We start from the raw sequence: 115343 nt of genomic DNA on the forward strand, positions 1-115343 counted from the left end.
CTTACTATGTATGGGAGGCGAAGTCAAGTGAAAGCTGCGCTTGTGGTAAACGAAGTAACTGCGAACTTGGATGCAAACTACGAAAAAGTGCTAAGTTGCATTGATGAATGTGCACAAAATGGCGCTCAACTAATTGTTTTCGGTGAGGCAGCCATCACTGGACTTATCAATAATGATGAGCCAACACATGACTTTCCTTTGGCTTCCCCAGTGCCCGGACCAATAACTGATACTCTCTGCAAAAAGGCCACAGAACTTAACGTCCACATAGCTACTGGCATATTGGAGAAAGATGGCTCCAAACTTTATGACTCTGCAATCCTCATCTCCCCTGCTGAAAATGTCGTGCTTAAGTACAGGCGCATGAGCCCAGGATGGCACGGAGGGAGGGCAGATCCAAAGGTTTACTGTGAAGGCACGGAAGTTAGTAAATGCTATACGCCTTTAGGCTCCTTTGCTTTTCTCATATGCGGAGACTTATTCGATGAACACATAAGAGCTGAGGTGTGCAAGCTTCACCCGGACTGGCTGTTACACCTCATGGCACGCTCCTTGGAAGACGGTTCATTTGATCAAGCGCAGTGGGATAAAGAAAAACTCGAATACGTTGAGCAGGTCAAAACGTGCGGCATTACCACATTAATGGTGAATTACCTTGCCTCGGCGGAGCTGGAGGACAAGAACTTTGGTGGAGCGATGGTAGTACTGCCAAGCGGGCAAATCCTTTCGGAGCTGCCCATAGGCAAAGAAGGAATACTCTACGTGGACCTGTGAGCAGTTTCTTATTCAGCCAATTAGCGCCAGAAGACCATATAAAGTTGCTACTAATTTCACCACAATCAACTGCAGTGTCTCGTCAATAACAGCTATGAGGGTCATAATGTGTATGTGGCTTAGTCGTCTTATGCAAAAGCTCATAGAGAGAAGGTGGACATATTGGCAGGTAAAAGCTACAGCTACATAGTGTTGGTTACATTAATTGTTTTCTTATCTTTGGGGGCAGCTAGCTCCATTCTGCAAAACCACTTTGCAGACAGAATGGCTCAAGGCTATTTAATGGAATACTGTTTATCCACGGCAATTGTTCAGGTGCTTCTTTCTTTGCTTGTCATGTGGATCATGAAAAGGAACAATCTGTTCTATAAAAACGAGTTTACCAGTAAGGGCTTGTGGAAAGGGCTTAAGCTCGGCTGGCTTGCTTACATATTCGCCGTTTTACTATTCTCCCTGAACTACATGGGGCAAGATAAAACCCTATTCATTACTCCTAACCCCTTGTATGTACTCATAGTGCTTTTTTCTGCGCTGGCTACAGGTTTTCTTGAGGAGATACTGGTTCGTGGATTTGTGCTAAACGCCATAAATGTAAAGCTGCTTAATGTTAAAGATGGAACAAAGAAAGCCATGCTATGGTCTTCAATGATCTTTGCATTAGCTCATTTCTTCAACCTTGTTATGAACCCCAACTTTCTCCCTGTTTTGGCTAACGTCATACAAGCTTTTATGCTTGGTTTATACCTAGCTGCCATATATGTTCTTAGTGAAAACTTATTAGCCCCTTCCATCATCCATGGGCTCATAGATTTTGCATCCTTCATTTTCTACGCTATTCTTTCGCCTGAAGCACTTTCAAAAATGATGAGCGGGACGCAAGCAGCAGTAAGTAGCGGCCAAATTCTTGTCACGTTTTTTGTCCAAATTGCGATAACTGTGCCATTTCTCATAGCTGCGCTCCTGATGATGAAGAACGTTAAACAAAAGGTACCAAAAGAAGTAATTTAGACTAACATATAAAGCGGTTTACTTGGCCTAAAGCGACCAAGCACTTAACAGCAATTACCAAGTTTTTAAAAGGGGGGCATTACCATGCACATGAGAAGAATTGAACCGTTCGAAAAGCATGCAAAGGAATACGACGTCTGGTTTGATGAAAATGAGCTCGTGTACCTTAGTGAACTGGAAGCTGTAAGAAGCATGATCCCTGTGGACGGCACAGGCATTGAAATTGGTGTGGGCACTGGCAGGTTTGCAGCGCCCTTAGGCATAAAGCTGGGGCTGGAACCGTCCAAAAGCATGGCATCCTTAGCACGTCAGCGGGGCATTGAGGTAGTGGAAGGTGAAGCGGAAGCACTTCCTTTCGAAGATGGTTCTTTTGATTTTGTCCTGATGGTAACGGTCATATGCTTCCTTAATGATGTGGGAAAAGCGCTGAGCGAGGCGTACAGGGTATTAAAACCTGGAGGGTGCATTGTCATAGCTTTCATCGATAAAAACAGCCCCATAGGCAAAATGTATGAGCAGCGCAAAAATGAGGATGTGTTTTACAAGGAAGCCACATTTTACTCTGTAGAAGAAGTCAGCGCCGTGCTGCAGCAAGCAGGTTTTAAGAACCTCTCCTTCTGCCAGACAGTGTTCCAAGAGGAGACAAAGCCTGGTGAGGTACAAAAACCACAGCCGGGTTACGGTAAAGGCTCATTTGTGGTAGTAAGGGCAGAGAAATAATACTTGAAAGGCTCTTCCCTTTGCGAAAATAATAGGACATTAGTCGTTTGTATTAAGAGGTGATGTTTGTGGGTTATAGGGGTATAGCAATGACCATTGCTGGAAGTGATTCTGGCGGTGGAGCAGGTATTGAAGCAGACTTAGCCACATTCCTGCATTTACACGTTTTTGGGACTGTAGCAATCACTGCAGTAACCGCACAGAACAGCAGAGGTGTACATGGAGTGTTCGACATTCCACCTGACGGCGTAAGGGCACAAATAGATGCCGTTTTAAAAGATTTTTCTGTGGGAGCAGTTAAAACAGGTATGCTCTCCAGAGAGGAGACTATTTCAGAAGTAGCTAAAGCTCTTAGCGAATATAATTGTAAAAAACTGGTCGTAGATCCAGTAATGGTCGCCCAAAGTGGAGATTCATTAATCTTTGGTGACGCAGTGAAAGCACTTGAGGAAAAACTACTTCCCTTAGCTTTTATAGTGACCCCAAATATACCTGAAGCACAAATACTAACTGGTATCACGATTAAGTCCTCAGAGGATATGAAAAAAGCGGCTAAGGCCATATCTAAACTAGGGCCTCAAAGTGTACTGGTCAAAGGAGGACATTTGGAAGAAAAGCAATTGGTTGACCTTTTCTATTACGAAGGCGAATTCTACACATTCACACACGAAAAAATAGATACTCTAGACCATCATGGCACAGGCTGTACGCTGTCTGCTGCCATAACAGCCGAGCTTGCAGCTAACACAGAAACAGTAGAAGCTGTTAAAAGAGCTATTGATTACACCAGGCTTGGAATTGAACACAGGTTTAAGGGAGGAAAAGGTTATGGCTGTGTAGGTCACATTTTTGACATTGACTGGTTACGAGAAGATTAGTTTTTCTGCCTAAAAAGGAGGAATCGTAATGGTTAGTCAACCCTCTGTAAATATTAAGGAGATTTTGGAACAAGTAGTTTCTACAAAACCACTGGTTTATCACATGACAAACATGGTTGCCATGGCAGAGCAAGCACACCTAACATTGGCCATAGGTGCTTCGCCTGTTATGTCGCTGTCCTCTGAAGAAGCAGCAGAAATGGTAAATATTGCTAATGCAGTCTTGATAAACATTGGTACACCCTCAAAGGAAGCTAATGAAGCCATGTTGAGTGCAGCCCATACAGCAAAACGATTAGGCAAACCGGCAATTTTGGATCCCGTAGGCTATGGTGCAACAAAGCTGCGTATAAACCTTGTGGAAAGACTTCTTGAAACAGGAGCCTTTAGCCTTGTAAAAGGTAACGGTGGTGAAATCTCCCTGCTAGCAGGTGAACGTGCAGAAGTCCGAGGGGTAGATTCGGTGGGTTCACCACCAGCAGCCATTGCAGCGAAAACAGTAGCTCAGAAGTACAATTGCATTGCAGCAGCAACGGGCCCTGATGATTATGTTTCAGACGGTGAAAGGGTCTATGTCCTTAGAAGCGGCCATGAATGGCTTACCAGAATTTCAGGGTCGGGTTGCTGGGCTGGTACGCTTATGGCGGCTTGCTTATCAGTGACAGAACCGCTGCCTGCTGCTATGTCAGCTCTTTCATTGATGGGTGCTGCATCTCAAATAGCTGCAGAGCAATCAGATGGACCAGGAACATTTCGCATTCGAATGTTCGATGTTATGTACCAAATTACGCAGAATCCACACGCTTTCTCTTTCCCACAGTGGGAACTTATGGAGGTATGAAACCATGGTTACAAAGGAACAGCTCAAAGAAAAGTTAAAACTGTATGTCATATTGGATAGAAAACTGGGAAACGGCGTTCCCTTAAGACAGCAAGCTCAGTTAGCCATAGCAGGTGGAGCAACGGCCATACAGTTGCGTGACAAAGAAATGAAAGGGCGGGATTACTATCAAGCAGCTCTGGTGATAAAAGACGTTTGCAAAGAAAACAATGTGCTTTTCATCGTAAATGATAGGCTTGATGTGGCATTGGCTGCCGAAGCTGACGGAGTGCATTTAGGGCAAGAAGATTTACCCCTGCATGCGGCAAAAAAACTAGCACCTCCTGGATTTATTATAGGCATCTCAGCAGTAAACGTGGAACAGGCAAAGTTAGCAGAGAAAGGCGGCGCAGACTACTTGGGTGTGGGAGACGTTTTTGGTACTGCGAGCAAACCCGATGCTAAGCTAACAGGTGTTGACATGCTCAAAATGATTTGTCAAAGCACTTCTTTGCCCTGTGTTGCCATCGGAGGAATAAATGTGAACAACGCAAAAATTGTATTGGATGCTGGAGCCATAGGCATTGCTGTAATATCTGCGGTGGTTTCTCAGAAGGATATCACTGGTGCCGCTAAAGCCCTCAGAGAATTGATACCTTAACAAAGACAAAACGGCTGTTAACGTATCACGCCAAAAAAGGGCTCAACCGAAACACTAACCTTACAAATCAAATAGAATGTTATGGGGATCTACAAAGAAGGAGGTATTCTTTTATGTTTGAGAGTATCCGAAAAAGAGACGGCCGCATTGTGCCTTTTGAAGCAGAGAAAATAACAAATGCCATAGCAAAAGCTGGACAAGCTACAGGAGAATTTGACAGGGACGTTGCGCAAAAGCTAATGATAAAGGTAGTAAACGTGGCTCAAACTGTAATCAAGGAAGAAATCCCATCGGTAGAACAAATTCAAGACATAGTAGAAGAAGTCCTCTTGGATTCTCCTTACCGCAAAACAGCCAAAGCTTACATAATTTATCGAGAAGATCATGCCAAAATGAGAGAAATCGTTTCAAAAGCTAACTCCGACTTAGTGGATCAATACCTTGAACGTATTGACTGGCAGGTTAATGAAAACAGCAACATGTCATTTTCTTTGCAGGGCTTGAACAACTACATATCTTCTGAAATAAGTAAGGTTTATTGGCTTAACCGTATTTACCCGAAGGAAATAAGGCAAGCGCATCTAAACGGCGATTTTCACATACATGATTTGGGAACTCTTTCGGTTTACTGCGTTGGCTGGGATTTAATCGACCTACTCCGTTATGGATTCAAGGGCGCAGGCTCGGGAAAAGTGGAAAGCAAACCAGCTAAGCACTTCCGCAGTGCCCTGGGGCAGGTAGTAAACTTCTTCTACACACTTCAAGGAGAGGCTGCTGGAGCTCAAGCTTTTTCCAATTTTGATACGTTACTCGCCCCTTTTATTAGATACGATGGTTTGTCCTATCGCGAGGTCAAGCAAGCCGTGCAGGAATTCCTTTTCAACGTAAACGTGCCCACGAGAGTGGGTTTCCAAACACCTTTTACGAACATTACTCTGGACCTCACACCACCAAAGCACTTGGCAAATCAACCCGTCATTATAGGCGGTGAGTTTCAAGAAGCCGTCTACGGCGACTTCCAAAAGGAAATGGACATGCTTAACAGAGCTTTCTTGGAAGTCATGTTGGAGGGTGATGCTAAAGGAAGGCCTTTCACCTTTCCCATTCCTACTTACAACATTACCGAGGACTTTGACTGGGACAACGAGAATATGGAGCTTCTGTGGGAAATTACGGCAAAGTACGGCATACCCTATTTCTCCAACTTCATCAACTCCGATATGAAGCCGGAAGATGTGAGATCCATGTGCTGCCGACTGCGAATCAATACTCAGAAACTGGAAAGAAAAGGCGGAGGGTTGTTCGGAGCTAATCCGAAAACAGGAAGCATTGGTGTGGTCACTATAAATCTGCCCAGATTGGCATATTTGTGCCACAGCGAAGAGGAGTTTTTTGAGGCACTGGCAAAGATGATGGATTTAGCCAAGAACAGCCTCGAGATAAAGAGAAAGGTCTTAGAACGGTTCACAGAACAGGGACTTTATCCTTACACAAAGTTCTATCTAAAGGATATTAAGAATACGTTTGGCGGTTACTGGAAGAATCACTTCTCCACCATCGGCCTCATTGGCATGAATGAAGCTTGCCTAAATCTACTTGGAACTGATATTGGTAGTGAAGAAGGGCACCGGTTCGCTTTAAAAACTCTTGATTTCATGCGTGAGAGGCTCATTCAATATCAAGAAGAAACATCTAACAACTACAACTTGGAAGCTACGCCAGCAGAGGGCACTTCTTACCGATTGGCCAAAATTGATAAGGAGAAATATCCAGATATCGTCTGTGCAAACGAAGCACATTGGAAAGAAGGTGCGGAGCCTTTTTATACCAACTCCACTCAGCTACCTGTTAACTACACCGATGACATATTTGAAGCATTGGATTTACAGGATGAGCTGCAAACAAAATACACTGGTGGCACAGTGATGCACTTGTTTGTGGGAGAAAGGATCTCTGACCCACGTACGGTAAAGTTACTGGTGAAAAGAATCTGTGAGAAGTATAGACTCCCCTACTTTACTGTTACACCAACATTCAGCATATGCCCGAACCACGGTTATCTTTCAGGTGAGCATGATAAGTGTCCAGAGTGCGGCAGTGAGACCGAGGTTTACTCGAGGGTTGTAGGTTATTTGCGACCTGTAAAGCAGTGGAATCATGGTAAGAAGGAAGAGTTTAGAATGAGAAAGACCTTCAAAGTTTAGAGGTAAACAAGAAGGACATGATTATTGGTGGATTGCAGAAATTCTCTTTGATTGATTATCCTGGAAAGATAAGCGCCATCCTCTTTACAAGAGGCTGCAATTTTCGCTGCCCGTACTGCCACAACCCAGAACTTGTAGACCCACAGCAGTATGCTGAACCATGGCAGGAAGAAGAGTTCTGGGCGTTTCTTCAAAGCAGAACACAAAAACTGGATGCGGTAGTCGTTACAGGCGGCGAGCCAACGCTACAAGAAGATCTTCAGCCATTTTTAGAGAAAATTAGGAAGATGGGATTTCTCATAAAACTTGATACGAACGGCAGTAATCCAGACGTTCTAAAAGACTTACTTTCTGCAAACTTGGTAGATTACATTGCCATGGATATAAAGGCACCTTTGGAGAAATACTCAGAGGTGACAAAGGTGCCAGTAGATAAACCAGACATTGAAAAAAGCATTGAGCTAATAAAACAATCCACTGTAGACCATGAATTTCGCACCACAATAGCGAGAAATATTCTTTCAAGAGAAGACATAGTAAACATTGCAAAAATGCTTCAAGGTGAGAAGCTGTACATCCTGCAACGTTGCGTACCAACAAAAATACTAGACCCCTTGTTCCTTGCACAGTTTGAACCTTACACTCATGAAGAGCTTGAACAAATAGCAAATCTAACTGAAAATTACGTATTACAGTGCTTAGTACGATAAAGGGAGAGGATTAAAACACCTTTAAGTGTTAAGCATAGGAGAAGCTTTCATTTTTACCTAAAACGCTATTGTAGGTAATGTTTTGCTTGTGTTAGTCTCCTTTTGTGTTTTGCGTAGAAACTTACTTAATTTATAACGATACGCACTGATAGGGTGTTAAGATTGTGCATGAATTAACGACAGCATAGGAGGATCGCAAATTGATTGAACTTACAGGGGTCACAAAGATTTACAGGAGCGGTGTAAAGGCAGTCGATAACCTGAGCCTCACAGTTCAGTCCGGTGAGCTTTTCGGCTTCATCGGTCCTAACGGGGCTGGCAAGTCTACTACTATTAAAATGATGGTTGGCCTGTTAGAACCTACTTCTGGCTCTATCAAGATTGATGGCTATGATATACGCACTCAACCACTGGAAGTGAAAAAGTCCATCGCATACGTACCTGACAACCCTGATATTTACGAAAAGCTAACTGGTATTGAATATTTGAATTTCATAGCTGATGTGTACGATGTGCCATCGCACCTGCGTCAAGAACGCCTGAATTATTTGCTGGATGCTTTTGACATGACTAATGCCATAGGTGGGCTCATAGAAGGCTATTCACACGGTATGCGGCAAAAAACCGTACTCATTGGTGCACTTCTGCATAATCCTTCAGTATGGATCTTGGACGAACCCATGGTGGGTTTGGATCCGCGTTCGGCTTTTCAACTTAAGAAGATGATGAGAGAACACTGCGATCAGGGGCACACGGTATTTTTCTCCACGCACGTACTGGAAGTAGCAGAAAGGCTTTGCGACCGCATAGGCATCATTGACAGGGGCCGCTTAGTCGCCTGTGGTACGCTTGAGGAGCTGCGTCACGGACAACGCAACGAATCGCTTGAAGAGCTATTCCTGCAGTTAACTGATGAAGAAACAGTACAAGGTGCGCAAAGTGAACAGCAATAATAGAGCCTTCCTTTCGTTAGTCAAAACCCAGTTAAAAGTGCAGTTCAATTTGTCTGCCCTCAGATACAAGATCTTCAAGAACAAGCGCACCTTGATGCAGACGCTTTTTGCAGTCTTGATCATGCTTTTTTTGCTGTTCCTTTTCTTTGGCTTCTTTAGTACTGCTTTCAACTTAGTTGTAAAAGCAGGTTTTATGGTTGGACAGCCAGAGCTTGTATTGGTGGTAGCACTGCTTTCTGCTCAGCTGCTTGGGTTGGTCACAGGCATCTTTACCTTGATGAGCACTTTCTACTATTCTAAAGACTTGCCCATGCTTATTACGATGCCATTCAAACCTTGGCAGATAATTGCAACAAAGCTATTGGTCACACAGATTACCTTATACACTCTACTTGTTCCCCTTTTGGTAGCAGGCATAGGGCTTTATGCTTACTACATACAGGTAGGTGCGATGTACTGGATAGTTGCTGCCATTGTGACTTTGACGTCTCCCCTTCTTCCACTTTCAATAGCAGCAGTCATTGTCGTTATCTTGATGCGTTTTGTGAATCTGACAAAGAACAGAACCATATTTACTGTACTTGGTTCCTTGGTTGGCGCAGCTATTGGCATCGGTATCCAACTGTTTTCACAGCGCTTGACCACCATGGGCAATGCACCAGAGATCCTTTCGGAGCAGGCAAACATACTGAAGGCTGTTAGTGCCGCATTCCCACCTTCGCTATGGGGTGCAAAAGCTATTGCATTACCTAATGCACAGGGACTACTGTACCTTCTCCTTTTTCTTGGTGTGTCATTTGCTGCTTTTATTTGTATGCTTGCCATATCAGAGCAGGTGTTTTACAAGGCTGCCATTGCAGGCATGGAATCAACTGCACCTCAGAAGAGGCTAACACGCAAGGAAATCTCTAAGGCCTCTAATACAACAAGAAGCCATACCATGGCGCTTTTTTCTAAAGAATGGAAACTTTTCTGGCGAACGCCACTTTTCTTAAGTAATGCTTTGTCCCCTTTCATAATCTTTTTTATTGCAGTGTTTTTGCCCATGATCACATCTTCCAGCGGAGGGCAAAGGGGGAACGACTTAAGCCAGCTACTAAATGTCCCCAATGGCGATCTCATAGTGAACTTCATATTGGCCGGTATTTTGTTAATGAGCATTGCCATGAACTCCGTAAGTTACACAGCGTTTAGCAGAGAAGGAAGCACTTACTGGATGTCTTTAACCATACCCGTGGAAAGAAGGGAACAAGTAAATGCAAAACTTATGAACTGTGTTGCCATTGAGACTGTTTTTGCAACATTGATAACCGTAGCTTTCTCCCTGCTACTTCGTAGGTCGCTGTCGGACACAGTTATGGTGCTTGCATTGCTTGTTCCTGCCATGATTCCGCCCATCTGTGTAAACATGGCACTCGACGCTTTGATGCCTAAACTCGACTGGGTAACACCACAACAACTCTTCAAACGTGGAATCTTTACACTATTGTTTTTCCTTTTATCTCTTATACCAGTGGGTATCATGGGGGCAACTGCCATCTTCCTTCTAAACAAACAAGTGAGTGCTAACCTCATTTACGTAAGCATAATTTGTTTATCCGTAGTGATTGCAGCAATTACCTATGAACTGCTACTCATGGCTTCCAAAAACTTTTACAAACTTCCACAGTAAAAATGTTGCATTTACTTTGTCCGGGTGTTATACTACGACAAATTGAATGTGGGTGAACGAAGTGGATAAATTAGACAAGAGCACAATGGATTTTTTCTGTTCTTTTAGTATGTCTATGATAATGTGCACCAACGCCCCGGGAGGTGCTCCGGGCGTGTAGTGCATAACACTTGCGCTCGGAGGTACCCGAAGGGGCGTTCTCTATATGCTTTTTGAGAACGCCCCTTTTTTATTTGGTCATCGCAGGAACTTACCTCTGAGCATGAACAAACCAGAAGCACCATGGCGAAAGGAGGGAAAGAAACAGTGGCAAAGGTTTATGTACCAGAAAAGGCAACCTGCATGCCTGACAAGAAGGTTTTCCTGGCGCGCGCTGGAGCGCGCTATGCGTTTCTTGTCAAAGAAAAAGACTTCATGGAACGAGCAAACAGACTGTTCTTAGAGGGCTTTTCCCACATTGATCCTGTGATCTACTACATCACCAGTGACTCACAAACGCTCCTGCCACAACTCCTGCCTAGCATATTCCAGGGAGTGAAACAAGTAACTGTTTTTCTTTCTACGCTTGGAGAAGAAATTGACAATCTAATCAGCTCATATCTGAATCGAGGTAAAACCTTTGATGCGTTCTTGCTAGATGCCTGGGCATCAGAAGCATTAGAAACCCTCAATGAAAGCTTTGATAAGGAACTGCGCCAGAAGTTTGGAGAAGGTACTATGAGGTTCTCTCCTGGTTACGGAGATGTGGATGTCCGCATGAATCAATACATTGTGAAGGAGCTGATCAGAGTGGAAAACGTAAGAGTACTAAGCAGTGGCGAAATGGTACCTCGGAAAACAACCACTTGCATGATTGGGTGGTATCAATGAACAGAAAAACATTCTTAGAACTGTTAAGTGAACGTGTTTTATTTCTTGATGGTGCCTATGGTACGGAGTTTTTCAAGCAGGGTTACAAAGGCGCGGTGGAACTGCTTAATATTGACACCCCCAAAGTAGTAGAAGATCTTCAGAAAGCGTACGCTGAGGCAGGAGCTGATGTTGTACTTACCAATACCTTCAGTGCTAACCGCCTAAAACTGCGATCCATGGGGTTGGAAGAGTACATAAGAAAAATAAATGAGAACGCTGTGAAGATTGCCCGCCACGCAGCTCCCGGCAAATTGGTACTTGGTGATATGTCTTCCACGGGCATGTTTGTAAGGCCTCTGGGCGACTTGGATTTTGAAGAAGCATACAACGTATTTCGAGAACAAGCCGCGCTGCTCATTGACGCTGGAGTAGACGGCATCATTGTGGAGACCATGTCCGACTTGAAAGAGCTAAAAGCAGCCATATTGGCCATCCGCAACGTATCAACGGATATACCGCTCATTGCCCACATGACTTTTGAAGCAGATGGTATCAGTGTTACGGGAACATCAGTGGAGATTTTTGCAACTTTGATGAACGATTTAGATGTGGACGTAGTTGGCATAAACTGCACCTTGGAACCAAAGGACATGCTTCCCGTGTTCATGCGATTAGCAGAATATTGCCACAAGCCCCTCTCTGTGGAACCCAACGCAGGTAAACCCTTGTATAACAAAGGTGTGCTTACGTATAAAAGCACACCGGAAGAATTTGCAGTTTACATGGCAGATTTTGTGGAATTGGGAGCAAACTTGGTGGGCGGCTGCTGTGGTACTGGTCCAGACCATATAGCGCTCATGAGCAAGTATGTGGGGAAGCAAAAACCACGTCAGAGAACTGTAAGAAATGACCAGTTTTTGTCATCACGCACTGTGATAAAAACTGTAGAACCGTTTTTGGTAATCGGGGAACGCATAAACGCCAGTGGACGTAAAAAGCTACAGAAGAGCTTCCAGGATATGGACTACACAGAGATACTCAATTTGGCACGCAAGCAAGAAGAAGAGGGCTCCGCAGTTATTGACGTAAACTTGGGCATAGAAAAGCTGCTCACTCATGAACACTTTAAACAAGCCGTACTGGAATTAGATAGGGTTTCTTCTTTACCTCTTTCCTTGGACATACAAGACGCAGCCTTTTTGGAAACGGCCATGCGTGAATACGTGGGCAGGCCGCTTATCAACTCAGCTCTGGCAAGAGAAGAACACCTTAACAGTAGGCTAGCTCTGCTAAAGAAGTACGGGGGCATGCTCATTGTACTTACCATGGAGAAAGACATTCCACAGACTGCACAGGAACGCTTAAGTGTGGCAAAAAAAGCTGTAGAAATCATTAAAGCTAACGGTGTTGACCTAAAAAGGGTGTTTTTTGATCCATTAGTTTTGCCACTAGGGGCTGGCAGTGACTACCATGTAACACTAAATACCATTAAATTGCTCACGGAATCTGGCTTACAAACTTCCATAGGGCTGTCCAATTTAAGCTTTGGTCTGCCAAATAGGGAAAGTATTAATGCCGCTTTCCTAGGGCTAAGTGTGGAAAACGGACTCAGCGCCGCCATATTGAACAGCAAGGAAGCCACCACTATGAACGTTCTTCAAGGATGTCTGGCGCTGAAGGGCAAACAGCTTGGTACGACGCAGAACGCCATTGATGACGAGCTGGTAAACCTCATAGTAAAGGGGCAAAAAGATGCGTTGCTGGAGTTCACCAAGCAACAGCTAAAGGAGCATGATCCACTTTATGTGAGTCAACACATTCTGGCTGAAGCCATGCAAAAAGTGGGTGAGCTTTATGCAAAAGGCGTTATTTACCTGCCACACCTCATATTAGCAGCAGAAACAGTCCAGCCTTGTTTTGATTACCTAAACAGCCTATTGGGTGAGGCACAGGTAAAACTGGGAAAAGTACTTCTTGCCACAGTTCACGGAGATATTCATGACATTGGGAAGAACATAGTAGCCACCGTACTAAGAAGCGGTGGTTTCGATGTTTATGATGTGGGCAAAGACGTCCCAGCTCACACCATTCTTGAAGCTTGCCAAGAGTACAAGCCCGATATTGTGGGCCTGTCAGCCATGATGACCACCACCGTATCGCGAGTGAAAGAAGTGGTGGATATGCTCAAGGCGAACAACATACAAGCCTTTGTCATAGCCGGCGGAGCCTCCATGAACAGACAACTGGCAGATGAATTCGGTGTGGAGTACGCAAAAGATGCCATGGAAGCACTGCAAATCTGCAAAGCCTTCATGGAAAGAAAAGGTGGCAATGAGCCGTGAAAAGCATTGTCTTGAAATTTGGTGGTTCCACGCTGAAAAGCAAAGGTGATTTGGAAAAGATTCAAAACATTTTGCGGCTGCGTCAAACACCGTTTGTACTCGTGGTATCAGCCGTTAACGGCGTAACTAACATGCTAAAAGAGGCACTCGATAATCTAGCAACCTTGGACATCGAAGAGTTTCTTGAGAACATGGAGCATATTTATCAGGCTTTTTTGCGAAACCCGTCCTTAGAGCTGCACCAACGCGTATTTGCCATAAGGGATTTCCTTCTCGGTGCTCAGCTCATAGGTGAAGCCCCTCCATTCGTTTACGATTACGTTCTCAGTCACGGAGAACGCTGCTCTTCTCTGCTACTCACAATCCATCTTAATGGCCGCGGCATAACCTGCTCAGAAATGCTTCCAGAACAGTTCGGTCTCATAACTGATGGCACTTACGGGAATGCCACAGTGGACCTAAGTCAAACAGAAGCCCACGTGAAACAGCATTTTGAAGAAGATCAAAATTACGTGGTCCCCGGATTTTACGGTGTTTGCGATGGCAAGGTCACCGTACTAGGCAGAGGAGGTAGCGATTACACAGCCACTTCACTTGCTTATTGCCTGAGTGCTGAAAGGGTTGAGCTGTACAAGGATGTACCTGGTTTCATGAGCTGTGACCCAAAATTCCTAAAAGAAGCAAAACCCATAAGGCAGCTCAGCTACGATGAAGCAGCAGAGCTTTCTTACTTTGGAGCCAAAATTCTTCACCATTCTGCTATTGAACCAGCTAGCAAGGGGCACATTCCCGTACACATTTACAACATGAACACATTCAATTCGCAAGAAGGACCCGACACAGTTATCTCTGCTGATTCTTGCATAACCCACGGTGTGGTAAAGAGCATTTCTTTCACTGACGATGTAGCCGTAATCCAGTTTGCCGGAGAAAATGTAGGAAGAGTACCAGGTATTTTAGGTACCATTGCATCCACTCTGGGCAACGCGAACATAAACATAAAGTCCGTTATAACTTCGCAGACCAGCATTAATGTGCTGATTTCCAAACAAGACATCGATAAATGCAAGAAAGCCACGCAGCGCATGAACATCCCTCATGTGGAAAACATTCTTTACAAGGCAGACATATCTCTTATCGCAGCTGTGGGTGACGGCTTACTTAAAAGACACAGTGTGGCAGCACGCATATTCTCTGCAGTATCCAAACAAGGAATAAATGTTGAAATGATATCAGCTGGGGCATCAAACGTAACCATTTATTTCCTTGTGCGCACAGCAGACAGGCAAAAGGCATTAAAAGCCATCCATGAAGAGTTTTTCAGTGGAGGTGAACAGAACCCATGAAGACCATTGAGGAAATCAATGCCAAAATACGCAGTGGGCAGGCTGTTGTCTTGACAGCGGAAGAAGTTGTGCAAATGGCAAAAGAATCTTCCCCCAAAGAAATTGCAGAAAAGGTGGACGTGGTGACAACTGGTACTTTTGCTCCCATGTGTTCCAGCGGTGCATTTATCAACTTTGGCCATACCACACCCCCAATGCGCATGGAAAAAATAAAACTGAGTGATGTAGAGGTTTACGGTGGTGTTGCTGCCGTAGATGGTTTCCTAGGAGCTACGCAAGAATCAGATGAGGACAAATCTTTTGGCGGAGCTCACATTATTGAAGCACTCATAAAAGGCAAAGATGTCTTCTTAGAAGCTCAGGGTAAGGGAACGGACTGCTATCCGAGGAAAGCTTTTGCAGGTTTTATTAACAAGGACATGATCAACGATTTCTTCTTGTTCAACCCGAGAAATGCTTATCAAAACTATGCAGCAGCAACCAACAGCAGTAAAAGAATACTTTACACCTACATGGGAAAACTGCTGCCCAATTTTGGGAACATGAACTACTCCACGTCAGGTGAACTGAGCCCGCTACTAAAAGACCCTAACATGCTCACCATTGGTTTGGGAACACGTATCTTTTTGTGTGGCACAGAAGGGTACGTGGTTTGGCCGGGAACTCAGTTCACTGATCAGGTGCAGGTTAATCAATGGGGCATACCCATGGGAAGTGCAAGAACACTTGCAGTTATTGGCGATGCAAAAAAGATGAATGCACGTTACCTCAGAGCTGCTTATTTCAAAAATTACGGTGTGACCCTGTTTGTGGGCATCGGCATACCCATACCCATAATAAACGATGATGTGGCTTACTTTGCCTCGCGGAGCAATGCTGAAATAACCACAGAAATCAAGGACTATGCGTTGCAAGATCACCCGACCATTGGCTACATAACCTACGAAGAGCTTCGCTCAGGTTTTGCAGAGTTAAACGGCAAGAAAGTGAAAACAGCTCCCATATCAAGTTTGAACATGGCAAGAGAAATTGCAGATGTTCTGAAACACTGGATCAGCCAAGGTGCATTTTTGCTTACAGAGCCAGTAGCGTATTTTCATGAGCCACGCATAGTAAAAAAGCTTCCACAAGAACTGGAAGGAAAACCCCTTACAAAAGACGATCCCACTTGCGTGGATTGTGGCTTATGCACCTCCGTTTGTCCAACTGGCGCTTTGAAGCTTATCAACGCTAAACTTGCGTTCACAAAAGAAGCCTGTACTAAGTGCGGACTATGCAGTGACATATGCCCTGTGGGAGTGAGGCTTCCATTCGATGAACAACGCTAGGCGTTTTTACAGAAGCTGGCATAAAGGACGATTTCATAGCTTTTCTGTGGGCTACAAAGAAACTGACTTATGGATTGGCGTTGACAAAACCTATGAAGAAATGCCTGAAGCCACCCTTCAGTTCATAACCAGATTACGCCAGCAACTGGAAGATTACATAAAACAAAATCCCGTCTTTCTGACGTCCTTCAAACCAGTAAACGACCCCATTGCAGTGGGCATTGTACGAAAAATGTTAGATGCAGCAGAACTTGCCCATGTTGGGCCCATGGCTGCGGTGGCAGGAGCAGTAGCTGACCAAGTGGGGAGTTTTCTTTCTTACGAGTTCGGTTGTAGGGAAGTTATCGTGGAAAATGGTGGCGACCTATTTGTGAAAGTGCAGCAGCCCATCGTGGTTTCCATATTTGCAGGGAACTCTCCTCTTTCAGGCAGAATCGGCTTAGAAGTGCCAGCAGGGAACTATGGCATTTGCACTTCCTCTGGCACAGTGGGCCCTTCCATAAGCTTCGGTAAAGCAGACGCGGTAACAATGGTTGCTCGCTCAGGAGCATTGGCGGATGCCTTTGCCACATATTACGGTAACCAAATAAGACAACCCAGCGACGTTCGAAGTATTCTGAATTCTCCCCTACATCCTGAGGTTGACACGCTCCTAGTCATCATAGGAAATACCATGGGTACAGTGGGAAAACACCAGCTAAGAATTCTTGAAGGGGGTGGTAATGATGAAAGTTACTGACAAAATCAAGCAGGGACGGATCATTTCCATAGAAGTCCTGCCACCGAATCGAGGACACAGTGCGGAAGACATCTTTAAAGCCGTTGACGAGCTTATAACTGATTACCCCATAAGCTTCATAAACGTGACCAGACATGCAGCTGAGACTACTTATGTGGAGCTTGAAGACGGTATCATCGTGAAGGTGCCGAAGGTGAAGAGGCCTGGTACAGTAGGTTTAACAGCTGCATTGATGAAACGTTACTCAGTGGACGTAGTGCCACACGTTCTTTGCCGCGGCATGAATAAGTTTGAGCTTGAAGACTTACTCATTGACTTGTATTTGATTGGTGTGCAGAATGTGTTTGCCATTAGAGGTGAATACGAAAACGCTGAAGGAGAAAGCAAGCAAGAGAACAACAAAGACTACCACACATATGCAGTGGATTTAGTGCAGCAAATTGCGCATATGAACAAAGGACACTACCTGTATCAGAAAGAAAGCACCATGTCCACTGATTTCTGTATTGGAGTAGCTGGTTACCCAGAAAAGCATTTTGAAGCTCCCAATTTGGAGGAAGACATGAAGCACCTAAAAGAAAAAGTGGAAGCAGGGGCAAACTACATCATTACCCAAATGGTCTTCGACTTCGACGTGTACAAAGACTTTGTAGAAAGAGCCAGAAGCATCGGTATAAATGTACCCATTATTCCAGGCATAAAACCCGTGGTCAGCCTCAAATCCATTTACAGCATACCGAGAAAATTCTTCGTCAACATTCCCCACGCTTTTCTGGAAAAAATGCAAGAAGCCAAGAGCAGCAAAGAGGAGTTTGAAGTGGGCACAGCGTTCATGGCATCACTTGTTGAAAAGCTACTTTCGTGGGGGGCTCCCGGCTTACACCTATTTACCATGGGTAAAAGTAAGTCAGCCAAAGCGCTTCTCCAAGCCGTATGGCGCTAAAGAATAGAAAGGAGGATACAAAAAACCACATGAAGAAACGAAAAGTGGCCATTTTAGGGGCAACGGGCTTAGTGGGACAACGCTTTATTCAGCTTTTGGAAAATCATCCCTATTTCCAGATAAGTACACTTGCAGCTTCTCAAAATTCCGCTGGGAAAACGTATAAAGAGGCTGTTACGTGGAGACTAAATACTGCCATGCCGGATTCCATTTCAGACATGCTAATTGAAGAGTGCAGGCCCACTTTCCATTGCGATTATGTTTTCTCCGCTCTACCGTCAAGTGTGGCGGGCCCCATAGAAGATATGTTTGTGAACGCAGGCTATACCGTGTTTTCCAATGCAGCCTGTCACCGCATGGATGCAAACGTGCCATTGGTAGTACCCGAGGTAAACTGGCAGCACCTTTCACTGACTCGTTATCAAACCACACCCGGCGTCATCATTACGAATCCAAATTGCTCCACCGTGGGCCTTGTCATGGCACTAAAACCTGTTGCTGATCTATTCGGCTTGGAAGAAGTTAACGTGGTAACCATGCAAGCATTGTCCGGTGCAGGTTATCCCGGCGTATCATCTTTGGATATTGTGGACAACGTAATCCCCCACATAAACGGTGAAGAACAGAAGCTAACCAGTGAACCGCTAAAAATACTGGGCAATTACAATGAACATGAAGGGGCCATCGACTTTGCGCCTTTCAAGGTTTACGCTCAGTGCAACCGCGTGCCCGTGGTAGATGGCCACCTGCTGTCAGTGTCTGTAAAAACAAAAGAAAAGGTCAGTATTACAGCCCTCATTGACGCCATCAATAACTTCCAGCCCCTAAAGGGCTTTAACCTGCCATCAGCACCGGAAAAGCCGTTAATTTACTTACCTCAAAGCGATGCTCCCCAACCTCGACTGCATCGTAATCTGGGTGGCGGCATGACGGTGAGCATGGGGCAGCTTGTGCAGTACTCTGATCGCTCCCTAAGATTCCTTGCCTTGGTTCACAACACCATACGGGGTGCTGCTGGCTGTGCCATACTAAATGCCGAAATGTATGAAGCCATGAACGGTTAAGCATTATCTCTTGAAATAACTGCATCACAAAGGCATTTCCCGCACATGCCACACATTGTGGCACGTTCTACTAGAATCTGTATACGCGTATGTGTTGAGAAACTGAAAACGCATGTGCTACCTGAAAAGTCCAATTACAGCTGAAAGGTATAATTTAAGCTCATGTTCTAAATGCCAAACGTTCGGCAGTCAAAAAGCAGAGTTCCTGACGTTTTTGGGGCTCAAGACTTTATCTTCTTTTCTCACGAGCTAAAGAAGTTCAACAATTTTGCCGCCACCACACACAAGCAAAGCATCTTTTCCAGCTTTATATCTTTTTGCCCTTCTGAGTTGTTTTATAGGTTAGATGCGGCTAAAGTGGTGTTATGGTGGACGAAATAAAGCTCATAGATAGGATTAAGCACGGTGACAGACGCGCGCTGGACACTCTCATAAAAGCTTATTACCAAAATATTTTCGCTTACTTCTACTACCACACGCAAAACCGCGAAATATCAATGGACTTAACGCAGGAGGTTTTTGTGAAGATGGTGGCTTCCATAGAAACTTATGAGAATCGTGGTAAGTTCCGTTCGTGGCTCTTTACCATTGCCGCGAACCATCTAAGGAATCACTGGAAATATGAAAGCAGGCATGAGGAATACGAGTTCGAAGAAGAGAGCGAAAATGACATTACTTCAAGCTTGGAAAACGTAACAGACAGCGCAGAGCTGTTAAATGCGCTGTCTAGGATTCCTACCGATCAAAGAGATTGCATCGTACTTAAGTACTACTACGGTTTTACTAGTAGGGAAATTGCAGAGATGCTCAAAGTTAAAGAGCCCACAGTTAAAGCGCGAATACGGTACGGACTTAACAAGCTTTCCATACTGCTAAAGGGGGAAGAGACAGATGGAGAAGAGCAGTAACGAAGATAAGCATATCGAGCAGCTCTTTAAAAGTGTGAATATACCGCAAATCCCAGAGCAGCAGATCGAATCTGTGGTACAAATAGCTGCTGATTATCTACCTGTAGAAAGAAAACGGATTAATCTATGGGATATCGCTATTTTGCAGCTTACCACAACATCCATTGTCTTCTGGGCTGCGTGCGCTGCGTTTATGGCAATAACCGTACTCTCTATAAGTAGCGCTAAATCCTCGCTTTCTGCAGTAGGTATTTTTGTTGCTGGGGCACCCGTTCCGTTGCTTTTAAGCTTACTAGAAGTTATGACCACTAGAACACCGGCCGTAGTAGAGCTGGAAAAAGCTTGCAAATACAATGCAAATCAACTTTACGTAGTAAAGATCATGATCGGTACAGTGTTGAATGTAGCATTATTAGCCTTAGTCACCACTTTTACATCGCAAAACTTGATCACTCCTTTAAGAATGTTCCTCACGGGCTCCACTATGATGTTCTTCATCGGTTTTTTGGCTCTATTGGTCGCAACAAAATTCGGTCAGTCCTTACCAGTAATGGGCATACTTGCAGGGTGGATTATCGCATCTGCCATGCTCTTCGAAAATAGGCACGAACTGGCTATGATGCTACTCAATATAAGACTTTTCCCGTTGCTCATCATACTTGGGGTAAGTACTATGCTGTTTATTTTTTCGCTACATGCCTTTAGCCACCAATTGACAACATTGGATTTAGGAGGTACATGTTAATGCGACTTAGAACACAAAACCTAACAAAAAACTTTGGAAATAGATGTGCCGTAGACCATGTGAGCTTAAACTTTGAACGCGGTGTATACGGTTTGCTGGGCCCTAATGGAGCCGGGAAGACCACGCTTATGCGCATGATGGTGGGCGTTTTGCCACCTTCTTCAGGTAAAGTCACCCTAGATGGCGTAACCATAGGTGAACTAGGAGCCAAATACCGAGACATTCTCGGTTACATGCCCCAGGAGGTCGGTTACTACAGAGATTTCACGGCAAAGCGCTTTTTGCAGTACCTTGGGGCACTCAAAGGGCTGGACCCAAAGTACGCAAACCGCAGAATAGATGAACTTCTCGATTTAGTGGGTTTAGCAGATGTGAAAAATAAGAAACTTGGTCAGTTTTCCGGAGGCATGATAAGGCGTATCGGCATTGCCCAGGCGCTTCTAAATGACCCCAAAATTCTTATTCTGGACGAACCCACAGCTGGCTTAGATCCAAACGAACGAATACGTTTTAAGAACATTCTTTCTGAGCTTTCCGAAGAACGCATCGTCATACTTTCTACGCACATCGTCTCTGATGTGCAGTCCATAGCAGGCCAAGTCATTCTACTAAAGGAAGGCAAAGTCGTAAACTGTGATACCACGGAAAACCTCCGTCACATGGTTGAAGGAAAGGTATGGCTTGCTACTGTTACACATCGAGAGCTTAATGAACTTAAAAGGCAGTTTCCCATTGGCAACGTGCTGCAAAGAGATGACCATTTTGAAATTCGTATCGTAAGTGATTCGAAACCTCTTCAAAATGCAACTGCAGTAGAACCTTCCTTGGAAGATGTGTTTATATACGTGTTTGGAGGCCAGCAAGAATGAGCCTTGTTGGTGTGGAATTCAAGAAAATTATTTCAAAAAGGTATGTGTGGGTACTGACTCTACTCCTCGCTCTTTTCTATGCGTACCTTATTTTAAACATTGCCGACAATTTCTCTGTAGTGTACAGCAAAAGAGCGTTGCAGCCGGTGTTTCAGGAAATAATGGATGCAGCTTATGATCCGCAAGTACAAGCGTATGTTATAAAAAATGAATTTAACGTTACTTTTGACGAGCTACAGCCGCTTATTTCGCCCAGAATAGCACAAACTATTGAACAATACCAAGGGAAAATCTACAAAGGTTATGATGTGGAAAAACAGTTGAAGGATGAAGCAGCACTGCGCATTGAAAGCTTAGTTGAGCGAAACGTTACCTTGAATAAAAGGATACAAGAACTAAAGAACGAACCAGATACACCGCTCAACAGGTATTTGCTTCAGCAGTACACAAACATGCCTAAGATGGAGCCGAATCTTACACGCTGGGATGACTGGATAGATATTAACAACTCTATGCTTCCATTACTGATAGCCTTTGTGGTGATACTTGGCGTAGCTGGTGTTTACACGGGCGAATACACCAGTAAAATGCATGGCATATTACTTACGACCAAAAATGGCAGAAGCGAATTATTTTGGAGCAAGCTACTGGCAAGTTGCTTATTTGCCGCAATAGTTGTAATCATATTCCAAGCTCTAGCAGCGCTTCTTTATATGCACGTTTACGGCCTTCCCTTCAAAAACACCCCCATAAACAGCCTTACATCCTTTTACAGGATGCCTAATACCATGTGGGCTTTGCAGTTCTATTTTTGCCAGCTTGCAGGATCTCTACTGGGAGCCATCGTCTTGACGGCGGTAACATTGTGCATATCCTCCTTCTGCAGAAGTAATTTGGTTAGCTTTTTCCTTTCAAGCATCTATTTTGCCATTGGTGCCCTTTATTCTCTAAATGTTGAAGGTCAATATATTAGTTCCATGAGGACCATATTCGCTGACGTTAGCACATTCTCTCTTATGTCACTTACAGACGTTTTGGGAAACGGAAAAGTATTTATTGTTGGGAACAGTGCCATTCCCACTATAAGACTTACGTTGATTACTCAAGCAGTTATATTCGCTGTAGCTATTTTGCTCACTTATGTTTTCTACAACAGGAAGGAGATAATTGCATGAGCGCTAAAGGCGGAACCTACCAACACCTTATGATGGCTGAACTAAAAATACTACTAAACAGCCATTGGACATTGATTGTGCTTACTGTTTACGTGCTTTTTACCTGCGGCGTCTATTTTTCGTTAAACTTTAGACAAACGTGGCTACAAGTACTTGATGGAAACCTGTTTACTACAATGATAAATCTTTACTTGCCTACATTTCTCTTTATAGCTGTTCTTCTCAATGCAGCGCCGATTTTTGCTGGTGACAAGAAGAACGGTATGGAAGAACTCGCAGATACCTGCTTTTATGGCAAAACGTTTAGGAAAAAAGCAAAAATCGAAGCCACCACATTTTACACAATTCTCATTACAGCAGCAGGTTTTTTGGTAACTGCCGCTATATCTTTGGCAAGTAAAACACCTCTCGACCTAGGCAGCAAAGCTTTTGAAACAGCAAACTTAGATATAAGCATGAGCAATGGGATGTTTTACCTATTTTGCTTTGCCATGGTTGTACTTGGCTTAATTGCCGTTGCATCCGCAGTAGTGCTTATTTCTTCAAGAAGCGATGATGTGATTGTGCCTTTAGCAACAGGCATACTAATTTATGGGGTAGAACTGGCGCTATATCTAAAACCACTTGTAAGAATACTGTGGGATGTAAACCTCTTGAAGCTCTTGAGGCCTTATACAATGTTAAGTGTTTCCTTGTATTTTGATTCCACCATTAAAGCCTTAGCTGCCAATGTTATCGCTTTCATTTTGTTAAGCGTAGCACTATTCTTGCTTACGTTTGCCGATGGTTCCGAGATAAGAGCAAAACGCGCTTTGTCTTCTCAAAGTAGTTAGTAGATGTACATAACAAAAACTCTTAAGGGGCTTGCCCATCTTTGCAGGCCTACTTTGTTTGTACGAGTGTATTAATAGTTTCACTGCTAAAATTCAAATAGGCAAACTTTCATTGGGAGGTATACAATGCTGGAAAACATTCTAACTGAAAAAGCGATTCGTCTTAAAGCTCAGGCTAAGGATTGGCAAGAAGCAGTGCGCATGGGCGGAGAGCTGTTGGTAAATGCAGGCTTTGCCAAACCAAGTTATATAGAGGCTATGGTAGAAACAGTAAAACAACTTGGACCTTACAGCGTCATAGCACCTGGCATTGCCATGCCACATGCAAGGCCCGAGGCCGGAGTTATCAAGCCTGGTTTAAGTTTGGTAACCTTGGCAACCCCAGTGGAGTTCGGTAACAAAGAGAACGATCCGGTGGACATTGTAGTTTCATTCTGTGCCACCGATAACACCTCTCACATACAGATGCTTGCAGAGCTTGCTCAGCTACTTGGCAGCGATGAAGCTGTAACTACGATAAGAAACGCAAAGGAGGTGAGCGAAGTAACCCAGCTGATAAAGGTTTTCCAATTCTCATAAAAAGGGGTGAAAAGTTATGGCGGCGTTTATCAATTTTCTGGTGAACAACATTTTTAACCAGGTGCCCATTTTAATCGGCATTGTAGCCATGATCGGTCTTATTCTCCAAATAAAACCTGTAGAAGAGGTCATATCAGGTACTATAAAGGCCGTCGTTGGCATTTTGATCATGCTCGCAGGTACCGACCTCTTCACCGCTGGCTTGTCTTCTTTCCAGACCATTGTTTCTTCCGCTTTCGGCATAACAGCGCCTGTTGCGGCCAATACTTTAGACAACTTTACCGCGAATTTTGGCAGCATAGCAGTATCCATAATGGCTTTGGGCTTTCTCATACATCTAATCCTAGTAAGGTTGTTTAACACGGGTTTTGTGTATTTGACCGGTCACTTGATGTGGTGGATTTCCTTAGTAATCACAGCAAGTTTCTTAGAAGTGTTCCCAACGATGAATCAGGGTTGGCTCATTGTTGTTGGTGCCATATTGATTGCTCTTTACTGGACTTTGCAGCCTCGCATAATTCATAAATACATGAAAAAGGTGACCAAATCTGATGACGTCGGATATGGCCACACCTCCTCCAGTGTTGCTTATTTGGCAGCATCATTAGGTGGATACATAGGCAAACCCGAAGAGAGTACTGAAAACATCAAAATACCACAGCGTTTGTCTTTCATGAACGATATCACAGTTGGAACTGCATTCATAATCGGCATTATTCTACTAATAGCGGTGTTCTTTGCAGATAGAGCCGTTGTAGTTGAACTTGCAGGTAACCTAAACTTTGTGGTATGGGCAATCCTGCAGGGCTTACGGTTCGCAGCGGGAATAACCATTCTACTCTATGGCGTAAGGCTCTTCTTGGGTGAAATCGTTCCTGCATTCAGAGGTATTTCTCAAAAACTCATTCCAGGTGCAAGACCTGCTTTGGATGTTCCCGTAGTATTCCCCTATGCGCCTACAGCAGTACTCGTCGGATTCATAAGTTCCACAATTGTGTTCCTCATTCTCATGGTTATCTTTGGTGTAACGGGCTACGCCACAATTGTGCCATCCATGATCATGCTGTTTTTCCCAGGTGCAGGTGCTGCCATATTTGGCAACGCTACTGGTGGCTGGAAAGGAGCTGTACTTGGTGGTGCTGTTAACGGTTTGTTCTTGGCTTTCGGGCAAGCTATCACTTGGCCCATGCTTAGCAATACGGCTCCTGAACTTGCAGTACTGGCAGATCCCGACTGGTATATAATCACATGGATCATTGTTGGCATAAGCAGTCTGATAAAGTCACTGATGTAAACAAATAGCGGAGGTGCAATGAATGGCAAATAAGCTAAAAGTGGTGGCAGCATGCGGCGTTGGTATGGGAAGCAGCTTGATCCTGAAAATGAACGTTGAAGATGTGCTCAAGGAGCTTAACGTACCAGCCACAGTTGAGCACTCTGACATTGGAAGCTTAGTTGGGTCAAACTACGATATTGTGGTGGTGCAAACCTTCTACGCAGATCAAGTGAAAAACTACGGAAAAACTGTAGTAGGAGTAGATGATTTCTTTAACAAAGAAAAATTAAAGGAGAAACTTCAAGAAGCACTAAAAATCTTGGGAGTAATAGAAGAGTAGTAAGGCAACAAAAAAACAAGAAGGCGGGGTCTGGATGTTTCTCCGAATAATCCTTGCTCCGCCTTCTTTACTTTGATGCGGATGCGTGAAAGAAGCAATGCATATGGAGAGGTATGGTTTGTTTTTCAGCTGCAGCTTTCCACTGTTTAGGTTAAGTTCTCTTAGGCTATTAAGCTTTCATGTGCTAGCTCCTAACACTCACGATGACGCGTACAGTAGTCAAATGCGGACAGGATACGTTAAAACATACCAAAAACGGTTTATCGACCAAGGAAGATCTAAACTCTTACAATTGTTGAGAAAAGGAAGAAGGACTTTTTCTATAATAACTAAAAACACTACATGGATCTCAAATATGGTGTAATATTTATTTATGAATAGTGCAAAGAGATGCCAACTTTCCAAAAGGAATAATATCAGGACTCTAGCCCATAAGGTAAGAAGAAATGAGATAAATAGAAAGGCTAGAAATACCAAATGAATACCCTACAACTGATAACTGCGCTGGCGAGTTTTTCAGCTTTTTTGGTTTATGTTTTCCTGATGTGGTTTGTATTGAATTTGAACCAGAAGGAACTACTAAACAAGCTATGTGCCTTGACTATAGCATCATTTGCTGTTTGGAGCTTTTCGTCTACCTTTCTACATAGTGCTACTTCGCTACATACAGCCAAATTATGGACAAACGTATCTTCAATAGGTTGGTGCAGTTTTCCTGTATTCGCTTTCTGGTTTTACGCAGCTTTTTCAAACCATGATAAACTGCTCAAGAGCCGGAGCTTTATTGCTATGTGCTTGTTCTTGGCTGCATTTTTCACATACCAGCAATGGAAAGGCAATCTAATCGTTGATCTTGTAAGACAGCCATATGGGTGGTCCAATGTTTGGGCAATTTCACCTGTATCTATTGGCTTTTCCATGTATTACATCCTATTTGTCGTTGGCTGTATGTATTTTGCTTTGGATTTTGAACGCAAAACTAAGAGTGCGCGTGAAAAGAAACAGGCAAGAATATTCTATGTTTCAGCACTTGCTTCACTTGTTTTGGGCACGATGACAGACGTCGCACTTCCTATGTTAGGAATTGGTGCTATACCTCCCTTAGCAGATGTTTTCATTCTTCTTTGGGCAGTTGGGTTGGTTTATGCCATAAAAAGGTATGGTTTTATGGGTTTGACTTTAGCCACAGCTGCTGAAGACATATTGTCTACGGTAGCCGACTCACTAATGCTAGTCGGGCTGGACAGCAGAATTGTCCTTGCCAATAGGAAAGTTCATGACCTATTAGGATACAAAGGAGAAGAGCTAAAAGGAAAAGATATCGTAAGCATAGTAAGTGATATAGAAATCACTGCCATAGTGGAATCAGGTGGAGTTTACAGCAACGAAACCACGTTTCTAACGAAGAGCGGAAAACAAGTTCCGGTACTTGTCTCGGCCTCAGTAGTAAGGGATCGAGAAGAAGAAGTGGCGGGAATTGTGTTAACAGCTTTGGACATAAGTAAGCGAAAACAAATGGAGCAAGAATTGAGAGCCTCCGAAGAAAAATACAGAACTCTTGTTGATCATGCACTGGTAGGTATTGGCATACACCAGGATAACAGAATCGTCTTTGCTAACCAAAGAATGGCTACAATGTTTGGTTACACTCTGGAAGAATTGATAGGTTTACCTATTGCTGACTTGCTGCACCCTGAAGAACGCAGTTTAGTTCTTGCACGCGTAAACGGCACAGACCCGCAGCCTCCTGAGTCGAATACCTACGAAACAAGATTGCTAAAGAAAGACGGCAGCTTCTTTTATGCACTCGTAAGCAACAGTTTGATTACATACAACGACAGAGTGGCTACGCTCTTTACAATTTCAGACATAACAGATACAAAAGCACGCAAAGAATTAGAAGAAGCCAACAGGGAGCTAGAAGCTTTTAGTTACTCAGTATCCCATGATCTTCGTGCACCTCTGAGAAGCATAGATGGCTTCAGTCAAATGCTACTGGAAGACTATGCAGATAAGTTAGACGATCAGGGCAGAGATTATTTGAAACGTATTCGCGCCGCAACTCAGCGCATGTCTCAGCTGATTAATGACCTTTTGACCTTGTCCCGCATAAGTAGAGCTGATATGCACTTCGAAGAGCTTAACTTAACAGCTATGGCTGAAGACATTGCAGCTGAACTTAAGCAAAGCCAACCCGAAAGGGATGTAGAGTTCATTATTGAACCAAACGTCAAGGCATATGGAGATTCTCATCTACTAAGGATAGTTTTGGAGAATCTCTTGAGGAACGCATGGAAATTTACTTCGAAACACAAGAGTGCCATTATAGAGTTTGGTGTAAAAGAACATGACGGCAAGACAGTTTATTTTGTTAGAGACAATGGTGCAGGCTTCGATATGGCTTACGTTGACAAGCTATTTGTCCCCTTCCAGCGCTTACATGAGCAAGATGAATTCGAAGGAACTGGTATCGGCCTTGCAACAGTGCAAAGAATCGTGCATCGTCATGGTGGCACAGTCTGGGCGGAGGGTGAAGTTGAAAAAGGTGCAACCTTTTACTTCACCCTTCGAGAATGAGGGAGGCGTTTATGCATAGAAAATTTGTTCTGCTCGTAGAGGACAGCCCTGATGACGTTGAGCTAATTCTAAGAGCACTTTCCAGGAGCGACACCACAGTTGAAGTAGTAGTGGCTCATGATGGCGTTGAAGCGTTGAATTTCTTATTTGGAACTGGTGCTTACGCTGGACGCAATATAAATGTCATGCCCACAGTTGTTTTCCTTGACCTAAAGTTGCCAAGGATAAATGGTTTTGAAGTGCTTGAGCGTATACGCTCAGATGAACGCACAAAGCTACTTCCTGTGGTTATTCTGACTTCCTCTAACGAGGAAAAAGACTTGATCCGCAGTTATGAACTTGGGGCAAATAGTTACGTTTGTAAAACAGTGGATTTCACAGAATTTTCTAACGCCATACGCCAGTTAGGTTCATACTGGCTATTCTTAAATGAGTCACCCATGAAGGAGAATGAATAAATGTCTATACGACTTCGCGTATTGTTTGTGGAAGACTGGGAAGATGATGTACTGCTAATAGTACGTGAGCTCAGGCGTGCTGGATATGATGTTTCTTTCAGAAAGGTTGATACCCCCGAAGAGATGAGAAATGCTTTATCCAACGAGGAATGGGATATTATTCTTTCGGACTACGTCATGCCACATTTTACTACAGCTGAAGCGTTGAACATTCTTAAAGAAACTGGACTCGACATACCTTTTATCATTGTGTCAGGTGCAATCGGCGAACAGACCGCCGTGGAACTTATGAAAGCAGGTGCGCACGATTTCGTCATGAAGGATAGCTTAGCAAAGCTTGGACCTGTTGTTCAAAGAGAACTTAGAGATGCCGATACGCGCCGCGAACGAAGACAAGCACAAGAAAGACTAAAAGAATCGGAAGAAGGGTACCGCCTCCTTTTTCAGAGTTCGCCAAACGTAATCGCTCAAGTTGATTCAGAAGGAAGATTTTTGATAGCCAACATGGCCATGATCAGAAGCTTAGGTTTTTCCTCTGAGAAGGAAGTTATCGGTAAAACCTTGCACGATCTGATGCCCCAAGATGTTGCAAATTATCGCCTAAAAATGGTCAGGAAAGCTTGCAATGAAGCTCGAATACAAGTCTTTGAAGACCAGCGCCAAGGAAGATGGTTCCAGAATATCTTCGTTCCCATTGAAGCCCCAGAAGTAGGAGAAATGACTGTGCAAATCATTGCGATGGACATAACCGAAAAGAAAAAAACAGAAGAACAACTAGAACGCTCTTTCGTAGATTTAGCAGAAACAGTCTCACGTGCAATGGTTTCCAGAGACCCCTATACTGCAACTCACCAGCGAAATGTGGCTGAACTCTCACGACTCGTGGGTAAAAAAATGGGGTTGGATGAAAACAGGTTAAAAGGACTGTATATTGGTGGACTGCTCCATGATATCGGAAAGATATCAATCCCCGAAAGCCTTCTTAACAAGCCTGGACAACTTACGGAGGAAGAGTGGAATCTGGTTCGTACTCATGCAAAGAGAGGATATGAAATACTAAAAGATGCAAATTTCCCTTGGCCAGTAGCGGAAATGGCACTTCATCACCATGAACGCCTCGACGGATCAGGTTATCCAGACGGTCTAAGCGGTGACGAGCTAAGCCTTGAAGTGAGAATCCTTAGTGCCTGCGATGCTGCTGAAGCAATGATTGCTTATCGTCCCTACAGGCCTGCAAAAAGTATTCAAGAAACTATAGATGAGCTGGAAAGTGGTAAAGGAGAAAAGTACGATGCAACCGTGGCTGACATCTTGCTGCAAATTATCAGAGAAGGAAAATTCGATTTTAACAGTTGTCTGTAGTCTTAATATCCTTTAGAACTGCATAAACCTTCCGAACATGGCGGGTTTAGATACGTGCCTTTTCATTCCGGCATACACGTCAATGTGCACGTGCTTAAATGTCATTTAATATGCTTCAAGGTTTTTTGTTTTATAGTTAGCTCTAATAAACCTTTAGGAGGTGACCTTAATGCGGTCTACAGTACTAGCAGTCAGAGAACGTTGCTCGGCTGCAAGAAGCACTTTCACCCCACGGAAACCCATTGTTTCCTCAGAGGCCACGCTAAAGTGGCAATCCCCTTCTCACCTCCTTTGGCGCTGGCGCAGCGCATAATACTTTTTTCCCATTAAAAAAGCAAAGCATTTTCTCTTTTCATAGAAAGCTTGAAACGTACTTAGAAACCTTTGCATTCTCAAGAACAGGTAAATGCCTCAGCGCTGTTCTTTTCAACGAGTTACGCATACAAGCTAGTTCTTTGGTCCATAACAGCGGCTTTTCAAGAACCTTCAGTTCCACTAACACGAAGCTATGTCTGCGCATGGCAAATGCTCACGGTGGAACACCACATAGCCAATTAGGCTTAATTCTTTCAATAAAAGGGAGGTCTTTTACCCATGATTACAAATAAAAAGGCAAAATTCGGTGAGTTTGGAGGGCAATACGTGCCCGAGGCCGTAATGCAGGCACTCATTGAGCTGGAAAATGAATTCAACAGAGCAAAAAATGATGAGCAGTTCTTGGAAGAATACCACTATTACTTACGTGAATATGATGGACGTCCCACTCCACTTTACTATGCAGAAAATCTAACCAGAACGTTAGGTGGAGCCAAGATTTACCTAAAGAGGGAAGACCTGAACCACACGGGCGCTCACAAAATCAACAACGCATTGGGACAAGTTCTTTTAGCAAAACGCATGGGAAAGAAACGCATCATTGCGGAAACTGGTGCTGGGCAACACGGCGTCGCCACAGCTACTGTGGCAGCATTGTTCGGCATGGAATGTGAAATCTTCATGGGAGCAGAAGACGTGCAGAGACAGCGGTTGAACGTTTTTCGCATGGAACTTCTTGGCGCAAAGGTGAGAAGCGTAACCTCTGGGAGTTCCACCCTTAAAGACGCTGTGAACGAGGCCATAAAGGATTGGGTAGAACACATCGATAGCACATTCTACCTTATCGGTTCAGCAGTAGGACCACACCCCTACCCACTCATGGTCAGGGAATTTCAAAAGGTTATTGGAGAAGAAGCTCGGGAACAAATACTTCAAAAAGAAGGGCGCCTTCCAGACTACGTGCTGGCTTGCGTGGGCGGAGGTAGCAATGCTATTGGCATTTTCTATCCGTTCGTGCAGGACACCCAAGTTAGGCTGATTGGTGTGGAGGCAGCAGGCAAAGGTCTTGACACTAACAAGCACGCAGCCACATTCAACAGAGGAACCGTGGGTATCATTCATGGCATGAAAACCTATCTATTGCAAAGCCCTGATGGTGAAATCACAGAGCCTTACTCAGTGGCAGCAGGCCTGGATTATCCGGGTGTGGGACCTGAACACAGCTACTTAAAAGACATCGGCAGAGCCAAGTATGAAAGTGCCACCGACGAAGAAGCATTGGCAGCCTTTGAACTTCTATCACGTGTAGAAGGCATCATTCCTGCCTTAGAAAGCTCGCATGCCTTGGCATACGCTATAAAACTGGCGCCAAAGCTGAGCAAAGATCAGATCATCATTGTGAACCTATCAGGCAGAGGAGACAAAGACGTGCAGCAAGTGGCAAAAATGAAAGGCATTGAAGAAATTTAGGTGGAAAACGAAGGAGGGCCATGTAATGGAAAACAAAAACACCAGAATACAAAAGGCTTTCGAGGAAATAAACCGGGAAAGAAGAAAAGTGCTCATCGCCTATATCACGGCAGGATATCCTAGTTTACAAAGCTTGGGCCCCATCGTTAAAGCTTTAGAGGATGGTGGGGCAAACATGGTGCAAATAGGTATTCCTTTCTTAGATCCCGTGGGTGATGCTCCAGTAGTTCAAATACTCTCAAAAAAAGCCATAGAAAACGGTTTTACTATGGAGAAGTTTTTTCGAGCTCTCAGCAAGCTCAGAGAAGAAACTACTCTACCACTCATACTCAGAGCCTACTACACTACCATATTTGGCTATGGAGAAGACAGGTTTGTGCAGGCATGCAAAGAAGCAAGCGTAGATGCGGTTGTGGTCCCCGACCTGCCACTTGAAGAAAGTGGTATCTTGAAATCAAAACTGGATGCCATAGGCGTACCGCTGGTGCCCATAGTGGTTCCTGCACCCCAAGAGAGAATAAAGGCTATTGTGGCCAGCGGCGGTGGATTCGTCTACTTAATGATGGGGCCAGCAGAAAATGAAACGGCATTCGTTAATCAGCTTAATGACTTTGCAAAGCAAGTAAAACAAATCACAAACTTACCTCTTTGCCTGGGCATTGAACTGAGAGACCCCATACTTGCTAAGAAGCTTACCAAAGACGCAGACAACATCGACAGCATCTTAGTTGGTGATGTGCTCATGGAAACTGTGCGACACGCATGTGAAACTAATGAGTTTTGTCATTTAACGGATGAACTTGCACGAATTGTTGAGGATTTCAGCACCTCCCTCGTACTAAGAAGATAAGACAAAATCAGAGGGCAGTGGCATCAGGCAGCTGGCTTGGTATAAACTTACATAAAAGGCGGTAAAGTATGAAGCTGCTAAGCCTTTTAAAGGAGGCATGAACTGAATGGAGATAGAGTTTTTCCATGATGTACTTTGTGCCTGGTGCTATGCCCTCTCTCCACGTTTAAGGCGCTTAACAGAGGAATTTCCTGACATTAAAGTGATACATCGTGGCTTTCCCTTAGCCCCAGAGCCAAACGATATTGTCCAAATGTTTGGCAGCAAAGAAAAAGGCAAAAGAGACATACTTCAGCATTGGAAAGCTGCCAATATGAATGATGATGAACACCGCATAAACGCAGAACTCATGGAGCAAAGGGACTTTGATTACCCCTACTCCACTCCAGCTCTATTGGCGTGCAAAGCAGCTGAGCTTCAAGGTGGTCAAGCAATGCACTGGAACTACTTCGACAAAGTTCAAGAAGCACATCTCACACTGTGCAGAAACATTGCTGATTTTGATGTTCTTACCGACATTGCCAGAGAACTCAGCTTGGATGTGGAAAAGTTTAGTGCTGACTTAAGAGGCGAACAGGTTAAATACTTGCTGCGTCTTGACATAGACCGAGCCTTGGAGCTTGGTGTGGAAGCAACCCCCACCTTAGTAGCAAATGATGGCATGCTCACAGGTGCAGTACCTTACGACAGCTTGAAGCGCTGGTACGTGAAAGTTCGCCAGTAAGGCTGAGAAATGGAGCCGACGCAAACGCAAGCATATTGTTCGCGCCGGCTAAAAAAGTGTTTCCGAACATGAATCGTTGCAACAACCAAGATCGTATGCTATTGCAGAAACCAAGCACTTGGGTTGTCAATAAGTAAACGATCAACGTCTTGCGACGTCAAACCTTGCTCATAGAGCATTGGAATGAACTTTTCAAACAAGTACACGTGGCCGTAACCACCGTAGGACTTTAAATGTGATTTTCTCGTAATATCCAGTGATAGAAGTATGCTATTTCCAAAACCCAATTTAACTAGGGCGGCAATATTCTTTGCTCTGATTTCATCTGGTTGGTAACTTATCTTACCAACCGTGTCGAAACCCATATAGCAACCATAATCAGCCACGCGCTTGTAGTATTCCATATCTGGATTCAAATCCAGGTGTCCTATAACCACCTTTGCCGGATTGACACCATTATTTATTAGAAACTCAATTTGTTCAATACCAAGCTTTCCTAATGTCGTATGGGTGTAAATAGGTACTCCAGTTCGGAGATGAGCAAGAGCTGCTGCTTCGAACACTTTCTTTTCAGAATCTGTCATTTGGTCGCTGGTCCCTATTTCGCCTATAAGAGCGGCTTTTATCTCAGTACCGTCTATACCTTTGGTTATTTCCAGCTCCATAATGGAACAAAGCTGTTCTACTGAGAGCTGTTCTACTTCTGAAGGCAGATAAGGAGATTTGTAATAACCAGTTGAGGCTATAACATTCATACCAGATTGTATTGACAGTTTTCGCATTCTTTCAATGTTTCTACCCATACCTATGTTAGTAACATCTATGATGGTATCAACACCCGCAGCTTTAAGATCTTTCAGATCCTCTAACATGGCTAAGTCATCATTCAGATTTGAATCATCACTCTTATTAAACGAAAGATTTATCGTTAAGTGCTCGTGTGCCAGAGTCTTGCCAAGAGCGGTAATGTTACCTAAGACTGATTCCATTAGTGCTCACCTTATATTGTGGGTGGAATATAGAGACCAATGACAGCTAATATATTTACAAGAATTCCTACTATGATAGCTCCTACTGGACCCACTGCCATGTGCACTATGGGCCGCCCAGCAGCTTCATTAAGCAAGTAAATACCTATTACCAAGAGCATGCCCAAACCTGGTAGCATCGCATTACCTGCATTAATCCCGCCAACAAGCAACGCTATTTCCAATAGTTGGCTCATCGACGACCTTATGTTGTCTGCAGACTTTCTTATACCAGGAAATTTATCTAAGAAGCCAGCAATGGCACCCAGAAGGTAAACCTCCGCAAAGATAATCACGAAGCCTAACACAGCAGCAATAATTGGGTTGTTCACAAACAAAGCAGCAGCAAAAATGAACGTCATACCCACTGGACCATATACTCCTGTTGCAATGGCAGTAGTTCCAACCAGAGGAACAAAACCGATAGCTCTTGCTAAAGCAGCTAAAGCGGCATCAGTGTAGTTTCCAGCTTTAACCAGGTTTAAAGAGATTGGATCCCCGGCTAGCAGGTGCATGGCCGTTGCTGCAGCAACTAAAGCACCCATCAACCCCAATACCCACACATTACTCTTTATTCTTGCCACTCTGTCCGAAAACAATGCTGCCAAGCCTGTCCCTTCGGTAGCCTTTTCCTGTGCGGCGTAGATGAGCAGAACGATCATACCAGCAAGCATGGCCATGCCATCAGGGTTAAGAGAAATACTAACGCCACCTATGACAAAGGGGCTAAATCTAACGATGAGTACTCTAACAAGGGCCGATATGGAAAGGGTGATGATTCCCTTGCTCACGCCATGCTGCAAAGCCACGGCTAAGGCAGGGAAAGCAGCAAAGGCAAGGGTGACTGGTGTTCCCACAGCGCCCATGGCATCGAAGACGTTTACTGGCAAAGATTTGAACACATTTACTATCCATTGAAGTCCAAGTAGCAGTCCGACGCCGTACAGTGCGCCTATGATAGCCGCTATAAGGCTACCCGTATTCCCCTTAGGTGACCAAGTACCGATAATATCAGTCCCAAGCAATATGCTATGTACAAGCAGTATGGCTGCCCCTATCGAAACCGGTATGCCGAAGCCAATAACAAGACCAAAACTCAAAGCAAAACTGGTAGCAGCAAGCTCAGCTTTCGTCATCCTTCCTTCTAGGTACTCCGGCATGATAGGTCTAAGCCCATCGTTGAAAACAGCTATGCCTCTTTGTGCTAATAGAGCAGCCAAAGCACCTATAGCTGCTATTATGACTATGTTCATCTATACTTCCCCCTTTTCCTTTAGTATTGCGTTCACAATCATTGGTACTGCTCGATCAATGTGGTCGTTTGTGAATCCAAAAGCAACTTTCCCTTGCTTTACCGCATTTACCACCTCCTCCTCTTTTGGCGGCCTTCCAGCCATGGAGATAGTTGGTCAAATTGCCACATGAAAAATATGTTAGTGATAAAGCAAAATCTGATACCGGCTAGTCCGGGAGAACCTCTACCATATAATACCGGATTTGGGTTGACAGAGAGGCTTTATGAGTTGCTTTTAAAAGCATCGAAAGATATGAGGACAACCATGTCGGAAGTAATAAGGATGGCACTGAATTATGTGATTTTTGATGAAAAGCAAATTAAGCAACTAAGAGAAAAAAAGGAGGAAAATGATAAATTAGCATGTTGGCGAACGGTAAATTTAAATGAATTACAAGCAAAAAAAATTACCGAGTTAAGTACGAAATACGGAATTTCCAAGTCAAAAATTATTAACATGTCGATTGGGATATTTCTGAAACAAATTTATAATAGGGATGCGTTATAAATGAGAGATAGAGCATCAAAATATGCGATTACGGCAATAGTAATTTTTTTCTTTCTCTTATCTCTTCAACTGCCAGTATTGGCTGCTGCCCCCAAAATTATCATTGATGGAACTGAACTCAAAATTGACGCAAATCCCGTTGTCGTCGATGGAAGGACTTTGGTTCCTTTAAGAGGCATTTTTGAAGCGCTGGGTGCTATAATTTCTTGGGATGGTAATACAAAAACCATTACAGCCCAAAAAATATGTGGGGAGCATAGAAAGCAATAAATATCACCTGCCAACCTGCCGGGTTGAGCAAATTAAACCGGAGAACAGGATATGGTTTGATTCCGAAGAAGAAGCTCAAAAAGCGGGTTATGAGCCGTGCAAGGTATGTAACCCGTAAGAAAGCAATTGCCCAGGGAATGATAGGTCTGGGCTGTTTATTTGCAATATAATCTCGCAATATAAGTGCAGTTATACTGCAAGTTTTATTCATTTTTGGTATAATAAATGCCAAAACAACCCCAATTATCCCCTGCGAAATTCGCAATATAACTTTTTTGGGGTGCTTTTTATGCTAGAATTGTACCATGAATACTTGGTAAAGAAGGGGAAAAGCCCGCATACTATAAAAAATTACATATCAGACCTGATGCAGTTCCAAAAGTGGTTCGAGGAGTCTACAGGGGAACAATTTTCCCCCGGCAAAATAACCGAAATAGATGTCAGAAGCTACAGGAGTTACCTGATTAACATAAGGCAGTTAAAACCATCTTCGATAAAAAGAAAGCTAGAGGCAATCCGAAAATTCCTCGACTGGACCGTTAAGCAGGATATCATATCGAAGAACCCGGCTAAAGAGGTAGAAGCTCCAGCATCCGTTACGCTGCCACCGAGAAGTTTGTCAGAAAAGGAATTTCTCCGTTTGCGTAGAAGTTTTTATAAAGAAGGGAATGAAAGGGATATAGCGATATTTGAAGTGCTCGCAAATACGGGTATAAGGGTATCGGAACTGTGTTCGCTGAAGCTTTCGGACGTCCAGATTTCCGAGCGGAAGGGCAAGCTCATCGTGAGGTACGGCAAGGGCCAAAAATATCGAGAGGTGCCCTTGAACAGCGACGCAAGAAAAGCCCTCAATGAATACCTCAAATCCAGAGCGGATGAAAATAACGAGCGTTTATTCCTCGGCGAAAGAGGGCCGCTGACGCCTTCGGGGGTATTCAGAATAATAAAGAGATATGCGAGGGATGCAGGGGTAGAGGTGTCGCCACACCAGCTAAGGCATACCTTTGCGAGGCGACTGTTGCAGTCCGGTGCCGACATCGTAACAGTCCAACAGATCCTCGGACACGCTAACCTCAATACCACGGCAGTGTATCTTAAGCCGGACTATGCGGAACAGGAAGAGGCTGTCGAAAAGATAAGCAAACTTCACTTGTGAGGGGGATTACTCAGTGCTGCACCTTCAGCTTTATTTCGAACGGTTTTGCCGAAAGTGCAAAAAACGAATAGCCGTGCTTGTCCATGATTACGGTACCATTAACTCAATAGACGAGGCGGATCAAAAGCTGGGTAATCTAAATATACCGGTGATGCCGATCAGGTGTCCACAATGCGGGGGAGAAGACTGGCCCGAATACGCTCTGGCGCATGACGCCACAAGAAACGTCACATTCCAACGAATTGCCATCGGCACCGAAGACTTGCCCATAGTAGGCGGAAGTGTCCCCTATGCACACGTCCGCTCCCCTGAAGAACAGGCCGAGCTGGAACGCGGACTTGCAAAACTCAAGGATTTCTTTTCGGAAAGGGAAGGAAAATTCTGGGATGAATACTGCCGGTGGGCAGTCGAGAGGTGGAATGAAGCGCTAAAATGGCTGGCAGACATCGAGTGGAGAAAGGCTTATAAGGAGCTAGGCATAGGTATAGGAGCAAACTCCGGTCCTGCAGCATACCGCAAAGATGCGGAAAAAAGATTCATAACGCAGGAAGAGAAAGAAAGGTTCTGGCGCACGGCTAATTCACATCTTGTCTATTTCGAGCTGCTCTAGGTGCCCATCGACACATGGCCGATAGAAGAATACGTAAGGGTGTACGGCAGGGAAAGGATTACCTGGCTTTTGTTGAATCTTCCCCTGCCGGAAGAATTGGAGCGATACAGGACCGAAAAACTGGCAGCGGTCATACCAAAGAAATCGTCGGGACCGCAGGCAGTACTATGGGAGAGGATAAAACAATTGGGGGACGAACTGACAAGGCAACGCCGCAGGGCCGAAAATCTCGCAAAACAACTTTTTGAAGAGCACGCAGAAAAAGCAAGGTTGAGTGAAGAACTGCACGTTCTTAGAAAAGAAATCGAGCAACTCAAAAATAACAGTCAATCCGCTACCAGGAACATCGACGATGTTTTAAGAATAAAAAGGCTAAAGACGCTAATCAGCGAGCTAAGGGAAGAGAACACAAAGTTAAGGCGGCAGCTCGAAGAGCTGGGCATTAAAGAAGTGCAAGATATCGAAGGCGAGTATGAAGAAAGAAATGATGAAGCGGTTGAAGCGGTAGGGAAAACTCAAGACATTGAAGAAGATGTATTAGGACGAATAAGAAATAAGAATGTTGCTGTATACGGGCGTGTAGGGTAAAATTATGACAAAGGGCCGGTTATAGCATTCTATGAGGGAGATAAATGGGATGTAGATGCTCAAAGGCTTGCCAGGGAAAGCGATATACTTGTTGTGCTTACACGACTTTGCTCGCATGAGGTTATGTGGGCGGCCAAGGAATATGTTGCGGACACCGGAAAGCCTATCGCCTTTTCGCGGGCAAGTGGTGTAGAAGGAATCGTGAGAGAAGTTTACAAATTACTAACGGAAAAGGAGGAATGACCAATGAAAAAGCTTTACTATCACGGGGGGGGTTATTCTCCAAGAAGGCAGGGCGATTTGCTCGATGTGCGGCGTGGAAGTTGACGATAACCTGCTCAGCGAAAAACCATGCAGCATCCCTACGGCACACTACGTAGTATTTGACGAACTGCCAGAATATGCGGACGTGTACTGGGTGATCAGCGTCAGCAATTTCAGAGCGGCGCTTTTGGCGGGAAAGCAAGTGCCCGGAGGGATGCGATATGTATCGGTTTCGGTTAAGGATGATTGCCTGGTGGAACAGCTAGAGGATATTCTTCTGACCAGTGTTGAGGCAAGCGGCGGCGCAAGGAATATCTCAGGATTTTATGGGATATCCGATAAACTGGCGAATCTACTCCTGAGGGAGGCAAGTCCATGGAAACAAGACTAAATACCGAAACAAAATTACCTCCCAGCTATAAAACTGTATATATCCCCGTTATTTACAAATTTTTTATCGCACAGTCAATTGCATTTACCTGGATGATATTTTCAATTAGAATATCTATACCCTGGCTGAAAGATTTAAGCAGTGTTGTTGGGCTACCTTTGGCTGTATTTATAATAGCTTTTATAGCATATATTCCTGGATATCTTGTAGCTTTTGTTGCAGTCAGCCTGCTTTTGGATAGACAGCCTCCATTCAAAGAGAAGAACCCTGATTTGCATGTAACAATTCTAATAGCGGCAAGGAATGAAGCAGCGAAAATTAGAAATACTCTGAAATATATAGCAAATCAGGATTACAATGGGAAAATAGACGTAATTATCGTAGATAATAATTCTACTGACGGGACGTTAGAGGCTGCCCAAAAAGCAGCAAATGAGTACGGATTAAACTGTACATTCCTGTTCGAGCCTAAAGCTGGGAAAAGCTATGCTCTGAACACTGGCCTAAAAGCTATAAAAACTGAATATTTTATGACTTTGGATGCTGATACACTACTACATAAAAAAGCTGTGAATAATATAGTGGCAAGAATATTAAGTTCGCCTTCAGATGTCTGTGCTGTAGCGGGACACGTACTTGCGAGAAATAGCAGAGACAACATACTGACTAGGATGCAGGAATGGGACTACTTTTTGGGCATAGCTTCTCTGAAAAGAATGCAAGGACTATATCAGGGAACTCTTGTTGCACAAGGGGCCTTTAGTCTATACAAGACAGATGTGGTAAGAGAAGTAGGCGGTTGGGATGATGTGATAGGTGAGGACATTGTGTTGACATGGAAATTTTTCGAAAAAGGATATAGGGTCTTCTTTGAACCCTTAGCTATAGCTTTTACAGAAGTTCCAAATAGATTTAAACACTTTACGAGGCAGAGGAGTCGATGGACTAGAGGGATGCTTGAAGGTTTAAAAAAAGCGGGGCCGTGGAAACAGGAGAGGTTTTTGGCCATCTTTTTGCTGGGAATAGATATTTTGATACCATTAATAGATCTAGCATTCACTATATTTTGGATACCAGGACTTGTATTGGCGTTCTTTGGGAAATATTACATTGTAGGTCCCTATACACTGTTAGTTTTACCTTTGAATGTATTAGTGACTGTAATTATGTATTCTTTTCAAAAAAATATATTTGATGCACTAGGATTGCGAGTTCGCCGAAATAGAATTGGGTATACATTTTATTTGCTTTTTTATCAGATTATTCATTCACCTATATCCGTTATGGGTTATATTCAAGAAATTTTTAAATTGGAGAGAGTATGGAAATGAATTAGGAAGCTTTTAAAGTTTTATCGCTGCCTTTATCATCCTGCAATGGTTCCATGCCTTTGGTCGTTTTGGATCAGCTTTCTAATTACGTTTCTTTACTTTTTGACATTTCTTCGTTGCCCTGGGATAACCTGCCAAGAAAAAAGCTATTGAACGAAACTATGGCACATTACAATTTTGGAAAACCTGCAATTCGTTCATCGTTTTTATCGTTCCTATAAGGAAGGAAAACAGCTTCTGATATTTGCAGAGTGCAATAAACATCATAGTTTAGTTTTTATCGTTCCTATAAGGAGTAATGAAGAAGAACTTTTCAGTAATCTGGGGCAAATTTACAATTAGGAAAGAAAAACTCACAAAGGGGAAACATGCCATCCTTGCTATTGTTTGGATTTATATAGAAACTCCTCTCTGCTATGAAAGTGGTTATTTTTTCTCTGAACATATAAACTTTCTAAGCAGGAAAACTTTGTTCGCCATAGAATTAAGAAAGTACGAAATAACGATAGGGGGGACTGAAATTGCAGGGTACGTCTTTATTGCCATATATTTTTCTTGTGATTATTGCACTTTTGCAAATTGCTATATATGTGGCGGTAACGAAGCGCAGAGAAGATCCGGAACTAATAAAATTCCTAACGGGGCTTGAGGACAATCAGAAGCAGCTGGAAAGTCTTATAAAGGATGGGATGAAATCGAGCAAGGAAGAGATGACGAATCTTGTGGCGAACTTAGCCAATATGATTACAACGAACATAAGCGAGATGAACAGCACGATAACCAAAAATATAAGCGAGATGGGAATATCCCAGCAGAATCTAATAAAGAATTTTTCGGACACCGTATCATCGCTTGCCGACAAGACCGAAGAAAGGCTAAACAGGATGAGGGATACGATAGAGGCAAAGCTGAAGGAAATCCAGGACGAGAACAGCAGCAAGCTCGAACAGATGAGGCAGACAGTCGACGAAAAGCTCCAGTCAACGCTCAACGCCAGGATATCCGAATCCTTCAAGTTAGTGAGCGAGAGGCTGGAGCAGGTCCACAGCGGCCTTGGCGAAGTCCAGAGCCTGGTGAACGACGTTGGTGACCTGAAGAAGGTGCTTTCCAACATAAAGACCAGGGGGATCCTTGGTGAAGACCAGCTGGAGGCGATAATAGAAGACATACTGGTGCCAGGCCAGTATGAGAAGAACGTAATAGTAAGGCCCGGCAGCAGGGAAGTTGTTGAGTTCGCTGTGAAGATTCCCGTGGAAAACGGCGGTAACGGGAGCTATATGTGGCTTCCCATCGATGCCAAATTCCCGATGGAAGACTTCGAAAGGTTAATAGATGCGGAAGAAAGGTGCGACACTGCGGAGTGCGAGAGGTTGAGGAAGGAACTGGAGAACCGCCTCAAACAATGTGCGAAGGATATAAGGGACAAATACATAGACCCACCAAACACAACGGATTTTGCCATAATGTTTCTTCCTGCCGAAAGCCTTTTTGCCGAGGCATTAAGGAAGCCCGGATTTATCGAAGTACTGCAAAGGGAGTGCAGGGTGCTGATAACGGGGCCGACTACGCTTTCGGCAGTATTGAACAGCCTGCGTCAGGGGTTCAAGATTTTCGCCATAGAGAAGAAAGCGGAAGAAGTGTGGAAGCTGCTTGGGGCGGTCAAGACTGAAGTAGGCAAATTCGGCGACCTGCTGGAGAAGGTGAACAAGAAGCTCCAGGAAGCTCAGAACGTTATAGAAGACGCATCTAGGAAGACTCGTACCATCGACAGAAAACTCCGGAACGTGGAAGAAATATCTCCCGAAGAAACTGCAGAACTTCTTGCTCTTTCTCCTTCGTCGCCCGACGATGATGCTTTTTAGCCATGAAAAAGGAGATAATTAAGCATTTAAAGCTGCTGATTTTGCTGAACGCCTTTGATGGCATAGTAACGCACATAGGGGTTTCAGCTGGATATATAGAGGAGTGGAACTCGAAAACGCCAAGAAAATGGGCGCAATGAACATACGGTTTCAGCTGGATATATAGAGGAGTGGAACCCGCTAATGCGGGGCGTAGTATCCGATTTTCCCTTGCTGGTATTGGCGAAGATTGCAATACCAACTTTTATTTTGGCCGTTATAATTGTTTTGATAAACTCTAGCAAGTATTTGCCGGGAAGGATGATAAGGAAACTCATAAAAGCAGCCCTTTTGGCATATACGGCCGTTTTGCTAATCCATGTTTTTTGGATATTAAAAGTTATTATCCTCCTGCGTGCGAGGTGTTTTTGATATGAAGAAGCTTATTGCCGTTTCCGTGATGCTAATACTGATTGCAGGGCTGCTAGCTGCCTGCGGGAATGAGGCAGCTCCAACTCCTCCTGCAGCGGGCAAAACAGCAGAAGCAGCAAGTAACGCGCAACACGTCGAAGCCGTATCTTCCTCGGGCTCCAAACAACCTAAGCAGGAACAACAGCCGACGGTAGAGAAACCCGCTGCGGGCGATAAGATTGAGCAGGTGACATCAACGGAAAACGAAAAAGCCGAAGAAGGGATAGAACTTATAAAAGCCAAAGTGACCAAAGCGGTTGACGGCGACACCGTATATGTTAAACTTGAAAGCGACAAAGAAGAAAAAGTCCGGTTCATAGGTGTAGACACGCCTGAAAGCACGACAAAGGTTGAGCCTTATGGGAAAGAGGCCACGGCCTACACGAAGTCGAAGCTTCTTAACAAAGACGTGTGGCTTGAGCTTGACGTGCAGGAGAGGGACAAATACGGTAGACTCTTAGCGTACGTGTGGCTTTCACCGCCAACAAAGGAAAGCGACGAAGAGATAAGGACAAAGATGTTCAACGCCGTGCTCCTGCTGGAAGGCTATGCTCAGGTCATGACAGTACCGCCGAATGTGAAGTATGCTGAGTATTTCAGGAAATACCAGCAGGAGGCAATGGAGAAGAGTGCAGGCCTCTGGGGGTTGGAGGTAAAAGAAGAAAAGCCTGCGTTTTCTCAAGCAGTGTCAGCTTCTTACATCGGCAATAAGAACAGCAAGAAGTTTCATCTCCCTGACTGCCAGTGGACAGAAAAGATAGCGCCGGGGAACAGAGTATACTTCAAGTCGCGTGACGAAGCAATAAAGGCGGGGTATGAGCCGTGTAAGGTGTGTAAGCCGTAACCCTGCATTCTTAATTATTAACACAGAACTAAATAGGAATTTGAATGGACGGAGTAGAAATTTTCATAAACAGAGAATGTAGAGGAAGCGAGTTAGGTAGCTGAAATAGAAGAGAGGAGAAGAGAAATGGGAACAAGCGACGAAAATAAAACCCTCAAACTATTTTCGCTTTCCGCACTGGAGAAACTAGCTGATATTGTTGCTGATTATCATACCGGTTCAGGAATTACAGAACTCTTTCGCAAAGCAGGTTTTCCAGAGATCCGGCACGATGGATCGACGAAGCGGTGGTTTGTCTACCAAGCCCTGCAGCAGGTTCATCAGCAACACTACGGCCCTTATAATGTGTTAAAGGTAATTGAGGCACTGTGTAATCCAGAAGAGTTCATTGGTAAACCTCAGGTACAACAGCAGGTTTTGGAAAAGGTGAATGAAATTTTGAGGTTCTATGACCTATTCGTTGGAGAAGATGGCAAAGTCCGAAGGACCAGTGAAACAGAAACTGCGCTAACCACCCGACTACTCGAAGGTCGCCGTTTCGATGAGCGCGGGTTTCACCCTGAGATTCGAAAACACGCTCGTCAGCTTTTTCTCGAAGGATATTACTTCCATGCCGTTCTGGAATGTTGTAAGGCTTTGGAAAAGTTTGTACGTGAAAAGTCTGGTATAAATAAACACGGGGCAGAATTAATGAGTGCGGCCCTGAACCTTAACAATGGCCCGCTTAAGTTGAACAGCCAGCGAACTGAGAGCGAACGCAACGAGCAGGAAGGAGTAATGCATCTGTGCATCGGCTTAATGCGAGCCATCCGCAATCCAGCCAGTCACGAGCCTGCTTTAGATTGGACTATTACCCGAGAGGACGCCTTGGATCTCTTGTCCTTAATTAGCTATCTTTTCCGACAGATTGAGCAAGCTGTTTACTTTAGAATTAGAAACTAGTGATAAGAGCAGCAGGATAAGGAGAGGGTAATGTTGCCTCTGATCTATGATGAAGTTCTACCTATAGAAAAGCCTAATGATTGAGGCATGTTTCCACTGTATTTTAAGAGCTATTTATGTGAGGAGGTTGAGCTATGGCTACAAACACGCTGGACTTACCAACTCTTGAAAATTGGCTGTGGGAGGCCGCTTGTAAGATCCGTGGGCCAGTAGATGCACCTAAGTTCAAAGATTACATTCTGCCGTTAATATTTCTCAAACGACTCTCGGACGTCTTCGAGGATGAAGTAAACCACCTTGCCGAAGAATTCGGAAGCACCGATGTGGCCTGGAAGTTGGTGGAGGAGGCACATCAACACGGACAGCCTTTAGTGCGGTTTTACCTCCCGCCGGAGGCTAGGTGGGATGTAATTCGGCAAAAGACTACCGGCCTCGGAGAGTATCTTACCGATGTGATGCGCGCCGTGGCCCGCGAGAACCCGAAACTTCATGGGGTTATAGACGTAGTAGACTTCAATGCTACCGCAGCAGGGCAGCGTATAATTGACGACCCTCCGCTGGCTGAGCTAATCCAAGTACTTAGCAAGTACCGTCTGGGACTGAAGGACGTAGAGCCGGATATCCTGGGCCGGGCCTATGAGTACCTCCTGCGGAAGTTCGCCGAGGGCTGGCTCGGAGCAGCAGGTAGCGTCGTTGCTCTTGTATTAATGGCAGGCATAATCTACACACTCTACACCAATTCGCTCAAAAGAGAGAAACCATAAAAACAGAAAGAAGGTCGGGTATTAATGAAGAGTGTTGTGAGTCAAATGAGGAATATTTCTACCTTTTCCATTGTGGCGAGAGATCCCAAAACAGGTGAACTGGGCATTGCAGTGCAGTCAAAGTTTTTAGCTGTTGGAGCAGTAGTCCCATGGGCTAAAGCTGGCGTTGGAGCCATAGCTACACAGGCTGCTGCAAATCTCGATTACGGTGAACTTGGACTAAAGCTACTTAAGAAGGGTTACTCTCCTCAAGCTGTTTTAGATGCACTGCTGGCGCTGGATGATGGCAGAGAAGACCGCCAAGTAGGCATTGTCGATGCAAATGGTAATTCTGTTACTTACACAGGTGAAAATTGCTTCCCTTGGGCAGGGGGCATAGCTGGACAGGATTTTGCATGCCAAGGTAACATTCTGGTGAGTGAGGCCACTGTGAATGCTCTTAAGGAAACGTTTTTGAGTACAGAAGGGCCCTTGGCAAAAAGACTGGTAACTGCATTGGACGCTGCTCAGGATGCTGGGGGAGACAGGAGGGGTCGACAATCAGCGGCGCTTCTCGTAGTCAAAGAAAAAGGTAGTTATGGAGGGTACAACGATCGATACATAGACCTTAGGGTGGACGATCATCCTGACCCCATAAAGGAACTCATCAGGCTACTTGATCTCTACAACATGTATTTCAGCAAGACTACCGAGGGAGAGAAAGTGAAGGTGACGCCAGAAATAGTTTCGAGTATGCAGGAAGCTCTGAGGAACCTGGGTTATTATGATGGACCTGTTAGCGGCGCTTTCGATGAAAAGACGAAGAACGCATATAAAAACTTCTGCGAATTTGAAAACTTTGAGGAACGTTTGTGCGAAGGCAACTTCGTTGACAAAAGAGTCATAGAGTTCTTGCTTAATAAGGGGAAAGCATAGATTTCTCATACGGCCGCAGTGATTAAGTAAGTGGCTGTCCCTTCAAGTAAGCCACTAAAGAAGGCCGTGGATTAAGCTCTTCTAATGCAAAAAGGAAGAAGTCTGTAGCCTTCTTTTTATGAAAAACAAAAAGTTTCTTTGTCTTTGTTCAAAGAATATTTTTAAGTGTTACTATTAGAGTAGCTAAAGTTTGTAGGGAGGTTGACATTATGAGTGTACTTACAGAAACGTATGTGCTACATAATGGGGTAAAAATCCCAAAAATCGGTTTTGGGACGTGGCAGATACCTAATGGAGAAGTGGCTTACAACTCAGTTTCATACGCTTTGGAAGTTGGCTACAGGCACGTGGATACAGCTTATGTCTATGGTAATGAAGAAAGCGTAGGAAAGGCCATAAGAGAATCTGGCATCCCGCGGGACCAGATTTTTGTTACTTCCAAGCTGCCTGCTGATGTAAAGACCTATGATGGAACTTTGGATTATTTTGAAAGGACCCTTAGAAACCTGAACATGGATTATTTAGATTTGTACCTAATTCACTGGCCATGGCCTTGGAACGAAAAAGGTAAAGACTACAAAAAAGAAAACATAGAAGTGTGGCACGCCATGGAAGAACTGTACAAGAGTGGACGCATACGTGCCATAGGTGTCTCCAACTTTGATGTGGAATATCTTCAAGTGCTCATGGACAACTGCAGCGTAAAACCCATGGTAAACCAAATAAGGTTTTTCATAGGAAACACGCAAGAAGAAATTACCCAGTTCTGCCAGCAAAACGGCATTCTGGTTGAGGCGTATTCACCTTTAGCCACAGGCAGGCTCATTGAAAACGACACCATAAAGAAGATTGCTGACAAATACAACAAAACAGTGGCGCAGATTTGCATCAGGTATGTCATCCAGAGAAACGCTCTTCCGCTGCCAAAATCTACTACTCCAAGCCGCATAAAAGAAAATGCTGACGTGGATTTTGAAATCTCACCTGAGGATATGGAGTACCTTAACAGCTTGAAGGACACAGTGGAATAGAGAAACAAAAACCATCCTCACACTTACCTAGTGCAGCCTACCTAAATGGTAGGCTGCACGCTTTTTTGAAATGTTAAGAAAAACATTGTGCACTTTTTTGTTCACTTAGCATTGGTTTTTCATACAGGAGGTCTGTCTTGGGTATACACTATTACGTAACAAAACCAGAGCGACTTAGTGCGCTAGCATAAAGCATTAGGAGGCGACGTGAAATGGGATGCGGTTGTACATATTGGGAACAGAACTTAAAAAGGCGAGAAACGCTCTTAAGGAAGATCGTCAAGCTCTTCTAAAGAGCGATCCTTCCATTGAAACCCCCGCAGATATTAGATTCCATGCAGGCTATAGAAGTTTACGTCTTTACAGGTATGCTCACGCTTTCTACGTAGCAGGTTTTAGGAATGTATCAGCGTTTATTCACTTCATAAGCCGCGTGCTCTATGCTGTGGACATTCACCCCGCAGCAGAAATTGAACCAGGCGTAGTAGTTGATCACGGTATGGGGGTTGTTATCGGAAGCACAGCCAAGGTTGGATCGGGCACGGTGATATACCACGGTGTAACTTTGGGAGCCAAGAATATCACCACAGGCAAAAGGCATCCACAGGTGGGGAAGAATGTTTTTATTGGCGCTGGAGCCACATTGCTTGGTGCCATCAATGTGGGAGATGGCGCACGCATCGGTGCAGGAAGCGTTGTAGTGGAAGATGTGCCCCCTTACAGTACTGTGGTAGGTGTACCTGCTAAAGTAGTTAAGCAGGACTGCGTAAAGGAGGTAGTAGCATGATAGGCATTATGGAAACTCCTTTGGTATGTATTGAGCCATATGGTATATACGCAAAGCTGGAACGCTTTAACCCCACAGGCAGTATAAAAGACCGGCCAGCTTATTTCATGCTCGTGCATGCTCTCAAAGAAAACTTGATACAACCAGGAGGTACCCTGGTAGAACCAACTTCAGGCAATACAGGGATCTCGCTGGCTGCCTTGGGTTCACAGGTTGGCATAAAAGTCATACTCACCATGCCAGCTTCTGTTACCCCTGAGCGGGTAAAACTAGCCCAAAGTTACGGAGCTGAAGTTATCCTAACACCCGCTGAAAAGGGCATTCCTGGAGCCATAGAAAAAGCCAAACAGCTTCAGGAGAAGCACCACGCCTACATTCCCGACCAGTTCAATAACCCTTTCAACGTATTGGCTCATGAACTCACCACCGGCCCCGAAATACTTAAACAAACAAACTGGGAAGTGGATGCTTTTGTGGCAGGCGTAGGCAGTGGCGGAACCATATCAGGTGTAGGCAGAGCGCTGCGAAGAGTTCTGGGGAATAGAGTGAAAATCATTGCTGTGGAGCCTGCAGAATCCCCTGTGCTTTCCGGGGGAAAAGGTGGAAGCCACATCATACAGGGCATAGGAGCAGGCTTCATACCCACCATATTTGATAAAGATCTAGTGGATGAGATTATTACCGTGAGAGGAAACGAAGCACTGGAAGGTGTAAAAATGCTCAGCGCCAAGGGATATTCAGTAGGCATATCCTCCGGGGCAAACTTCATAGCCGCTTTAAGAATAAAAGAAAAATACAATTTAGCACATGTGGTAACAGTATTCCCTGACGACGGCTTAAAGTACCTGAGCACCATTGCTTATTAAATGATTGTTTAGGAAGGTGTGTTTTAAGTATGGGAATAAGGGTATAATAAAAGCAGTGGAAGGTTGAAATATAACCTTTGTGGTAGGTATGGGCAATGCACCTCCCGCTCCATCCCGACCACAGCCCCCTTCCCCATCTCATAGTTACTTAACTCCCGGCCTCCGATTCCCCCCGTCGGAGGCTCTTTTCTTTTTAATCCGCATTCGAAGAAGCTGCTTTTTGAGAATAAGTACCATTTTGGTGTTCCATGTTTTGAATAAGTCAAAAATTGGGTATACTAGAACTAGTAGCGTCAGAAAAGGAGTGATAGTACATGTTTGAGGAGCAAACGCGAATGCCGTTAATCGGTGATAAGTTCCCTGAATTGGAGGTAAAAACCACATTTGGTCCCATGAAACTACCCGACGATTTCAACGGAAAATGGGTAGTATTCTTCAGTCACCCGGGAGATTTCACTCCGGTCTGTACTACAGAATTCGTAGCATTTCAGAAGAGATTCGATGAGTTCAAGGCTTTGAACACAGAGCTCATTGGACTATCAGTGGACCAGGTACCATCACACATCAAATGGGTTCAGTGGATAAAAGACAATCTGGGCGTAGAAATTCAATTCCCCATCATTGCAGATGAATTAGGTCGCATAGCAAAGGCTCTTGGGCTTATACACCCTGCTAAAGGCACGAACACAGTCAGAGCTGTTTACATCGTGGACCCCAAGGGCATTATCAGAGCCATTCTTTATTACCCACAGGAAATTGGTAGAAACATCGATGAAATCATCAGGATGATCAAAGCTTTCCAGACAGCTGATGCCAATCACGTGGCTATTCCAGCAAACTGGCCTAACAACGAACTCATGGGTGATGAAGTTATCATCCCTCTACCGCCAGACATTAAAGGTGCAGAGGAGCGTATGAATCAGCCCAACTGTTACGATTGGTGGCTCTGCCACAAGAAAATTTGATTCCCCCTTCCCCATCCCATAATCACTTAACTTTAAGCCTCCGATCCCACATCGGAGGCTTTTTCATTTATAATGAAGATGTGGATTCTGTGGATTTAAGTAAACTAAATGAGGCTCAAAAGCAAGCAGTAACTGCCCCTCCAAAACCCCTTGCCATCATAGCAGGGCCTGGTTCGGGCAAAACAAGGGTGCTAACTTATAGAGCTCTTTTTGCTGTCAAGGAGTGGCATCTGCCTCCAGAACGCATTTTGGCAATAACCTTTACCAATAAGGCTGCTGATGAGCTAAAGGAACGCCTAGGAAGACTTATTCCTGAGGGCGACCGCATTTTTGCAGCAACCATGCACAGCTTCGCGGCACGGATGCTCAGGTACTTTGCCCCCTATGCTGGAATTAGCCAGAACTTTGTTATTTACGATGACGATGACAGTAAGGGCCTCATTGAAGACATCCTAAAGCAGATGAACATGGATACAAAGAGATTTAGGCCCAATGACGTACTCAATCACATTTCCGCTGCGAAGGCAAGGATGTTTGACTGCAACACGTTTCCTGAATTCATCAGGCAGCGTTACGGTTCATGGGGGTATTACTTCGATACTGTGCACCAAGTGTTCATGACATACGAAAGATTAAAAGAACAGAGTCAAGCCCTGGATTTTGATGATCTCATCATGGTCTTGGCGCAGCGTATGGAAGATAGGCCTGAACTGAGGGAGATGATTGCCGGTCTATTCGACTTAGTCATGGTGGATGAGTTCCAGGACACAAACTTTGCGCAGTACCAGATGCTCCTTTATATGACAAACCCACACTATTCCGGCATGAACAACGTCACTATTGTAGGCGACCCTGACCAATCCATTTACGGTTTCAGGGCTGCCGAGTACTACAATATAAAGCGTTTCATCGATGATTACAATCCAGAAGTTGTGTTCTTGGATTTGAATTACAGAAGCAATAGAACCATTGTGGATTCTGCTTCCGCTTTAATTAACGACAGCCCATCGGCGCTCTTTGAAAGAAAATTAGAGAGTATCAAGGGAGCAGGCAACAAGCTCATCCTGAGGAGACCTTTTGACGATGCTGATGCCGCCATAACAGCAGCGTTCGAAGTACAAAGATTGCACAAGATGGGCATACCATACGAAGAAATTGCCGTTCTGATGCGCACACGTGCTTTAACCGCGCGTGTGGAACGGGAATTTGCTACCAGGAATATACAATACCACATCATTGGGGGTGTACCTTTCTTTGCTCGCCGTGAAATAAAAGACATTCTTGCTTATTTGAGGCTGAGTAGAAACGCCATGGATCGAGTAAGTTTGAAACGCATATTGACTATGAAAAAGAGAGGATTTGGAACAGCGAGCCTGGAGAAACTGTTCAACTTTGCCGAAGAGAACAAGCTAACACTGTTGGAAGCCATGAAAGCCGCAGTAGAGTCGCTCCTGTTTAAGAAGTTATCCATGAACGATTACTTAGAGAGCCTATATACCCTCATTCAAACAATTCAGGAAATTGCTGAGCCTTCTCAAGCCATTTACCTTGTGATGGAACAGGAAAATCTCTTGGACCACTTTAGAAGCATCAGTAAGTCTGAGGAAGAATACATCGAGCGAACAGAAAACGTAAAGCAATTAATCTCCATTGCCGAAGAGAGCGCTGACATGGATGATTTTTTACAGCGATCCGCTTTGGGAACACGCGAAAACAACGGTGGAGTAGAAGGTGTTGCTATTTCCACGGTTCACGGTGTAAAAGGGTTGGAGTTCCAAGCTGTCATCTTGTATTACGTTACTGATGGGTTCTTCCCCCACAGCTTGTCTGTGACCACAGCCGAAAAAGAAGAAGAACGTCGTCTTCTTTATGTAGCCATGACGCGAGCCAAAGAGCATTTAATTTTTTACGTTCCATATAAGCAACCTTGGGGGAATGGTTTTGAACAAATGGCAAGACCCTCACCTTTCCTGCGCTCCATTCCAAAAGAACTTTGGGATGGAAAACCTAACGAAATAGAATCGCTATACGCTCCCTATTCACCTCAGCAAAAGTGGTCGGAATAAACCTTATTATTCCTAATCTTCTTGTAAATGTTCCACGTGGAACATTTCTTTGAAGTCCAGCTTCATCATTACTTCTTTCCTACTAATGACCAACTAGCAAGTTCATACAAAAAAAAGAGGAAGGAGCGTCTACGCTATCTCCTTCCCCCTAACCGAGTAAGCTTAATTCCTTGAGGACTCTTTAGTAACTGATTACCCGCCTGCAATGGGCGGTAGAAACACCACTGTGCAGCCTTCCTTCAAAGGCGCGTCTGTGCCACCCAAAATGCTACTGTCTCTGCCATCTATAAGTATTCGAAGACCTTTTATGGCATCCATGGCGTTTCTATATTCTGGGCCGTATTTTTGTTCCAAAAGCTCTATCAAAGTCGCCAACGTAGCCTCTGAGGGTACTTCCAAAGTTTCTTTCTCCTTTAATGTAGCTTCCCTCAGATGGCCAAAATACAGCACATTTACCAGCATGGTAGCCTCACTGAGCTGCATAATCCAGAGTAAAGTCTAGTCCAAGCTCACGAAGCTTTTCTGCCTTCGGAATCCCGGTCACCTTGTCCCAACCGCGTGCCTCGTAGTATTGGTCAAGTAGCTCATCTTGCTCAAACACCTGACCAGCGGAAGGACCATAGGGCAGAGGATCTTTCACAATACGCTCTGGCATTCTATCGTCTTCCCTGGTAAAGCCTTCACGAGCATTAAACATGCGCTCCAAGTTTACTATGCGCTCCCCTACTACCCACATGTAGTTTGGATCAGCAAATTCTTCCACTCCCGTAGCGCCATACAAAAGTTGGCTGAAGATGTCAGGACCCGTCATCAAAGATGCGAATGTGCAAAGGATACCCGTCTCAGTAAATGCTGCCCAGTCCTGGTTAAACTTAGTTATTTCTCCCTTTCCTTCCACAGCAAAGCGATCCACAGGATGTGGTATGGGAACGCCAAATAGCTCCTGAGAACCGTAGCCATAGTTATGGTCAGCACCCAACGGCGACGTAGCCAAGTTCAAGCCGTGTGCTTTGGCCCCTCTGGGGTCATAGGCCGGTAACTCCAGCCCTTTGACTTGAATGGCATAATACTCTGAGCCTTGATTATACTTCTCTGCCATACGTTTTGTCCCTTCAGCCAACACGTTGCCGAAACCTTCTCTACGAGCGATCATTTCGATAAGTCTCGGAACAGGTTCGATGTTCCCATAGACAAGTTCTAAACCGTCAGTATCCTCTTTTGTTATTATGCCTTTTTCGTAGAGCTCATACGCAAAACCGATGCTCTGTCCTGCAGAAATCGTATCCATCCCGAGATCATCACAAAGTCTGTCTGCCAAGACAGTGAGACCTATTTCTGCCTTTCCAATGGGGCCAGAAAAAGACCAAAGTGTTTCATACTCGGGGCCCTCACTCCACACACCTTTGTAAGGCCCGTCCCAAACTTTGGTTATTTGGCTGCAGCGTATCATGCAGTTCTGACAGCCCATCTTACGCACACGGAGCTTGTTGAACTCTGAAGCCTGTAGTTTCTCCCATTCAGGTCCTGGTGCTTCCCTAAAGTTTTTCCAAGGATACATGCCCAGCACTGCCGTAAGTTCAGATGCCTGCGTACCCGTGGTGTGCATCATCTCGTACATGGGATTACCTTTATAAGCGCCGACTTGAGCCTTCAAAGCTTGCTGGAACGCTTCGTTATTAGCTATGGGAACTTTTTGATGGCCCCTCACAGCCACGCCTTTCAGGTTTTTGGAGCCCATCACAGCTCCGCCGCCTCCACGTGCTGCCGCACGTCGGTCGCTGAAAACCCCCGCATACTTGACCAGATTCTCACCTGCGGGTCCAATGGCAGCTACACGCACATAAGGATCATTGAGTTCTTCACGGATCAATTGCTCGGTGTCGGCTAGCCCCAAACCCCACAAGTAAGAAGCATCTTTGAACTCAACTTTGTCATCATGAATCCACAGATACACAGGTTTTTCTGATTTCCCTTTTATGATGATAGCGTCGTAACCAGCAAATTTCATTTCAGGAGCAAAGAAACCACCACCTGATGACTGAAAATAGCCGCCTGTTTGTGGTGACTTGAAGTAAATCTCGAAACGAGCGCATGATTGAGCTCCAGTAGCAGCTAAAGGCCCTGCAATGAAGATGATTTCATTTTCTTCGCCCAGAGGGTCAATACCAGGCTTTAGGTCGTCATAAAGAAACTTGGCTCCAAAACCCCTTCCTCCAATGTAATCACGGACAAGTTTTTCATCCAACTCCTCAGTCGTCCACGTTCTGTTGGACAGGTCCACACGCAGGATGCGGTTCATATAACCTCCCTGCATCAGACATCGCCTCCCAAATATATAGTGTATTTTAGAATTGTATCATAATTGAAACATTATGACGAACAATTATGCAGTGCGGGAAATGCTGAAGTGCTTTTAACATACTTAATTGCAGACAAGGGAGACCTTATTAGCTCTCCCTTGTCGTGAATAATGTTACATTTACTTGTTACATAAAGTTAAACTTTTCAATTTTTAGGGCTGGTGCTGTGAAAGATCCAAACTCTTCTCCAACCATCATGAGCTCGGAGCCAATATCTGTGGTATTTTGAAGTGCCTCCACAAAGCTTTGCAGGAATCTTGTATTGTTAAGTGCTTTGGTGACCTTCCCATCCTCGATGAGGAAGGTGCCATTTCTCGTTATACCCGTAGCAAGAACAGTCAAAGGATCCAAATAACTTCTCACGTAGTTGAGCATGGTGACGATTATGCCATGTTCTGTTTCCGCTATGAGTTGGTCCATGGACTTTTGTCCTGGGAGCATAATCACGTTGAGTGGTATGGGTGAGTAACTCATAGCTTCAGGTGGCAGAGCATGTCCAGTATTTGGATGGTTCAGTATTTTCGCAAAGCGGCTGTCAAAGACCACATCTTTGGCTTCTCCGCCTTCTATGAACTGGACAGGCTTCTTAAGGTATCCCTCAAAGTCCATAGGCAAGCGGAGTGCTGTGAGATCATCTAAGCCCCAGTCATAAATGGTCATAAACTTGGGGAATAACTGTTCACCACGATGCTGCCAGATGTAACTGTGGCCCTGATAAGCTGCCCTGGCATTAAAGCTGAAGCTGGCCATCTCACCAAGCAGCGTCCCAACAGCGAGAGGCTCTAAGATGACCGTGTATTTGCCAGGTTCCAATGGCTCGGGATGCTGGCTATCTAAACATTTCTGCAAGGCTTTTTCAGCAAGCTGCTCCCAGATAAAGTTACCTGGATTGTTGAACTGACCAATTTGATAACCGCTCCCCTGCCCCTTCATGTACATGGCTTTTACTAACCCCACACTGCCTTCCCACTGCAGGTGTGTTCCAGCGCTGTTTCTTATGATGACTTTTTCTCTTGTGGCATTCAGCACACCAAAAGCGTCAGCCTGTGCTTTCTCGCCTCTTTCTATCATGTTTGCTACTATGCGTGCCCTTTCGTCGTGAGCTTCTATCAAATCCTCCACAAACCGCGATTTCATATCAAACTGCTGCTCACCTGTCTCAGCAAGCTCCAGTGTACTTTCTCCGGAAGAAAGCTCAGCATTTTGTAGAGCTTTATTCAGAAGAGCATCGGCTTCCTCAGGTTTCAGCGAGCTGGTTCCAGCAATACCTACCTTTTTGTCCTTTTCCACCACCACTGTCACGTTCAATGTTTCTTGTCGAACGTGCTGGTGTATGCGATTTACTGCAAAGCGCGTAAGCAGATTCTCTTCTGCTTGCGCCACAACAAGCGTCTTATCGGCTTTGCCGTTGTTAACAAGTTTTTCTACCATATGGCTTAAAGCGTCATCCATCATCATTCGTTGCCACCTACCTTTATGTTCTTAAACAGCGCAGGAGCTGTGCCGTGTGCCACACGCATGACCTGTCCAGGTTCTCCCTTGCCGCAGTTCGGTAAGCCCCAAACACGCCACTCCTGAGGACCAGCTACTGCCACCAGGCTGTTCCAGAACTCCGGCGTTATACCCCAGTAAGATGGGTTTTTGTAAAGCCTGCCCTTCTTACCATTCTTGATTTCCCATGCTGCTTCAGACCCAAAGTGGAAATTCAAGCGCTTGTCATCGATGGACCAGTTTTTATTTATGTCAAACACGAAACCTTCGCCAGCCATGTCCATGAGTTCTTCTAACGTTTTATCTCCGGGCAATAGGTTCACATTGGTCATACGAACAATGGGCAAGGACCACCAGCCGTCACCCCTACTGGCACCAGAAGAACTATGCCCAATCTGAGCAGAGGTCTCCCTGTCGCTCAAGTAATCCACCAGTAGGCCTTCCTTGATAAGGTAAACCTGATGGGCCGGCGTTCCTTCATCATCCCAACCAAAACTGCCTAGGCCATAAGGAAGTGTTGGATCGCTGGTTATGTTCATGGCTGGACTGCCATATTGAAGCTTGCCCAGGTTATCCAGAGTTGCAAAGGATGTGCCTGCGTAAGATGCCTCATAACCCAACACGCGGTCCAATTCCGTGGCATGACCCACAGATTCATGTACTTGGAGTGAGAGTTGTGGGCCCAATATGATGATGTTTGCTACGCCCTGGGGTAAATTTGGTGCTGTTAAAAGTGCCACGGCCAGGTCAGCCACTTCTTCAGCGTGATGTACAAAATCCATCTCTTCAATGAACTCCCAGCCAGCTTTACGAAAATCGCCAAAAGAATTGGGATAACTCTTTACTTGCATTTGTGTGCCTTCCATGGCAGTACACTGAATTTGCCCGCCTGACTCTACATAATGTTGAGTCACATAAGAGCCTTCAGAGCTGAAAAACTCCTTTTCCTCTTCCCAAAACTGCAAAAAATGCTCGCGGTGCTTCAATTGCGGCTTTGTAGCCATAACCTTGTCAGCCTCTAACAGCAAGCTGACTTTTTTATCTAGTGGAACCGTAAAAGGGTCAATCTCCATGGGGCCTTCGTAATGTCCACTTACTGGGGGCTGATGTAGCCACTCAATTTTTTTCTTGTTTACGTTGGCAGAAGCCCGTGCAATGCCCACTGCATCAGAAACAACCTTCTCAGGCTTGTCAAAATCATAACTGGCTGCAAAACCAAAGGAACCGTCTACCAGCACCCTAAGGTTGTAACCTTCTGTTTCTTCCAACCCTACTTGCTCCAACTTTCCGTCGCGGACGAAAATGTTTTCAGTTCTTCTGCGTACCCTTCTGGCATCAGCGTAACTTGCTCCTTGGTCTAAAGCTTTCTGCACTAAACCTTCTAGGAAATCTTTCAATTGAAACCCACCTCCTTATATACACAGCTATTATATACACGGTTTACCTTCGAAAAAACGTTTTTCTAAGAAACCCAAAAAACATGTTTCACCTTTGTTTACAACAATTCTTTCTCGAAATGTTCCACGTGGAACATGGAAAAGGGTGTTGGAACTTTTTTGTGGGTTTTCCACAGAGCCCTGTGGAAAATGTGGATAACTTTTTAGTAAGCTGTGGATATGTGATAGAATTTTCCACAGGAGGTGTGGAGAACATGGACCCGAAAGAGCTTTGGAAAAGGTTTTTGCTGGAAATCCAGAAGTACGTAAGCAAACCGGCTTTCGAGATGTGGTTTAAAGACAGTGCCATAGACAGTCTAAGCGAAGACAAAGTTACCATTTCTGTATCGTCTGATACTGCAAAGGACTACATCGAAGAGAACTACATGCCCATAGTAAAAGAAGCATTGAGGCGCATTACGGGCATGGCTTTAGAAGTAGAAGTAATTGTTCAGAAAAAGAATACCCCTGATGTTTTCTCAGATAACCCGGTAAAAAAAGGTAAGCCAAAATCCCTCATTAGGCTGAATCCACGATATACCTTTGACGAGTTCGTGGTAGGAGATTCCAACAGACTTGCCTATGCTGGAGCCAGAGCAGTGGCAGAAAACCCCGGAAAGAGATTCAACCCATTGTTCATATGGGGAGGCGTTGGGCTGGGCAAAACACACCTTTTGCATGCCATAGGTAACTACCTCCTTCAACAGCAGGAACCGGACATGCAAGTACTGTACATCACCGCTGAAGAGTTCACCAACGAGATGGTGGAAAGTATTAAAAAGAATAGCCCAGAAGATTTTCGCGCCCACTACAGGACAGTGGACGTCTTGCTCATAGACGATATACAGTTCATTGCAGGCAAGGAAGCTACTCAGACTGAATTCTTCCACACGTTCAACACCTTGTATCAGGCTGGAAAACAAATTGTCATAACCAGCGATCATCCACCGCAAGAGCTAACGCTGCTAGAAGACAGGCTCAGGAGCCGCTTCCAACAAGGACTTACCGTGGACATACAAAGACCAGACTTTGAAACCCGCGTTGCCATACTGGAGCGGAAAGCACAGAAAGAAGGACTTGACGTACCCAGTGAAGTTATAGAATTCATAGCTCACGCCGTGGCCACAAACATAAGAGAACTAGAAGGTGCTTTAACTAAGGTAACTGCATTAGCCACTTTGCAGAATGTACCGATGACCTTGGGACTAGCAAAGCAAGCCTTGGGCGATGTGAATACCAACCAAAGCGCTGTTTTAAATGCACAAACCATAGCTGAGCAGGTAGCGTCCTATTTTGGCATGACCTTAGAAGACCTTAAGTCCAGTAAAAGAAACCAGGATTTAGTTATGCCAAGACAAATTGCCATGTATCTTATTCGCCAATACACCGATATGTCATATCCAGAAATTGCAGCTTTTTTCAACAAGAAGGACCACACTACTGTCATGTATGCCATAACCAAAATAAAAGATGCACAGCTTAACAATGTTTCCATCAGGCATTACGTTAACGATATAAAGAAAAGACTTAACTTGTTGTAACTCTGCTTCGAAAAAGTATCTTGTGAATAAGACTATTCACCTTGTGGATCAACAAAAGAAAAACTGGGGATGCTGTGGATAAGTTTTTATGATTCCATTTTCAGGTGCATACTGTGGAAAATAGTCCACAGGTTTTCCACAGTATGCACACCCTTTATACGCACGTTTCGTTAGAGTTTTCCACAATGTACACAGTAATACTACGACGACGGGATTATTTTTCCATAATTAAAACACATAGTAGCCGTCATAGAACATCGGAAAAGTACAAGAAAAATATTAGCCCAGAGCCACGTCCAGAATCATCATAATTACAAAACCAATGGCTACTCCAATAGTGCTCACATTTGAATGTGGCCCAGTCTGTGATTCAGGAATAAGCTCTTCTACTACCACATAGATCATTGCACCAGCGGCAAAGGCAAGAAGATAAGGGAGTATGCTTACCACCACATTGGTTAAAAGCAAAGTAATAACAGCGGCAACAGGTTCTACTATACCTGAGAGAATCCCATAAATGACAGATTTGCTTAAGGGTAGCCCTTCTGCTCTCAAAGGGAGAGATATGATTGCCCCTTCTGGTATGTTCTGAAGAGCAATGCCCAGTGAAAGAACATACGCCGCAGCGAAGCTGGTCTGTGCGGAACCTTGCAAAGCACTGGCGAAAAGAACACCTACAGCCATACCTTCAGGAATGTTGTGCAAAGTAACAGCAAGTACAAGCATGGTAACCCGCTGTAAATTAGACCGAGGCCCCTCCGGAGACTGCTGATCAAGGTGGAGGTGAGGGATCACATTGTCAAGAAAAAGCAGAAAAAAGATGCCAAACAAAAAGCCCACAGCTGCTGGTAGCCAAGCAAATCTACCAAATTGTTCAGACATTTCAATAGAGGGTAGGAGCAAAGACCAAACTGATGCGGCAATCATCACACCAGCAGAAAACCCTAAGAGAAAGTTCTGAAGAGATGGTTTGGGTTCTTTTTTCATTAGTAGCACCGAAAGGGCGCCAGCTGAGGTCCCAATAAAAGGGATCAATATGCCCAAAGCTATAGTCCAAGGGATTGACAGAATGCATCAGCCTCCTTCCACTAGTTATTAATGATTATAAGCAACGCTTAATGGTTCTCCAGCCATGAGCAAAAAGCAGAACTACTTTGCATCTGGTTAAAGCAAAATCAGAGTAAGCTAACTGCATAGTTCCCACTGTGAAGTAGGATGGCAGCTTTTAGTGTTTGTGATAAAATTGTAATATATATAAAGAGGTATAGATAAAACCACAGGAATTAAGATATATTGAAGGCGCTCTGGAAGAATAAATTAGCGGGGAGGTACACACGTTATGCCAATAATACTACGTAAAGAAGAGCTTATTCAATCCTTAGAAGCGGTCCTCAGGCATGTTCCAAAGAAAACCACTCAACCGGTTTTGTACAATATTCTGCTGGAAGCCACTGATACCGCTCTAAAGATAACTGGTACCGACATGAAAAGTGCATTGTCCTACAAAATAGCATTGGAAGCAGCGGAAGAACTTCGTACTACGGTACCTGCAAAGTTTTTCTCTGACTTTGTAAAGAAAGCCCCAGGATCTGAAGTACAGTTGGAAGTGGGTGAGAATTATCTATCCATTTCCTCTGGTAGCGCTTCCCTAAAGCTTTCTACCCTGCCGCCAGAGGAGTATCCAGAGCTCGAAGTTTTGCAGGGAAACACTTTTACCGTGGATGCTGCTACTCTTAAAAAGGCTGTTGATGCCGTGAAAAAGAACGTCTCCAAAGGCGAGCTAAGGAATCCAGTGTTGGAGGGCATTCTCCTGGATGGATCAGAGGGTATGCTCATTGCAGTGGGAACAGATGGCCACAGGTTGGCTGCCTGTAAAACAGACTTACAGGTCACCGAAACAGCTTGTTTGCCTGCTGATGTGCTTAGCGATGTTTGTGATACGTTGGTAAATACGGGTAGCACAGCCTATATAACCTTTGGTGACGGCGAAGTTGCTTTCGAAAACGATGTCATTTATGCGGTAATACGTACTTTAGAAGGCCAATTTCCGCCCTGGAGAAGTGTTATTCCAAAAACCGTCGAAACCACAGTGAGACTCTCCAAGAAGACCATGGGAGATGTACTGGATCGTGCAGGTATGCTTGCGAAAACCTATGACGATGCTGTGCGTCTAACACTAGAAGATGGAAGTTTAACCATATCGGCTGAGGTCCCCGAGCTCGGTTCCTTCGTGGAGAGTATTCCTGTAGATAAAGAGGGACCTGATTTAAAAATAGCTTGCAATTATGCTTATTTACAGGATGTGCTTTCTGGCATCGACGAAGACAATGTTGTATTTGGACTAACCAGCCCACTGCATCCCATAGTAATCAGGCCGGTGGAGTCTGAAAACTATGTGGGGTTGGTTATGCCTATGAAACTGTGATTGAGTAGGGAAGCTATCGTCATCATGATTGAGCTGCAGCAGTTTCTAAAAATTGTTCTAAATGTAACTGGAGGCGAAGCAAAGCACATTATCCAAGATGGCTTGGTTTGCGTAAATGGCGTCGTAGAAACTCGCCGTTCACGGAAGCTCGCTCAGGAAGATGTAGTGGAAGTAAATTTGGAAGAGGTAGCTGGTGAAAAATTCAAGGTGTCTGATTTCATAAAAGGACAGTAGAAAGCGTTTAGAATCCATGGCAGAGCGTAGGGTTCACTCATCTTTGGGTGAACCCTACGTTTTTATCGCCTATTAACAAGTGCAAAAACTTAAAGCTTACCACCTAATTGCTTGGTTGTTTACCAATCAAACCGAAACAGTGTATCATATATAATATCGTTTTGCAAAGCAAAATATTTTACATATAAACCGTTTCTAATATGACCTTGCAAAAGATCATAAAAGATTATTTGTGACTATCAAGGAGGTGCTCGACGATTGGATAAACCGGAATACGTTGTGCCTCAAGAAAATTCAGGGGACTGCAACAACACAATCACAACTGATGCAGAGGTGCCAACTAAGACCACGTCAGACGGTATTTCCATTGAGGAGCTTATCAAAGACCCAAAACTCATAAACAAGCGTGTTTGGCAGCTTGCTTGGCCTGCCATGGTGGAACTTTTACTTAGTACGTTGTTTAGTATGGTGGACATGATCATGGTGGGGCGTATAAGCTACCAAGCTCTCACTGCGGTAGGGCTTACAAACCATCCTACCATGCTTGCTTTAGCTGTTTTCCAAGCATTAAACGTGGGTAGCACCGCTTTAGTGGCTCGTTTTATAGGTTCTGGAGATATTAAGAATGCCAAAGCCACAGTACGCCAATCGATGGTGCTGGTAACCATACTGGGGATAGTAGTTTCAATTGCCGGTTATTTGCTTTCCCCAGCCATTATAACGTTTATGAGAGCTGAACCAGACGTGTACCCCATGAGCGTGACCTATTTGCAAATTGTCTCTTTGGGGTGGTTATTCACGACAATTTCTTTGAATGTGGGGGCAATCCTTAGAGGTAGCGGCGACACCATGACGCCCATGCGGTATAACCTTTTGTCAAACTTGCTTAACGTGGTCGGCAACTACGTATTAATTTTCGGGAAATTTGGATTTCCTGCTATGGGCGTGGCAGGGGCAGCGTTATCCACTACACTGTGCCGTGGGGTTGCTGCTTTTCTTGCCCTTCGTGCCATATTCAACAAGAACCGCAACATTGGTGTGTCGTTAAAAGACGACTACCGCATTGACAAGAATCTCTTAGAGCGTTTAATCAGTATTGGCTTACCCTCAGCCATGGAGCAGTTCCTGCTAAGGCTGGGGCAGGTGTTTTTCTCCCGTGCCGTAGCAGGGTTGGGAACGGCTGTTTATGCGGCACACCAAACAGCAATCAATATCTCTTCTTTGACTTTTACGCCAGGCCAGGCTTTTGGTATGGCAGCTACCACCATGGTGGGGCAGAGCTTGGGTGCTAAACACCCAGATGTGGCAGAAAAAGCAGGCCTTGTCGCTAGAAGGATGGGGCTCATAATTGCTTTGGCCATTGCCATTGTCCTGTTCTTCTTTGGATACGATGTTGCTCTGCTTTACGTTGATGACCCTGAGGTAGCTCGTGCAGCTGCCAATGCCTTAAAGATCCTTGCCATTATGCAGCCTATGCAGTCAACACAGTTTATTTTAGCTGGAGCCCTTCGTGGTGCTGGAGATACACGTTGGCCGCTTTATTCTACTGCAATAGGCATTTGGGGTATCAGGGTTGTACTGGTGCACGTGTTCATTGCCATGGGCATGGGGCTCATGGGTGCTTGGGTTGCACAGCTCTGTGACCAAGCTTTTCGAGCCGTGTTCATTTACACTAGATACAAATCGGGTGCTTGGAAGCACTCAAAAGTATGAAGAATTAGTTAGATAAAGTCAAGCCGAGAGGATGTACATTAACTTAATGTTATTAACATAACATATACTTCCCTTAAAGTGTGGTATAAATTTCTTAGAAAACGCTTGGAGGGAGGTTGAATTGTTATGAAAAAAACTTTAAGCATGTTAGTAATGGTTGCGCTACTTCTGGGCTTCGCTACGGTGTTGCCAACCACTGCTCAAACCAACAAACTTCTAGAATTGTACATAGGAGATACCACTGCTTATGTAAACGCTGCTTCAGTGAAGTTGGATTCACCACCAGTCATACAGAATTCTAGAACCTTGGTTCCTGTAAGGTTCATCAGTGAACAGATGGGAGCAAAGGTCACTTGGAACGATGTAAAACGTCAAGTAACCATTGCACAGGGAACCAAGACCATCATTTTAACTATCAATTCCAATAAGGTCCTTGTTAACGGCAAAACAGTAACCATTGATGTGCCAGCGAAGATCATCAATAGCCGAACCATGGTTCCTGTAAGATTTGTATCAGAGCAGTTGGGTTACAAGGTGAAGTGGGATCCTGTTAGCTACCGTGTACTTGTTTCCAACTTCGACACTGCCATGCCGGTGAACAAGAATGTAAAAGGCACAATTACCGTGTGGCATGGCTGGGGCTTGGGAACTGCAGAGGCTGATGCATTGGACAAAATCATTGCTGAGTTCCAGAAAGCTTATCCAAATGTAATAGTGAACCAAGTTCCAGTGGACTTCAACAACCTACAGAACAAGTTCCTTACTGCTGCTCCTCAGGGACAAGGCCCCGATATTGTCATCGGACCTCACGACTGGTTAGGGCAGTTTGCCAAGGCTGGACTTATCGATCCGATCAGCATTTCAGAACTGGTGCTCAGAGCTAACTACCTTACCACGGCCGTGAATGGTGTTTCCTATGCTGGCAAGGTTTACGGTTTACCTGAGTCAGTAAAGTCTGACGCATTGTTCTACAACAAAGACTTTGTTAAAACATTGCCTACATCCATAAACGATCTACTTAATGCACATCAAAAGTACCCCGTACCAGGAGGAAGCCCATTAGTCTTTAATGCTGGCGATTTCTACCATGAAAGTTGGCTGCACTTTGGCATGGGCGGAGGAGTGTTCAACGGCACTAATTACAAGGATGTTTCTCCGATAAAGAATGCCGGTGCAGTTAAAGCATTCCAGGCATTGGTGGATATGAAAAACAAGAGTGTCATGCCGTCGTCGTTACCTGATTACGGCACATCCATGAGCTTATTCACCAACAACAAGGCAGCTTTCTTTATTACAGGACCGTGGGAGTACGCTAACCTGAAGAAGGCACTAGGTGACAAAATGGGCGTTATGGTCATACCGGGTGGTAAGCCATTCGTAACCATTGAGTCTACAATGCTTTCCAAGTACGCTAAGAATAAACCGGCGGCACTAGAGTTTATGAAGTTCTTCACGGGAGCCACTCTGGGACAATCTAACTTTGATGCTGCAGCTTACCTGGGTAAGCAGATAGGCCATGTGCCAGCAGCAGTAAATGCTTACAGCGACACTTCAATTGCCAATGACCCCATCATAAAGGTATTCTCAGCGCAGGCTGCGAAAGGTGTACCCATACCCAATGCACCTGAGATGGCGTCTGTTTGGTCTGCTATGAACCAAATACTGCCCACAGTGTATCAGGGCAAACTCAGTCCACAAGAAGCTGCTAACCAAGCTTACCAGCAGATAACGGAACAAATAGGTAAGTAGTATTGTCAATGACAAAAGGTGTGCAGGGCGACAAGAATCACATTGCAAGTTGTAGTGGTCGCCCTGCACACACGTCAAGAGTGAAATGGACCATTTTGCTGATGAGATAAGAATATAAGAGAGAGGAAGACTGGACATGAGTAAAGTCAGAGAATGGCTCACCGCATATGGCTTTATAGCACCCGCCATGATAGCGATTATGCTCGTATCTGTTTATCCGCTGCTGTTTGGTGTTTCCATTGCTTTCACCGACATGTCCGTGTTCAACTACTTGTCACAAGAGTATAAGTTCATCGGTTTTTCTAACTTTTCAAACATGCTTCATGACCCGGAGATATGGATTCTCACCTACAGGACTATTATTTGGACCGTCATTAACGTGTTTCTGCACGTTTCATTGGGTATTGTTTTTGCTATGCTCCTATCTAAACCCTGGCTGAAGCTAAAACCAATTTTCCGTCTCATACTCATACTTCCTTGGGCAATTCCTTCTTTTATATCCATACAGGTGTGGCACGCCATGTTCAACGAGCAGTTTGGAGCTCTGAATCAGCTACTTCAAATGGTAGGCTTAAACCCTATTCCGTGGCTCAGCAACCCTACTTGGGCTTTCGTGGCGGTAGTGCTCACCAACGTGTGGTTGGGTGTGCCCTTCATGATGCTTATTGCTTTAGGTGGTCTAAACTCCATCCCAGAAGAGATTCAAGAAGCGGCTTACGTTGATGGAGCGTCTCCTTGGCAGACCACACGCTATATAACTTTACCTTTGCTTCTTCGTACCATGGTGCCAGCTATTGTCCTAGGAATAATCTGGACTTTCAATAAGTTTGATGTGATTTACCTTATAACCCAGGGAGGTCCTCAAACTGTGGTCAACTTGGCTGGTCAGCAAAAGGTTATGGGAGCTACTGACCTGCTTATAACCAAGATTTACAAGACAGCGTTCCAGTATCCAAACTCCTGGGGTATGGCTGCCGCTATGGGTTATTTGGTCTTTTTGGTGCTCCTGCTATTGTCCTTGCTGAATCTGCAAATACAGAACCTGGTGAAGGAGTGATGCGCTGTGGCTTTGAAGCAGAAACCATCACGGTTTGAAGTATTTTACACATACGCACTTATCATCGTTGCATGCATTGCCGTGCTGTTTCCCATTTACTGGATCTTCACTACTTCACTAAGGCCCTTTGACATTCTTGCTACGCCAAAACTAGAGCTCTGGCCGGAGGGTGCTACCCTTTCGAACTACATAAACATTTTTAAAGACCAGAATTTTTACACAGCTTTCATAAATTCCATAAAAATATCAGTCGTTGCTACGCTACTTGGGGTGATTCTGGCAACGTTGGCTGCTTACGCTTTTAGTCGCTTTGAGTTTCCGGGCAAAGGACCTTTCTACTACTACTACATCATTTCGCAAATGTTTCCCAGTGTGGTGGGCTTAATACCACTCTTTGTTATCTTTCTTAGGATTGGCTTGCTCAGTGAAGAACCGTTTTTGGGTATCCCTAAGGTGCACTGGGCACTCATAATAATCTATGGAGCTGGAGGCTTAGCTTTCTCGGTTTGGAATATGAAAGGGTTTTTTGACGCCATACCCAAAGAGTTGGATGAAGCTGCCATGATTGATGGGGCTGGCTCCTTCACGATTTTTTGGAGAATCATCTTACCGCTGGCCACTCCTGGCATCGCTATAACGGCGTTGTTTATTTTCATGGGAGCTTGGCTGGAGTTCGTTACCGCCATGACATTCCTGAGTAATCCGAAGCTTTACACTTTGCCTCTGTGGATCAACTTATCCATTACTAATCCTTTTGGTATACCGTGGGCTAAATTTGCCGCAGCATCTTTAGTTATTGCTGTGCCTGTAACACTTTTGTTCTTGTTCTTGCAGCGGTACCTGCTCAGTGGATTACTCAGAGGTGCTATTAAGTAGTTGAGTAAATATCAGAAAGAAATGGGTAAAAAAATAAAAACAAGAGCTATCAATGTACACGTGAAACGTGAAATATTGCGAGGAGGTGGAACGCAGTGACAGCGAAGAAGTTTGTAAGTTTATTGGTGGCTGTGGTACTGTGCCTGGCGCTGATGCCAGTAGGGCTAGTTAGAGCACAGGAAGAGCCAGTTTTGACTGTAGGTGACCACAGCGTGCCGTTTCTTTACCGTGACGGCTACTATGTGGCCAGCGCCACGGTAACACCTGAGGTTAAGAAGTTCACAGCTAGTGGGGGAACTCTACCCGCCCACGAGCAGGAGATTTCTGTTGTAGGAGAGAGGCTGTTAGTTGTGAATTATCACGATGGTGCATTTAACTACAAGCTATTGCCGCTTAAGAGTGATGGTGTGGTCCTGGAAGATGTGAAACTAATACGTTATCCTGAAGGCGCCGTACCAGCAGGAACCGAAGTTACTTTCTATGTTTACACTCCACGCAGGGATGTAAGCAAAGTGGTCCTTACCTTGACTGATAGAGGGCTCAGTGACGACCAAGCACCTACCAGTGGAAAGCCAAAAGCTGTAAAGGACATTGAGCTTACAAAAGTAGCAGAAAGCAATGATGGATTTTACGACGTTTGGAGCTATAAGTTCACGCCTGAGGAAGTAACTTGGTACCAGTACGTGGCATATGCTTACGACGGTTCTAAGAAGCGTCAAGTGGGTGAAGGCAGGCTGACCGTTTACGATCCTGACTTTACAACACCGGATTGGCTTAAGAATGCCGTCATTTACCAAATATTCCCCGATAGGTTCAAAAACGGTAATCCGGAAAATGACGTAACTGAAGAAGGGCAGAAGTTTACCTTCCATGATGACTATTTTGATGAGGATTTTACTTTGCCAGGAGATTACATGGGACAGCTCATACAAGGTGCAAATTGGGCGGATCCTGTGACCTCTTGGGCAACAGTGACCATGACTGATGGAAGCAAGAAATGCGGTTACGTTGACTCTTACCGGTTTTACGGTGGCGATTTAGAGGGCATTATTGAAGAGCTGGATTACCTAAAGAGCTTAGGGGTTACAGCTATTTATCTGAACCCCATTTTCCCGTCAGAAACCACTCACAGGTACGATCCAGCCAGCTACTTTGGAGTGGATCCACGCTTAGGCGACGCAGAGACCTTTAAGAAGCTTACTGAAGAAGCAGCTAAGCGTGGCATAAAAATCATAAACGACATCACACCTGATCACAGCGGAGACGATTCCCTGTACTTTGATGTGAAAGGTGCCTACAGCACTGTTGGTGCACATGAAAGTCAGGAATCTCCTTTCTTTGATTGGTACACGTTCACTGAGTGGCCCGATAAGTGGCAGGGTTGGGCAGGATTCAGTGCCATGCCCATCATCAACGTGCTCAATCCCAAGGTGCAGGAGTTCTTCCTAACTGGTGAAAAGAATGTCATGAAGTATTGGCATGAACTGGGTAGCTCTGGATGGCGTGTGGACGTAGCCATGCAAGTGCCTATGGGCTTTACCAGACAGATGCGTAAGGCCTTGAAAGCATTGGACCCCGATAACGTCATGATTGCCGAGGTTTGGGATCATTACGACCAAGTAATTCCCATGGTGCTTGGCGATTCCTTTGACAGTGCCATGAACTACAGGGTCAGGTCTTTACTCATAGGCGACTGGGATAACGACCATGCTGGAACAAATCCGAAGTTCCAGGGATTTTTCCTGAAAAAGGAAATGACTCAAGAGGATTTCTGGCAAAACTACCTGCAGATGAAGAATGATTATCCCAGAGAAGCTTTCTACGCCATGATGAACCTGGTGGACAGCCACGATGCAGCCAGACCGCTGTACTACTTAACAAACACCTGGGATGACAAGGCAAAAGATGCAATGAAGGCACTATCATTCTTCCTCTATACCATACCCGGAGCACCTACCACCTTCTACGGTGACGAGGCTGGAGCCACCAACGAAGGGGAGTTTGGTTGCAATAAGGACAGACCCATAACCGATGATCCATTCATGAGGGTGCCCTTCCCATGGGGTAAGGAAGATACTAACCTTCAGGAGTGGTACAAGAACCTAGGTGCAGTGAGAAATGAGTACTCCTTCCTAAGAACTGGAGAAATACAGCCACTTGCGGTGGAAGGCAGCGACCGAGTAATCGCTTATCTGCGCTATGACGAGAACGGAACAGCTTTGGCACTGTTTAACGGTTCTGATGAAACCGCCACAGTGTCTGTTGATGTGGGCTACTACTTCAAAGAAGATGCCGCATTAAAGGGTGTCATAGGTGAGGACATGAAGCTTGAGGGTGGCATACTCACCCTTACGTTGAAGCCTTTTGAAACCCGGCTTGCAGTAACCACTGACAGCGTTAGCAAAGCTGATCAGATAGACCTTAAGGGCGCTGTTGATGGTCAGAAGGTTACCCTTACCTTTAGTGGCAATACCGTAGTGGAAAAGCGCGACTTAACCACTGGTGAAGTAACCACACTGGAAGCAAAAGACGGTCTTGAAGATGTGGCTCGTGCTGGGCACAAGTACATTTACACTGTGTCCGTGTTAGAAGATGGCCTTAAGGTAGCAGAAGGGACCTACACTGCTGAAATTGCAGGACAAGAAGAGGTTGAGCCACCCATAGTGGCAGAAGAGGAAGAAGAACCCGAAGTTCCATCGGCAGTACTAACGCCAGTAGTCATAGAGGACCCAGAAGGTGACGATTACGGACCTGGCTACTACACCTACCCAACAGACCCCGTGTTCAAAGACGGAGACTTTGACCTGTTGAAGTTTGAGCTTGGGTTATACGAAGGCAGTTACACAGCCACGTACACCGTAGGTAACTTAGATGATGCATGGGGTTCTACAATTGGACTAAGCAAAGCCACATACTTCTTGTTCATAGACAACAAAGCAGATGAAGGCACAACACAAGGTATAGAGGGGTTGAACATCAGTTTTGCAGAGAACTTCAAGTGGGACGTAGCATTGCAGATAGAAGGCTGGGAGAGCAAGGTATACAAGGTAAGCAGTGGAGAGATAAACGCAGCTAATGCAGCGGATCTTGGTGTGGAGATAAAGGGCACAGAAGGGGCGCCAGGGCAAGTAGTAGTGTATATACCGAAAGACGTAGTAGGGGAGCTAACAGCAGAAAGCAAGATAATGGTCATGGTAGCGGGGCAAGACGGATACGGAGTAAACAGGATAAGGCAAGTGACACCGGAAGCGCAGCAGTGGAGGTTTGGAGGAGGTAATGAAGAAGGTACAGCACCAGCAGTCATAGATATGATCGTACCTGAGGGGATGAAGCAAGAAGAGATACTGGACTACAAGACCAAAGCAGTAGCCATACCTGGCGTGTCTTTGAAGCCTTGGATACAGGTACCCAGTGTAGCAGTGCTCACACCAGTAGTCATAGAGGATCCAGAAGGTGACGACTATGGGCCTGGTTACTACACCTATCCAACAGACCCAGTGTTCAAAGAAGGGGATTTTGACCTGCTGAAGTTTGAGTTTGGGCTTTACGAAGGCAGTTATACAGCCACATACACCGTAGGCAACTTGGACAACGTATGGGCAAGTGGAAACGGGCTAAGCAAAGCTACATACTTCCTGTTCATAGACAACAAAGCAGACGAAGGTACAACGCAGGGCATAGAAGGGTTGAACATCAGCTTTGCAGAGAACTTCAAGTGGGACATTGCATTCCAGATAGAGGGTTGGGAGAGCAAGGTATACCAGGTAAGCAGTGGAGAGATAAGTGCAGCTAACGCAGCAGACCTTAGTGTAGAGATAAAGGGCATAGAGGGAGCGCCAGGGCAAGTAGTAGTGGACATACCGAAGGAAGTAGTAGGAGAGCTAACAGCAGACAGCAAGATCATGGTCATGGTAGCGGGTCAAGATGGTTATGGAGTAAACAGGATACGGCAAGTGGCACCGGAGGCACAGCAGTGGAGGTTTGGAGGAGGCAACGAAGCAGGCACAGCGCCAGCAGTGATCGACATGATCGTGCCAGAAGGTATGAAGCAAGAAGAGATACTGGACTACAAGACAAAAGCAGTGACCATACCCGGTGTGTCTCTGAAGCCTTTCTTTGTGAGTGAGGGTGAGGAGCGCCTGACCATACTCACACCTCAGGACGGCGCTGTGTTTAACACCATGCAAGTGGACATCACGGTGAAGGCACTGGATGCTAACCTGAAGCAGGTAACCATCGGTGAGAAGACCTTTGATGTGGTCGAAGGTGAAAACACACTCACTGGCGTGGCTCTGCCCAATGAAGGTGAAAACGTCATTGAAATCAATGACACCACAGGCAGGGTTCTGGCATCGGTCAAGGTGATCAGAGACACCGTTCCGCCGCAGATTGAAATACTCAGCCCAGAGGAAAAGGACTTACTAACAGAGCGCTTGGTTGCTGTGACAGCAAAGACGGAACCACGAGTAAAGGTTCAGCTGGAGCTTCTTGCTCCTGGTAATTTGGCAGCTGACCCAGTGGTCACCAATGCCGATGCAGAAGGCAACGTGAAAGTTGACGCGGCTTTCAGGGCTTTTGTTGGACTGAACATAATGAAGGTCACAGTTACTGATAGTGCTGGAAACAGCGCCGTGGCTTACAGGCTATTTGCCTACGACAGGCCTCATACCGCAATACTGACGATTGGCTCAAAGCAGATGGATGTGAACGTGGACACCTATGAACTGGACGTAGCACCATACATAAAGAATGGTTACACCATGGTTCCTCTGCGTTTTGTGGCAGAGGCATTTGGAGCAGAAGTGGGCTGGGATGATGGGACGAAGACAGTTGACATAGACTTTGCAGGCCACCACATAAAGGTGGTCATAGGTAGTGCTGAAGCTGTGGTAGACGATGAAACAGTAACCATGCCACTACCAGCAGAGATTGTAAACAGCCGCACCATGGTACCAGTGCGCTTCATCAGTGAAGCTTTCGGCTTTACTGTAAAGTGGGACGGTGCAGCAAGGACAGTGACCATAACGTACCCGTAAAATGCTTGCATAGGAAGTGGCATTTGACGAAGCCAAAAGGGGCGCCCTTAAAGGGGTGCCCCTTTTTTTGAGTTTGAACTTAGTTTGATGAAAATGCTTATATCAGCGTCAGTTCAGTGTTTCCAATGCGTCCACCAACTCCTTCAACGATGAACTGGTGGCTACAGTAATTTGCTCAATATTACCTTGGTCAGTTAACTCAGCCAACTGAGGGTCCACAGGCAGTTCAACGCACACCTGAACGTTGAACTCCTGTGCTGCTTCTGTGAGGGGCTTCTGGCCGAATATGGAAAATCGCTCCCCACAGTGAGGGCATGTGACATAACTCATGTTTTCCACCAAGCCCAGCACAGGCACTTGAAGCTGATTTGCCATGTGGTAGGCTTTCTTCACCACTGAACGTGCCATGTCTTGAGGTGAAGTTACCACTACCACCCCGTCCAAAGGAAGCATCTGCATCACTGTCAGAGGCACATCGCTGGTACCCGGGGGCATATCCACCAGCAAGTAGTCCAGCTCTCCCCAGTCCACGTCAGTCCAGAACTGCTGAATAGCTTTTGACAATAAAGGTCCACGCCATATGACTGCCATCTCAGGGTTCTCCATTACCAGTGCTATGGACACTACTTTAATGCCAAACTGTGCCGTCTTCATGGGCTCAAGTAAGCCTTTCTCTGTTACTTTCAAAAGTCCCTGCAAGCCAAACAGATAAGGAATGGATGCGCCTGTGAGGTCTGCGTCCAGTATGCCCACCTTGTACCCTCTTTTGGCAAGTTCAACTGCCAGCAGTGCGGTAACTGTGGACTTTCCCACGCCTCCCTTGCCACTTACCACGGCAATGACATGACTCATCTCACTGTCCTCACTTGGAGTTAGGCTATTGTCGGCTCCCAAAGGCATATTCCCTTTATTTTCTGACATTGTTCTTTCTCCTCTCTTTACAAGTTTTGTATGGACCTTCACTACAAATGGTATATTAATTAACAAGCTTATGATGAAAGGGGGTCCACAATAAAATGCGTAAAAACTGGGTAAAGATTGTTGTGCTTTGTATGACTGTCATGGCAGTCCTGTTAACGTCAAGTCCAATGGTGGCCAACGCTCAAGAGCAAACAAAAGGCACCATTATTATGGCTACTACTACTTCTTTTAGAGACTCCGGACTGGCAGATGTTTTGATCAAGGAAATGGAGAAAGTGAGCGGTTATAAGATCAATCTGGTTGCACAAGGTTCCGGAGCTGCGATTCAAATGCTTCTACGTGGCGATGCACAGATTGGTATAACGCATGCGCCTGACTCAGAAGTCCAGCTTCTGGAAGCTGGTTGGATTCGTATGCCCATCATGACAAACTATTTCTATCTGGTAGGACCTAAAAACGATCCAGCTGGTGTGAAGGGAAAAACACTAACCCAGGCGTTCAAGGTGATTTATGACAAACAGTACCCATTTGTGACTCGCAACGATAACAGCGGCACGGACGTAAAGGAGAAGAACATTTGGAAGAGTTTGGGACTTGATGCCAACACGTTCGGAAGTTGGTACATAAAGACCCAGGCAGGTATGCTGAATTCCTTGCAGATCGCAAACGAAAAGGGCGCTTATATTCTGACGGACCAGAGCACTTGGATAAAAAACAAAGGCCAGCTCACAAACTTGGACTTCATTACCACTTCAGGTGAAGGCTTGAACATTTACAGCTTCTTCTTCAAAGATCCGCAGTACAAGGTGCTGGCAGATTATTTGAAGACGCCAGAAGCACAGGCTTTCATGAGACAATACTATTTCGACCCCATAACGGAGAACACTCCAATAACAACACCAGCCTTAACTGCTAGTACAGTACAGTTAGCTATTGGTTTTAAGGTAATGCCCATAAATGGCCTCGGAGCAACTGGCAAGCCCTACCAGCTGGACGCACCACCATACATAAAGAATGGCAGGACGATGGTTCCCATTAGAGCTGTCACAGAGCCCTTTGGTGCCAAAGTGGATTGGGACGGAGCTACTAGAACTGTGATAATAAGTTTCCAGGGCCATACTGTCAAAATGACCATTGGTAGTAACGTGGCTACCGTAGATGGTGCACGTGTGACCATGGATGTGGCGCCAGAAATCATAAATAGCCGTACGTTTGTGCCAGCACGCTTTGTGAGTGAGTCACTTGGATTTACGGTTAGGTGGAACGATAAAACAAAGACTGTTACCATAACTTACCCGTAAGTCGGTAGAAGCCCCACATAAGTAAGAGGAAAGAAGGGCACCAATTCTCACGGGTGCCCTTCTCGTTTTGTGGCCCCTACGCAAGTGCAGTATTGACCTTGATCTTAGATGGTATATTAGTGTTAACAGATGTGCCCTAGTGGGCTCCAAGGAGGTGTTGTGCCAATATGCGTAAGGACTGGATTAGAATTGCCCTGATTGGTTTGGTAAGTGTTGCTGCTGCGCGCACGGTGAAAGCGTTTTCCCACAGTGAATCCGGTAATGAGGCATCATCATGGAAAGGAGAAACCAGGGGCCGTATTGTCTTGGTCGCTACCACTTCTTTTAGAGACTCTGGACTGGCAGATGTCTTGGTAAAGGAGATGGAAAAGATCAGCGGTTACAAGATCGATTTGGCTTCAAAGGGTTCTGGAACAGCGATCCAGATGCTTCTACGTGGAGATGCACAAATAGGCATAACACACGCGCCTGATTTAGAACAAGCTTTGGTTGATGCAGGTTGGACCCGTATGCCGTTCATGAAAAACTACTTCTGCTTGGTGGGTCCCAAGGACGACCCTGCCGGTGTGAAGGACAAGTCACTACTTGAAGCTTTCCAAATCATCCACGACAGACAACTGCCATTTGTTAACCGCAACGACAACAGCGGTACAGATATGAAGGAAAGAAGAATCTGGGGAAGCCTGGGTTTGGATCCTAACACCTTCGGCGATTGGTACGTAAAAACGCAAGCAGGAATGCTAACCTCCTTGCTTCTTGCGAACGAAAAGCATGCTTACATTCTCACAGACCAATCCACTTGGATGAATAACAAGGACAAGCTGACTAATCTAGATTTGATAACTGCTTTAGAAGAAGGAGAGAATATTTACAGCTTTTTCTTTAGAGAGCCGCAGTACAAAGTACTGGCAGATTACTTGAAGACACCTGAGGCACGAGGGTTCATCAAGCAATACTACTTTGACACTGTGGAATAGTAGGTCATTCGGCATTTTGGGAGGAGATGAGGTAATCTAATGTTGCAAATTACGGCAGAACTTATCTGGCGAACTCTGGTTTTCACGGTTGCGACAACAGCACTTGCATGTGTCATGGCACTGTTAGTTGGAACAATTTATGCCTCTTTGGTTCGCTCTCCATGGTCGCACCTCAGTTTTTGGCGTGCTATGAGCAGTGTCCCGCCAGTATTGATAGGTTTGCTTGTCTACTTGCTTTTTTCCAGGCAGGGTCCTTTAGGTTTCTTGAGGTGGCTTTTCACCCCAAAGGCGCTGGTTGTAGCGCAGTTTCTGCTTGCTTTGCCCATGGCCATAAGTTTGTGCCTGCAGCACCGTGTAAGCTTGCCTCGTGACATGGAAGAATTCATCGACGTGAACTTGCCAAAAAAGCGCCTTAATGCCATGCTTCTTCATCTTCGGGGTGGTTTGGTGAACATAGGGTTTCTTACGTGGGGGCGAATCATGGGGGAAGTGGGTGCAGCTACCTTAAGTGGAGGAGCCATTGTGGGCTATACTTCAACGTTATCAACTGAGATTATGTACCGAACGAACTTAGGTCAGTTTGGCAATGCCATCGCTTTGGGCATCGTTTTGCTACTCATAAGCTTAATTCCATCTGTTATTTTGGAGGTAACCAGTCGTGCTCAGCGCTAATGTGCATTTCGAAATAGCAGGCAAACGTTATCATATACAGCTTGAACTGGACAATGGGCTTTACCTTGTGATGGGCCCAAATGGTTCAGGTAAAACCACATTTTTGAGAGTGCTCCTTGGCTTGCACCCCTATGAGGGACGGGTCAACATGGATAAGCCTGTGGGGTACGTGCCCCAGCATTACCAACCGCTCAGTGCCTCCGTGGAAGACAATTTAAGACTTTTCGGCGTGAGAACGTTGCCTCCTGGTAGCCCCCTGGAAGGCAAAAGGCGTCTCAGCGCTATGAAGCTCAGTGGGGGGGAAAAAGCTGTATTGGGTTTGACTCAGGCCATGGCATTAGAGCCTAAGACCTTTCTTGTGGATGAGATCACTGCCCACTTGGACCAGCCAAGCACCATAATGGTGGAGAACATATTGAAAGAATACAGTAAACAGGCAGTGGTATTCTTGGTAACTCACCAGTGGGACACATTGTTACGTCTGAAAGTACCCACCATGTTATTCCTAAACAACAACGCAGAACTGCTGGATGCCGACAAAGCTTACAACCGCCTGTTGGAAACCTTGAAGTGAGTCTACGGGGCTGTGTCGTGGCACGTTTGTTGCGCTTAAAGAAAGTAGAAACTGTTTCTAAATAAGTGTGTACGGGTGGTGTAAAGCAAGCAGTGCGAAATAAGTTTTTTGTTCCTAAGATTCTCCTCTTAGTTCTAGTTCTGTTCATAGGATGTTTTTTTCCATTTAATCTGAACATCATAAATAACAACCTGGTTTATGCCCAAAGTGAATTCTTTTTCGCACCCTTAGCACTGAAAAAGCTTGAGGTTACCGCATTTCCACTTGCGGTTACAGAAAATAAAGAATCTCAGATAAATCTGACCCTTCGTGATGTTACCACTGCCAGCACCCCCGCTGTGATCGCACCTGATTCCCAAGTAACAGTCATTGTAGGCAGTTACATTACCACTGCCACGGTGGGTGATGGTGGTGTAGCGCGAATAACTTTACCACCTGAAGTAGTTACTGGAGGCCGGTTGGTGGCTGTGGTCATCGTTCCTGGCTACCAAAGAATGGTTTTTTCTCTTGTTGTGCGCCCATCTAAATCAGAGGCTGTTCTACCAAGGGACGAAGAAGGTAGGTTAGTGGTGGAACTTCGAATTGGCAGCTTTCTGTGCCGCGTGAACGATAGGGCTGTTAGGCTTCCCGTGGCTCCCTACATAAAGGAAGGTAGAACCATGGTGCCAGTGAGGTTCTTTACTGAAGTGCTCGGGTACACTGTGGACTATGATTTTTCCGACCCCGCCATGAAGAAAGTGATGATTTACACACCCGACAGTTTGCCAAACACGGCTGTTCGTGAAAACCAGCAGGCAAAAAAGGCTACGCCCTTTATTACCTTGTTCATCGACCAGACTACCGTCATCATCGGCGGCATCTCAGTTGACGTGGACAGTGCTCCTGAGCTTGTAAGGGGAACCACCATGGTTCCTCTGCGTTTTGTCGCTCAAACTTTAGGCTTCTACGTGGAATGGAAAGACCCCGTAGTGAAGTTGATAAGCACTTTTTAGCAAAAAGCAAACAGTTTGCTCTTGTCACACTTCCGCGGTCATAAATCGTCCTGAATTCAATCTTTAGCAAAACGTTCCCTAGCTCACATCATACTGATGTAAGTTGTATCTCTTTTCCAAAGTGTCGTGTATAATAATTTACAACTAAGTTGGGGTGCTAGTGATTTGCACCAGACTACCTAAGGTGTGATCACAGGTTTATTATGAGGGAGGGTGAAATGTGTGGTGAGTAATGTAAAGAAAACCATCTCATTGATTCTGGCTTTAGTCTTGATTGTCACGGTTTTGCCGCTAAATGTGTTTGCTGAAACACCATCAGCTTCAAATGCTGTTAACTTTGGTGATTTAGATCAGGTTAAAGACCAAGTTATCGAGACAATTAAGAACAATGCTGAAAAAGCCAATGTGCCAGTTGATACTGTGGACATTGGAGGCGGTTTTGTAATAAGCAAAGACGTCTACGAGGGCATAAAAGCTCTTGGAGGAAAAGCAAAAGTCATAGTGGAAGTTAACCAAGCATCCTTCTTTGATAGCTGGGATACTAACTTGAACGCATTCAAGAACGAGGCTGACAAAGTTCATGCAGAAGCTCTAAATCAGGTAAAATCAGCTGTCCCTAACTTTGTTAAGCAATATGATCTTTATGCTACGTTGAACGGATTTACTGGCGTTGTCACACTGGACCAGCTAAAAGACATCCTATCGCTGGCAGGAAAAGGCAGAATCGCTCAGGTTTACATTTCCAAACCTTACCATGTTGATACTGTGGGAGAACCGATTTCCTACGAAAGTATGCAAGAAATCGGTGTGACTCCAGACATGGTTAACTCTGCTCCACTAATCGGAGCACCTGAGGCTTGGAACCTCGGCTATACTGGTGCGGGTACGTATGTAGCGGTTATTGACACAGGCATTGATTACACTCATGAAAACTTTGGTGGTTACAGCAGTTTCCCGAACGCAAAGATACCTTATGGCTATGATTTTGCTGATGGCGACAACGATCCAATGGATCACAATGGACACGGAACCCACGTATCTGGGACCATCGGTGGTATTGGTAAGGCGAAATTCAAGGATAAGGATGGTAACTTGGTTCCTCTTAAAGGTGTTGCACCTGATGCGAAGATAATCATCTGCAAGGTTTTCAGTGATTACGGCCCTTATGCCTACAGCGCTGACATAGTAGCAGCTATTGAGTACCTGATTCAGCTGAAGCAAAACGGTGTAAATGTGGTGGCGGCAAATATGTCCCTTGGGTCTGATAAAGGGTTTGACGACCCCACTGATCCGGAGCAAAAAGCCATAAAGAACGGATACCTAGCTGGAATCACTTTTGCCATTTCTGCTGGAAACGAGGCCTACTTTGAGTATGCATTAGGACCCAATTACATCGGGGCAAACGCTGAAGGCAAGTACACTTCCTATATTAAAGACCCCGCGCGAGTAGGTGCTCCTGGTGCAAGCCGTTATGCTATCACAGTGGCAGCTGTGAACAACCAGGGTACGGTGCTACAAGGGCAGAAGCTCTCTTTTAATAATGACTACGTTATGTATTTAACAAGTAGTGAATCTCCAGATCCTGTTGCGGTGTTTAAGAAGCAGCCGATTACAATAGTTGATACCAACAGTTTGCTATGTGAAGTGCCTCAAGGAGATTTCAAAGGGAAAGTCTTGCTTGGTGATAGAGGAACCTGCACATTTGAAGTGAAGGTGAACAATGCACGGGCTGCCGGTGCCAGTGGCGTGATAATCGGTAATAACGACGCTGATGCTTCTCTGGTTAGCATGGCTCTTGGAAGTGCTGCCGGAACCATTCCTGCAGTATTCATTGGTGGACCTGATAAGCTAAAACTGCGCAGTGCTATAAGCGCTGCTGGTGGCTCTCTGCAAGGTGTTTTTAGTGATGAAATTGCCACAGGTTATGCTGCTACTAACCCTAATGGTATGGCGAGCTTTACTTCCTGGGGTCCTGCGCCTAATATGGCGTTCAAACCCACTGTGGCAGCTCCAGGTGTTGCCATATTCTCTTCAACTCCAGGTAACCAATACGCTACCATGCAAGGAACATCCATGGCAGCTCCTCACGTAGCTGGTGCCATAGCTGTGATTAAACAAGCGCATCCTGATTGGACACCAGAGCAGATAAAACAAGCTTTGGTGAACACGGCAGAGCCCATATCAAAGTACAGCCCACGTGTCCAAGGAGAAGGCAGAATTAATGTCGCCAAGGCCGTCAAGAATAACGTGTTCATAACATACAACAATCAGCCTTACGGAGAATTAGGTGCACTTACGGGTAACAAGACCATTACGCTTACCATTACTAACAAAGGCTCTACAACATACACGGCTAACATCACTGGTTATGTAACCACCAGTTTGGAACAAATCGTCTATGGAAATCAGGGAGCAACATATACCGTTGGAAGCATTTCTACGCCTGCTTCGGTTACTGTTAATCCAGGGGCTACCAAGACGATTCATGTGACCATACAGCCTTCGACAAGTTGGTCGAATGTGTTCATTGAAGGAAGATTGCTGTTTACCTCAAGTGATGGGACCAGGGTATTCCCGTTCCTTGGATATTTCGGCAATTGGTCTCTTTATAGTGACAAGGACACAATCAACGGCGACAGCAAGTGGCCTGACAATAACAACATAATTGATTTGCCTTGGTGGAATGCTGATACATGGGAAGGGTTAACAGGCGTGTATTATCCATACGGCGGCAGACTTTACTACATTGGCAGAAAAGGTGGACAGTTTGAGCCTAAAGCCCTTGCGATAAGTGCTGGATCTGATTACAGTACATGGAATGATTCTCTGGTAGTTGGTCTTGGCATGCTCAGAAATGCTCGTGCTCTGACTATTTATGTTCTTGACAGTGCAGGCAAGGTTGTTAAGACCATAGTTTCAGAGAATTTTGTCCGTGCTGCCGTGAACTCTAGTGACAGTACTACTGCGGGCTTAAGGACGGGTTGGTCAAAGCTTTGGGAGTGGGATGGCACCGACCGTAACGGTAATTTTGTTCCAGAAGGGCAGTACACCATTAGAATAGTTGCCATGCCTGACCCACTTATCAGTGATGAAGCGAACTTGCTTCCTACTCAGGTTATGGATATACCTGTGAAAGTCGATAAAACGCCTCCAACTATTGAAGTGTCTCGCTTGGAAAATGCAGTAACATCCAGTCAGGATAGAGATGGTAGTGTAATTGTTCCTACTGCAAGTGTATTTAGCTTGGTAGTCACAGGAACCGACGAAAGCAGTATACTCACCTATTATTTCGGAGAGGAATGGATTCCTGCCGGAAGCGACCCACTTAATACTGCAATTATTGAGCTTCCTGTTCTTGAGACAGTCCGACAAATATCTGGGACTACGGACGTTGATGATGGGACCATTTTGGCTTTCGAAATAGATGCAGATGACGGTGCTGGCAACATTACGTACCCAGACAACACTATTACAGTGAATTTTGCATATGACAACCCACATACTGCATTAGAGCTCGAAAATTTTGAGGCTATCGCTGATGGGAAGTACCTAAAGGTTGGTTTTGATGTCCTTAATGCTCCAGGTGCTACTTACCAAATGACGATCAAAGATGGCAATGGTTCTGTGGTGCACACAGCGACTGGAGTTGTTACGGGTCTCGATACAGTAAGTCACCAGGAGGTTAAATACGAGATTACTAAGGGTGGCCAATACACAGTTGAGCTAACGGTCACGGACATATACGGCAACAGTGCTAGTGAGGATGGGACGGTTTCTTTCCTTAGCCCCATAATTTCCATACTTCCCGATGTGACGTTTATGGTGGTTAAGCAAGGCACTTCCACAGGAATTGCTGTGTCTGTTGAGGGAACTGCAAGTACGGGGACTGTCAGCTTGAACAGGATAACTGTGGAAGACGGTGAAGTGAAGACTACCGTCGTGAAGGCTGTAGCTTTTGACGGGAGGACTTTCAATGATACTGAGTTCATCGATAGCACTTTGGATGCTGGTAGGTATCAAGTGAATGTTGAAGTTGAGTCAATGTTTGGCCAGGTTTTCGCCAATTCCAGGCGTGTAGTGATTGATGGCCACGCGCCGGCGCTGGACGATGTCAAAGTAGTAAGCGACGTGGGTTCCATAACTTATAAATCAGAATTTAGCGATAACACCGTCGATGTGTCCGTGAGAACGGATGAAGATACCACTGGGCAACTCATTCTAAAGATATCGGACGATTACACATATTTTGATGTTTATCTTGACGACGACCACATTGGTGGCTGGGGCGACACTGGGGTTGGCGGAGAAGGAACATTCTTCGTACCTGTGAACTTAGATATTGGTTTAGAAGATACCTATGAATTACGACTTCTTGACGAAGCTGGCAATGAATCTACTTATACCATAAACCTTCGTGTGATGAGCAAGATGATCACTGACGTTAAACTCGAAGTAGAAGGACAGGAAATCTATCCCGAGCATGGAGGAACATACACGGTCATCTCAGCACCACCTGTAAGTGGCACTTTGACTTTTGGACTTTCTGAGGACTATGAAATTGAGTCAGTAAGTGTCATGGTTAACGAGACGGAAGTAGCCACGGAAAGCCCAGCAACGTTAACATTCACGCAAGCCGGGGAGTACACTATTCAGATCAGAGCAGAAGACAATCTCGGCGAAAAGGAAACTTTCGAATTTACATTAGAAGTGATCGAGGACAGACCACCTGAGATACAGAACGTAACGCTTGAGTCGGCGGGTAGGGTTCTTGAACTTGCCGACGGTGGAGAATACGAAATTACCTTGCCGCTGCCTGTAGAAGGCGTGCTCACATTTGAGGCATCGGACGATGATGAGGTAGCTTCTATCAGTGTGAAGCTAAATGGCGAAGAGGTAGCTACAGAGAGCCCGGCAACTCTGACCTTTGAGGAAGCTGGGGAATACGCAATTGAAATAACAGCGGTGGACAGTGCTGGTCAGATAACAACGTTTACTTCTACGTTACGAGTGATAGAGGACGTTCCAGCAATAATTGAAAATGTGATGCTTGTAATAGATGATGAAACTATCGAACCTGTCAACGGTGGAGAATACGAAATTACCTTGCCACTGCCTGCTGAGGGATTGCTCACATTCGATGTATCCGATGATGTGGATGTCGCTTCTACCAGTGTGAAGCTAAATGGCACCGAAGTAGGTAATAGCAGTCCTGTTACACTTAACTTTACTGCTGCTGGTACATATGTGGTTCAGATAGTAGCGGTCGATAGTGCAGGTCAAACTAGCACCTTTGAATTCACTTTGAACGTGGTTGAGGAGATTATCAGTACTAGCTTTGAGCTAAAACTGGAAGCTGGTTTGAACTATTTCGGTCTCCCCATTTATGTAGATAAGACCTTGGGTGAAATATTACCTGGTGCGAAAGTGTATCGTCGGAGTGGAACTAGCTGGGTACTCGCTACTAGTGAAAAACCAATGGCCTATGCAGTTTACCGTGTCAGTTTGACTGAAGCAAAAACTGTCGAGCTTGTAGGTGAGCCATTCGAACCTTCCAGCTTTACATTGAAACGCAACACTAGCAATTACATAAGCATACCGCAGATGAGTCCTGTTAACGCCAATGATCTTTTTGGTGGTGCATTGACGTCGATAAGTGTTATCACCACTGGTGGAACCATGGTAAAAGTGACTGATGGAGTTATGTTACCAGGTAAGGCGTATGTTGTGGTGGTAAGTAAAGATGTAACAATTAACCTGCCATCACTCATGCCACGTTAACCGCAGAATTCACTCACCTTAAGAATTGACTTTGGGCCAAGGGGGGCATTTGCCCCCCTTCTTTGTTGTTGTGAACAAGTACAGTTTTCAATGAGACTTCCAGTTCAGCGGATATCACACTGTGGCACGTTTGTTGCATATATTACGTATTAGAAGACCCCGAGGTGGGGTATATATGTTTATGACCTTGATCACCTCCAGCGGGGTAGACCACCTAAGAGAATAAAGATCAACGAAGCCTGGGAAGACCTGTAAAGACGACCAATTAAGGGAAAGCTTGACAATATTAGGCACGTTGGTTGATGACCTAAGGCCGAATGGGAACATTCATGATCACCTGCTAAGGGTTTGGAACATCTAAGAGTATGTTCAAAACACCTTAAGAAAAAGGAGGGAAAACAATGAAAGGCATGAAAAAATTATTTGCGCTCTTCGCTGTGCTTGCCTTAGCTCTGACCTTGACGCCAGTGCTTACAGCAAATGCTGCAGTTCCCGTTTACAGCATGACTGTGAAAGAGCCTGTATGGACTACCGAAAAAGCTTTGGGCATAGACCTTGACGGCGGTGGTCTAAGCGAGGACCCATTACTGAAGGTGGATGGTACCATAGGCGGTGTTACTGGGTTGGATGTTAATAATTTTGACTTCTCTGCAGCAAGTGTTTTCTACATTGAGCCATCGTACAATAATTTTACTATGTATGTTTTCTACAACGATATTACGGTGTTGGATGATGGGGTGTACGCTCTCACATATGACGTCGATGGCGATCTCACTGCAGACGTTTCTGCGGATATTCCAATAAGGCTCTTCAAGGTAACTACTAAAGCTGCTGTACCAGCCGAAGTAACCAGCGGTGATAAAGTAACAATTAGTGGCACGGTTACACCGCTTGACGAATCTTTGGGTCTGACTGTACACGACTACTACGTAGCCGTTTGGAGAGAAGGAATAGTAGATGAGCCGGCGAAATACACTGAGATTAGCCCTACCGGCACGTTCGAGCTAACCTTCAACGCTTACGGTAATGTAGGTACTGACTATTACCTGACCGTTCAAACGGGTGGGAACTACAATGAGGCTCCATATTACACCATTACCGTAAAGAAACTGGCTGATGTAACTGTTGCACTTACCCCTGACACCATTGTTGCTGGTGTGGATAATGATGTTACCTTACAGCTCTTTGTAGGTGATGTTGAGCTAGGCAACCATGTTGTTACAGGGACCATTGCGCTGGGCAGTGAGACGGCTACTTTTGCCGGGATAACTGGTGCAAGAGGCAGAATAAAGGCAACTGGTGTGAATTTCAGCAGCGTGGGTGTTGCTGACGTTACGGTGAAGGTAAGTGGACCTGACTACTACGGAACAGGCACTGCGAAACTGAACGTTTCCACCAGCGAAGAGTATGGCCTTGCAGTTAAATGGCCTACAACATGGAAAATCGGTGAAGTTAACACAGTAGAATTCAGCACGCCGTATGCTGGTTACACTGTTCATTCTGTAAAGGTTAAAGTAAGCGGCCCAGTAAAAGAAAATGGCGAGGCACTAACAGGTGGCAACAGCATAGATGTGACACCCCTGGGCTATGGTGAACTAACACTGCAGGTTGAGGCAGTTTTGGTAGGAACTCCCACGCAGGTTATAAGCAAGACCTTCTCTACCACCATACCTGGCTACGTAGCTAGTGTGGATCCTGAGGAGCTTGTCAGAGGCGCTACTCAGACGTTGACCGTAGTGGTAAAGGATGCTTACGGCAATCCAGTGAACAATGCACTAGTGCAGTTTATCAGCCCTGTAAACAGCGGGGATCCTATCGCTAAGGTGAACGGTAGGACCGAATCAGTGAACAATGGGACTTACAAGCTGGAGATCGTTGGAAGCAAGATTGCAAAAGCCGATGCAAACTCCTATGTGGAAGTATTTAGTGGTACAAAACTACAAGCTAAGGTATTTGTGGAAATAGCACGCTCTACTGGTATCAACATCACTCTAGACAAGAGCGAAATAGTGCTTGGACCTAAGACCACGTTGACTGTGACAGTGGCATCTCCAGAAGCTCTTAACAATGCAAAAGTGAAGCTCGTTGACGCTGATGGTGAAAACACGGGCGTTCTTGCTTACACCTTTACTGGTGCTGCCACAGTGCAGAAGGTAACGCTACCTGTTAACACCATGCCCGAAGAGGCAGGCGTGTACCAGGTGGTTGTTGAAAGTGTCAACTACGTGGGCAGTGCAACGTTGACCTTTATAGAGCCCGTGATTACAGCTACGCCTGCTGAGATACTGGCAAACAGCTCCAATGTGGTAACCTTCACTTCTGAAAATGTGGACGACCTTAGATCTATTACGCAGGTAACTGCCACTGGTGCTGTGAAGAGCATAACTGCTAAGATTGCAGAGGATGCAATCACTGCTACCATTGTGACCACTGCTGAAAAGGGTACCGTTAAGGTAACCTTCAAGTTCAACAGTGGCTACGAGCATGAAGTGAAACTCAGCTCTGTCTACGGCAAGCTCACAGTTGAGAATGCCACCGTCGCTTTTGGCACGAAGGTACTCACCTTCAAGCCTGTGGATGCGGCAGGGGCTACATTGGCTGCTGGTACTGACGTAAAGATCAATCTGCTTGGCAACGAATACAATGGCTCCGTTGCTGCCGATGGCTCCGTGAGCATATTGATTCCTGAGCTGCCCATGGGCACCTACAGTGTGCTTGTGAAGGTAGCCGGATATCAGGATGCCACGTTCAGCTTAGTAGTTGCTGAAGCAGAGCCTGAGTTCAAGACAGTTATTGAGCTTGCTCCTGGCATGGACATCTACACTGTCAACGGTGAAACCAAGTTCTGGGACGCCACACCTTACATAAAGGACGGCAGAACCTTGGTACCAATTAGGCACTTGGCGGAAGCCATTGGCTTCAAGGCTGATTGGGACTTCTCAGATCCCGCCAACAAGATGGTATTTATCTACACGGCAGAGCAGGATCCAGAGAAGGACAAAGAACATCCATTCATACTGCTCATCATTGGTCAGCCCACCGCCATGGTAAGTGGCAACCTCGTAGCTTTGGACGTCGCTCCTGAGATTCTCAACGGCAGAACCATGGTACCGCTGAGATTCGTGGTAGAGACTCTGGGCTACAAGGTGGAGTGGCTGGGCGGCACCATTCGTCTAATGAAATAACGCAGCTCCATCACAGTAAGTAGTAGATCCAAAGAAGAGGGGTGCCCCACTAAAAGGGGTGCCCCTTTTCTATTTGTTGTGGTTAAATGTTCCTATGAAGAGACGAAAGGGGGTAAGTTTAATCTATGGCGTGGCACAAACTTTTCATTGAAATGGGTATGGGTGTTGATCAGCACGGGCAAAATCCTACGCGGGCTTGCCAAAAGGCTGTGAAGGATGCTGTACACCGCGTGTGCATGCCCAGCTTGGTTGAAGGGGGACTGCTGAGTGGTTGCAAGGTGAAGCTTACTGTGGACCTGGCAGTTCCAGGGGCTGGCACGGTGGACATAAGCCAAGTACGTGAAGCTCTGCCGCTGAGCATGGATGCTGACATCGTGGTGCAGGAAGGTGGCTTGAAAGCAAAGGGCGTTGCCATGGAGGAGCTGGGAGACAAAAGCGACGATATGTTCATCGCCGTGGCTGCCATAACGGTTTGGGTATCCTGCGGTGAGGAGTAGGTAAGCTCGGGAAAGAAACATGATACAAAACTGACTCAAAGTTGGGTTAGAATATAATTTAGTCAATCATGATGTGCTCCTGTGTAATCCCCCAAATAGGGTGGGGGAGTTTCTACCTGCAGACCGTAAATCTGCAGACCACAGGGGTGAGGAAGAAACCATTTTTGGGTTTAATGGCGTTTGTTCTTCACCCCCGGTGGTCCAAGCTAAAGGAAGCTGCCTCTAATGTTGTCGGAAGCAGCACTACCGCTGTGCGGGTGTGGAGGGCGAATAGCTTTGACTGTTACTTTCTTAGTTAGGCCTCATTTCATCCCGCACTTGTGTTTTTCGCTTTCTTCGTTTGATTTTGGAAGGAGGTCGATTTTACATTGATTAAGTGGCTGGAAAAACATTTCGATTTTGAATCCCACGGTGCTAATTGGACAGATGAAATCATTGCGGGCTTGACTACGTTTATTACCATGGCTTACATTCTTTTTGTTAACCCGAACATTTTGGGTGCAGCTGGCATGCCCAAGGGGGCAGTCCTCATGGCAACAGCCATTGGAGCTGGGATCTCCACGGTGATGATGGGACTCTATGCTAAACTGCCCTTCGCTTTGGCGCCTGGCATGGGTCTGAATGCTTATTTTGCGTACTCGGTGTGCCAGGGTATGGGATTGCCATGGCAGGTGGCACTGGGTGCAGTGTTCATTGACGGCGTGATTTTCTTATTGCTGTCAGTTACCCCAGTTAGGCGCTGGATTGTGCAAGCCATTCCACTGAGCATCAAACTGGCAGCTTCTGTGGGCATCGGTTTGTTCATTGCCTTCATCGGTATGATCAACTCGGGCATCGTGGTGAAAAACGATGCCACGCTGGTGGGCTTGGGCAGTGTGACCAGGCCTGAAACACTGCTGGCTTTGGTGGGTTTGATCATCATCGTGGTGCTCATGGCCCTTCGGGTTAAAGGCAACATTCTGCTGGGCATTTTGATTACCACATTCATCGGCGTTTTTGTGAAGGGCAGCAGCGGTGTGCCTATTACAAACTTCACCGGCTCGGTGGTGGCATTGCCAAACTGGGGCGAGCTTTCTCAAACCTTTGGTGCCATGGACGTTGTGGGAGCTCTAAAGTGGGGCTTTGTGTCCATCGTATTCACCTTCACCTTTGTGGACATGTTTGACACGCTGGGCACCATTGCCGGCTTAGCTGCTAAGCTGAACATACTTAAAGAGGACGGCAGTTTCGAGGGAGCTGACCGGGCGCTTGTAACTGACGCTGTGGGCACCATGGTAGGTGCCGTGGCTGGCACATCCACGGTGACCACCTACGTGGAATCGGCAGCGGGTATCGCTGAAGGTGGCAAAACGGGAGCCACTGCCCTTGTAACAGGCATACTGTTCTTGCTTTCGTTGTTTCTTTGGCCTTTGGCAGAAGTGGTGCCTTCTGCAGCCACAGCACCAGCCCTTATCGTTGTGGGCTTCCTCATGATGGAGCCCATTTTGAAGATTGATTTCTCGGAGCTGACCGAAGCCATACCAGCTTTCATAACCATGATCGCCATGCCGTTCACTTACTCTATTGCTAACGGGCTCATTTTTGGTATTCTCAGCTACGTCATCATGAAGCTGTTCACAGGAAAAATAAAAGAGATTCATCCTGTGTTGGCAGTGCTGGCACTGGTCTTTGTGGTTTACTTGGTCTATTAAAACGCTGTCACCTCTGCTTACTTGACATACGAGCAGTTACGCAAAAAGTTTGTGGCAGAGGGCGGGAAGTGACATGAGCTGCGACGCACTCCCGCCCGCGAACCGATTCAACCTCCTCCTTTTCGTTTGGAGCCGCACCCAAAAAGAGGACACCCACGGGGCGGCTCCAAATTAGCCTTGTGCTATACTAAGGGTAATCGCTCTTCGCAGAAGGAGGTCTTTGACAATGCAACACACGTTTGTGGTGGAGTACTTCCCATACAACGCTGAAAGCAGCAACGTGGTGGAAGAGGCTTTGAAACTGCCTTATGTGGTGGAAGCAAAAGAAGGCAGGCTTATCATGGTGACCGTGGAAGCTGATTCCTACGAGGAAGGCAGGCAAAGGGCTGAAGAGGTTGGAAAAAAGGTGTTCGGCGAAGGTAACATCAGGGTACGCCGAGCTCAATAAATAATGGCATAATCACATAATAAGAGGCTGAGGAAAGTAAGCTGAAACCAAGAGAGACAGTAAGCATTAAACATGTTTTGTTGTTTTTTGGGGAGGCATTGGTGATTTAGAAACGTGGATTTTCGCGATTTGAAAAAGAGGCTGACTGAATTCTCTGTGAGGGCCCCGGGTTCGGAGCAAACTCGCAAACTGCTGGAGCATTTAAAACAGGAGTTTCCTGGCTATGAGCAGGAGACTGTGGATTTTAAATGCCCTCAGCACAAAGGTTGGTCATGGGGCTCGCTGCTTTTACTGGAGGTGGCAGGGCTTTTCCTACTTCAGCGCAGGCCTCTTCTGTCTGTGATTCTGGTGGTCATTCCCGCATTACTTCTTTTATGGGAAGAAAACGGCTACGTAAACTGGTCGCGTTTGTTTAGCTTTACTCGGTGCCAGAACTTGGTGTTGAAAAAGATGCCCGAGCAAAAAGAGGCTGAAGAAAAGGAAAATACAGCTGAGCAGGACTATTCAGTGCCCCATGTGATTTTTGTGGTGAACGTGGACAGCCGCGTGGAGGGTTTGTGGGACAGGTTCGACCCAGAGGGTGTGGGCCGTACAGCTTGGCTTAACCTCTCTCTCATGCTGGCTTCGTTCACTTCTGTGCTCAGTTTTTACTTTCCCATACGCTTTTGGCTCTACCTGGGCCTGGCTCTATCGGTGGTGCTTCTGCTGGAGATGGTGGATTTCATTTACCAGGGCTTGTTCCGCCGTTTTTACCCCGGTGCACTGGACAACGGCTCTGGCATGTTGGTATTAAAGCAAATCAGTGACCTACTTGACAATGTTCCACACTGGATGCTTTTTGTGGACGGTGGCAACGTTAGTGGTGCAGGCATTGATGCCTTCAAGCGCCGCTACAAGCTACCAAGGAATGTGCTCTTTATCACCTTGGAAAGGCCTGGCGCTGGCACAGTAGCAGTAGCAAGGCGCCACGGTTTATGGTCTGCTGTTGGCATGCCCAAGCAGGTGGTGGCATTTCTTACAAAGGAAGCTGGCATAAACAATTTCACGGATTTTAGTTACAGGCGCAGTTTGGGAGCTTTTCTGAACTTCCGTGGATGCGCTTCACTTTCCGTGGTGGGTCAGCTCAGAGGTAAAGAGGAAAGCCAGCTCATGCTCACAGATACTATCGAGTGCATAAGTGATAAGAACATTCAAGAAGCAGGAGCTTTGGTATTAAGGTTGGTGAATATGATTGAGCAACCAGAAGACAACGAATCCGGCTCTGGAAACACAACAGACTCCAATTAGGCGGTATTTAGAGGAGTTCACTCTTCTTACCTTTGCTTTTTACCCATGGTACGGTAGGTTGGCTGACACCATTACACCCAGTAAATCCTACTGGTTTGACATTCTGTATTTTGTTTGCGTGTTTGCTGTAATCGATTACCGACACATTCGCTGGGAAAAGGTTATGCGCTTCGCACCGTTCATGCTGGTTTACTTTTGGAGTAGTGCCATTAACGGTGTGCCTCTGCTCATTTTCAAGGAGACACTGCGACGTGTGGTTGGTCCATTTGGCATCATGCTTTTTGCCTCAGCTGTGGACTGGGACTACGCAAAACTTAGGAGGTTGCTGATTTACATAACTATTAGTGGTTTGCTCATGGGTGGTGTGGCTGGTTACCAAGTGTTAACTAAACAAGCTCCTCAGTCCGAGTGGCTGGATACGGAGCTTGATACCGATCGCACCATTATCAGGGTGTGGTCCATTTTCTCCATTCCCACTTACTACAGCATATTTGTGGACATTTCCATTTTGGTGGCATTGGGGCTTTTGCTCACCTCGAGTGGTTGGTTTGAACGTTTTGTTTGGGGGTTAAGCTTTTTGGGCTTTTTGTTAGCTCAGCTGCTTACCTATGCTCGGGGCGGTTTGTTGGCTTCCGCTTTTGGGCTTTTTGTGGCGCTTGCAGTGGAAAGCCTTGTATGGGCTTGCGTGGCCGCTGCAGCGGCGGTCATAGGTGCTTTAACCATTCCTCAGCTGCGTGATAGACTGCTCACTGCATTTACGTGGGCTTATGTTCAGGAAAGCTCACAACCTGGAGGCAGAATTTACCAGTGGGGAAGGGCATTGGAAAATGTGGGCATATTAGGCGGTTTCAAAGGTATTAGGCAGCTGCTAATTGGTACGGGCCCTGGTACCTTTGGTACCCAGTCTTCAATCAACTTGGGGCTTCATGGGGCCCTGCGCATTGACAGTGCCTACTACGCCATTATGGCCGAATATGGGCTTTTGGGTGTGGTGAGTTTCGTTTATTTTGTGGTGAGCACGCTACTGGAAGGCTTGAAGAAAGTACTTAATACGGAGGATAAAAGGGTTAAACTACTGCTCGCTTGCGTGCTTGGCGCCGTTTCTGCTTGGGCATTCCACGGCCTCACGGACAACGTCTTTGATTACTTTTACGTGCTCAGCTGGGTGTTCCCACTTGCGATGGTACTTTAGAATATTACTAATGAATAAGGCTTTAATAGTCATGCATAAGGCTTTGGTGGTGGTGTGTGATGCACTTCAAAGCATTGTGCATGATCAAGGTTTTGGGGAGCGTTCCTGGCTTGAGCTCAATAAGTAGGCAGGCACGCTCAATGACAGTAAAGTGGAGGGAGGAATACGGGACGTGAGTAATCAATCCTTAAGAGTGAAGATTACAGTAGTTATGGTTGTACTTGTATTCATAACGGCACTGGGTTTGGGGGGTATTGAAGCTTACCGCATTAGCGGCGACTTTGAAAACTTGGTTGGTCAACAGCTAAAAACACAAACGGAATCAGATTCTAGAGCCATTTGGGATTTTTTGAAGAACTACGGCAACTTGGCGTCTTATTTAGCTAATACTAATCAGGTTATCATGGCAGCTTCCACCGATGACGTGATGGTCCAGTCCGATGTGAGGATGCTTTTTGATGCCATTAGGAAGCAGTACCCAGACATTCTTAACGTGTATGCAGCTTCTAATACTGGTCTAGTCATCATGGAGCCCATGACGTCCCTGCCTCCTGAGTACGATGCTACCAGCACAGTGTGGTACCAAAGAGCCATGGCAAACCCCACGGATTTTGTGGTGGTAGAACCTTACAACGAGCCAGTAAACCAAACACAAGTAATCACAGTAGCAAAAGCCATTTACAGTATGGGCGATTATGTGGGTGTGGTGGGTATTGACATTGAAGCAAGTAAGATTGCCAGTCAAATGCTGGCATTCACAAATAACATTTCCAAATACCTGCTTAACCGCGATGGTGTAATCATACTTTCTGGTAGCGGTGCATTCGTAAGCTCTGGTACGGATCTTTCCAAGGAAGTCTTTTGGAAAGACATGAAAAGTGCCGCCACCAAAGGAAATATGGTAAATTACACCCTCAAGGGTGCAAAGCGTATTGGTTTTGTGAAACAACTACCCAATGGCTGGTATTTCTTAACTGCCATGCCAGCTTCTGTTATAAGTGCACCCGTGAGGAGTGTCATAAATACTACTATTTTGGTGGGTTTGGGTGTACTTCTACTAACTGTCATTTTGGGCTACTTTGCTGTACAGAATGTGTTCTTGAAGCCCTTGATGGAGCTTCGCGGTGCCATTGAAGCCATCGCGAGCGGTGATTTAACGGTGCGAGCACCTGTTAGGGGTAAAGACGAGCTGGGCCGCATGGCGCAGGGTGTGAACAACATGGTTGAAAGCCTGAATGCACTCATTGCGGCAGCTGCTCAAACGGCAGATCGGGTGAATGAGTCTGCAGGCAGCTTAGCAGCTACTTCTCAGGAGACCAGCGCTTCTGTGGAAGAGTTAACGGCGCAGAGTAATGAAGTCGCTACCAATGCTGAAATGGCTTACCACGCCATTGAGGATTTTGCAGGCGGTGTGGAACAGGTTTCCGGCACCGCTCAAAGCATTGCTGCCGATGCTCAGCTGTTGGCTGCGGAGGTAAGCAATGTGAAGGACAACGCACAGGAAGGTGCTCAGAGTTTAGAGCAGGTTGCAGAAGTGGTGGATATTGCTAACAAGAATACTGATAAGACCAGCGTTATCATGGAACAGTTGGCGAAGGATGCCAGCAGCATCAGTAACATTGTGGAAACAATTGAGCAAATTGCTGAGCAAACCAACCTGTTGGCTTTGAATGCTGCCATCGAGGCTGCTCGTGCCGGTGAAGCAGGACGCGGTTTTGCCGTAGTAGCTGACGAGATAAGGAAGTTGGCGGAAAAGAGTCAAGAGGCTACTCAGAGTATTGCTGACATACTTGGTGGCATTCAAAACAGAACAGCTGAAGCCAGCGGTTCTATGAAGAACACATTGAACGTGGTAAAGTCTGCCTACGAAAGGACAAAGCAAGCCCAGCAAAAATTCAGCGCTATTCTGGACAGCGTGGGTAAAATTGCCAGTACTGCAGAAGGTTTTGCTGCAAGTGCTGAGGAACTCAGCGCCTCCACTGAGGAATTGAATGCTGCGGTGGATAATGCCGTAGAACCTGTTAGAAGTATTGCCGAGCAGGTGCGTCAGTTCAGTGATGCCCTAAAGCAGCAGTCCCAGGGTGTATACCAAATTGCGCAGGAGATTTCTTCGTTAGAGCAGTTAGCTGAACAGCTCAAAGAAGAAGTGGATAAATTCAAGATATAAAAGAAACTCTGCTTGTACAGAAGGGCATGTGAGAGCAAGAAGGAGGCAAGGAGGTGAAGTGCCTCCTTCTTGCTCGTCAATGTGGCACATGGCTTTTGTGTTTGGTAAATTGTCGTTTCTTTTGCACGTTAGATGTATATTGTTTTTATTCTGCTTTTAGCTAGGCTATCTTTATCATGATCCCTGTGACCATATCCATAGTTGTCCGTCAAGGGTATGTGGCATTGCTTATTCCATTCGTGTGGATATTCTTGTCAATGTTTTGGCAGACAAATAACTTCATTTTCTCCATCGATTTAATTCCACGGCTATTTTACGGGTCTTATTTTTCTTCTTTCTCAAGCCGAGTTATTAATCTATCCACATCTTTAATTTATTTATTTCTTGTCGGCATAGCATGTTACCTTGCAGGCGGTTACATGATAAAAAGAACCGATTTTTAACTGTTTTAGATGCTAAGAAAAAACTTCCCAGCTCATTTAAAATAGCGCTTAAAATTGTAGGAGTTACCCACAGGAGGTGACATGCTTTTATGAACCACAGAGAACAGTTGGCAAGACAAACATTGGCTGATGTTATGAAAAAGCTCTACAGCCGTGGGCTTATTTCTGTTTATGGTGGTAATGCCAGTATGGTGCTGAGTGATGATAATGCGCTCTTGATAACACCGTCTGGTTTTAACAAAGAAAGCCTCAAAGAAGAAGACTTGGTAAAGGTGGACTTTGCATCGGGTAAAGTGCTGGGAGAAGGTAAGCCCTCCAGCGAACTTAGGACTCACCTTGCCATTTACGGCGCCAACAAGGAGGCAAAAGCTGTGGTGCATGCGCACCCTACTACTTTGGTTGGTGTATGCACTGCCGGTTACGATTTTGGTGTTTACACACCTGAGCAAGCCCTTTTGGTAGGCAAGCCCATGGTTATCAACTTTTGTATGGGGGAAGAGCTGGCGGAGCGCATGTCTGCCTTAGCAGGTACATGCCAGGCTGTCGTTGTAAAAAACCACGGCGTGTTTGCTTGGGGACCGACTATTATGGAGGCTTATGCAAAGATAGAAATACTAGAAGAAGCGGCAAAGATGGTAGTTGCTGGTAATGTTATTATGGGTGGCTTGGGTGTAAGCTCAATCAGTGATGAACAGGTCTTGGACATTCTTAAGAACTACAGACCATCGCATAAAAGTCAATGATTATCAAAAACGGCTTCAGAAGTGCATCATATTGCGACATTTGGGTATATAAATAAGTAATGAAGAATAGAAGAAGTTACTTGTGGTTGGGTGCCGTTGTTGCCATTCTATTGTTCTTATCGGCATATCTTCTTGTTAACGCTCGCTCTAGTACTTTAGCCTACGCACTGTCCGACGATGCAGTTAACATGGACCCTTTGGAAGCAACGGATATAAACTCGTGGAATGTGATGAGTCAGATTTATGAAGGACTGATGAAGTTTCGGCCTTCTTCATTGGAAGTTGAGCCCTGTTTAGCGAGTTACTACGAGGTGAGCGATGATGGTCTGGTTTTCACCTTTTATCTCCAGAAAAACGTTCAGTTCCAAGATGGTGCACCTTTTGATGCTGATGCGGTGATTTGGAATGCAAGACGAGGCATGGAAAAAGCTGATACTTCCTACTATGCCAGCTTAGTGTGGGGAAGCGTTAAAGACGTACAAAAGCTTGGCAGCCACGTTGTGCGTTTTACTTTGAAAGAGTCCAGGGCAGATTTCCTCACCAATTTAGCACTGCCTTTTGGCGGCAGTATGGTCTCACCTAACGCCACCGATCTAAAAAACAATCCTATAGGCACTGGGCCTTATAGGTTGGCAAATTGGGTTAGAAATAAAGCAATAACACTGGAGTACAACCGCAATTGGTGGCAGGGCAAGCTGACTGATGGAGTGGGCTTCAAGAGCGTGCGCTACTTGGTTGTGGACGACCCCGAAGAAGCAGTAAATCTACTCCGCCAGGGGAAGGTTCACATTCTGAGCTATGTTCCTCCCGAGCTAGTTGAATCGCTTAATGCTGAGGCAAATGTTAGGCTGGTGGAGACTCAACTGCTGGCAACGTCTTTTCTTGGTTTTAATACCAAATCGGCCGTGTTAGCTGATGCAAGGGTTAGACAGTCGTTGTTATTCCTGCTCGATCAAGATTATCTAATCAAACACGTTTACAGCGGTTTTGCTTTGAGGAGCCAAGGTCCTCTGCCACCTGCATTGGAAAAGGAAATCGGATGCCGCTACCTATCGCCTAACTATGAGGTAGGTGTAAGATTGCTCAGAGAAGCTGGTTACAGCAAAGAGCGCCCTCTCAACTTGACTGTGGAAGTGCCGCTTGAGCCACGTGATTACATGCCCAGCGGTGGTGTGAAATTAGGTGAGGGCTTGAAGGAGGTCTATGAAAGCACTGGACTGGTGAAGGTCACCTTTGTTTACAAACCCTTCGAAAGTTTGCTAAGTGATCTCATGGAAGGCAAAGCTACAGAAGCATTTGTGCTGGGTTGGAGCAGTGACAATGGACGTGCGGATAACATGTTAACACCACTTTTTCACAGCAAGAGCCCTTTGAACTTTTTTAAATATGAGAATCCATTGGTGGACAAGTATTTGGAGGAAGCTCAGACGGAGTTAGATGAAAACAAGAGAGAAAAGCTTTACAGAGAAATTTGCGACATACTGCTGGAAGATACACCTGCTGCTTTTTTGCCAATTCCCATCTCTTTTAAAGCACTCGATGAGCGGCTAAAAGGATATAACGTTAATCCCATTAACATTGAACAGCTTTACTTTGTGCGATACTGAGGCGCTTAAAGGTTTATAATATGAAAATAATGGCTGAATACGTTATCAAAGAGATTGACTTTGAAAACTTAGAGAACATTTCTGTGGGATGGGACGAGTCCGCGTACGATGACGTGGATATCATGCTCATTAAGAGTTTCATATTGAATGAGCTGGAGCGCGAATACGGTGAAGGTACCCACATTGAAGTGTATTCCTTGGGTGATCTCATCGAAAAAATGGAAAATCTGATTGGTGAACCAGTTTCACCCGAAGACTTACCTTTTGACCAAGTGGCTCGGCTCATGGACCGTTTCTTTGGTAAAGCGGTGAAGTTTTTTGTGGACGAAGAAGGGAATTTGTTCATTGCCCTGCTCGTGGATCTGTTACCCACCAGCTCTGATTTTATGACCACGCTTTGGAGATTTTGGAGCAACAACGATAAATAACTAACACAACAACAAGTAAGGAGTGATGGCGAACGTGCGCAAGTCTTATATGTGGTTCATTGCTTTAGTACTTGTAGCAGTACTGGTGCTGGCTGCTTGGTATTTGCATTCAGGCACCAACCGTGGGCTCACTGCAAAAACCGCTGTGGCAGTGGTGAGAGCCGACGATGTGGCTTATGAAGTGGCTTCAGCTCCGAAACCTGGCGACCTTCTGCTGGACCGTTACAACAAGCCCTATTTTGAAGTTGTTACTGCCACCTACATGCCCTTCATGTATAGAACACAGAATGAACACGGTAATGTGGTTTACAGTCCTGACCCACAGCGTTATACCATGTTTGTTACGGTAAAGACCATTGCACCTTTTTACGATGACGTGCCTGTGATGGCGAAGCAGCGCATAGTTGTGGGACGCTCACTCACGCTGGAAGGACCAAACTGGGCGGTATACGGCCGCGTAACTCAGCTTACTATTACTCCTGTTGAGAAGTAAGGGTACTGCAAATACACATACACACATATAATCTACGACGGCCAAAGAAAGGGCACCTTTTGGTGTAACAGTTCAATGTGTGCAGGTGTGAACCCTATAACTTCACCCTGTACGTAAACCAGCTCCTGGGTGTCGTTCACACTTAGCTCACGCGTTTTAATGTGCGTAACTTTCGGGTGCGGTAAGTGTGTACCTTTAAAGGCTTTTGGCAGCAGCTTCAAGGTTTCCCAGCGTGTTAGTTGTTCCACAAACAGCACATCCATGTAGCCGTCGTCAACAACTGCCATGGGCGCTATTTTTATGCCTCCTCCCACGTACTGACCAATCATGGCAAAGAGCATGTTGTAAAAGCCCTTGAATGAGCCTTCTGGCGTTTCCAGTTTAAGGTGAACCGGTTTGTTCAGCCTTATTTCGGTGACGACTGCAGCGGCATAGCTCCAAGCACCTTTCAATGCGCCCTTCATGTTGTTTACCCTGAAAGAGACTTTAGCCGGAAAGCCCACACCGAAATCATTTACAGAGTACCTGACGGCGGTTTTTCCTTCAAAGTCGCAGTAGGTGATGCGCATTAAGTCAATCAGTCTGGTTTGGCCCAGTTTTATGACGTCAACTTGCTTAGTTAAGTCCTTTGCAGTCCCAGCGCTTTTTAGAAAATCATTGCCTGTGCCAATACCCAAAGCACCCATGGGAACTGGGAAATCCAGCTGTACCAAACCATTAAGTACCTCATTTACGGTGCCGTCGCCACCAGCGCTCACCACAGCATCAACGCCGTTCTTTGCCAGCCTCACAGCAAGCTCGGTTGCCTGACCAGGAAACTCCGTAATCTCAACTAAGGTTTTGATGCCCGCTTCGTGGAGCATGGAAAGAACTTGTGGGAAGATCCGGCCTGCTTTACCCCTGCCGGCTGTGGGGTTAAGTACAATCCCTATGTTCTTGATCATTTGACCTTACTGATGACTCCGATACTTCCGCTCTTTTCTCTTTAATGGCAACGGCATTGTGCGGGTGTATGGACTCGTAGCTGACCACCTTTATACGAAAGCAAGGGGATAAAGGATCCAGTTTTAAGAACAGATCTTTGGCAATGTCTTCCACAAACTTTGGATTCAAATAGGCTTTTTCTGTGACGTATTTTTCATCAGGTCTCTTTAGCAGTGGATAAAGAGGTTGTGAAGCACTGCTTTCCACCAGTGCTATGACATCTTCAATCCACAGATCACCTTGCCAGCTAACCGTTACGTCCACACGTTGATTATGGGCACCAAACTCGCTTATGTCTCGAGAGCAGGGGCAAAGTGAGTGAACTGGCACAGTCACGGTGGAGGTTACCACGTAGCCTCTGGTGGAGTTTAGTTCTGCTTTGAAAGAAGCGTCCACATACATGACGGTTTCCAATTTTGTTACTGGGGTACTTTTCTTTATGGCGAAGGGAAATGCCACTTCAATCATGGCTTTCGTTGCTTTCAAGCGTTCTTTTATGTCCTCCAGAGTAACTCTAAGGCGTGTTTGAGAAATCTCTTCCAAATGTTGGTACAGCACTTCCATGAACCGCGACATGTGCGTTCCACGAAAAGAATGGGGAAAGTCCACACCAATGGAGAATGTCCCCACTGTGGGCTGCTTACCGCCTTCCTTGGTGCGCACTGTTATGGGCAGTCGCACATTCTCAATGCCTACATAATCCAGGGGTACGTTACGCGGGTCACGTTCGCTTTGCACATCACGCATACCAGCTAATCGCCTCTCGATGCATCTGCTTTTATCTCCACCCATGAAGTAGCCGTTTCAAAAAGCTTCACTGAGGTTAGCACCAAACCGAGCTTCTCTACATGCGGCTTAAGGGTTTCAAACACCCACATGGCAACAAGCTCTGTGCTGGGTTGTTCAAAATGGTCGTTTAGGTAAGAATGGTCAAGTTTGGAAAGCACTTCCTTGTTAACTAAGTCCTTTAGGTCACCAAAATCCATCAGCAAGCCGTTCTCAAGCTCATTAGGTGTGCCGCAAACGGTTACTTCCAAGCGGTAAGTATGGCCGTGCAGTGCTTCGCACTTGCCCTTGTAGTTTGTCAAATTGTGGGCGGCATCAAAGGTGAAAGCTTTGGTTACACAAACATTCATACGTTAGAAAGTATAACACAAAAGCAGGTTTCGTCCTTCTAAGTTACAGGCTTTTACAAGCCTAAAGCGGGTAAAAGCATGGAGGTGATAAACCTTGCCAGCCACTGCGGGAAGGTGAGTAGGTAGCTGTAGGGAGTGTACTGCAGCAGCAAAACAGCGCCTGCCGCGGACAGGAATAACCCTTTCATACCCACTTCATGAAGTAAGTAGTACCTCCTTATCTTCTTTTGAATGGGTTTCTTTTTCTTCTCCCATTCTTCGCTGTAATCTGCCACGCTTATTAAGTCGATAAAATCTAGGTCGTCCACGGTCTTTTTACACCTCCTTCCTTAGCTTCGCTTTGGCTCTATGGACAATGCTCTTTATGGTATTTTCCGGTTTCCCAATTAGCTCAGCCACTTCGTGGTAAGAAAGGCCTTCCTGGTACAGCAGCAAAAGTACGCTGCGTTCCTCTTCTTTCAGGCTCTGCAAAAGCAGATGCACATCTTCAAAGTGATCCTTTCCAGCCGAAAGCTCATATCCTTCTTCCTCGTCAATCAAGGGCATTCTACTTCTAAGTACGTCCATGGCCCAGTTGTGGGCGATCTTGAACAAATAACCTTTGGGCGAAGACCAATCGATGCTGGAGCGCATGGCTCTAATAAACACTTCTTGTACACCGTCTTCGGCTTCCACTTCAGAAAGCCCCAAACGGCGCATGTAAGCGTAAAGCCTTTTACCGTAAAGCTCGAATGCTCTTTCTACCTCGTTCATCATGGCAGTTGCCTTATGTCCACGTTACCCATTTTCATATCCAAATGCAGTTTCATGGTTCCATTATATCCTTGTGGGTCAGAATCATTGTTAAATCTACCAGCACCACCGACATTTTCTACTTCTACCTTTACACCTTGGGGCACTGTTAAGTTCAGATTGCCTGCAGAGGCTCTAACGGTGATCAAATCCACCACTGTGGAGGTGCTCACATTGATGTTTCCCGCCCTGCTGTCCACAGTGATGTCTTTAACATGCTCATTGAGTGCTAGGTTTATGTTTCCTGCGTAACTTCTTAAAATGATACTTTCAATCTGCGCGGCACTGTCAATGGTTATATCGCCCATCCGTGAATCTACTAGGATGGAGTTCATGGGCTGGGTTATTTCCACATACAGAGAACCATAGCTGGCTGCAATGTCCACGGATGCAACCTGTGAGCCCAAAAACAAAGCGCCATTGCCTTCGCGTCCGCTTTGGGGCGTTAGCTCGTAAACGCCGCTAGCAGTTTTTCTAAACACGTACTGGTATGTGCCAAAGCCATACTCTTTTGAGGGCTGCTGTCCCACATAAAGTGAGCCAAAATCCAAGTGAAATGACAGGGCAGAAGAGGTTTCTTCTTCCGCCCATGTCAGTGCCTCCAATGGGGTTGAGCGGAGGCCGTATATTTTCAGGGGGGCAGGGAAGGGGCGGTTACCTTTTCTTGCGGGGGTGTCATTGTAACCAGACCCTTGTTGTTGCTGCTGTTGCTGTTGTTGTCCCTGCCACTGAGGTTGGGGAGGTGTGAGCGTCTTAAAAATGTAAAATCCACCAATCACCACAGCCACACACAGCAGTGCGGCTACGATGTCTTTGGTCGGTGCAGGCATTAAGTACCTTACACCATAGGTAATGAGTAGCCCACCCAGTAGATACCAAGGATCGGGGAGGGCAGAGTGTGCTACATACTCTTGCAGGGGGCTATAAGGTAAAACATACAGTATCCAAAGAACTCCTCCAATCACCAAGATTAACCCAAATAGTTGTGCAGTGGACAGTCTAACCCTAAACAGACCCAGCAGTGATTGTACAAAAAGCACCAGTAACCAAACAAGAAAAATCACTGCAAAAAACTGGTTTACTGTCCAGCTCACTATTTATCCGCTCCTTTGCTCTGGCGCTGTGTTTGGTTGTGGCTTATTAGGAGGACAAGGCCAATAACAATGAGTAGAACAGGAAGTGCCAAAGCGCGGGCAAGCTCGAAGTATGGCATCATCCAACGGGGAATAGTAATGATGGCATAGGAAGACAAGTTCTTGAACAGAATGACAGCTCCCACCACAAGTAATATGGCACCGAAAACTACCTTACCACTGACATGCTGCTCAGCTCCAGGTTCTTCTGCGGTGCTGCTAGCATACTGGCTGTAAACGTCCTCCACATAGCCTTCTACGGACGTGCCGTCTAAAGTAGCTGAAACCTTTGGCTGCTCGGGAATGATGACCCAGCCAATTATGTAAAGAATGGTAAAAAACGTGAAATTTCCAAAGAACATGAGCAGTAAGTAAATAATGCGTAGAAGCACTACATCCACTTGGAGGTACTCAGCAAGGCCACCAAGTACGCCACCTATGATGCGGTTTTTCCTACTCCTGTAGAGCTTTTTACTGCCGCCGCTGTTATTGCCCATAGCTTTCTCCTTCTGGTTCTAAAGGTATGATGATCCAAGCAATGATGTAAAGCGCTACTAATAAAGGCAAAATCAGGGTGAGCGCTGCTGTAATTAGCCTTAGTAGGTTCGTATCAACATCCCAATTGAAGTAAGCTCTAAAGCCACCTATAACGCCGCCCAGAACTTTATCTGTCCTGCTGCGGTAAAGTTTTTTCAACTATGAACACCTCTCTTTCTATTCTTTGTTTACTACTTAATATACTTGGAAAGACACCTTTAGGTTGCACAATGTAAAAATGGACACTGGGGAGGTTGCATAAGATGAAATGGTGGGAAGTGGATTTTGAGCGCATTAAAGAAAGTGAAGAGTTTAAGAAACTTACTGGAGTGTGGCTGGAGCTAAAGTTAGGTTACTTAGTTTTTCACGTTCCAGTTAATTTGTTTTACCTGTCCTACGTGCTGGCAAAAAGTAGCGGCAAAGAACAGATTACATACACGTTGACAGGCGGTTTTGTGCTGCAGATTGCACTTTCAGATGTTGAAAGGGTACTGTCCCACATCGAAAAGGGTGAAAAACCTTTTTCTCTTAATTTGGTAATTGACGGTAAAAAGCGAGAAGTTGTTGCTACTCCAGTGAAAGTGCCACCTTCCAGTGATGCCAATACACTGGAATCATGATTAATAGATAGATTGCATTCCGACCCGCTATGGAATAGTTGTGGCGAAGAGCCACTTTTCTGTACTGAAGTTCCCTTTGTATTACAAATTCTTTCACCTCTTCCGGTGTGACACTACCCCCTCCAGCCGGTCCGTACTTTTCCCAAAGGAGCTGAGCCTTGGCATCCTCGTAGTTTATGCGGATAGGGCTCAGTGGAGGTTGTACTAAGATTCCAGACAGTTGTGAAACCAAGTTGCTGGCATAAAAGAGTACGAACATGAGCAGCACAAACGATGCCACATAGTAATAGACCTTCATTCCTGCTTTTTGTTTTTCCGTCATTGCACAGCTTCTCCTTGTCGAGCTACTCCAGTCTACGGGCTACTTTCCAGTGGTACCAAAATACGGGGAAGCACACTACCAAAGAAATCACATTTCTTGCAGCCCCCTGATACCAAGAATATATCTGGAATTGTCGGTTTTTCTCCCTCTGCTCCTTTACGAAAGCTTGAACCTCTTGTGGTGCTACTGTTGTGTTCTCTGTTACCCCGTATTTTTCCCAAAGTAGTTGCCCTTTAGCATCTTCATAGTCCCACTGCCCCAGAATAAGAGGTGGAGGTGCCACTATGCCAATGACTTGCCACACAAGGCCGTTTAGGCTGTAGAGCATCATCATGAGTAAAATGAATGACACCGTGTAGAAGTAAGCCTGTTTTACAGTAATCTGTTCCATGTCAAACAAGTCCTCTTCTGCACATGGTCATTCCAAAGTGCGAGCAATTTTCCAGTGATACCAGTAAAGAGGGACGATTACTGCCAAATAAAGTGCATTTTTTGCTACGACCTGCCAGTTGTAATAAAGCGTTAGCCTTTGGCTTTCCTTTTCTTTTTGATCTATGAAGGTTTGTACTTCCTCGGGCGTGACGGTCACGTTTTCAGTGGTGCCGTATTTTTCCCAAAGTAGCTGACGCTTTGCATCCTCGTAGTTCCACGTGCCAGCGGTCAGGGGAGGTAAAATGGTTATCTGAACTAACTGCCACAAGAGACTGCCCACATTAAAGAGAATTAGCAGAAGTAGCACCAGAGAAACGGCGTAAAAATAAACCTTTTTAGCTGTCCAGTTTTGCATGGATCAGGCCCCCTTCTTCAACACTGTGCAGTGTGGTCTATTCAAGTGAGCGTGCCACTTTCCAGTGGTACCAGAATACGGGGAAGCACACTGCCAGATAGACTATGTTTTCTCCCATCATTCTCCAGTTAGAATAAGTGTTGACTTTTCTGCTTTCGAGATCCAAGATCGGAGGTGGAACAATTATCTCGGAAAGCCTCCACACAATTTGGCCAACGTTGTAGATGATGAAGGCAAGAAGTATGAATGACAGGGCATAAAAATAAACCTTCTTCACAGTCCAGCCGTGCATATCAAGCCCCCTTCGGTAATTTCCAGTATTAATTATAGTGCATCTTTACATGAGTACTGTAGTTTTTTCTGAAAGAAGACTACTTAACAAAGTTGTACGGATGCTATCGAATAATTGTGAAAAATTAGTGGTATAATGTGCGCATGAAAGGGGATAAAAGTTTCAAGGGTATGACCCTCATAGAAGTGCTTATTAGTTTAGCACTTCTATCGGTGTTGATGGTTGTAGTGCTTTTCACAAGTACTTGGTTGTTCACCTTTGTAAAAAATCGGCTTATAGCCCTGCCTAATTATGTCATTGGCTTGTCAAGAGCTTATAGTGCCGTTTACCTTAACGCGCAGGACATCCAGCTGAGCGCCACCTACAGCGTTGACAAGAACCTTCCGTCTGTGACGCTGTACAAGAAGAGCGGTTCAGACCTGGTGTCCAATACTGTGAATTTCAAAGAATTGATACGTGCCGAGGCGTTGTCCACGGCTACAAGTGCCACGGTAACTTTGGAAGTTCAAACAGCTTCGGTGTCCATTCAGCAGCCAGCTGACAATAAATTCTTGCTGTTACTTTACCTCAGCATACCTTCTTCTGACGGCAGAAGGTTCGATAATACCGTGGTCATCAAAAAACTGGTGAATGCCGCGCCAGTGCCAGAGAGTTTTACGCGGAACGGCAATAACGTCATAGTCGACCTTTATTATCCTGCCTTGGGGTTTGGTGTTAGGCCTACGGGTTCTTCTGATTTGCAGCTGGTGACTGACACCAGTACTATTACAACGGTTATTGACAGCAGCGGAGTTCGTTCAACCGCCACGGCAATGCTCACAGGCACAACTACCAAACTGGGACCCAACGTTTATCAAGCGTTGTTCATAGAGTCAACTGCGACGCAACCTGAGTTTATCACGTTGCCACCACTTATTGGGGTCGATGGCACACCTTGTGAAGACGTTACTGTAAAGGTGGTGGCAAGCCCATGAAAAAAGGCATTGCACTGATAACAGTTTTAGCTTTTGTTCTCATACTTAGTTTACTCATGGTGCCTCTGTATGTGTCTGTTTTGGGGATGACCTCCACACTGCGCAGTATTCAGGTCTTGCCTGCTAAACACGAGGCTTTTGCTGCTGGACTCAATGTGGTCCGTGTGCTCATCGTAAATGCTCAAGATATGGAAACCAGTACTACTATTGAGCTTGCACAAGGCCCAATCGTAGTGACTGCTAGTTTAGCAAGATCTTTTGACAGTGATTTATCGCTTCAAGATGAGATAGATTGCGAAGGCACAGCAAGTCCTGTTGTGAAAATGAGAATGTGTAGTGCTGTTAACTACTGGGATGTCACAGTGCACTTTAAGGATAACTACGTGCTTACCGGAACAGCAGTGCAGTACGTGATGTTCCAGCCTGACAAGGATTATGTGTATTTACTGGATTTTAAGGAGAAAAGGGAGTGAGCGGCATGCGTAGAAAAATGAAAGGTTTCACCCTCTTGGAAGTGGTCATTGCTCTTGTCATAGTCGCCATTTTAGCTGCGGGTACATTACCTGCTTTGTCAAACATCAATAAGCAATCATTCCAAACAGAGATAGACCTTAACTTGCCCTCAGTTGGCCAAGCTGCTCTGAATGGCCAGAGTTCAGCCACAAGCCTTTATGCTGATTTGACTGATACTACCACAAGAAGTGTTTCTTTGCTTACTAACGAGCTTGTCAAACACAGTGCCACAGTCAGCAGTAAGGGTTACACCTATGCCATTGACACGCTCTATGCCGACGTGGGAGTGGGACTGGGAAGTCTGGGTGCTGGTTCACCATTTAAAGAAGGCGACACCGCCTCCCACGAGGACACTAGTACTACGCCGGTAATTATCACACCAACGACGACACATACTGAGCCTACGCTCGGAAGTGCGAATCTTCTTGACTGGGAAGTATGTTCTGACAAGGATAACCAAAATGAGGATGAGCATACCTATGGCCCTGGTTACGTGCAAGTTAATTCTAATGGTGACGGTTTTATTGACTATGGCCTTACTTTCCCAGTGCAATCTAGTGCATCGGATGACAACTATGTAATAGTTGCCATACCCGGGAACACTAAACTGCAAAAAAGCTGCGATAAAGATTGCAAGCATGTAGACTGGAGCTTTGTTGCTTTTCTTAATAAGACGACAACATCTTCCATTGAAAATAAAGTTTGCAAGCCCAAGAGTAATGAGAACGGAATCGCTAAGCTTCTTAGTACTAGTACTTCAATCCAAGAGACTGAATTGACTGCAACTGAAAGTGGGCAAGGGAATGGAGGCAGCTATTACTTCCCTAACGGGACTGCATCAACCGCAAGCATAATTTACAAGTACAAGTTTGTAGCTAAAATAGAAAAGAAACTATACTGGAGTATGCACTTTGTTATAAAGTTCATGGACGGTACACCTCTCCAAAACCAATGGGTTCGCATTTACATACCTAATAGTTCAGGAGAAGTCACAACTGAAATTCCTGCCGTTATCGGAGAGGAAACAGCCACCACTACCACCTATGGGCGTGCGAAAATTCCTGTATCTTATGACGCTCCAAGTGGGTTACTCGCTTGGGATTCCATAACCTTTGATTTGTCCGAAAACGCTTCAGTGACGGTTAAAGTCAAGACTGATTCCATGAGTGACAGCGAGGCTTACGTGTTCCACGCCACTGGCCCTGCGAGCCAAATTAAAATCAGCCTTAGGCAGTACAACTTGCCCCCTGAAGATTTGAGCATTACTTTCTATATAGCCCCTATCGACAATACAAAGCCCGCAACCGTAAACAATGTTCAGGTTTCCTATTGGACCGCTGCAACAAGCCCATGAGGCCATGAGGTAGCGAAGACTGAAGCGATGTTTTAGAATTTAAGTACGTGTGGCATCTGGCATATCGATAAATGCTTGCCAGCCGTACTTGGCTTTTGGGGAGGTGCTTTTAAGTGCGTTACATAACTTACGATTTGGGCGAAAGGGTTTATGCCAGTGAACTGCTTAGTGTGAAAGAGATCGTGCTAAAGGAGGAACTTAGATCCATACCAGGTGCTCAGCCTTGGCTGCTGGGTGTGATGGCCTTAAGGGGGCAACTTTTACCCGTAATTGATCTGGGTTTTAGGCTTCAAGGTAGGCCGAGCCAGGGTGACAAGGTACTGGTTTTGGATAGCGAGCGGCCTGTGGGCTTCTTGGTGGACGATGTGAGGAACATTGAAGATGTGGGAGAGCTAAAGCCACTTCCACTGGAGCTACCTGACAACGTGAAGCGTTTTTTAGTGGGTAGCTTCTTTCATGGTGGAGACATTGTGCTCGTGCTTGACCTTAAAAAAGTGCTCACTGAACAGGAGTTATCTGAGGTTACTGCTCCATAATGTGGTTTTTCTTTCTTGTTTTTGCCAAGTAGGTGCGCTGGTCTGCTAAGTCAACTAATTGTTCTACGGAGTTTACTTCAGAGACTGATGAGGCGCCAATACTGGCTGTGACTGGTTTTCCTAAAGATGTGATGCATGATGATATCTGATTGCTTAGCCGCCGAGATATGGTGGCAGCTTCTTCCTCGTCCGTGTCAGGCAAAATAACAAGGAACTCATCGCCTCCCCATCTTATGGCAACATCGGTTGCTCTGAGCGACGAACGTAACAGCTTTGAGAATTCCATGAGGACTTTGTCACCCATTTCGTGTCCAAAGGAATCATTCACCTGTTTGAAGCCGTCCAAATCTAAAAAGAGAATACTAAACTGTGGACCACCGCGCAGGTATAGTTCCCATTCTTCTGTTAGACGCTGGTTTCCATAGGTTCTGTTGAACAAACCAGTAAGAGAATCCTGCATTCCAAAGAGTTTTGTATTAAGCTCCTCAAGACTGTAACTAAGTAAATCAAGAACCTGCGGTGCCAGAGGATCGTTTAGTGTGCTGTACCACACCCTGATGTGAATTACAGAGCCCTTTTCTATGAAATTCTGACTTCTTTTCGCAATGCGGTGGTCGCCAACTTCCAGGTTCAGTGTTCCACTTTCAATTTTTGCAAAATAGTCATGGCCAAAATAAGATTGGAAGATGTAACTCAGTGCCCCTGCGAGCTGCTGCACGTTAGTAATCTCCTGCAAGTTTAGGTGCCAACTTAGCAAGCTGCTCCATTGGGACACAGCGGCAATGCTTTGGTAGGTTTTCTGCCAAAATGAAGTAAGCTGAGGGTAGTCCAGTGCACGAACCTCCTGGAGTATCCAATCTGCCATGGTTTTAAGCATGGTTTTATCAGTATTTTCACACACACTTTTAAAGATGACTATGCCCAAGTTGGACATGGAAAGACGTTCCCAGCGCCGCCACAATCTGAGCATGTAGCGAAAGGCGTTTGAGCAGTTATCAGGACTAATGGCAAGCATCTTCAAGGATTCGCCTAGTGGGGTTGAAGGAAGTTGTCCAAGCAACTGCGTGGGTATGGGATTCCAATGCACCATTAGCAGAACAGAAACCAATGCGGCAGTATCTATTCCTTCGTCCACATGCTCCATACAACGGCTAAGTAAGGAAGCAATGTCTCCCTTTTCTACTTCTCGTCCTTCAAGCAGTCTTAGGTAAGTCCACAAGATCTTTGTGTTCAGCTCTTCCACTTCTAAAGTTGCATTCTTTGACGCCAGAATGAGAAACCACTCAGCCAAATTGAAATCCAGTACGCTGATATAGTGCTCTGCCAGTGTCATGTAACCGCTGTGCCTGTATGTGGAGGACAGTAGAACTCTGGTAGTTTCTTCGAGTTCCCTGATGTATTTCTGCAGTGTTCCTCTGGACATGAATTCTTGCAGACTGGTAAGTAGCGTTTGCCAAAAGCCTTGTTGTCCTACACTGGATAGGGTGGGTATCAAATTTTCCAAGCTTTCCTTGCTTTCCAAAATGGTTTTTGTGCCACTAAGGATGGTTTTTATGGCAACCTCATTAATAACTGGTCTTGCAAAAATCTCCAAGCGTGGGGTTCCTTGAAGCACCTTAATAGACTCCTGATAGAGCTCAACGGCATCTTCATATTTCAAGGAGTATTCCAAGGAAACGCCTACAGCATTAAGAAAAGCGCCCCAGTGCAGTATGGGGACTCTTACGTGGCTCGAGGCTAATCTCACGTAGTAGTCGTACATTTTTCGAGGTTCGTTTATTGTGTCTATGATGTAAGGGGCTAAGTCTGATAGCATGCCAGGCCAGTAAAACGAACTCACGTTTTCAATGTGGTTTAAGAGAAAATCTCCAAGCTTGCGGGCTTCTTCGTCCATACCCAAAAGTACATATAGCCGCACCTTGTACGCCTGATCAAACAGCGTTGGAGACTTAATCTGCTCAAGTATGGAAAGAGCTTCCTTGTATTTTCCCTGCGAGTAATAAATGTTTGCTAGTTTGCGTTTTGCACCATTCAATTCTGGAAATAGCTCCAGTGCTTTCTCCAGAATGAAAGCTGCTTGAGGATAGCTGTATTCCTTTCTTGATGCCATGAGAAGCGCAAAAGCTTCACTACGCTTTTCCTTTCCATTAGCAAATAGATGTGCAATGCGTGTCCAGTATGTGGGCATGTTCAGTTTGCTTAATTCTTTTGCCCACCAAACATGGACATGATTTTTGTCAAGCCCGCTCATCTGCCAAACCGTATCTTTTACTTCAGGCGAAAGAAAGCGGTACTGCGGCTCTTCTTCAATGATGAGCGGAGAATCTAGTAACGAATACTCACTCTCAAGGATGATTTCTTCAACTATTCTTTTACTTAATGGGCTGAACCAAAGGTCACCTGCGCATAGATGGGCTAAGGCGCTAAACAGCTTTGGATTTTTCTCCTTTTCCATGGCCACAATTTGCTGCAAGCTCTCAGCGTGTTGTTCTTTGAGCAGCTGTGCATTGAACAGATTTCCCCTAGACATTTCCACGAGTTTCTGGGCATCTGAGTAGCTCAAATCATTCCAGACTTCTATGAACTGCTGTAGAGCATCTTCACGTTCATGCTCTGGGTCACGCATAGGAACCACAGGGTAGCCCAGCTCTTTGAAAACATCTGTGGAGGTAGATGTGGCAACAATTATTATACCTTCCTTTGGTAGTTCACGCAACACATATTTTACTGAGTCGTCCAGCTCGGTAGGATCCAGCTGGTCTAAAAGCAGAGCCTTTATGCGGAACTCCTCCAAAAGTGTGAGTGTGCTAAGCAGTATGTCTCTGTTTATGGCTTGAGTGTCCACCAAGTAATTTGGTTTTACCGCTAGTGAAACTGGTACTTCATCTGCGGAGATGTATCTTAAAAATGTTGACCACGACTTTTCATCTAGGCGAGTTGCTTGATCCCAGTTTGAAGAAAGTATGCTCCAATAGAGCTCTCCAAGGGGCATTCGAAACGAGTGTATGTGAATGTAGAAACTGCGCTCCAACCGTCGTCGCAAACCCTTTAACAGAAACGTTTTCCCACTGCCATGTTGTCCCCAGACGCCTAAGCGATTTCTTATGATGCTTCCTAAAACCTGACTAAGCTTTTCATCGTACCACATTTAACGATACCGTCCTTTTTATTATGCCCCTCTTGAATATATTAGCTCCATTTTTGTGATAAAAATAAATGGAGTTCACCCATCTTCGTTCTCTACGGAGCCACGCTTGCCTCTTTTGCGACGTCCGCATGTTCCTCTGTTCCCACTTCACTAAGAACTGCCGCGATGGAGGACGGTTCGTCTGTTAGATCGTAATGCCGTTTTAACATGGCTATACGCTTTATTGATTCATTGATGCGCTCTTCACTGATTTGACCAGTTTTAACTGCATGTACCAAAGCATTTATTGCTTGTTTTTGCTCGTCAAGACTGTGGCAAATAAGCACCATGTCAGCACCGGCTTGCACAGCCTTTATCGCAGCATCACCAACACTGTAGTGTTTGGTTATGGCTTCCATGTGCAAATCGTCGGTAATGACTACGCCTGAAAACCCAAGCTCGTTTCTTAGAATATCAGAGATAAACACTTCCGAGAGTGATGCCGGGAGGCCTGATGGATCTACATTCGCAAACTTTATGTGAGCTACCATGACCACACTTGCACCGTTCTGTATTGCCTTCTCGAAAGGCAAAAGTTCAAAGGAGCGAAGGTGAGGCAGTGTTGCGTTGGAAACTGGTAGTTCCTGATGTGAATCCACCGATGTATCACCGTGCCCCGGAAAATGTTTTACCACTGGTATGACGCCTGAGGAAGAGATGCCCTTCATGGTGGCAACTCCTAAAGTGGAAACCAAGTCGGGGTTACTTCCGAAAGAGCGGTCGCCAATCACTTTGTTTTGTGGGTTAGTAACCACATCAAGAACCGGCGCAAAATCCATGTTGAAACCGTAAGCCTTCATTTCTGTACCTAGAATGCTTCCTATTTGGTAGCTCAGTGTAGCCGAGTTCCTTTTACCTATGATTAGATTGGAAGGGAACTTTGTTGCTCTGGAGGGTAAACGAGAAATGCGGCCTCCCTCTTGATCTGTAGATATGAGAATAGGTAACTTATTGCCTTCATTTAGAGCTTTTATGCCGTTCAGTAGTGCGAGAAGTTGTTTGTCGTCTTGTATGTTTTCCGAAAAAAGAATAACGCCACCTACGTGGTAGTCATGTACAAGCGTGATGAGGTCAGCAGATACGTTCGTGCCCGTGAAACTGACAATGAACATTTGGCCAATTTTCTCCTGCAAATCCATATTCGCAATGATGGAATCAATAACATCGTTCTGAGTGTTTTGGTTTACCGCCGTTGTTGGAGTAACGTCCGTACCAGATTGAGTTGGCGTCAACACACCTATAGATGTGCTTTGATTATCGTTTTGCTCAGCGTTTGAACTTGTGGAGGTGTTAGTGTTTTCCCAAGCGTACGGCATGGAACCCCAGTTCAAACCGGCCCAAAACGCCCCAGTGAAAATGAGAATGACAGCAATTATAGCAAAGACATGAGGGATGGCATTACTTCTCTTTTTACTTCTTCTGCGTAGGTTTATGCAATTTTCTTCCTTTCTTCAACACTTCTACTGATGTGTTTAATTCTAACTCATTGAGTTTGTTTTGCGCTCAACAGTTCTCTTGTTTGTTCAAGCTCTGCTACTGTATAATATATGGAAACCCCTTGGAGGTGAATTTATGCCTTCATCATATTACGAAGAGTCGTTAACATTCGACGATGTGCTGCTGGTGCCCCAGTATTCTGAGGTTTTGCCTAAAGATGTGGACATCAGCACAAAGCTTACTAAGGACGTAACACTAAACATTCCACTTATTAGTGCTGCCATGGACACAGTTACTGAAGCTCGCTTGGCCATCGCTTTAGCACGTGAGGGCGGTATTGGTATTATCCACAAGAACATGAGCATTGACCGTCAAGCCGAAGAGGTGGACAAGGTAAAACGGTCTGAGTTTGGCATCATCTACAAACCTGTGGTTTTGGGTCCCAAAGCAACTTTGGCGGATGCTCTTGCGCTCATGGAGCATTACCACATTTCTGGCATCCCCATAACGGTGGAAGGCAAATTGGTAGGTATTATTACGAACCGTGACATACGGTTTGAAGATGATTTTACTCAGCTCATTGAAGATGTGATGACCAAGAAGAATTTGGTGACCGCTCCCGTTGGGACGTCTTTGGAAGAGGCTCGCCAAATACTAAAGGCACACAAAATTGAGAAACTTCCATTGGTGGACGAAGAGGGCTATTTAAAGGGACTTATTACCATTAAGGACTTGGAAAAGAGAAGCCAGTATCCAAATGCAGCCAAAGACAGTAAAGGCAGATTGCTCGTAGGTGCTGCTTTGGGCGTGGGTAAAGAGATGATGGACCGTGCTAAGGCCTTGGCGGATGCGGATGTGGACGTGCTTGTAGTAGATTCTGCGCACGGAAACAGCAAGAACGTTGTGGAAGCAGTAAAGAAGGTAAAGAACAAGTTCCCCCATGTGGCCGTGGTGGCTGGTAATGTAGCTACGCCTGATGGTGTGAGGAATTTGGTGGAAGCTGGTGCCGACTGCGTAAAAATTGGCATCGGACCTGGGTCCATATGCACCACGCGTGTGATTGCGGGTATTGGTGTGCCTCAGCTCAGTGCTGTTTTGAAATGTGCTGAGGAAGGCGCAAAGCTGGGTGTACCCGTCATTGCCGACGGTGGTATTAGGTTCTCTGGTGACATTGTAAAGGCGTTGGCTGCTGGAGCATACACGGTCATGATAGGCAGTTTGTTTGCCGGTACTGAAGAAAGCCCCGGTGAAAAAGAGATTTATCAAGGCCGTATTTACAAAACATATCGTGGCATGGGTTCTTTGGCTGCCATGAAACAAGGCTCTGCTGACCGTTACAGCCAAGAAGATGCTTCCAAGTTCGTTCCTGAAGGGGTGGAAGGGCGTGTGCCCTACAAGGGTTCCGTTCACGATGTGGTTTTTCAGCTCTGCGGTGGCATTCGTTCAGGTATGGGCTATGTGGGAGCAGTCAGTATTGAAGACCTTCAGAAGAAGGCAAAATTCGTGAAGATTACTAACGCAGGCTTAAGAGAAAGCCACCCTCACGACGTGCAAATCACCAGAGAATCTCCTAACTACACACTGGAGGAATAACGTTGCCATGAAACGAGAAGGAGTAGCTGTTATTGATTTTGGAGGGCAGTATGCGCACCTGATAAGTCGGCGCATCAGGGATTTAGGTGTTTACGCAGAGATTGTTCCTTATTGGCGGTGGCAGGAAGTACTTGACGACCCCTTGGTGAAAGCCGTTGTGCTTTCTGGAGGTCCTGCCTCAGTTTATGACGAAAACGCACCTCAGTTGCCAGTTGAGTTTTTCAGCAACGTTACCAAGCCAGTGCTAGGCATCTGCTACGGTGCCCAGCTCATGGCACATTTGCTCGGTGGCAAGGTAGGCCCTGCCCCTGGTGGTGAATACGGTAGAACCAAACTTGTTGTAAAAAACTCTGAGCCACTTTTCACTGGCACTCCAACTGCGCAGGATGTGTGGATGAGCCACGGAGACCAAGTAGTGGAGCTGCCCAGCGGGTTTGAAGTAAGTGCAAGCACGGAGCATTGCCGTTTAGCAGCATTTCAAAAGGAGCCTTTGTTTTTTGCTGTGCAGTTTCACCCTGAGGTGGCTCATACGCAGTTTGGGAATGCCCTATTAAAGAACTTTGTCTTTGGTGTGGCCAAGGCTGAAGTGAACTGGAACATAACAGACTATGTCAGTGAAGCCATAAGGGAGATTAGGGAAACTGTGGGAGAAAACGGCATGGTACTTGGCGCGCTCAGTGGCGGTGTGGACTCCGCTGTTGCGGCAGTGCTCACCCACAGGGCACTGGGCTGCGGTAGACTACAGTGCCTCTACATTGATACTGGGCTGCAGCGTGCTGAAGATGAAGCACACGTTAGAAATTTGAGTAAACACCTGGGCTTAAAGATAAAAGTGGTGGATGCAAAGGAGCGATTCTTAAAAGCCTTAGAAGGCGTTATCGACCCTGAGCAAAAGAGAAAAATCATAGGAAATCTGTTCATTCAAGTGTTTGAAGAAGAAGCTCGAAACTTGGGGCATTTCGATTTCCTGCTCCAGGGGACCCTTTATCCCGATGTGATAGAGAGCGGAGAAGGCAGTGCCAGTGTCATAAAATCCCATCATAATGTTGGCGGTTTGCCCCAGAGTTTGGGACTGAAGCTGCTAGAGCCTTTAAGGTGGCTTTATAAGGATGAGGTTAGGAACATGGGAAGGTGGCTTGGCATTCCTGAGGACTTTCTGATGCGCCACCCATTTCCTGGTCCAGGGCTGGCTGTACGTACTATAGGCCCTGTGAAGGAAGAGTACTTAGACATTTTGCGTAGAGCTCACAGCGTTTTAGAGCGTGTGCTTAAAGAGGAAGGCGTCTACAATGAACTTTGGCAGGCATTTCCGGTGTTCACGGGTGTGAAAAGTGTGGGTGTAAAAGGTGATGCGCGCCATTACGGATGGGTACTTGCTGTTAGAATGGTGCAAAGTGTGGATGCC

At 45.5% G+C, this 115343-nt stretch carries 105 protein-coding genes, 3 pseudogenes and 1 riboswitch (1 of these 109 running past the window's edge); of the genes and pseudogenes, 85 read left to right on the forward strand and 23 right to left on the reverse strand.

The features are described from left to right. The first annotated feature begins 27 nt into the window (after window positions 1–27). From COPRO5265_RS00005 to COPRO5265_RS00155, 31 genes are all read left to right on the forward strand, one after another. On the forward strand, window positions 28–774 hold the full coding sequence (locus tag COPRO5265_RS00005) for a carbon-nitrogen hydrolase family protein (RefSeq protein WP_143708059.1): 747 nt from the start codon (window positions 28–30) through the stop codon (window positions 772–774). A 162-nt stretch (window positions 775–936) separates the two neighbouring features. Beyond that, window positions 937–1782: a CPBP family intramembrane glutamic endopeptidase gene (locus tag COPRO5265_RS00010; RefSeq protein WP_143708060.1), complete on the forward strand. Its 846-nt coding sequence runs from the start codon at window positions 937–939 to the stop codon at window positions 1780–1782. Between the two features lie 90 nt (window positions 1783–1872). Then, complete coding sequence (locus tag COPRO5265_RS00015; RefSeq protein WP_041735882.1) at window positions 1873–2502, forward strand: class I SAM-dependent methyltransferase; 630 nt, start codon at window positions 1873–1875, stop codon at window positions 2500–2502. A gap of 62 nt (window positions 2503–2564) precedes the next feature. Next, the gene (thiD, locus tag COPRO5265_RS00020; protein WP_041735486.1) at window positions 2565–3380 is read left to right on the forward strand and encodes a bifunctional hydroxymethylpyrimidine kinase/phosphomethylpyrimidine kinase; all 816 of its coding nucleotides are present in this window, start codon (window positions 2565–2567) and stop codon (window positions 3378–3380) included. 28 nt (window positions 3381–3408) lie between these two features. After that, window positions 3409–4221 carry a hydroxyethylthiazole kinase gene (thiM, locus tag COPRO5265_RS00025; protein WP_012543460.1) on the forward strand — a complete coding sequence of 271 codons (813 nt, stop codon included), beginning with the start codon at window positions 3409–3411 and terminating at the stop codon, window positions 4219–4221. Between the two features lie 4 nt (window positions 4222–4225). Next, a complete protein-coding gene (thiE, locus tag COPRO5265_RS00030) occupies window positions 4226–4861 on the forward strand; it encodes a thiamine phosphate synthase (protein ID WP_012544086.1) in 636 nt (211 codons plus the stop codon). Between the two features lie 113 nt (window positions 4862–4974). Beyond that, complete coding sequence (locus tag COPRO5265_RS00035; protein WP_012544736.1) at window positions 4975–7065, forward strand: ribonucleoside triphosphate reductase; 2091 nt, start codon at window positions 4975–4977, stop codon at window positions 7063–7065. A 17-nt stretch (window positions 7066–7082) separates the two neighbouring features. After that, window positions 7083–7775 (forward strand): anaerobic ribonucleoside-triphosphate reductase activating protein, encoded by a 693-nt coding sequence (locus COPRO5265_RS00040; protein ID WP_012543843.1) that lies wholly within the window; start codon window positions 7083–7085, stop codon window positions 7773–7775. Between the two features lie 200 nt (window positions 7776–7975). Further along, window positions 7976–8728: an ABC transporter ATP-binding protein gene (locus COPRO5265_RS00045; protein WP_012544468.1), complete on the forward strand. Its 753-nt coding sequence runs from the start codon at window positions 7976–7978 to the stop codon at window positions 8726–8728. Beyond that, window positions 8688–10400: a putative ABC transporter permease subunit gene (locus COPRO5265_RS00050; protein WP_012543674.1), complete on the forward strand. Its 1713-nt coding sequence runs from the start codon at window positions 8688–8690 to the stop codon at window positions 10398–10400. The genes COPRO5265_RS00045 and COPRO5265_RS00050 overlap by 41 nt, the downstream gene beginning before the upstream one ends. Window positions 10401–10706: 306 nt before the next feature. Continuing rightward, the gene (locus COPRO5265_RS00055) at window positions 10707–11270 is read left to right on the forward strand and encodes a methionine synthase (RefSeq protein ID WP_201763827.1); all 564 of its coding nucleotides are present in this window, start codon (window positions 10707–10709) and stop codon (window positions 11268–11270) included. Beyond that, complete coding sequence (locus COPRO5265_RS00060) at window positions 11267–13594, forward strand: homocysteine S-methyltransferase family protein (protein WP_012543856.1); 2328 nt, start codon at window positions 11267–11269, stop codon at window positions 13592–13594. The genes COPRO5265_RS00055 and COPRO5265_RS00060 overlap by 4 nt, the downstream gene beginning before the upstream one ends. After that, window positions 13591–14940 carry an aspartate kinase gene (locus COPRO5265_RS00065; protein ID WP_012544194.1) on the forward strand — a complete coding sequence of 450 codons (1350 nt, stop codon included), beginning with the start codon at window positions 13591–13593 and terminating at the stop codon, window positions 14938–14940. Before COPRO5265_RS00060 ends, COPRO5265_RS00065 begins: the two co-directional genes overlap by 4 nt. Beyond that, entirely contained in the window at window positions 14937–16268 is a 1332-nt protein-coding gene (locus tag COPRO5265_RS00070; RefSeq protein ID WP_012543551.1) for a homocysteine biosynthesis protein, read from the forward strand. The genes COPRO5265_RS00065 and COPRO5265_RS00070 overlap by 4 nt, the downstream gene beginning before the upstream one ends. Further along, entirely contained in the window at window positions 16255–17007 is a 753-nt protein-coding gene (locus COPRO5265_RS00075) for a UPF0280 family protein (protein ID WP_012544362.1), read from the forward strand. Before COPRO5265_RS00070 ends, COPRO5265_RS00075 begins: the two co-directional genes overlap by 14 nt. Further along, window positions 16994–17950: a methylenetetrahydrofolate reductase gene (locus COPRO5265_RS00080; RefSeq protein ID WP_012543709.1), complete on the forward strand. Its 957-nt coding sequence runs from the start codon at window positions 16994–16996 to the stop codon at window positions 17948–17950. Before COPRO5265_RS00075 ends, COPRO5265_RS00080 begins: the two co-directional genes overlap by 14 nt. A 29-nt stretch (window positions 17951–17979) precedes the next feature. Next, complete coding sequence (gene asd / locus COPRO5265_RS00085; protein ID WP_012543889.1) at window positions 17980–19014, forward strand: aspartate-semialdehyde dehydrogenase; 1035 nt, start codon at window positions 17980–17982, stop codon at window positions 19012–19014. A 365-nt stretch (window positions 19015–19379) separates the two neighbouring features. Beyond that, window positions 19380–19922: an RNA polymerase sigma factor gene (locus COPRO5265_RS00090; protein WP_236608217.1), complete on the forward strand. Its 543-nt coding sequence runs from the start codon at window positions 19380–19382 to the stop codon at window positions 19920–19922. Further along, window positions 19906–20667, forward strand: coding sequence for a hypothetical protein (locus COPRO5265_RS00095; protein ID WP_012543435.1), 762 nt, complete (start codon window positions 19906–19908; stop codon window positions 20665–20667). The genes COPRO5265_RS00090 and COPRO5265_RS00095 overlap by 17 nt, the downstream gene beginning before the upstream one ends. Continuing rightward, complete coding sequence (locus COPRO5265_RS00100) at window positions 20667–21536, forward strand: ABC transporter ATP-binding protein (RefSeq protein ID WP_012543427.1); 870 nt, start codon at window positions 20667–20669, stop codon at window positions 21534–21536. Before COPRO5265_RS00095 ends, COPRO5265_RS00100 begins: the two co-directional genes overlap by 1 nt. Continuing rightward, the gene (locus COPRO5265_RS00105) at window positions 21533–22711 is read left to right on the forward strand and encodes an ABC transporter permease (protein ID WP_012544228.1); all 1179 of its coding nucleotides are present in this window, start codon (window positions 21533–21535) and stop codon (window positions 22709–22711) included. The genes COPRO5265_RS00100 and COPRO5265_RS00105 overlap by 4 nt, the downstream gene beginning before the upstream one ends. Further along, entirely contained in the window at window positions 22708–23544 is an 837-nt protein-coding gene (locus COPRO5265_RS00110; protein ID WP_012543519.1) for a hypothetical protein, read from the forward strand. Before COPRO5265_RS00105 ends, COPRO5265_RS00110 begins: the two co-directional genes overlap by 4 nt. A 126-nt stretch (window positions 23545–23670) precedes the next feature. After that, a complete protein-coding gene (locus COPRO5265_RS00115) occupies window positions 23671–24123 on the forward strand; it encodes a PTS sugar transporter subunit IIA (protein WP_012544005.1) in 453 nt (150 codons plus the stop codon). 16 nt (window positions 24124–24139) lie between these two features. Further along, on the forward strand, window positions 24140–25417 hold the full coding sequence (locus COPRO5265_RS00120; RefSeq protein WP_012544835.1) for a PTS ascorbate transporter subunit IIC: 1278 nt from the start codon (window positions 24140–24142) through the stop codon (window positions 25415–25417). 22 nt (window positions 25418–25439) lie between these two features. Continuing rightward, the gene (locus COPRO5265_RS00125; protein WP_012544686.1) at window positions 25440–25739 is read left to right on the forward strand and encodes a PTS sugar transporter subunit IIB; all 300 of its coding nucleotides are present in this window, start codon (window positions 25440–25442) and stop codon (window positions 25737–25739) included. A 477-nt stretch (window positions 25740–26216) separates the two neighbouring features. Further along, window positions 26217–28316 (forward strand): PAS domain S-box protein, encoded by a 2100-nt coding sequence (locus COPRO5265_RS00130; RefSeq protein WP_012543795.1) that lies wholly within the window; start codon window positions 26217–26219, stop codon window positions 28314–28316. A gap of 11 nt (window positions 28317–28327) precedes the next feature. After that, window positions 28328–28774, forward strand: coding sequence for a response regulator (locus COPRO5265_RS00135; protein WP_012544750.1), 447 nt, complete (start codon window positions 28328–28330; stop codon window positions 28772–28774). Next, entirely contained in the window at window positions 28775–30136 is a 1362-nt protein-coding gene (locus COPRO5265_RS07315) for an HD domain-containing phosphohydrolase (RefSeq protein WP_012543926.1), read from the forward strand. A gap of 594 nt (window positions 30137–30730) precedes the next feature. Next, window positions 30731–31921 (forward strand): tryptophan synthase subunit beta, encoded by a 1191-nt coding sequence (trpB, locus tag COPRO5265_RS00145; protein WP_012544618.1) that lies wholly within the window; start codon window positions 30731–30733, stop codon window positions 31919–31921. Window positions 31922–31946: 25 nt separating this feature from the next. Beyond that, window positions 31947–32771: a tryptophan synthase subunit alpha gene (gene trpA, locus COPRO5265_RS00150; RefSeq protein ID WP_012544257.1), complete on the forward strand. Its 825-nt coding sequence runs from the start codon at window positions 31947–31949 to the stop codon at window positions 32769–32771. Between the two features lie 106 nt (window positions 32772–32877). After that, window positions 32878–33495, forward strand: coding sequence for a DsbA family oxidoreductase (locus COPRO5265_RS00155; protein WP_012543619.1), 618 nt, complete (start codon window positions 32878–32880; stop codon window positions 33493–33495). Between the two features lie 98 nt (window positions 33496–33593). Here COPRO5265_RS00155 and COPRO5265_RS00160 read toward each other — a convergent pair whose 3' ends face one another. The 3 genes from COPRO5265_RS00160 to COPRO5265_RS07665 are packed head-to-tail and all read right to left on the reverse strand — an operon-like array spanning window position 33594 to window position 35920. Continuing rightward, a complete protein-coding gene (locus COPRO5265_RS00160) occupies window positions 33594–34484 on the reverse strand; it encodes a phosphotriesterase family protein (protein WP_012544400.1) in 891 nt (296 codons plus the stop codon). An 11-nt stretch (window positions 34485–34495) separates the two neighbouring features. Further along, complete coding sequence (locus COPRO5265_RS00165; RefSeq protein ID WP_012543742.1) at window positions 34496–35776, reverse strand: YhfT family protein; 1281 nt, start codon at window positions 35774–35776, stop codon at window positions 34496–34498. Beyond that, entirely contained in the window at window positions 35777–35920 is a 144-nt protein-coding gene (locus COPRO5265_RS07665; protein ID WP_143708061.1) for a DUF2620 family protein, read from the reverse strand. It lies immediately after the preceding gene. Between the two features lie 24 nt (window positions 35921–35944). Here COPRO5265_RS07665 and COPRO5265_RS00170 point away from each other — a divergent pair, with 24 nt between their 5' ends. From COPRO5265_RS00170 to COPRO5265_RS00255, 22 genes and pseudogenes are all read left to right on the forward strand, one after another. Next, window positions 35945–36325: a hypothetical protein gene (locus tag COPRO5265_RS00170; RefSeq protein WP_041735491.1), complete on the forward strand. Its 381-nt coding sequence runs from the start codon at window positions 35945–35947 to the stop codon at window positions 36323–36325. Next, complete coding sequence (locus COPRO5265_RS00175) at window positions 36326–36595, forward strand: copper amine oxidase N-terminal domain-containing protein (RefSeq protein WP_012543836.1); 270 nt, start codon at window positions 36326–36328, stop codon at window positions 36593–36595. It begins immediately after the preceding gene. Continuing rightward, window positions 36537–36713, forward strand: a complete 177-nt coding sequence (locus COPRO5265_RS07670; RefSeq protein WP_083760203.1) for an Ada metal-binding domain-containing protein — start codon at window positions 36537–36539, stop codon at window positions 36711–36713. The genes COPRO5265_RS00175 and COPRO5265_RS07670 overlap by 59 nt, the downstream gene beginning before the upstream one ends. Window positions 36714–36884: 171 nt before the next feature. Beyond that, the gene (locus COPRO5265_RS00180; protein WP_012544727.1) at window positions 36885–37751 is read left to right on the forward strand and encodes a tyrosine-type recombinase/integrase; all 867 of its coding nucleotides are present in this window, start codon (window positions 36885–36887) and stop codon (window positions 37749–37751) included. A gap of 13 nt (window positions 37752–37764) precedes the next feature. Continuing rightward, on the forward strand, window positions 37765–38361 hold the full coding sequence (locus tag COPRO5265_RS00185) for a hypothetical protein (protein ID WP_012543985.1): 597 nt from the start codon (window positions 37765–37767) through the stop codon (window positions 38359–38361). Then, window positions 38362–38949: a GAS domain-containing protein gene (locus tag COPRO5265_RS00190; RefSeq protein WP_041735493.1), complete on the forward strand. Its 588-nt coding sequence runs from the start codon at window positions 38362–38364 to the stop codon at window positions 38947–38949. A 307-nt stretch (window positions 38950–39256) separates the two neighbouring features. Next, a complete protein-coding gene (locus COPRO5265_RS00195; RefSeq protein ID WP_041735494.1) occupies window positions 39257–39604 on the forward strand; it encodes a hypothetical protein in 348 nt (115 codons plus the stop codon). Then, window positions 39589–40935, forward strand: coding sequence for a glycosyltransferase family 2 protein (locus COPRO5265_RS00200; protein ID WP_012543622.1), 1347 nt, complete (start codon window positions 39589–39591; stop codon window positions 40933–40935). The genes COPRO5265_RS00195 and COPRO5265_RS00200 overlap by 16 nt, the downstream gene beginning before the upstream one ends. A gap of 12 nt (window positions 40936–40947) precedes the next feature. Further along, window positions 40948–41156 (forward strand): annotated as a pseudogene (locus COPRO5265_RS07700) (hypothetical protein); the annotation flags it as partial. Between the two features lie 77 nt (window positions 41157–41233). Next, window positions 41234–41584: a hypothetical protein gene (locus tag COPRO5265_RS07525; RefSeq protein WP_143708062.1), complete on the forward strand. Its 351-nt coding sequence runs from the start codon at window positions 41234–41236 to the stop codon at window positions 41582–41584. Continuing rightward, complete coding sequence (locus COPRO5265_RS00205; protein ID WP_012544712.1) at window positions 41493–42797, forward strand: DNA recombination protein RmuC; 1305 nt, start codon at window positions 41493–41495, stop codon at window positions 42795–42797. The genes COPRO5265_RS07525 and COPRO5265_RS00205 overlap by 92 nt, the downstream gene beginning before the upstream one ends. A gap of 2 nt (window positions 42798–42799) precedes the next feature. Continuing rightward, the gene (locus COPRO5265_RS07535) at window positions 42800–42937 is read left to right on the forward strand and encodes a hypothetical protein (protein ID WP_012544064.1); all 138 of its coding nucleotides are present in this window, start codon (window positions 42800–42802) and stop codon (window positions 42935–42937) included. 19 nt (window positions 42938–42956) lie between these two features. Then, window positions 42957–43208: pseudogene (locus COPRO5265_RS07675) on the forward strand (DUF5658 family protein); the annotation flags it as partial. Window position 43209: 1 nt separating this feature from the next. Further along, window positions 43210–44091, forward strand: coding sequence for a thermonuclease family protein (locus tag COPRO5265_RS00215; protein WP_012544066.1), 882 nt, complete (start codon window positions 43210–43212; stop codon window positions 44089–44091). 126 nt (window positions 44092–44217) lie between these two features. Further along, the gene (locus tag COPRO5265_RS00220) at window positions 44218–45033 is read left to right on the forward strand and encodes a TIGR02391 family protein (protein WP_012544876.1); all 816 of its coding nucleotides are present in this window, start codon (window positions 44218–44220) and stop codon (window positions 45031–45033) included. Between the two features lie 134 nt (window positions 45034–45167). Beyond that, window positions 45168–45755: pseudogene (locus tag COPRO5265_RS00225) on the forward strand (type I restriction-modification system subunit M N-terminal domain-containing protein); the annotation flags it as partial. A gap of 66 nt (window positions 45756–45821) precedes the next feature. Continuing rightward, window positions 45822–46712 carry a DUF1028 domain-containing protein gene (locus COPRO5265_RS00230; protein WP_012544389.1) on the forward strand — a complete coding sequence of 297 codons (891 nt, stop codon included), beginning with the start codon at window positions 45822–45824 and terminating at the stop codon, window positions 46710–46712. A 209-nt stretch (window positions 46713–46921) separates the two neighbouring features. After that, window positions 46922–47743 (forward strand): aldo/keto reductase, encoded by an 822-nt coding sequence (locus COPRO5265_RS00235; RefSeq protein WP_012544402.1) that lies wholly within the window; start codon window positions 46922–46924, stop codon window positions 47741–47743. A 217-nt stretch (window positions 47744–47960) separates the two neighbouring features. Beyond that, a complete protein-coding gene (gene epsC, locus COPRO5265_RS07645; protein ID WP_012543837.1) occupies window positions 47961–48530 on the forward strand; it encodes a serine O-acetyltransferase EpsC in 570 nt (189 codons plus the stop codon). Continuing rightward, window positions 48527–49396, forward strand: a complete 870-nt coding sequence (locus tag COPRO5265_RS00245; protein ID WP_012544192.1) for a PLP-dependent cysteine synthase family protein — start codon at window positions 48527–48529, stop codon at window positions 49394–49396. The genes epsC and COPRO5265_RS00245 overlap by 4 nt, the downstream gene beginning before the upstream one ends. Before the next feature lie 314 nt (window positions 49397–49710). Next, complete coding sequence (locus COPRO5265_RS00250) at window positions 49711–50361, forward strand: peroxiredoxin (protein ID WP_012543591.1); 651 nt, start codon at window positions 49711–49713, stop codon at window positions 50359–50361. Window positions 50362–50441: 80 nt separating this feature from the next. Then, window positions 50442–52427, forward strand: a complete 1986-nt coding sequence (locus tag COPRO5265_RS00255; RefSeq protein ID WP_143708063.1) for an ATP-dependent helicase — start codon at window positions 50442–50444, stop codon at window positions 52425–52427. 192 nt (window positions 52428–52619) lie between these two features. Here the strand turns inward: COPRO5265_RS00255 and COPRO5265_RS00260 are convergent, their stop codons facing one another. The 4 genes from COPRO5265_RS00260 to COPRO5265_RS00275 all read right to left on the reverse strand — a co-directional run bounded on the left by COPRO5265_RS00260 (window position 52620) and on the right by COPRO5265_RS00275 (window position 57675). Continuing rightward, window positions 52620–52910, reverse strand: a complete 291-nt coding sequence (locus COPRO5265_RS00260) for a MoaD/ThiS family protein (RefSeq protein WP_012544145.1) — start codon at window positions 52908–52910, stop codon at window positions 52620–52622. Then, window positions 52897–54741, reverse strand: coding sequence for an aldehyde ferredoxin oxidoreductase family protein (locus COPRO5265_RS00265; protein ID WP_012544159.1), 1845 nt, complete (start codon window positions 54739–54741; stop codon window positions 52897–52899). The genes COPRO5265_RS00260 and COPRO5265_RS00265 overlap by 14 nt, the downstream gene beginning before the upstream one ends. A gap of 172 nt (window positions 54742–54913) precedes the next feature. Continuing rightward, window positions 54914–56245, reverse strand: coding sequence for a TldD/PmbA family protein (locus COPRO5265_RS00270; protein ID WP_041735498.1), 1332 nt, complete (start codon window positions 56243–56245; stop codon window positions 54914–54916). Continuing rightward, on the reverse strand, window positions 56242–57675 hold the full coding sequence (locus tag COPRO5265_RS00275) for a TldD/PmbA family protein (protein WP_049750670.1): 1434 nt from the start codon (window positions 57673–57675) through the stop codon (window positions 56242–56244). Before COPRO5265_RS00275 ends, COPRO5265_RS00270 begins: the two co-directional genes overlap by 4 nt. A gap of 254 nt (window positions 57676–57929) precedes the next feature. On the opposite strand from COPRO5265_RS00275, the gene dnaA reads away from it, so the two are divergent. Next, window positions 57930–59255 carry a chromosomal replication initiator protein DnaA gene (gene dnaA / locus COPRO5265_RS00280; RefSeq protein WP_041735901.1) on the forward strand — a complete coding sequence of 442 codons (1326 nt, stop codon included), beginning with the start codon at window positions 57930–57932 and terminating at the stop codon, window positions 59253–59255. Window positions 59256–59534: 279 nt separating this feature from the next. Here dnaA and COPRO5265_RS00285 read toward each other — a convergent pair whose 3' ends face one another. Continuing rightward, window positions 59535–60299: a ZIP family metal transporter gene (locus tag COPRO5265_RS00285; RefSeq protein WP_012543652.1), complete on the reverse strand. Its 765-nt coding sequence runs from the start codon at window positions 60297–60299 to the stop codon at window positions 59535–59537. A gap of 295 nt (window positions 60300–60594) precedes the next feature. On the opposite strand from COPRO5265_RS00285, the gene dnaN reads away from it, so the two are divergent. The 7 genes from dnaN (at window position 60595) to COPRO5265_RS00320 (ending at window position 72345) form a co-directional block, all read left to right on the forward strand. Continuing rightward, window positions 60595–61680: a DNA polymerase III subunit beta gene (gene dnaN / locus COPRO5265_RS00290; RefSeq protein WP_012543548.1), complete on the forward strand. Its 1086-nt coding sequence runs from the start codon at window positions 60595–60597 to the stop codon at window positions 61678–61680. Continuing rightward, entirely contained in the window at window positions 61681–61914 is a 234-nt protein-coding gene (locus COPRO5265_RS00295) for an RNA-binding S4 domain-containing protein (protein WP_012544441.1), read from the forward strand. Between the two features lie 258 nt (window positions 61915–62172). Then, entirely contained in the window at window positions 62173–63627 is a 1455-nt protein-coding gene (locus tag COPRO5265_RS00300; RefSeq protein WP_236608218.1) for an MATE family efflux transporter, read from the forward strand. Between the two features lie 126 nt (window positions 63628–63753). Then, window positions 63754–65376, forward strand: coding sequence for an extracellular solute-binding protein (locus tag COPRO5265_RS00305; protein WP_012544575.1), 1623 nt, complete (start codon window positions 63754–63756; stop codon window positions 65374–65376). Between the two features lie 136 nt (window positions 65377–65512). Continuing rightward, window positions 65513–66433 carry a carbohydrate ABC transporter permease gene (locus COPRO5265_RS00310; protein ID WP_012544440.1) on the forward strand — a complete coding sequence of 307 codons (921 nt, stop codon included), beginning with the start codon at window positions 65513–65515 and terminating at the stop codon, window positions 66431–66433. 6 nt (window positions 66434–66439) lie between these two features. Next, the gene (locus COPRO5265_RS00315) at window positions 66440–67309 is read left to right on the forward strand and encodes a sugar ABC transporter permease (protein WP_012544753.1); all 870 of its coding nucleotides are present in this window, start codon (window positions 66440–66442) and stop codon (window positions 67307–67309) included. Between the two features lie 95 nt (window positions 67310–67404). Next, entirely contained in the window at window positions 67405–72345 is a 4941-nt protein-coding gene (locus tag COPRO5265_RS00320) for a glucodextranase DOMON-like domain-containing protein (protein ID WP_143708064.1), read from the forward strand. A gap of 108 nt (window positions 72346–72453) precedes the next feature. On the opposite strand, the gene COPRO5265_RS00325 is transcribed toward COPRO5265_RS00320, so the two are convergent. After that, window positions 72454–73266 carry an Mrp/NBP35 family ATP-binding protein gene (locus COPRO5265_RS00325; RefSeq protein WP_012543459.1) on the reverse strand — a complete coding sequence of 271 codons (813 nt, stop codon included), beginning with the start codon at window positions 73264–73266 and terminating at the stop codon, window positions 72454–72456. 95 nt (window positions 73267–73361) lie between these two features. Between COPRO5265_RS00325 and COPRO5265_RS00330 the strand changes: the two genes are divergently transcribed. The 17 genes from COPRO5265_RS00330 (at window position 73362) to COPRO5265_RS00410 (ending at window position 97741) form a co-directional block, all read left to right on the forward strand. Continuing rightward, window positions 73362–74567 (forward strand): stalk domain-containing protein, encoded by a 1206-nt coding sequence (locus COPRO5265_RS00330; RefSeq protein ID WP_012544794.1) that lies wholly within the window; start codon window positions 73362–73364, stop codon window positions 74565–74567. A 167-nt stretch (window positions 74568–74734) separates the two neighbouring features. After that, window positions 74735–75544, forward strand: coding sequence for a substrate-binding domain-containing protein (locus COPRO5265_RS00335; protein WP_049750671.1), 810 nt, complete (start codon window positions 74735–74737; stop codon window positions 75542–75544). A 39-nt stretch (window positions 75545–75583) separates the two neighbouring features. After that, window positions 75584–76216: an ABC transporter permease gene (locus tag COPRO5265_RS07320; protein ID WP_012544497.1), complete on the forward strand. Its 633-nt coding sequence runs from the start codon at window positions 75584–75586 to the stop codon at window positions 76214–76216. After that, entirely contained in the window at window positions 76203–76790 is a 588-nt protein-coding gene (locus tag COPRO5265_RS00345) for an ATP-binding cassette domain-containing protein (RefSeq protein ID WP_012543942.1), read from the forward strand. The genes COPRO5265_RS07320 and COPRO5265_RS00345 overlap by 14 nt, the downstream gene beginning before the upstream one ends. A 92-nt stretch (window positions 76791–76882) precedes the next feature. Beyond that, window positions 76883–77782, forward strand: a complete 900-nt coding sequence (locus tag COPRO5265_RS00350) for a copper amine oxidase N-terminal domain-containing protein (protein WP_012544806.1) — start codon at window positions 76883–76885, stop codon at window positions 77780–77782. A 225-nt stretch (window positions 77783–78007) separates the two neighbouring features. Beyond that, window positions 78008–83560, forward strand: a complete 5553-nt coding sequence (locus COPRO5265_RS07630) for a S8 family serine peptidase (RefSeq protein WP_143708065.1) — start codon at window positions 78008–78010, stop codon at window positions 83558–83560. A gap of 401 nt (window positions 83561–83961) precedes the next feature. Then, window positions 83962–86745: a copper amine oxidase N-terminal domain-containing protein gene (locus COPRO5265_RS07325; protein WP_012544772.1), complete on the forward strand. Its 2784-nt coding sequence runs from the start codon at window positions 83962–83964 to the stop codon at window positions 86743–86745. 125 nt (window positions 86746–86870) lie between these two features. Next, complete coding sequence (locus COPRO5265_RS00365) at window positions 86871–87242, forward strand: Lin0512 family protein (protein WP_012544126.1); 372 nt, start codon at window positions 86871–86873, stop codon at window positions 87240–87242. A gap of 59 nt (window positions 87243–87301) precedes the next feature. Continuing rightward, a riboswitch (purine riboswitch) is annotated at window positions 87302–87403 on the forward strand. 207 nt (window positions 87404–87610) lie between these two features. Next, window positions 87611–88933, forward strand: a complete 1323-nt coding sequence (locus COPRO5265_RS00370) for an NCS2 family permease (RefSeq protein WP_012544398.1) — start codon at window positions 87611–87613, stop codon at window positions 88931–88933. A gap of 226 nt (window positions 88934–89159) precedes the next feature. After that, on the forward strand, window positions 89160–89381 hold the full coding sequence (locus tag COPRO5265_RS00375) for a hypothetical protein (RefSeq protein WP_012543555.1): 222 nt from the start codon (window positions 89160–89162) through the stop codon (window positions 89379–89381). 129 nt (window positions 89382–89510) lie between these two features. Beyond that, on the forward strand, window positions 89511–90668 hold the full coding sequence (locus COPRO5265_RS00380; protein WP_236608219.1) for an LTA synthase family protein: 1158 nt from the start codon (window positions 89511–89513) through the stop codon (window positions 90666–90668). Beyond that, on the forward strand, window positions 90613–91860 hold the full coding sequence (locus tag COPRO5265_RS00385) for an O-antigen ligase family protein (RefSeq protein WP_012543518.1): 1248 nt from the start codon (window positions 90613–90615) through the stop codon (window positions 91858–91860). The genes COPRO5265_RS00380 and COPRO5265_RS00385 overlap by 56 nt, the downstream gene beginning before the upstream one ends. A gap of 172 nt (window positions 91861–92032) precedes the next feature. Further along, complete coding sequence (locus COPRO5265_RS00390) at window positions 92033–94027, forward strand: methyl-accepting chemotaxis protein (RefSeq protein WP_012544377.1); 1995 nt, start codon at window positions 92033–92035, stop codon at window positions 94025–94027. A gap of 532 nt (window positions 94028–94559) precedes the next feature. Beyond that, window positions 94560–95213, forward strand: coding sequence for a class II aldolase/adducin family protein (locus COPRO5265_RS00395; RefSeq protein WP_012543779.1), 654 nt, complete (start codon window positions 94560–94562; stop codon window positions 95211–95213). 59 nt (window positions 95214–95272) lie between these two features. Further along, the gene (locus COPRO5265_RS00400; protein WP_012543936.1) at window positions 95273–96820 is read left to right on the forward strand and encodes an ABC transporter substrate-binding protein; all 1548 of its coding nucleotides are present in this window, start codon (window positions 95273–95275) and stop codon (window positions 96818–96820) included. A gap of 29 nt (window positions 96821–96849) precedes the next feature. Continuing rightward, entirely contained in the window at window positions 96850–97248 is a 399-nt protein-coding gene (locus tag COPRO5265_RS00405) for a hypothetical protein (protein WP_143708066.1), read from the forward strand. A gap of 34 nt (window positions 97249–97282) precedes the next feature. Next, window positions 97283–97741 carry a DUF4330 family protein gene (locus COPRO5265_RS00410; RefSeq protein ID WP_407636604.1) on the forward strand — a complete coding sequence of 153 codons (459 nt, stop codon included), beginning with the start codon at window positions 97283–97285 and terminating at the stop codon, window positions 97739–97741. Between the two features lie 32 nt (window positions 97742–97773). Here COPRO5265_RS00410 and COPRO5265_RS00415 read toward each other — a convergent pair whose 3' ends face one another. The 8 genes from COPRO5265_RS00415 to COPRO5265_RS00450 are packed head-to-tail and all read right to left on the reverse strand — an operon-like array spanning window position 97774 to window position 102482. After that, window positions 97774–98685: a diacylglycerol/lipid kinase family protein gene (locus COPRO5265_RS00415; protein ID WP_012543617.1), complete on the reverse strand. Its 912-nt coding sequence runs from the start codon at window positions 98683–98685 to the stop codon at window positions 97774–97776. Next, window positions 98657–99517 carry a GTP cyclohydrolase FolE2 gene (gene folE2, locus COPRO5265_RS00420; RefSeq protein WP_236608220.1) on the reverse strand — a complete coding sequence of 287 codons (861 nt, stop codon included), beginning with the start codon at window positions 99515–99517 and terminating at the stop codon, window positions 98657–98659. The genes COPRO5265_RS00415 and folE2 overlap by 29 nt, the downstream gene beginning before the upstream one ends. Then, window positions 99478–99861 (reverse strand): 6-carboxytetrahydropterin synthase QueD, encoded by a 384-nt coding sequence (queD, locus tag COPRO5265_RS00425; protein WP_012543996.1) that lies wholly within the window; start codon window positions 99859–99861, stop codon window positions 99478–99480. Before queD ends, folE2 begins: the two co-directional genes overlap by 40 nt. 53 nt (window positions 99862–99914) lie before the next feature. Next, entirely contained in the window at window positions 99915–100169 is a 255-nt protein-coding gene (locus COPRO5265_RS00430) for a hypothetical protein (protein ID WP_012544171.1), read from the reverse strand. Between the two features lie 7 nt (window positions 100170–100176). After that, on the reverse strand, window positions 100177–100617 hold the full coding sequence (locus COPRO5265_RS00435; protein ID WP_012544663.1) for an RNA polymerase sigma factor: 441 nt from the start codon (window positions 100615–100617) through the stop codon (window positions 100177–100179). Further along, window positions 100614–101747, reverse strand: a complete 1134-nt coding sequence (locus COPRO5265_RS00440; protein WP_236608221.1) for a DUF4097 family beta strand repeat-containing protein — start codon at window positions 101745–101747, stop codon at window positions 100614–100616. The genes COPRO5265_RS00435 and COPRO5265_RS00440 overlap by 4 nt, the downstream gene beginning before the upstream one ends. Then, on the reverse strand, window positions 101747–102283 hold the full coding sequence (locus COPRO5265_RS00445; RefSeq protein WP_012544455.1) for a PspC domain-containing protein: 537 nt from the start codon (window positions 102281–102283) through the stop codon (window positions 101747–101749). The genes COPRO5265_RS00440 and COPRO5265_RS00445 overlap by 1 nt, the downstream gene beginning before the upstream one ends. After that, window positions 102273–102482 carry a PspC domain-containing protein gene (locus COPRO5265_RS00450; protein ID WP_012543603.1) on the reverse strand — a complete coding sequence of 70 codons (210 nt, stop codon included), beginning with the start codon at window positions 102480–102482 and terminating at the stop codon, window positions 102273–102275. Before COPRO5265_RS00450 ends, COPRO5265_RS00445 begins: the two co-directional genes overlap by 11 nt. A gap of 104 nt (window positions 102483–102586) precedes the next feature. Here COPRO5265_RS00450 and COPRO5265_RS00455 point away from each other — a divergent pair, with 104 nt between their 5' ends. Next, the gene (locus COPRO5265_RS00455) at window positions 102587–102943 is read left to right on the forward strand and encodes a hypothetical protein (RefSeq protein WP_012544905.1); all 357 of its coding nucleotides are present in this window, start codon (window positions 102587–102589) and stop codon (window positions 102941–102943) included. Here the strand turns inward: COPRO5265_RS00455 and COPRO5265_RS07455 are convergent. The 4 genes from COPRO5265_RS07455 to COPRO5265_RS00470 are packed head-to-tail and all read right to left on the reverse strand — an operon-like array spanning window position 102891 to window position 104344. Then, window positions 102891–103265: a hypothetical protein gene (locus tag COPRO5265_RS07455; RefSeq protein ID WP_012544002.1), complete on the reverse strand. Its 375-nt coding sequence runs from the start codon at window positions 103263–103265 to the stop codon at window positions 102891–102893. The two genes, COPRO5265_RS00455 and COPRO5265_RS07455, sit on opposite strands and share 53 nt — an antisense overlap. Before the next feature lie 22 nt (window positions 103266–103287). Then, window positions 103288–103656 (reverse strand): hypothetical protein, encoded by a 369-nt coding sequence (locus COPRO5265_RS00460; protein ID WP_012544751.1) that lies wholly within the window; start codon window positions 103654–103656, stop codon window positions 103288–103290. 27 nt (window positions 103657–103683) lie between these two features. Next, window positions 103684–104052 carry a hypothetical protein gene (locus COPRO5265_RS00465; RefSeq protein WP_012544251.1) on the reverse strand — a complete coding sequence of 123 codons (369 nt, stop codon included), beginning with the start codon at window positions 104050–104052 and terminating at the stop codon, window positions 103684–103686. A 37-nt stretch (window positions 104053–104089) separates the two neighbouring features. Then, entirely contained in the window at window positions 104090–104344 is a 255-nt protein-coding gene (locus tag COPRO5265_RS00470; protein WP_012543787.1) for a DUF5671 domain-containing protein, read from the reverse strand. Between the two features lie 143 nt (window positions 104345–104487). On the opposite strand from COPRO5265_RS00470, the gene COPRO5265_RS00475 reads away from it, so the two are divergent. From COPRO5265_RS00475 to COPRO5265_RS00490, 4 genes are all read left to right on the forward strand, one after another. Further along, window positions 104488–105318: a prepilin-type N-terminal cleavage/methylation domain-containing protein gene (locus tag COPRO5265_RS00475; RefSeq protein WP_041735509.1), complete on the forward strand. Its 831-nt coding sequence runs from the start codon at window positions 104488–104490 to the stop codon at window positions 105316–105318. Next, window positions 105315–105791, forward strand: coding sequence for a hypothetical protein (locus COPRO5265_RS00480; RefSeq protein ID WP_012543966.1), 477 nt, complete (start codon window positions 105315–105317; stop codon window positions 105789–105791). Before COPRO5265_RS00475 ends, COPRO5265_RS00480 begins: the two co-directional genes overlap by 4 nt. Window positions 105792–105796: 5 nt before the next feature. Next, on the forward strand, window positions 105797–107185 hold the full coding sequence (locus tag COPRO5265_RS00485; protein WP_012544433.1) for a prepilin-type N-terminal cleavage/methylation domain-containing protein: 1389 nt from the start codon (window positions 105797–105799) through the stop codon (window positions 107183–107185). Between the two features lie 113 nt (window positions 107186–107298). After that, window positions 107299–107721, forward strand: a complete 423-nt coding sequence (locus COPRO5265_RS00490; RefSeq protein ID WP_012544803.1) for a chemotaxis protein CheW — start codon at window positions 107299–107301, stop codon at window positions 107719–107721. On the opposite strand, the gene COPRO5265_RS00495 is transcribed toward COPRO5265_RS00490, so the two are convergent. Together COPRO5265_RS00495 and nagZ are read right to left on the reverse strand one after the other, a co-directional pair. Beyond that, window positions 107708–110869, reverse strand: a complete 3162-nt coding sequence (locus COPRO5265_RS00495; RefSeq protein WP_012543812.1) for a diguanylate cyclase — start codon at window positions 110867–110869, stop codon at window positions 107708–107710. The genes COPRO5265_RS00490 and COPRO5265_RS00495 overlap by 14 nt on opposite strands. A 92-nt stretch (window positions 110870–110961) precedes the next feature. Beyond that, window positions 110962–112224, reverse strand: a complete 1263-nt coding sequence (nagZ, locus tag COPRO5265_RS00500; RefSeq protein WP_143708069.1) for a beta-N-acetylhexosaminidase — start codon at window positions 112222–112224, stop codon at window positions 110962–110964. Between the two features lie 256 nt (window positions 112225–112480). Between nagZ and guaB the strand changes: the two genes are divergently transcribed. Beyond that, complete coding sequence (gene guaB / locus COPRO5265_RS00505; RefSeq protein ID WP_012543696.1) at window positions 112481–113938, forward strand: IMP dehydrogenase; 1458 nt, start codon at window positions 112481–112483, stop codon at window positions 113936–113938. A 7-nt stretch (window positions 113939–113945) separates the two neighbouring features. Then, window positions 113946–115343 carry the 5' portion of a glutamine-hydrolyzing GMP synthase gene (gene guaA / locus COPRO5265_RS00510; protein WP_012544374.1) on the forward strand. 138 nt of this gene lie beyond the right edge of the window, so the window shows 1398 of its 1536 coding nt (coding positions 1–1398); the start codon lies at window positions 113946–113948; the stop codon falls past the right edge of the window.

It is taken from the genome of Coprothermobacter proteolyticus DSM 5265 (genome assembly GCF_000020945.1).
GTDB classification, from domain to species: Bacteria; Coprothermobacterota; Coprothermobacteria; order Coprothermobacterales; family Coprothermobacteraceae; genus Coprothermobacter; species Coprothermobacter proteolyticus.

What these genes read in the sequence shown, in the direction of transcription:
- COPRO5265_RS00265 (WP_012544159.1), bottom strand. Translation starts at nt 54,741, where the DNA reads ATGCAGGGAGGTTATATGAACCGCATCCTGCGTGTGGACCTGTCCAAC.
- COPRO5265_RS00195 (WP_041735494.1), top strand. Translation starts at nt 39,257, where the DNA reads ATGTGCGGCGTGGAAGTTGACGATAACCTGCTCAGCGAAAAACCATGC.
- COPRO5265_RS00200 (WP_012543622.1), top strand. Translation starts at nt 39,589, where the DNA reads ATGGAAACAAGACTAAATACCGAAACAAAATTACCTCCCAGCTATAAA.
- COPRO5265_RS07670 (WP_083760203.1), top strand. Translation starts at nt 36,537, where the DNA reads ATGGTAATACAAAAACCATTACAGCCCAAAAAATATGTGGGGAGCATA.
- COPRO5265_RS00245 (WP_012544192.1), top strand. Translation starts at nt 48,527, where the DNA reads ATGATAGGCATTATGGAAACTCCTTTGGTATGTATTGAGCCATATGGT.
- thiE (WP_012544086.1), top strand. Translation starts at nt 4,226, where the DNA reads ATGGTTACAAAGGAACAGCTCAAAGAAAAGTTAAAACTGTATGTCATA.
- COPRO5265_RS07535 (WP_012544064.1), top strand. Translation starts at nt 42,800, where the DNA reads ATGAAAAAGGAGATAATTAAGCATTTAAAGCTGCTGATTTTGCTGAAC.
- COPRO5265_RS00165 (WP_012543742.1), bottom strand. Translation starts at nt 35,776, where the DNA reads ATGAACATAGTCATAATAGCAGCTATAGGTGCTTTGGCTGCTCTATTA.
- COPRO5265_RS00460 (WP_012544751.1), bottom strand. Translation starts at nt 103,656, where the DNA reads ATGGAACAGATTACTGTAAAACAGGCTTACTTCTACACGGTGTCATTC.
- queD (WP_012543996.1), bottom strand. Translation starts at nt 99,861, where the DNA reads ATGAATGTTTGTGTAACCAAAGCTTTCACCTTTGATGCCGCCCACAAT.
- COPRO5265_RS00405 (WP_143708066.1), top strand. Translation starts at nt 96,850, where the DNA reads ATGGCTGAATACGTTATCAAAGAGATTGACTTTGAAAACTTAGAGAAC.
- COPRO5265_RS00475 (WP_041735509.1), top strand. Translation starts at nt 104,488, where the DNA reads ATGAAAGGGGATAAAAGTTTCAAGGGTATGACCCTCATAGAAGTGCTT.
- COPRO5265_RS07320 (WP_012544497.1), top strand. Translation starts at nt 75,584, where the DNA reads ATGTTGCAAATTACGGCAGAACTTATCTGGCGAACTCTGGTTTTCACG.
- COPRO5265_RS07315 (WP_012543926.1), top strand. Translation starts at nt 28,775, where the DNA reads ATGTCTATACGACTTCGCGTATTGTTTGTGGAAGACTGGGAAGATGAT.
- COPRO5265_RS00305 (WP_012544575.1), top strand. Translation starts at nt 63,754, where the DNA reads ATGAAAAAAACTTTAAGCATGTTAGTAATGGTTGCGCTACTTCTGGGC.
- COPRO5265_RS00495 (WP_012543812.1), bottom strand. Translation starts at nt 110,869, where the DNA reads ATGTGGTACGATGAAAAGCTTAGTCAGGTTTTAGGAAGCATCATAAGA.
- COPRO5265_RS00175 (WP_012543836.1), top strand. Translation starts at nt 36,326, where the DNA reads ATGAGAGATAGAGCATCAAAATATGCGATTACGGCAATAGTAATTTTT.
- dnaA (WP_041735901.1), top strand. Translation starts at nt 57,930, where the DNA reads ATGGACCCGAAAGAGCTTTGGAAAAGGTTTTTGCTGGAAATCCAGAAG.
- COPRO5265_RS00330 (WP_012544794.1), top strand. Translation starts at nt 73,362, where the DNA reads ATGCGTAAAAACTGGGTAAAGATTGTTGTGCTTTGTATGACTGTCATG.
- COPRO5265_RS07325 (WP_012544772.1), top strand. Translation starts at nt 83,962, where the DNA reads ATGAAAGGCATGAAAAAATTATTTGCGCTCTTCGCTGTGCTTGCCTTA.
- guaB (WP_012543696.1), top strand. Translation starts at nt 112,481, where the DNA reads ATGCCTTCATCATATTACGAAGAGTCGTTAACATTCGACGATGTGCTG.
- COPRO5265_RS00375 (WP_012543555.1), top strand. Translation starts at nt 89,160, where the DNA reads ATGCAACACACGTTTGTGGTGGAGTACTTCCCATACAACGCTGAAAGC.
- COPRO5265_RS00235 (WP_012544402.1), top strand. Translation starts at nt 46,922, where the DNA reads ATGAGTGTACTTACAGAAACGTATGTGCTACATAATGGGGTAAAAATC.
- COPRO5265_RS00095 (WP_012543435.1), top strand. Translation starts at nt 19,906, where the DNA reads ATGGAGAAGAGCAGTAACGAAGATAAGCATATCGAGCAGCTCTTTAAA.
- COPRO5265_RS00335 (WP_049750671.1), top strand. Translation starts at nt 74,735, where the DNA reads ATGCGTAAGGACTGGATTAGAATTGCCCTGATTGGTTTGGTAAGTGTT.
- COPRO5265_RS00100 (WP_012543427.1), top strand. Translation starts at nt 20,667, where the DNA reads ATGCGACTTAGAACACAAAACCTAACAAAAAACTTTGGAAATAGATGT.
- epsC (WP_012543837.1), top strand. Translation starts at nt 47,961, where the DNA reads ATGCGGTTGTACATATTGGGAACAGAACTTAAAAAGGCGAGAAACGCT.
- COPRO5265_RS00015 (WP_041735882.1), top strand. Translation starts at nt 1,873, where the DNA reads ATGAGAAGAATTGAACCGTTCGAAAAGCATGCAAAGGAATACGACGTC.
- COPRO5265_RS00115 (WP_012544005.1), top strand. Translation starts at nt 23,671, where the DNA reads ATGCTGGAAAACATTCTAACTGAAAAAGCGATTCGTCTTAAAGCTCAG.
- COPRO5265_RS00075 (WP_012544362.1), top strand. Translation starts at nt 16,255, where the DNA reads ATGAACAACGCTAGGCGTTTTTACAGAAGCTGGCATAAAGGACGATTT.
- folE2 (WP_236608220.1), bottom strand. Translation starts at nt 99,517, where the DNA reads ATGGGTGGAGATAAAAGCAGATGCATCGAGAGGCGATTAGCTGGTATG.
- COPRO5265_RS00230 (WP_012544389.1), top strand. Translation starts at nt 45,822, where the DNA reads ATGAAGAGTGTTGTGAGTCAAATGAGGAATATTTCTACCTTTTCCATT.
- thiM (WP_012543460.1), top strand. Translation starts at nt 3,409, where the DNA reads ATGGTTAGTCAACCCTCTGTAAATATTAAGGAGATTTTGGAACAAGTA.
- COPRO5265_RS00155 (WP_012543619.1), top strand. Translation starts at nt 32,878, where the DNA reads ATGGAGATAGAGTTTTTCCATGATGTACTTTGTGCCTGGTGCTATGCC.
- COPRO5265_RS00120 (WP_012544835.1), top strand. Translation starts at nt 24,140, where the DNA reads ATGGCGGCGTTTATCAATTTTCTGGTGAACAACATTTTTAACCAGGTG.
- COPRO5265_RS00050 (WP_012543674.1), top strand. Translation starts at nt 8,688, where the DNA reads ATGAAGAAACAGTACAAGGTGCGCAAAGTGAACAGCAATAATAGAGCC.
- COPRO5265_RS00395 (WP_012543779.1), top strand. Translation starts at nt 94,560, where the DNA reads ATGAACCACAGAGAACAGTTGGCAAGACAAACATTGGCTGATGTTATG.
- COPRO5265_RS00060 (WP_012543856.1), top strand. Translation starts at nt 11,267, where the DNA reads ATGAACAGAAAAACATTCTTAGAACTGTTAAGTGAACGTGTTTTATTT.
- COPRO5265_RS00270 (WP_041735498.1), bottom strand. Translation starts at nt 56,245, where the DNA reads ATGATGATGGATGACGCTTTAAGCCATATGGTAGAAAAACTTGTTAAC.
- COPRO5265_RS00180 (WP_012544727.1), top strand. Translation starts at nt 36,885, where the DNA reads ATGCTAGAATTGTACCATGAATACTTGGTAAAGAAGGGGAAAAGCCCG.
- COPRO5265_RS00260 (WP_012544145.1), bottom strand. Translation starts at nt 52,910, where the DNA reads ATGCAGCTCAGTGAGGCTACCATGCTGGTAAATGTGCTGTATTTTGGC.
- COPRO5265_RS00135 (WP_012544750.1), top strand. Translation starts at nt 28,328, where the DNA reads ATGCATAGAAAATTTGTTCTGCTCGTAGAGGACAGCCCTGATGACGTT.
- COPRO5265_RS00130 (WP_012543795.1), top strand. Translation starts at nt 26,217, where the DNA reads ATGAATACCCTACAACTGATAACTGCGCTGGCGAGTTTTTCAGCTTTT.
- COPRO5265_RS00040 (WP_012543843.1), top strand. Translation starts at nt 7,083, where the DNA reads ATGATTATTGGTGGATTGCAGAAATTCTCTTTGATTGATTATCCTGGA.
- COPRO5265_RS00220 (WP_012544876.1), top strand. Translation starts at nt 44,218, where the DNA reads ATGGGAACAAGCGACGAAAATAAAACCCTCAAACTATTTTCGCTTTCC.
- trpA (WP_012544257.1), top strand. Translation starts at nt 31,947, where the DNA reads ATGGAAAACAAAAACACCAGAATACAAAAGGCTTTCGAGGAAATAAAC.
- COPRO5265_RS00400 (WP_012543936.1), top strand. Translation starts at nt 95,273, where the DNA reads ATGAAGAATAGAAGAAGTTACTTGTGGTTGGGTGCCGTTGTTGCCATT.
- nagZ (WP_143708069.1), bottom strand. Translation starts at nt 112,224, where the DNA reads ATGCCGTACGCTTGGGAAAACACTAACACCTCCACAAGTTCAAACGCT.
- COPRO5265_RS00070 (WP_012543551.1), top strand. Translation starts at nt 14,937, where the DNA reads ATGAAGACCATTGAGGAAATCAATGCCAAAATACGCAGTGGGCAGGCT.
- COPRO5265_RS00480 (WP_012543966.1), top strand. Translation starts at nt 105,315, where the DNA reads ATGAAAAAAGGCATTGCACTGATAACAGTTTTAGCTTTTGTTCTCATA.
- COPRO5265_RS00215 (WP_012544066.1), top strand. Translation starts at nt 43,210, where the DNA reads ATGAAGAAGCTTATTGCCGTTTCCGTGATGCTAATACTGATTGCAGGG.
- thiD (WP_041735486.1), top strand. Translation starts at nt 2,565, where the DNA reads ATGTTTGTGGGTTATAGGGGTATAGCAATGACCATTGCTGGAAGTGAT.
- COPRO5265_RS00035 (WP_012544736.1), top strand. Translation starts at nt 4,975, where the DNA reads ATGTTTGAGAGTATCCGAAAAAGAGACGGCCGCATTGTGCCTTTTGAA.
- COPRO5265_RS00105 (WP_012544228.1), top strand. Translation starts at nt 21,533, where the DNA reads ATGAGCCTTGTTGGTGTGGAATTCAAGAAAATTATTTCAAAAAGGTAT.
- COPRO5265_RS00365 (WP_012544126.1), top strand. Translation starts at nt 86,871, where the DNA reads ATGGCGTGGCACAAACTTTTCATTGAAATGGGTATGGGTGTTGATCAG.
- COPRO5265_RS00080 (WP_012543709.1), top strand. Translation starts at nt 16,994, where the DNA reads ATGAAAGTTACTGACAAAATCAAGCAGGGACGGATCATTTCCATAGAA.
- COPRO5265_RS00435 (WP_012544663.1), bottom strand. Translation starts at nt 100,617, where the DNA reads ATGATGAACGAGGTAGAAAGAGCATTCGAGCTTTACGGTAAAAGGCTT.
- COPRO5265_RS00485 (WP_012544433.1), top strand. Translation starts at nt 105,797, where the DNA reads ATGCGTAGAAAAATGAAAGGTTTCACCCTCTTGGAAGTGGTCATTGCT.
- COPRO5265_RS07455 (WP_012544002.1), bottom strand. Translation starts at nt 103,265, where the DNA reads ATGACGGAAAAACAAAAAGCAGGAATGAAGGTCTATTACTATGTGGCA.
- dnaN (WP_012543548.1), top strand. Translation starts at nt 60,595, where the DNA reads ATGCCAATAATACTACGTAAAGAAGAGCTTATTCAATCCTTAGAAGCG.
- COPRO5265_RS00090 (WP_236608217.1), top strand. Translation starts at nt 19,380, where the DNA reads ATGGTGGACGAAATAAAGCTCATAGATAGGATTAAGCACGGTGACAGA.
- trpB (WP_012544618.1), top strand. Translation starts at nt 30,731, where the DNA reads ATGATTACAAATAAAAAGGCAAAATTCGGTGAGTTTGGAGGGCAATAC.
- COPRO5265_RS00170 (WP_041735491.1), top strand. Translation starts at nt 35,945, where the DNA reads ATGAAAAATATGTTAGTGATAAAGCAAAATCTGATACCGGCTAGTCCG.
- COPRO5265_RS00465 (WP_012544251.1), bottom strand. Translation starts at nt 104,052, where the DNA reads ATGCAAAACTGGACAGCTAAAAAGGTTTATTTTTACGCCGTTTCTCTG.
- COPRO5265_RS00445 (WP_012544455.1), bottom strand. Translation starts at nt 102,283, where the DNA reads ATGGGCAATAACAGCGGCGGCAGTAAAAAGCTCTACAGGAGTAGGAAA.
- COPRO5265_RS00250 (WP_012543591.1), top strand. Translation starts at nt 49,711, where the DNA reads ATGTTTGAGGAGCAAACGCGAATGCCGTTAATCGGTGATAAGTTCCCT.
- COPRO5265_RS07525 (WP_143708062.1), top strand. Translation starts at nt 41,234, where the DNA reads ATGAAGAAGAACTTTTCAGTAATCTGGGGCAAATTTACAATTAGGAAA.
- COPRO5265_RS07665 (WP_143708061.1), bottom strand. Translation starts at nt 35,920, where the DNA reads ATGGCTGGAAGGCCGCCAAAAGAGGAGGAGGTGGTAAATGCGGTAAAG.
- COPRO5265_RS00455 (WP_012544905.1), top strand. Translation starts at nt 102,587, where the DNA reads ATGAAATGGTGGGAAGTGGATTTTGAGCGCATTAAAGAAAGTGAAGAG.
- COPRO5265_RS00125 (WP_012544686.1), top strand. Translation starts at nt 25,440, where the DNA reads ATGGCAAATAAGCTAAAAGTGGTGGCAGCATGCGGCGTTGGTATGGGA.
- COPRO5265_RS00160 (WP_012544400.1), bottom strand. Translation starts at nt 34,484, where the DNA reads ATGGAATCAGTCTTAGGTAACATTACCGCTCTTGGCAAGACTCTGGCA.
- COPRO5265_RS00415 (WP_012543617.1), bottom strand. Translation starts at nt 98,685, where the DNA reads ATGATCAAGAACATAGGGATTGTACTTAACCCCACAGCCGGCAGGGGT.
- COPRO5265_RS00325 (WP_012543459.1), bottom strand. Translation starts at nt 73,266, where the DNA reads ATGTCAGAAAATAAAGGGAATATGCCTTTGGGAGCCGACAATAGCCTA.
- COPRO5265_RS00310 (WP_012544440.1), top strand. Translation starts at nt 65,513, where the DNA reads ATGAGTAAAGTCAGAGAATGGCTCACCGCATATGGCTTTATAGCACCC.
- asd (WP_012543889.1), top strand. Translation starts at nt 17,980, where the DNA reads ATGAAGAAACGAAAAGTGGCCATTTTAGGGGCAACGGGCTTAGTGGGA.
- COPRO5265_RS00470 (WP_012543787.1), bottom strand. Translation starts at nt 104,344, where the DNA reads ATGCACGGCTGGACTGTGAAGAAGGTTTATTTTTATGCCCTGTCATTC.
- COPRO5265_RS00110 (WP_012543519.1), top strand. Translation starts at nt 22,708, where the DNA reads ATGAGCGCTAAAGGCGGAACCTACCAACACCTTATGATGGCTGAACTA.